106 protein-coding genes, 1 tRNA gene, 1 pseudogene and 1 other annotated feature (1 of these 109 running past the window's edge) are annotated in these 113,530 nt (G+C 56.8%); of the genes and pseudogenes, 43 read left to right on the forward strand and 65 right to left on the reverse strand.

Translation table 11 applies throughout. The features are described from left to right. Window positions 1–137 precede the first annotated feature (137 nt). Window positions 138–827 carry an enterobactin synthase subunit EntD gene (entD, locus tag ACOTX2_RS09575; protein ID WP_063147985.1) on the forward strand — a complete coding sequence of 230 codons (690 nt, stop codon included), beginning with the start codon at window positions 138–140 and terminating at the stop codon, window positions 825–827. On the opposite strand, the gene ACOTX2_RS09580 is transcribed toward entD, so the two are convergent. From ACOTX2_RS09580 to betT, 7 genes are all read right to left on the reverse strand, one after another. Continuing rightward, window positions 763–1,602 carry a metal ABC transporter permease gene (locus ACOTX2_RS09580; protein WP_022647370.1) on the reverse strand — a complete coding sequence of 280 codons (840 nt, stop codon included), beginning with the start codon at window positions 1,600–1,602 and terminating at the stop codon, window positions 763–765. The two genes, entD and ACOTX2_RS09580, sit on opposite strands and share 65 nt — an antisense overlap. Further along, on the reverse strand, window positions 1,599–2,447 hold the full coding sequence (gene sitC / locus ACOTX2_RS09585; RefSeq protein ID WP_022647369.1) for an iron/manganese ABC transporter permease subunit SitC: 849 nt from the start codon (window positions 2,445–2,447) through the stop codon (window positions 1,599–1,601). Before sitC ends, ACOTX2_RS09580 begins: the two co-directional genes overlap by 4 nt. Further along, entirely contained in the window at window positions 2,444–3,250 is an 807-nt protein-coding gene (sitB, locus tag ACOTX2_RS09590; protein ID WP_063843853.1) for an iron/manganese ABC transporter ATP-binding protein SitB, read from the reverse strand. Before sitB ends, sitC begins: the two co-directional genes overlap by 4 nt. Before the next feature lie 2 nt (window positions 3,251–3,252). Next, window positions 3,253–4,164, reverse strand: a complete 912-nt coding sequence (gene sitA, locus ACOTX2_RS09595) for an iron/manganese ABC transporter substrate-binding protein SitA (protein ID WP_063147983.1) — start codon at window positions 4,162–4,164, stop codon at window positions 3,253–3,255. A 211-nt stretch (window positions 4,165–4,375) separates the two neighbouring features. Continuing rightward, window positions 4,376–4,660, reverse strand: coding sequence for a NadS family protein (nadS, locus tag ACOTX2_RS09600; protein ID WP_003858821.1), 285 nt, complete (start codon window positions 4,658–4,660; stop codon window positions 4,376–4,378). Between the two features lie 2 nt (window positions 4,661–4,662). Continuing rightward, window positions 4,663–5,049, reverse strand: a complete 387-nt coding sequence (locus ACOTX2_RS09605) for a type II toxin-antitoxin system RelE/ParE family toxin (protein ID WP_063147990.1) — start codon at window positions 5,047–5,049, stop codon at window positions 4,663–4,665. Between the two features lie 138 nt (window positions 5,050–5,187). Further along, window positions 5,188–7,221: a choline BCCT transporter BetT gene (gene betT / locus ACOTX2_RS09610; RefSeq protein WP_022647365.1), complete on the reverse strand. Its 2,034-nt coding sequence runs from the start codon at window positions 7,219–7,221 to the stop codon at window positions 5,188–5,190. A 128-nt stretch (window positions 7,222–7,349) separates the two neighbouring features. Between betT and betI the strand changes: the two genes are divergently transcribed. From betI to betA, 3 genes are read left to right on the forward strand one after another with little or no spacing between them, the layout of a single operon-like run. Then, window positions 7,350–7,937 (forward strand): transcriptional regulator BetI, encoded by a 588-nt coding sequence (gene betI, locus ACOTX2_RS09615; RefSeq protein WP_023299544.1) that lies wholly within the window; start codon window positions 7,350–7,352, stop codon window positions 7,935–7,937. 13 nt (window positions 7,938–7,950) lie between these two features. After that, the gene (gene betB / locus ACOTX2_RS09620; protein ID WP_063147982.1) at window positions 7,951–9,423 is read left to right on the forward strand and encodes a betaine-aldehyde dehydrogenase; all 1,473 of its coding nucleotides are present in this window, start codon (window positions 7,951–7,953) and stop codon (window positions 9,421–9,423) included. A gap of 13 nt (window positions 9,424–9,436) precedes the next feature. Then, window positions 9,437–11,101: a choline dehydrogenase gene (gene betA, locus ACOTX2_RS09625; RefSeq protein WP_063147981.1), complete on the forward strand. Its 1,665-nt coding sequence runs from the start codon at window positions 9,437–9,439 to the stop codon at window positions 11,099–11,101. Window positions 11,102–11,194: 93 nt separating this feature from the next. Here betA and ACOTX2_RS09630 read toward each other — a convergent pair whose 3' ends face one another. The 5 genes from ACOTX2_RS09630 to budA form a co-directional block, all read right to left on the reverse strand. Continuing rightward, window positions 11,195–11,893, reverse strand: coding sequence for a GNAT family N-acetyltransferase (locus ACOTX2_RS09630; RefSeq protein WP_063147989.1), 699 nt, complete (start codon window positions 11,891–11,893; stop codon window positions 11,195–11,197). 107 nt (window positions 11,894–12,000) lie between these two features. After that, window positions 12,001–12,474, reverse strand: coding sequence for a cold-shock protein (locus ACOTX2_RS09635; protein ID WP_022647360.1), 474 nt, complete (start codon window positions 12,472–12,474; stop codon window positions 12,001–12,003). A gap of 130 nt (window positions 12,475–12,604) precedes the next feature. Further along, window positions 12,605–13,375, reverse strand: a complete 771-nt coding sequence (locus ACOTX2_RS09640; RefSeq protein ID WP_022647359.1) for a (S)-acetoin forming diacetyl reductase — start codon at window positions 13,373–13,375, stop codon at window positions 12,605–12,607. 20 nt (window positions 13,376–13,395) lie between these two features. Next, entirely contained in the window at window positions 13,396–15,075 is a 1,680-nt protein-coding gene (gene alsS / locus ACOTX2_RS09645; protein ID WP_063147980.1) for an acetolactate synthase AlsS, read from the reverse strand. A gap of 13 nt (window positions 15,076–15,088) precedes the next feature. After that, window positions 15,089–15,868 (reverse strand): acetolactate decarboxylase, encoded by a 780-nt coding sequence (gene budA, locus ACOTX2_RS09650; protein ID WP_088581799.1) that lies wholly within the window; start codon window positions 15,866–15,868, stop codon window positions 15,089–15,091. 105 nt (window positions 15,869–15,973) lie between these two features. Here budA and ACOTX2_RS09655 point away from each other — a divergent pair, with 105 nt between their 5' ends. After that, on the forward strand, window positions 15,974–16,870 hold the full coding sequence (locus ACOTX2_RS09655; protein WP_063147979.1) for a LysR family transcriptional regulator: 897 nt from the start codon (window positions 15,974–15,976) through the stop codon (window positions 16,868–16,870). A gap of 227 nt (window positions 16,871–17,097) precedes the next feature. Here the strand turns inward: ACOTX2_RS09655 and cspE are convergent, their stop codons facing one another. Next, window positions 17,098–17,310, reverse strand: coding sequence for a transcription antiterminator/RNA stability regulator CspE (gene cspE, locus ACOTX2_RS09660; protein WP_022647355.1), 213 nt, complete (start codon window positions 17,308–17,310; stop codon window positions 17,098–17,100). Window positions 17,311–18,026: 716 nt separating this feature from the next. On the opposite strand from cspE, the gene ACOTX2_RS09665 reads away from it, so the two are divergent. The 5 genes from ACOTX2_RS09665 (at window position 18,027) to ACOTX2_RS09685 (ending at window position 20,175) form a co-directional block, all read left to right on the forward strand. After that, entirely contained in the window at window positions 18,027–18,134 is a 108-nt protein-coding gene (locus ACOTX2_RS09665; protein WP_157843337.1) for an ash family protein, read from the forward strand. A 26-nt stretch (window positions 18,135–18,160) separates the two neighbouring features. Next, window positions 18,161–18,616: a hypothetical protein gene (locus ACOTX2_RS09670; protein ID WP_063147978.1), complete on the forward strand. Its 456-nt coding sequence runs from the start codon at window positions 18,161–18,163 to the stop codon at window positions 18,614–18,616. A gap of 200 nt (window positions 18,617–18,816) precedes the next feature. Further along, complete coding sequence (locus ACOTX2_RS09675) at window positions 18,817–19,227, forward strand: ASCH domain-containing protein (protein WP_023299534.1); 411 nt, start codon at window positions 18,817–18,819, stop codon at window positions 19,225–19,227. A 220-nt stretch (window positions 19,228–19,447) separates the two neighbouring features. Further along, window positions 19,448–19,759: a type II toxin-antitoxin system HigB family toxin gene (locus tag ACOTX2_RS09680; RefSeq protein ID WP_063147977.1), complete on the forward strand. Its 312-nt coding sequence runs from the start codon at window positions 19,448–19,450 to the stop codon at window positions 19,757–19,759. After that, complete coding sequence (locus ACOTX2_RS09685) at window positions 19,756–20,175, forward strand: helix-turn-helix domain-containing protein (protein ID WP_063147976.1); 420 nt, start codon at window positions 19,756–19,758, stop codon at window positions 20,173–20,175. The genes ACOTX2_RS09680 and ACOTX2_RS09685 overlap by 4 nt, the downstream gene beginning before the upstream one ends. A 267-nt stretch (window positions 20,176–20,442) precedes the next feature. Here the strand turns inward: ACOTX2_RS09685 and ACOTX2_RS09690 are convergent, their stop codons facing one another. The 10 genes and pseudogenes from ACOTX2_RS09690 to ACOTX2_RS09735 form a co-directional block, all read right to left on the reverse strand. Next, on the reverse strand, window positions 20,443–20,889 hold the full coding sequence (locus tag ACOTX2_RS09690; RefSeq protein WP_063147975.1) for a hypothetical protein: 447 nt from the start codon (window positions 20,887–20,889) through the stop codon (window positions 20,443–20,445). Further along, window positions 20,889–21,500, reverse strand: a pseudogene (locus tag ACOTX2_RS09695) (RHS repeat-associated core domain-containing protein); the annotation flags it as partial. The pseudogene ACOTX2_RS09695 and the gene ACOTX2_RS09690, both read right to left, overlap by 1 nt. Window positions 21,501–21,591: 91 nt before the next feature. Then, window positions 21,592–21,972: a hypothetical protein gene (locus ACOTX2_RS09700; protein ID WP_045309197.1), complete on the reverse strand. Its 381-nt coding sequence runs from the start codon at window positions 21,970–21,972 to the stop codon at window positions 21,592–21,594. A gap of 356 nt (window positions 21,973–22,328) precedes the next feature. Then, window positions 22,329–22,733: an SMI1/KNR4 family protein gene (locus ACOTX2_RS09705; RefSeq protein ID WP_063147973.1), complete on the reverse strand. Its 405-nt coding sequence runs from the start codon at window positions 22,731–22,733 to the stop codon at window positions 22,329–22,331. A gap of 333 nt (window positions 22,734–23,066) precedes the next feature. Next, a complete protein-coding gene (locus tag ACOTX2_RS09710) occupies window positions 23,067–23,489 on the reverse strand; it encodes a nuclease (RefSeq protein ID WP_250116668.1) in 423 nt (140 codons plus the stop codon). Then, the gene (locus ACOTX2_RS09715; protein ID WP_250116669.1) at window positions 23,486–23,653 is read right to left on the reverse strand and encodes a hypothetical protein; all 168 of its coding nucleotides are present in this window, start codon (window positions 23,651–23,653) and stop codon (window positions 23,486–23,488) included. Before ACOTX2_RS09715 ends, ACOTX2_RS09710 begins: the two co-directional genes overlap by 4 nt. A gap of 363 nt (window positions 23,654–24,016) precedes the next feature. Next, complete coding sequence (locus ACOTX2_RS09720) at window positions 24,017–24,319, reverse strand: hypothetical protein (RefSeq protein WP_421625910.1); 303 nt, start codon at window positions 24,317–24,319, stop codon at window positions 24,017–24,019. Window positions 24,320–24,326: 7 nt separating this feature from the next. Further along, window positions 24,327–28,538 (reverse strand): RHS repeat-associated core domain-containing protein, encoded by a 4,212-nt coding sequence (locus ACOTX2_RS09725; protein ID WP_226856326.1) that lies wholly within the window; start codon window positions 28,536–28,538, stop codon window positions 24,327–24,329. A 17-nt stretch (window positions 28,539–28,555) separates the two neighbouring features. Continuing rightward, the gene (locus ACOTX2_RS09730; RefSeq protein WP_038415594.1) at window positions 28,556–28,993 is read right to left on the reverse strand and encodes a DcrB-related protein; all 438 of its coding nucleotides are present in this window, start codon (window positions 28,991–28,993) and stop codon (window positions 28,556–28,558) included. Between the two features lie 117 nt (window positions 28,994–29,110). Beyond that, the gene (locus ACOTX2_RS09735; protein ID WP_063147971.1) at window positions 29,111–30,001 is read right to left on the reverse strand and encodes an oxidoreductase; all 891 of its coding nucleotides are present in this window, start codon (window positions 29,999–30,001) and stop codon (window positions 29,111–29,113) included. Window positions 30,002–30,106: 105 nt separating this feature from the next. Between ACOTX2_RS09735 and ACOTX2_RS09740 the strand changes: the two genes are divergently transcribed. Continuing rightward, window positions 30,107–31,228 carry a YbdK family carboxylate-amine ligase gene (locus ACOTX2_RS09740; protein ID WP_048965636.1) on the forward strand — a complete coding sequence of 374 codons (1,122 nt, stop codon included), beginning with the start codon at window positions 30,107–30,109 and terminating at the stop codon, window positions 31,226–31,228. On the opposite strand, the gene ACOTX2_RS09745 is transcribed toward ACOTX2_RS09740, so the two are convergent. From ACOTX2_RS09745 to ACOTX2_RS09755, 3 genes are all read right to left on the reverse strand, one after another. Continuing rightward, entirely contained in the window at window positions 31,158–34,313 is a 3,156-nt protein-coding gene (locus tag ACOTX2_RS09745) for an efflux RND transporter permease subunit (protein ID WP_023305632.1), read from the reverse strand. The two genes, ACOTX2_RS09740 and ACOTX2_RS09745, sit on opposite strands and share 71 nt — an antisense overlap. Window positions 34,314–34,322: 9 nt before the next feature. Continuing rightward, window positions 34,323–35,387, reverse strand: coding sequence for an efflux RND transporter periplasmic adaptor subunit (locus ACOTX2_RS09750; protein ID WP_063147970.1), 1,065 nt, complete (start codon window positions 35,385–35,387; stop codon window positions 34,323–34,325). A 111-nt stretch (window positions 35,388–35,498) separates the two neighbouring features. Continuing rightward, window positions 35,499–38,207: a cation-transporting P-type ATPase gene (locus ACOTX2_RS09755; RefSeq protein WP_048965784.1), complete on the reverse strand. Its 2,709-nt coding sequence runs from the start codon at window positions 38,205–38,207 to the stop codon at window positions 35,499–35,501. A 488-nt stretch (window positions 38,208–38,695) separates the two neighbouring features. Between ACOTX2_RS09755 and ACOTX2_RS09760 the strand changes: the two genes are divergently transcribed. Continuing rightward, complete coding sequence (locus ACOTX2_RS09760; RefSeq protein WP_003858875.1) at window positions 38,696–38,944, forward strand: DUF1158 domain-containing protein; 249 nt, start codon at window positions 38,696–38,698, stop codon at window positions 38,942–38,944. Here ACOTX2_RS09760 and ACOTX2_RS09765 read toward each other — a convergent pair. Beyond that, window positions 38,930–40,498, reverse strand: a complete 1,569-nt coding sequence (locus tag ACOTX2_RS09765; RefSeq protein ID WP_063147969.1) for an alpha/beta hydrolase-fold protein — start codon at window positions 40,496–40,498, stop codon at window positions 38,930–38,932. The two genes, ACOTX2_RS09760 and ACOTX2_RS09765, sit on opposite strands and share 15 nt — an antisense overlap. A gap of 122 nt (window positions 40,499–40,620) precedes the next feature. Between ACOTX2_RS09765 and ACOTX2_RS09770 the strand changes: the two genes are divergently transcribed. Then, a complete protein-coding gene (locus tag ACOTX2_RS09770; protein ID WP_063147968.1) occupies window positions 40,621–42,765 on the forward strand; it encodes a TonB-dependent siderophore receptor in 2,145 nt (714 codons plus the stop codon). Window positions 42,766–42,871: 106 nt separating this feature from the next. On the opposite strand, the gene ACOTX2_RS09775 is transcribed toward ACOTX2_RS09770, so the two are convergent. Then, a complete protein-coding gene (locus ACOTX2_RS09775) occupies window positions 42,872–43,213 on the reverse strand; it encodes a RamA family antibiotic efflux transcriptional regulator (RefSeq protein ID WP_017694370.1) in 342 nt (113 codons plus the stop codon). 32 nt (window positions 43,214–43,245) lie between these two features. Continuing rightward, a complete protein-coding gene (locus ACOTX2_RS09780) occupies window positions 43,246–44,349 on the reverse strand; it encodes a RomA family MBL fold metallo-hydrolase (protein WP_063147967.1) in 1,104 nt (367 codons plus the stop codon). A gap of 192 nt (window positions 44,350–44,541) precedes the next feature. On the opposite strand from ACOTX2_RS09780, the gene ACOTX2_RS09785 reads away from it, so the two are divergent. The 3 genes from ACOTX2_RS09785 (at window position 44,542) to nfsB (ending at window position 46,264) form a co-directional block, all read left to right on the forward strand. Next, window positions 44,542–45,132: a TetR/AcrR family transcriptional regulator gene (locus tag ACOTX2_RS09785; protein WP_023299509.1), complete on the forward strand. Its 591-nt coding sequence runs from the start codon at window positions 44,542–44,544 to the stop codon at window positions 45,130–45,132. After that, entirely contained in the window at window positions 45,122–45,490 is a 369-nt protein-coding gene (locus ACOTX2_RS09790; RefSeq protein ID WP_022647330.1) for an MmcQ/YjbR family DNA-binding protein, read from the forward strand. Before ACOTX2_RS09785 ends, ACOTX2_RS09790 begins: the two co-directional genes overlap by 11 nt. Before the next feature lie 120 nt (window positions 45,491–45,610). Beyond that, window positions 45,611–46,264: an oxygen-insensitive NAD(P)H nitroreductase gene (gene nfsB, locus ACOTX2_RS09795; RefSeq protein WP_003858884.1), complete on the forward strand. Its 654-nt coding sequence runs from the start codon at window positions 45,611–45,613 to the stop codon at window positions 46,262–46,264. A 27-nt stretch (window positions 46,265–46,291) separates the two neighbouring features. Here nfsB and ACOTX2_RS09800 read toward each other — a convergent pair whose 3' ends face one another. Together ACOTX2_RS09800 and ACOTX2_RS09805 are read right to left on the reverse strand one after the other, a co-directional pair. Next, entirely contained in the window at window positions 46,292–46,894 is a 603-nt protein-coding gene (locus tag ACOTX2_RS09800; RefSeq protein WP_063147966.1) for a hypothetical protein, read from the reverse strand. A 153-nt stretch (window positions 46,895–47,047) separates the two neighbouring features. Then, on the reverse strand, window positions 47,048–47,917 hold the full coding sequence (locus ACOTX2_RS09805) for a helix-turn-helix transcriptional regulator (RefSeq protein ID WP_022647328.1): 870 nt from the start codon (window positions 47,915–47,917) through the stop codon (window positions 47,048–47,050). A gap of 107 nt (window positions 47,918–48,024) precedes the next feature. Here ACOTX2_RS09805 and ACOTX2_RS09810 point away from each other — a divergent pair, with 107 nt between their 5' ends. Both ACOTX2_RS09810 and ACOTX2_RS09815 read left to right on the forward strand, forming a co-directional pair. Next, complete coding sequence (locus ACOTX2_RS09810; protein ID WP_058646010.1) at window positions 48,025–49,461, forward strand: MFS transporter; 1,437 nt, start codon at window positions 48,025–48,027, stop codon at window positions 49,459–49,461. A 67-nt stretch (window positions 49,462–49,528) separates the two neighbouring features. Next, window positions 49,529–50,773 (forward strand): mechanosensitive ion channel family protein, encoded by a 1,245-nt coding sequence (locus ACOTX2_RS09815; RefSeq protein WP_023299505.1) that lies wholly within the window; start codon window positions 49,529–49,531, stop codon window positions 50,771–50,773. Here the strand turns inward: ACOTX2_RS09815 and ACOTX2_RS09820 are convergent, their stop codons facing one another. The 10 genes from ACOTX2_RS09820 to ACOTX2_RS09865 form a co-directional block, all read right to left on the reverse strand. Then, window positions 50,774–51,745 (reverse strand): LacI family DNA-binding transcriptional regulator, encoded by a 972-nt coding sequence (locus ACOTX2_RS09820; RefSeq protein WP_063147965.1) that lies wholly within the window; start codon window positions 51,743–51,745, stop codon window positions 50,774–50,776. 75 nt (window positions 51,746–51,820) lie between these two features. Next, entirely contained in the window at window positions 51,821–52,963 is a 1,143-nt protein-coding gene (locus ACOTX2_RS09825; protein WP_063147964.1) for a Gfo/Idh/MocA family protein, read from the reverse strand. Further along, window positions 52,956–53,981 carry a sugar phosphate isomerase/epimerase family protein gene (locus tag ACOTX2_RS09830; protein WP_063147963.1) on the reverse strand — a complete coding sequence of 342 codons (1,026 nt, stop codon included), beginning with the start codon at window positions 53,979–53,981 and terminating at the stop codon, window positions 52,956–52,958. Before ACOTX2_RS09830 ends, ACOTX2_RS09825 begins: the two co-directional genes overlap by 8 nt. Before the next feature lie 15 nt (window positions 53,982–53,996). Continuing rightward, window positions 53,997–55,232 (reverse strand): MFS transporter, encoded by a 1,236-nt coding sequence (locus ACOTX2_RS09835; RefSeq protein ID WP_023299501.1) that lies wholly within the window; start codon window positions 55,230–55,232, stop codon window positions 53,997–53,999. 316 nt (window positions 55,233–55,548) lie between these two features. Next, complete coding sequence (gene pheP / locus ACOTX2_RS09840; protein WP_022647321.1) at window positions 55,549–56,934, reverse strand: phenylalanine transporter; 1,386 nt, start codon at window positions 56,932–56,934, stop codon at window positions 55,549–55,551. A 102-nt stretch (window positions 56,935–57,036) separates the two neighbouring features. Continuing rightward, window positions 57,037–59,010 carry a PhoX family protein gene (locus ACOTX2_RS09845; RefSeq protein ID WP_063147962.1) on the reverse strand — a complete coding sequence of 658 codons (1,974 nt, stop codon included), beginning with the start codon at window positions 59,008–59,010 and terminating at the stop codon, window positions 57,037–57,039. 127 nt (window positions 59,011–59,137) lie between these two features. Then, window positions 59,138–61,321, reverse strand: a complete 2,184-nt coding sequence (locus ACOTX2_RS09850) for a TonB-dependent receptor (RefSeq protein ID WP_023299498.1) — start codon at window positions 61,319–61,321, stop codon at window positions 59,138–59,140. Between the two features lie 200 nt (window positions 61,322–61,521). After that, a complete protein-coding gene (gene yahO, locus ACOTX2_RS09855) occupies window positions 61,522–61,797 on the reverse strand; it encodes a DUF1471 family periplasmic protein YahO (RefSeq protein ID WP_022647318.1) in 276 nt (91 codons plus the stop codon). A 149-nt stretch (window positions 61,798–61,946) separates the two neighbouring features. Next, complete coding sequence (locus ACOTX2_RS09860) at window positions 61,947–62,666, reverse strand: lipopolysaccharide core heptose(II) kinase RfaY (RefSeq protein WP_023305620.1); 720 nt, start codon at window positions 62,664–62,666, stop codon at window positions 61,947–61,949. Window positions 62,667–62,676: 10 nt separating this feature from the next. Continuing rightward, complete coding sequence (locus ACOTX2_RS09865; RefSeq protein ID WP_045621279.1) at window positions 62,677–63,105, reverse strand: glycine zipper 2TM domain-containing protein; 429 nt, start codon at window positions 63,103–63,105, stop codon at window positions 62,677–62,679. 308 nt (window positions 63,106–63,413) lie between these two features. On the opposite strand from ACOTX2_RS09865, the gene ACOTX2_RS09870 reads away from it, so the two are divergent. Beyond that, window positions 63,414–63,704 carry a hypothetical protein gene (locus tag ACOTX2_RS09870; RefSeq protein ID WP_022647314.1) on the forward strand — a complete coding sequence of 97 codons (291 nt, stop codon included), beginning with the start codon at window positions 63,414–63,416 and terminating at the stop codon, window positions 63,702–63,704. 129 nt (window positions 63,705–63,833) lie between these two features. On the opposite strand, the gene ACOTX2_RS09875 is transcribed toward ACOTX2_RS09870, so the two are convergent. After that, window positions 63,834–63,910, reverse strand: a tRNA-Arg gene (locus ACOTX2_RS09875). Window positions 63,911–64,213: 303 nt separating this feature from the next. Between ACOTX2_RS09875 and ACOTX2_RS09880 the strand changes: the two genes are divergently transcribed. The 3 genes from ACOTX2_RS09880 (at window position 64,214) to fimZ (ending at window position 67,056) form a co-directional block, all read left to right on the forward strand. Beyond that, the gene (locus ACOTX2_RS09880; RefSeq protein WP_032670951.1) at window positions 64,214–64,876 is read left to right on the forward strand and encodes an EAL domain-containing protein; all 663 of its coding nucleotides are present in this window, start codon (window positions 64,214–64,216) and stop codon (window positions 64,874–64,876) included. Between the two features lie 24 nt (window positions 64,877–64,900). After that, the gene (locus ACOTX2_RS09885; RefSeq protein WP_023299489.1) at window positions 64,901–65,617 is read left to right on the forward strand and encodes a response regulator transcription factor; all 717 of its coding nucleotides are present in this window, start codon (window positions 64,901–64,903) and stop codon (window positions 65,615–65,617) included. Between the two features lie 806 nt (window positions 65,618–66,423). Continuing rightward, window positions 66,424–67,056, forward strand: coding sequence for a fimbria biosynthesis transcriptional regulator FimZ (gene fimZ, locus ACOTX2_RS09890; protein ID WP_022647311.1), 633 nt, complete (start codon window positions 66,424–66,426; stop codon window positions 67,054–67,056). A 50-nt stretch (window positions 67,057–67,106) separates the two neighbouring features. On the opposite strand, the gene sfmF is transcribed toward fimZ, so the two are convergent. The 6 genes from sfmF to fimA form a co-directional block, all read right to left on the reverse strand. Next, window positions 67,107–67,628 (reverse strand): fimbria assembly protein, encoded by a 522-nt coding sequence (gene sfmF / locus ACOTX2_RS09895; RefSeq protein WP_022647310.1) that lies wholly within the window; start codon window positions 67,626–67,628, stop codon window positions 67,107–67,109. 9 nt (window positions 67,629–67,637) lie between these two features. Beyond that, window positions 67,638–68,645 carry a type 1 fimbria D-mannose specific adhesin FimH gene (fimH, locus tag ACOTX2_RS09900; protein ID WP_022647309.1) on the reverse strand — a complete coding sequence of 336 codons (1,008 nt, stop codon included), beginning with the start codon at window positions 68,643–68,645 and terminating at the stop codon, window positions 67,638–67,640. Then, window positions 68,638–71,196, reverse strand: coding sequence for a fimbrial biogenesis usher protein (locus ACOTX2_RS09905; protein ID WP_063147960.1), 2,559 nt, complete (start codon window positions 71,194–71,196; stop codon window positions 68,638–68,640). The genes fimH and ACOTX2_RS09905 overlap by 8 nt, the downstream gene beginning before the upstream one ends. Before the next feature lie 14 nt (window positions 71,197–71,210). Continuing rightward, window positions 71,211–71,903 carry a type 1 fimbria chaperone FimC gene (gene fimC, locus ACOTX2_RS09910; protein WP_022647307.1) on the reverse strand — a complete coding sequence of 231 codons (693 nt, stop codon included), beginning with the start codon at window positions 71,901–71,903 and terminating at the stop codon, window positions 71,211–71,213. Window positions 71,904–71,937: 34 nt separating this feature from the next. Next, entirely contained in the window at window positions 71,938–72,480 is a 543-nt protein-coding gene (gene fimI, locus ACOTX2_RS09915; protein ID WP_023305613.1) for a type 1 fimbrial protein subunit FimI, read from the reverse strand. Between the two features lie 69 nt (window positions 72,481–72,549). Beyond that, a complete protein-coding gene (gene fimA / locus ACOTX2_RS09920; protein ID WP_022647305.1) occupies window positions 72,550–73,113 on the reverse strand; it encodes a type 1 fimbrial major subunit FimA in 564 nt (187 codons plus the stop codon). A gap of 310 nt (window positions 73,114–73,423) precedes the next feature. Here fimA and folD point away from each other — a divergent pair, with 310 nt between their 5' ends. The 5 genes from folD to ACOTX2_RS09945 all read left to right on the forward strand — a co-directional run bounded on the left by folD (window position 73,424) and on the right by ACOTX2_RS09945 (window position 77,984). Beyond that, window positions 73,424–74,290 carry a bifunctional methylenetetrahydrofolate dehydrogenase/methenyltetrahydrofolate cyclohydrolase FolD gene (gene folD / locus ACOTX2_RS09925; protein ID WP_008499332.1) on the forward strand — a complete coding sequence of 289 codons (867 nt, stop codon included), beginning with the start codon at window positions 73,424–73,426 and terminating at the stop codon, window positions 74,288–74,290. 2 nt (window positions 74,291–74,292) lie between these two features. Continuing rightward, window positions 74,293–74,505, forward strand: a complete 213-nt coding sequence (ybcJ, locus tag ACOTX2_RS09930) for a ribosome-associated protein YbcJ (RefSeq protein ID WP_022647303.1) — start codon at window positions 74,293–74,295, stop codon at window positions 74,503–74,505. A gap of 281 nt (window positions 74,506–74,786) precedes the next feature. Beyond that, the gene (locus tag ACOTX2_RS09935; protein ID WP_003858916.1) at window positions 74,787–76,286 is read left to right on the forward strand and encodes a PTS transporter subunit EIIC; all 1,500 of its coding nucleotides are present in this window, start codon (window positions 74,787–74,789) and stop codon (window positions 76,284–76,286) included. Between the two features lie 83 nt (window positions 76,287–76,369). After that, complete coding sequence (gene malI / locus ACOTX2_RS09940; RefSeq protein WP_023299483.1) at window positions 76,370–77,386, forward strand: Mal regulon transcriptional regulator MalI; 1,017 nt, start codon at window positions 76,370–76,372, stop codon at window positions 77,384–77,386. 73 nt (window positions 77,387–77,459) lie between these two features. Continuing rightward, complete coding sequence (locus ACOTX2_RS09945) at window positions 77,460–77,984, forward strand: metal-dependent hydrolase (protein ID WP_045307898.1); 525 nt, start codon at window positions 77,460–77,462, stop codon at window positions 77,982–77,984. Window positions 77,985–78,070: 86 nt separating this feature from the next. Here ACOTX2_RS09945 and cysS read toward each other — a convergent pair whose 3' ends face one another. Further along, window positions 78,071–79,456, reverse strand: coding sequence for a cysteine--tRNA ligase (cysS, locus tag ACOTX2_RS09950; protein ID WP_023305609.1), 1,386 nt, complete (start codon window positions 79,454–79,456; stop codon window positions 78,071–78,073). Between the two features lie 175 nt (window positions 79,457–79,631). Here cysS and ppiB point away from each other — a divergent pair, with 175 nt between their 5' ends. The 5 genes from ppiB to mnmH all read left to right on the forward strand — a co-directional run bounded on the left by ppiB (window position 79,632) and on the right by mnmH (window position 83,698). Next, the gene (gene ppiB, locus ACOTX2_RS09955; RefSeq protein ID WP_000256009.1) at window positions 79,632–80,126 is read left to right on the forward strand and encodes a peptidylprolyl isomerase B; all 495 of its coding nucleotides are present in this window, start codon (window positions 79,632–79,634) and stop codon (window positions 80,124–80,126) included. Between the two features lie 3 nt (window positions 80,127–80,129). Continuing rightward, window positions 80,130–80,852, forward strand: coding sequence for a UDP-2,3-diacylglucosamine diphosphatase (lpxH, locus tag ACOTX2_RS09960; protein WP_038415557.1), 723 nt, complete (start codon window positions 80,130–80,132; stop codon window positions 80,850–80,852). A 118-nt stretch (window positions 80,853–80,970) separates the two neighbouring features. After that, complete coding sequence (gene purE / locus ACOTX2_RS09965; protein ID WP_023299481.1) at window positions 80,971–81,480, forward strand: 5-(carboxyamino)imidazole ribonucleotide mutase; 510 nt, start codon at window positions 80,971–80,973, stop codon at window positions 81,478–81,480. After that, on the forward strand, window positions 81,477–82,544 hold the full coding sequence (gene purK, locus ACOTX2_RS09970) for a 5-(carboxyamino)imidazole ribonucleotide synthase (RefSeq protein ID WP_063147959.1): 1,068 nt from the start codon (window positions 81,477–81,479) through the stop codon (window positions 82,542–82,544). The genes purE and purK overlap by 4 nt, the downstream gene beginning before the upstream one ends. An 83-nt stretch (window positions 82,545–82,627) precedes the next feature. Further along, window positions 82,628–83,698: a tRNA 2-selenouridine(34) synthase MnmH gene (gene mnmH, locus ACOTX2_RS09975; RefSeq protein ID WP_063147958.1), complete on the forward strand. Its 1,071-nt coding sequence runs from the start codon at window positions 82,628–82,630 to the stop codon at window positions 83,696–83,698. An 87-nt stretch (window positions 83,699–83,785) separates the two neighbouring features. On the opposite strand, the gene ACOTX2_RS09980 is transcribed toward mnmH, so the two are convergent. The 3 genes from ACOTX2_RS09980 to ybbA form a co-directional block, all read right to left on the reverse strand. Then, complete coding sequence (locus tag ACOTX2_RS09980) at window positions 83,786–84,931, reverse strand: porin (protein WP_022647296.1); 1,146 nt, start codon at window positions 84,929–84,931, stop codon at window positions 83,786–83,788. Between the two features lie 182 nt (window positions 84,932–85,113). Beyond that, window positions 85,114–87,528: a putative ABC transporter permease subunit YbbP gene (gene ybbP / locus ACOTX2_RS09985; RefSeq protein ID WP_063147957.1), complete on the reverse strand. Its 2,415-nt coding sequence runs from the start codon at window positions 87,526–87,528 to the stop codon at window positions 85,114–85,116. Further along, window positions 87,525–88,211 (reverse strand): putative ABC transporter ATP-binding protein YbbA, encoded by a 687-nt coding sequence (gene ybbA / locus ACOTX2_RS09990; RefSeq protein ID WP_023299477.1) that lies wholly within the window; start codon window positions 88,209–88,211, stop codon window positions 87,525–87,527. The genes ybbP and ybbA overlap by 4 nt, the downstream gene beginning before the upstream one ends. On the opposite strand from ybbA, the gene tesA reads away from it, so the two are divergent. Genes tesA through ACOTX2_RS10005 form a run of 3 tightly spaced genes read left to right on the forward strand, consistent with a single transcriptional unit; the run spans window position 88,182 to window position 90,517 of the window. After that, window positions 88,182–88,814 carry a multifunctional acyl-CoA thioesterase I/protease I/lysophospholipase L1 gene (gene tesA, locus ACOTX2_RS09995; RefSeq protein WP_003858933.1) on the forward strand — a complete coding sequence of 211 codons (633 nt, stop codon included), beginning with the start codon at window positions 88,182–88,184 and terminating at the stop codon, window positions 88,812–88,814. The two genes, ybbA and tesA, sit on opposite strands and share 30 nt — an antisense overlap. Beyond that, window positions 88,795–89,604 (forward strand): SDR family oxidoreductase, encoded by an 810-nt coding sequence (locus ACOTX2_RS10000; RefSeq protein ID WP_096216772.1) that lies wholly within the window; start codon window positions 88,795–88,797, stop codon window positions 89,602–89,604. Before tesA ends, ACOTX2_RS10000 begins: the two co-directional genes overlap by 20 nt. 58 nt (window positions 89,605–89,662) lie before the next feature. Further along, window positions 89,663–90,517 (forward strand): co-chaperone YbbN, encoded by an 855-nt coding sequence (locus ACOTX2_RS10005; protein ID WP_022647291.1) that lies wholly within the window; start codon window positions 89,663–89,665, stop codon window positions 90,515–90,517. A 49-nt stretch (window positions 90,518–90,566) separates the two neighbouring features. Here the strand turns inward: ACOTX2_RS10005 and fetB are convergent, their stop codons facing one another. Further along, window positions 90,567–91,349, reverse strand: a complete 783-nt coding sequence (gene fetB, locus ACOTX2_RS10010) for an iron efflux ABC transporter permease subunit FetB (RefSeq protein WP_022647290.1) — start codon at window positions 91,347–91,349, stop codon at window positions 90,567–90,569. Continuing rightward, complete coding sequence (gene fetA / locus ACOTX2_RS10015; RefSeq protein ID WP_063147956.1) at window positions 91,342–92,013, reverse strand: iron efflux ABC transporter ATP-binding subunit FetA; 672 nt, start codon at window positions 92,011–92,013, stop codon at window positions 91,342–91,344. Before fetA ends, fetB begins: the two co-directional genes overlap by 8 nt. A 142-nt stretch (window positions 92,014–92,155) precedes the next feature. Between fetA and ACOTX2_RS10020 the strand changes: the two genes are divergently transcribed. The 3 genes from ACOTX2_RS10020 to ACOTX2_RS10030 all read left to right on the forward strand — a co-directional run bounded on the left by ACOTX2_RS10020 (window position 92,156) and on the right by ACOTX2_RS10030 (window position 94,528). Then, window positions 92,156–93,010: a hypothetical protein gene (locus ACOTX2_RS10020; protein ID WP_022647288.1), complete on the forward strand. Its 855-nt coding sequence runs from the start codon at window positions 92,156–92,158 to the stop codon at window positions 93,008–93,010. 154 nt (window positions 93,011–93,164) lie between these two features. Then, entirely contained in the window at window positions 93,165–94,079 is a 915-nt protein-coding gene (locus ACOTX2_RS10025) for an SPFH domain-containing protein (RefSeq protein ID WP_003858941.1), read from the forward strand. Then, a complete protein-coding gene (locus ACOTX2_RS10030) occupies window positions 94,076–94,528 on the forward strand; it encodes an NfeD family protein (protein ID WP_023305604.1) in 453 nt (150 codons plus the stop codon). The genes ACOTX2_RS10025 and ACOTX2_RS10030 overlap by 4 nt, the downstream gene beginning before the upstream one ends. On the opposite strand, the gene cueR is transcribed toward ACOTX2_RS10030, so the two are convergent. Continuing rightward, window positions 94,525–94,935, reverse strand: coding sequence for a Cu(I)-responsive transcriptional regulator (gene cueR / locus ACOTX2_RS10035; protein WP_017383222.1), 411 nt, complete (start codon window positions 94,933–94,935; stop codon window positions 94,525–94,527). The two genes, ACOTX2_RS10030 and cueR, sit on opposite strands and share 4 nt — an antisense overlap. Before the next feature lie 108 nt (window positions 94,936–95,043). Between cueR and copA the strand changes: the two genes are divergently transcribed. The 3 genes from copA (at window position 95,044) to ybaK (ending at window position 99,118) form a co-directional block, all read left to right on the forward strand. Then, window positions 95,044–97,542 carry a copper-exporting P-type ATPase CopA gene (copA, locus tag ACOTX2_RS10040; protein WP_063843850.1) on the forward strand — a complete coding sequence of 833 codons (2,499 nt, stop codon included), beginning with the start codon at window positions 95,044–95,046 and terminating at the stop codon, window positions 97,540–97,542. A 103-nt stretch (window positions 97,543–97,645) separates the two neighbouring features. Then, window positions 97,646–98,440, forward strand: a complete 795-nt coding sequence (locus tag ACOTX2_RS10045; protein WP_023299471.1) for a TraB/GumN family protein — start codon at window positions 97,646–97,648, stop codon at window positions 98,438–98,440. A 198-nt stretch (window positions 98,441–98,638) separates the two neighbouring features. After that, complete coding sequence (ybaK, locus tag ACOTX2_RS10050) at window positions 98,639–99,118, forward strand: Cys-tRNA(Pro)/Cys-tRNA(Cys) deacylase YbaK (protein WP_010428207.1); 480 nt, start codon at window positions 98,639–98,641, stop codon at window positions 99,116–99,118. A 121-nt stretch (window positions 99,119–99,239) separates the two neighbouring features. On the opposite strand, the gene ushA is transcribed toward ybaK, so the two are convergent. Beyond that, entirely contained in the window at window positions 99,240–100,892 is a 1,653-nt protein-coding gene (gene ushA, locus ACOTX2_RS10055) for a bifunctional UDP-sugar hydrolase/5'-nucleotidase UshA (RefSeq protein WP_063147922.1), read from the reverse strand. A gap of 164 nt (window positions 100,893–101,056) precedes the next feature. Here ushA and ACOTX2_RS10060 point away from each other — a divergent pair, with 164 nt between their 5' ends. Together ACOTX2_RS10060 and ybaL are read left to right on the forward strand one after the other, a co-directional pair. Beyond that, window positions 101,057–102,277 (forward strand): MFS transporter, encoded by a 1,221-nt coding sequence (locus ACOTX2_RS10060; RefSeq protein ID WP_421625911.1) that lies wholly within the window; start codon window positions 101,057–101,059, stop codon window positions 102,275–102,277. Between the two features lie 232 nt (window positions 102,278–102,509). After that, window positions 102,510–104,186, forward strand: a complete 1,677-nt coding sequence (gene ybaL, locus ACOTX2_RS10065) for a YbaL family putative K(+) efflux transporter (protein ID WP_022647281.1) — start codon at window positions 102,510–102,512, stop codon at window positions 104,184–104,186. Window positions 104,187–104,292: 106 nt separating this feature from the next. Here ybaL and ACOTX2_RS10070 read toward each other — a convergent pair whose 3' ends face one another. The 9 genes from ACOTX2_RS10070 to ACOTX2_RS10110 form a co-directional block, all read right to left on the reverse strand. Further along, the gene (locus tag ACOTX2_RS10070; protein ID WP_022647280.1) at window positions 104,293–105,597 is read right to left on the reverse strand and encodes an inosine/guanosine kinase; all 1,305 of its coding nucleotides are present in this window, start codon (window positions 105,595–105,597) and stop codon (window positions 104,293–104,295) included. 62 nt (window positions 105,598–105,659) lie between these two features. Further along, window positions 105,660–106,622 (reverse strand): ferrochelatase, encoded by a 963-nt coding sequence (hemH, locus tag ACOTX2_RS10075; protein ID WP_017383216.1) that lies wholly within the window; start codon window positions 106,620–106,622, stop codon window positions 105,660–105,662. Between the two features lie 124 nt (window positions 106,623–106,746). Next, the gene (gene adk, locus ACOTX2_RS10080) at window positions 106,747–107,391 is read right to left on the reverse strand and encodes an adenylate kinase (RefSeq protein ID WP_006809841.1); all 645 of its coding nucleotides are present in this window, start codon (window positions 107,389–107,391) and stop codon (window positions 106,747–106,749) included. A gap of 229 nt (window positions 107,392–107,620) precedes the next feature. Further along, the gene (htpG, locus tag ACOTX2_RS10085) at window positions 107,621–109,495 is read right to left on the reverse strand and encodes a molecular chaperone HtpG (protein WP_015571245.1); all 1,875 of its coding nucleotides are present in this window, start codon (window positions 109,493–109,495) and stop codon (window positions 107,621–107,623) included. Between the two features lie 110 nt (window positions 109,496–109,605). After that, window positions 109,606–110,211: a recombination mediator RecR gene (gene recR / locus ACOTX2_RS10090; protein WP_006809843.1), complete on the reverse strand. Its 606-nt coding sequence runs from the start codon at window positions 110,209–110,211 to the stop codon at window positions 109,606–109,608. Next, window positions 110,211–110,543, reverse strand: coding sequence for a YbaB/EbfC family nucleoid-associated protein (locus ACOTX2_RS10095; protein ID WP_003858972.1), 333 nt, complete (start codon window positions 110,541–110,543; stop codon window positions 110,211–110,213). The genes recR and ACOTX2_RS10095 overlap by 1 nt, the downstream gene beginning before the upstream one ends. A 53-nt stretch (window positions 110,544–110,596) precedes the next feature. Further along, window positions 110,597–112,525, reverse strand: coding sequence for a DNA polymerase III subunit gamma/tau (gene dnaX / locus ACOTX2_RS10100; protein WP_023299467.1), 1,929 nt, complete (start codon window positions 112,523–112,525; stop codon window positions 110,597–110,599). After that, window positions 111,203–111,267: a sequence feature (DnaX frameshifting element), on the reverse strand. (Overlaps the previous gene by 65 nt.) A gap of 88 nt (window positions 112,526–112,613) precedes the next feature. Next, window positions 112,614–113,165, reverse strand: a complete 552-nt coding sequence (gene apt, locus ACOTX2_RS10105) for an adenine phosphoribosyltransferase (protein WP_000127359.1) — start codon at window positions 113,163–113,165, stop codon at window positions 112,614–112,616. Between the two features lie 151 nt (window positions 113,166–113,316). Then, window positions 113,317–113,530: the 3' portion of a DUF454 family protein gene (locus ACOTX2_RS10110; RefSeq protein ID WP_001189855.1), read on the reverse strand. Its footprint extends 164 nt past the window's final position; only the last 214 of its 378 coding nucleotides appear in the window; its start codon lies off the right edge, out of view — the gene reads right to left on this strand; the stop codon is at window positions 113,317–113,319.

Below are 113,530 nucleotides of genomic sequence, written 5' to 3' on the forward strand. Positions count from 1 at the left end.
ATTCCCCTCACCCTAACCCTCTCCCCGGAGGGGCGAGGGGATTGCTCAGTGCTCGCATTAATTTGTGGGGAACCCTCAGCCCTTTGGGAGAGGGCCGGGGTGAGGGCATCAGGCCGCACAATACTGAAGGGAAAACCATGCACACAAACCACAGCACATTTTCTCTCGCCGGCCACACCCTTCACCGCATCACTTTCGACCCCACCACCTTCACCGACGCCGATCTCCTCTGGCTCCCCCATCACGCACAGCTGGCTGACGCCGGACGCAAGCGCAAATCCGACCACCTGGCAGGCCGCATCGCCGCGGCGCATGCGCTAAACGAGCGCGTAATCCCCGGCATCGGACCCAGCGGCGAACCGCTCTGGCCGCAAGGTATTTCCGGCAGCATCACCCACAGCGGCACGCAGGCGATGGCCGTCGTCACGCATCACCCGGCGCTTATCGGCATAGATTGTGAAACGATCCTTTCCGAAAACGAAGCCTGGGAAATCAAAGACGGCATCATTGATATGCAGGAAGAACCTGTGCTTTCCCGCTCGGGATACCCGTTCGCCCTCGCCCTGACGCTGGCGTTCAGCGCCAAAGAGAGCCTGTTCAAGGCCCTCTTTCCGCAGGTGCAGGCCTGGATGGGTTTTGACAGCGCCCGCATTACCCTGCTCGACGACAGGACGCTTACGCTGGCATTGACCCGTCAACTTGCAGGCTTTGAGGAAGGCACTGCCTTCACCCTTCACTGGCAGCAGCACGGCGAACAGGTCATCACCCTGCTGTCACACGCTCCTGCCGACGTGCCTTCACGCTGGTCACCACAAACGTCACGATAAACACCATCGCGAACAGGACCACAATGGTCGGCGCGGGCGCGCTGTCGAGATAAAACGAGGCATACACGCCGCTTACCGACACCAGCGCTGAAACGGCGACCGCCACCAGCAGCGCCATGTGAAAGCGTCGGGTGATCAGCACCGCCACCGCGCCGGGGGCAATCAGCAGCGAAATCGACAGAATTATACCCACCGCTTTCAGCGTCGCCACGATGGTCAGCGAAACCATGCACAGTAAGCCGTAGTGCAGCCAGCGGGTGCGCAGGCCGCTCGCCTGCGCCTGCTGATAGTCAAAGCAGAACAGCAGAAAATCGCGCCACTTCAGGCCAATCACCAGCGCAATCAACCCCGCGACGAGACCGCTTTGCAGAATGTCCATCCCGTTAATGCCCAGCATATCGCCGAACAGAATGTGGTCGAGATGCACCTCAGGTTTGACGGCGATATAGAGGATCAGCCCGGCGCCGAACATGCCGGAAAAGACGATCCCCATAACCGTATCTTGCTTGATTCGGCTGTTATCCTTCAGGTATCCGGTGGCGACCGCGCAGAACAGACCGGCCACGAATGCGCCCAGCGCCAGCGGCAGGCCCATCATCCAGGCCAGCACGACGCCGGGAAACACCGCGTGGCTCATGGCGTCGCCCATCAGCGCCCAGCCTTTCAGCACCAGAAAAACCGACAGCAGCGCGCAGGGCACGGCCACCAGGAGTGAAATCAGCAGCGCGTTGTTCATAAACGCAAACTGGAACGGTTCTAGGATCAGCGTCATCATGGATGTGCCTCCCGCGCCCGACGGCGGCTGGCAAGCAGCCCGTGCTTCGGCGCAAAGACGAACGCCAGCAGGAACAGCAGCGTCTGGGCGACCACGATAATGCCGCCGGTGGCGCCGTCCAGGTAATAGCTGGCCCACGCACCGAGGAAGCTGGTGATGCTGCCAATGGCGACGGCAATCATCAACAGGCGCGGGAAGCGATCGGTCAGCAGCCAGGCGGTCGCACCGGGCGTAACCACCAGACAGATCACCAGAAATGCGCCGACGGTTTGCAGCGCCGCCACGGTAGAGACCGCCAGTAGCGTAAAGAAGAGAATTTTCAGACGTTCCGGGCGCAGACCGATGGCGCGGGCGTGGTTCTCATCAAAAAAGGTCACCATCAGATCTTTCCATTTGAACAGCAGGATAACTATCGACACCACGCCGATAATCGCCAGCTGGACGATATCTTCCGGGGCGATGGCGAGAATATTGCCGAGGACGATGGTCTGAATGTTCACCGAGGTCGGGTTGAGTGAGACCATAAACAGCCCCAGCCCGAAAAAGGAGGAGAAGATCAGCCCGATGATGGCGTCCTCCTTCAGGCGGCTGCGCTGGTTGAGAAACAGCATGCTGCCCGCCGCCAGCCCGCCCGATAAAAACGCCCCCAGCGAGAACGGCAGTCCGAGCATGTAAGCGCCCGCTACGCCCGGCACGATGGAGTGCGACAGCGCATCGCCGATCAGCGACCAGCCTTTGAGCATCAGATAGCAGGAGAGAAACGCGCACAGCCCGCCCACCATCGCCGAGACCCACATCGCGTTGAGCATGTACTCGTAGCCGAAGGGTTCGAGAAGCGCGTTCATTTGGCCTCCTGTCGGTGCGTGACGAAGGGGCGTTCGTCGTCGGTAATAATGCGATCTTCCGAGCCGCTGAGCACCACGTGGCGCAGCACGCCGCTGAAGGCGCGCTCAAGATTCTCGGCGGTAAAGGTGATATCCGTCGGGCCGCTCGCCAGCACGGTGCCTTTGACCATCACCGTGTAATCGCAGAATTCCGTGACCGAGCCCAGATTGTGGGTCGAAACCAGCATCGTTTTACCCTCGTCGCGCAGCTCCCGCAGCAGGCTGATGATCCTGGCTTCGGTTTTGACGTCCACGCCGGTAAACGGCTCGTCGAGCAGGATCACCTCGCCCTGCTGGGCAATCGCCCGCGCCAGAAACACACGCTTCTTTTGGCCGCCGGAGAGCTCGCCAATCTGCCGATGGCGCAGCTCAAGCATATCCACGCGCTTCAGGGCGTCGGTTACAATCTGCCTGTCGCGCTCTTTAGGCCGACGCAGAAACCCCATATGCCCGTAGCGGCCCATCATCACCACGTCCTCGACCAGCACCGGAAATGACCAGTCGACCTCTTCCGACTGCGGCACGTAGGCGACCAGGTTCAGGCGCAGCGCCCGGTGAGGCGGAAGCCCGAGAATGGAGATAGTGCCGCTCGCCGCCCGCACAAAGCCCATCACCGCCTTAAACAGCGTGGACTTGCCGGAACCGTTCACCCCCACCAGGGCGGCAATCGATCCGCCCGGCACGCTGAACGACGCGTCGCGCAGCGCCGTGTGGCCGTTGCGGTAGGTCACGGTCACGCCGGTTACAACAATCCCCTTCTGCATGGTTACTCCTTCATCCCGTCGCGGATGCCCTGCACCAGCGTGCGGGTGGTGACGTTCAGCAGATCGATATAGGTCGGCACCGGGCCGTTTTCTGCGCTCAGAGAGTCGACGTACAGCACGCCGCCGTAATGGGCGCCGGTCTCACGCGCCACCTGACGGGCGGGCTTATCCGAGACGGTGCTTTCGCTGAACACCGCCGGAATGTGATGTTTTTTCACCAGATCGATAACCTTGCGTACCTGCTGCGGCGTGCCCTGCTGATCGGCGTTGATCGGCCACAGGTACAGCTCTTTCAGGCCCAAATCCCGCGCCAGATAGGAGAACGCCCCTTCGCTGGTCACCATCCATCGCTTGTCTTCCGGGATCGCCGTGACCTGCTTGCGCAGCGGTTCGAGAGTGGCGGTGATCTTCTGCTTGTAGGCGTCGGCGTTACGCTGATAGGTCTGCGCGTTGGCCGGATCGTACTTCACCAGCGCGTCGCGGATGTTATCGACGTAAATCAGGGCGTTGTCCGGCGACATCCAGGCGTGCGGGTTGGGCTTGCCGTTATAGGGCCCTTCGCTGATGCCCAACGGGGTGATGCCTTTGGTAACAATCACCTCCGGCACGCCGTTCAGATGCTGATAAAAGCGCTGGAACCACAGCTCCAGATTCATGCCGTTCGCCAGGATCAGCTGCGCCTTCTGCGCGCGTTTGATATCGCCCGGGGTGGGCTGGTATTCGTGAATTTCTGCGCCCGGTTTGGTGATGGAGGTGACCTCTGCGGCATCCCCCGCTACGTTTTTCGCCATATCAGCGATAACGGTAAAAGTGGTGATGACCTGGAACTTTTCAGCCGCCAGCGCGCCGGTTGTGGTCGCGGTCATAAGCAGCGCGCCGAGCAACAGACGCTTCAATCCTTGCCGTGGATGCATCGCAGAAGTCTCCTGAGGTGATTAAATTAAAAGCAAAATTAGCCCGTGCTATAAGGTATAGCACAGGCTATATTTAAATGAAAATAATTATCATTAAAGTTGTGTCAACGGAGGGAGAGCCTGATGGCGCTTCGCTTATCAGGCCTACGGTAAAGCAGTTTTGGAGTTTTGTAGGCCGGGTAAGCGCAGCGCCACCCGGCATAAGGGCGACTCACTGCCCGGCAAGTGCCTTATAAAATGCAGGATTCTCCCGAATCACATTAAGTACCTTCGCCGCCAGCCCGGTTGGGTTGCGACGTTTAGACTCCCAGCTCTTTATCGTATCGACGCTCGTGCCAAGCGCCTTCGCCATTTCGCTTTGCGTGATATTGAGCTGCTCTCTGATGGCGCGCACATCAGCAACTTCATAGCGGGTTACCCGGGAAGCGGCTTTTCTTCCGTTATGGATCTCAACGGCCTCTTCAAGCGAAGATTTTAATTCATTAAAAATACTCATTATCAGCCTCCACCTGCCTGATTAGGGTACATAGTACACCTCAAATTTACGTCACTGGAAGCAGTATCTTTCAGAATGGAAGTCAGCTTTTTAAGTTCTGCTTTCTCTGTCTCTGTCAGGCTGTCCTTTATGCATTTTGGATAGGCCATAATGAAATAGATCACCTCCTCTGTGGCAAGAAAGTAAATCACTCTGATCCCCCCTCTCTTTCCCTTTGAGCCTGCCGCCATCCTTATTTTACGTAAACCCCCCGTCTGCTGGATCAGGTCACCTTTATCAGGCCAGGCAATAAGTTCCTTTTGCAGATCCTTTAATTCATCATCCGTAGCAATGCTTTTAATCTGTCGGGTAAAGAGTGATGTTTCGATAAACTCTATCGCATGACTCATCCATAGTTCCTTCCCTAAACGCAGCAAAAGCCCGAATGCTTCAGCATCAGGCTCTTGCTGCATGGTTACTCTTCCTTGAGTAATGCTGCGCCAAATAACTGTATTTATATACAGTCTGAAGGTATTTTAAGAATCCGTTTAGACATCCGGGAACATCACGCTATTCCCCGGCGCTTCCCTGTGGAGATGGATAAAGTTCAGGTGCCGTTCATACTGGTCCAGAATATCCGTAATTACCTGCTCCTTGCTGTAATCCATCAAATCATTCCCTTGGCTCCCTTCCAGCAGGAAGGTCTCCAGCCGGTAGTAGGTCGATTTCCCGCTGCGCGCCCGGTAGGTAAAGCCGGGAACCGAATACTGCTGCGGCCAGATCTGATAAACAAAGTTCTGCTCGTCGCCCATGTGCACCAGCAGATCCAGGTGCCCCAGGGTTTCGCCCTCTTCCGGCGGCAGGTTTTTCAGTTCCACGTAGGCGCCACGCAGCTTCAGCTCCTGCGCCACCTCTTCCATCGCCGGGAAGCAGACCGTCTCCATCATCTGGCTGGTGTAGCGCGTGCCCGGGTAGTTCATCAGGCGCGACAGGCGTTTCTTCCAGCTCAACCTGTCCTGCGCGCCCATCGGCCGCGGCGCGGTGTCGCGGCTGGCGCTGACGCGGCGGTAGTCTTCCACCTTAAGCGATTTATACAGCCCGGCCATCACGAAGAAGATCACGAAGCTGAACGGCAGGCCCATGATCACCGTGGTGTTCTGCAACGCCGAAATGCCGTTGGTCATCAGCATGCCGAGCGTCAGCAGGCCGATGGCGACGGACCAGAAGATGCGCAGCCAGTTCGGCGCATCGCTGTTGATGTCTTTGAGCTTCGAAGTGAAGTTGCCCAGCACCAGCGCGCCGGAGTCCGCCGAGGTGACGTAGAACAGCAGGCCGGTAATGGTTGCTACGGACGCGCTAAAGGTAAACGCCGGATACTGCGCCAGCAGGCTGTAGAAGCCGCGCTCCGGGTGCACCATCGCTTCCTGCGCGAAGGTCGCATTGCCGTGGATAATTTCGTGCAGCGCGCTGTTGCCGAAAATCGACAGCCACAGCAGGGTGAAGGTGAACGGGATGATCAGCGTGCCCATCACGAACTGACGGATGGTGCGGCCACGCGAAATGCGCGCCAGGAACAGGCCGACAAACGGCGACCAGGCCACCCACCACGCCCAGAAGAAGAGCGTCCAGTTGTTCATCCACTCCACCGGGCGGTCAAAGGCGAAGCTGTTCAGCGTCATGCCCATAAAGCGGTTCACGTAATCACCTACGTTGAGCACCAGGGCGTTGAGCAGGAACGAGGTGTCGCCCATAAACAGCACGAACAGGATCAGCCCCAGCGCCAGCGCGACGTTCAGCTCGGAGAGCACGCGAATACCTTTATCCACGCCGGAGGTCACCGAGATGGTAGCGATGATCACCGACAGCGCAATTAGCGCCGCCTTCGCCGCCATCGAATCCGGGATGTCAAACAGCACGCTCAGCCCGTAGTTAAGCTGCACTACGCCAATCCCGAGCGTGGTGGCGATGCCGAAGATGGTGCCGATCACCGCCGCGATATCGACGCTGTGGCCAATCGGGCCGTTGATCTTTTTCCCGAAAATCGGGTACAGCGCGGAGCGGATGGTAAGGGGCAAATTATAACGATAGCTAAAGTATCCGAGCGCCATGCCCATCAGGGCATACATTGACCAGCCCGTCAGGCCGTAGTGGAACAGCGTCCAGACCATCGCCTGACGCGCGGCCTCCATCGTCTGCCCTGCCCCTTCCGGCGGCTGCATATATTGCGTGACCGGTTCCGCCACGGAGAAGAACATCAGGTCGATGCCAATGCCCGCGGCAAACAGCATCGCGGCCCAACTCAGCAGGCTGAACTCGGGCTTGGACTGCTCTGGCCCAAGCTTCACCGAACCGAAGCGCGAGCAGGCAATGCAGACCACGAAGACGATATAGAGCGTCGCCGCCAGAAGGTAGTACCAGCCGAAGGTCTTCGACACCCAGTTCAGGGTGCGCCCAATCCACTCGGCAGAAAAATCACGAAAGAAGATAGTCGTCAGGGAAAACAACAAAATCAGCCCGGCGGACGTAAAAAAAACGACCGGGTTGATTTTGTCTTTTTCTCTGTCTTGTGAAAGGTCTGTCATCCAGTATCCCCACTGTTTTTGTAACTATTAAAATCCAAAATCGCAACAATTAAGACACATTTTATATTGAACGTCCAATCAAAAACCGCTTTAATAGATTACCAATGCTGATGAATGGAGTGGCAAAAATGCCCAAAGTGGGGATGCAGCCGATCCGGCGCAGGCAGCTCATCGATGCCACGCTGGAAGCAATTAATGAAGTGGGAATGCATGACGCAACCATCGCGCAAATCGCCCGTCGGGCGGGCGTGTCCACGGGGATCATCAGCCACTATTTCAAAGATAAAAACGGTCTGCTGGAAGCAACCATGCGCGACATCACCGGTCAGTTACGCGATGCGGTATTAAGCCGTTTACGCGCCCTGCCGGACGGCAGTGCAGAGCAGCGTTTGCAGGCGATTGTCGGCGGCAATTTTGATGAAACCCAGGTCAGCGGCGCGGCGATGAAGGCCTGGCTGGCCTTCTGGGCCAGCAGCATGCATCAGCCGATGCTCTATCGTTTGCAGCAGGTCAGCAGCCGCCGGTTGCTCTCAAATCTGGTGTACGAATTCCGCCGCGAACTGCCGCGTGAACAGGCTGAAGAGGCGGGCTACGGGCTCGCCGCACTGATTGACGGGCTGTGGCTGCGCGCCGCGCTCAGCGGCAAACCGCTGGATAAAACCCTGGCCCAGTCGCTTACCAGCCACTTTATCAGCCAGCATTTACCGACCGAATAACCGAGGAGGAAGCATGTCCCGAATGGCAGAACAGCAGCTTTATATCAATGGTGGTTATACATCCGCCACCAGCGGTCGCACCTTCGAGACCATCAACCCGGCCAACGGTGAAGTTCTGGCGAGCGTGCAGGCCGCCGGGCGTGAAGACGTGGACCGCGCCGTAGAGAGCGCAAAGCGCGGGCAAAAAATCTGGGCGGCGATGACCGCCATGGAGCGCTCGCGCATCCTGCGTCGCGCCGTCGATATCCTGCGCGAGCGCAACGACGAGCTGGCAAAGCTGGAAACCCTCGACACCGGTAAAGCGTTTTCTGAAACCTCGACCGTCGACATCGTCACCGGCGCGGACGTGCTGGAGTACTACGCGGGGCTGATCCCGGCACTGGAAGGCAGCCAGATCCCGCTGCGCGAGACCTCCTTCGTCTACACCCGCCGCGAGCCGCTGGGCGTGGTGGCGGGCATCGGCGCGTGGAACTATCCGATCCAGATCGCCCTGTGGAAATCCGCCCCGGCGCTGGCGGCGGGCAACGCGATGATCTTCAAGCCGAGCGAAGTAACGCCGCTTACCGCCCTGAAACTGGCGGAAATCTACACCGAAGCGGGCGTGCCGGACGGCGTGTTTAACGTTCTGCCGGGTGTGGGCGCGGAAACCGGCCAGTACTTGACCGAGCATCCGGGCATCGCCAAAGTCTCCTTTACCGGCGGCGTCGCCAGCGGCAAAAAGGTGATGGCGAACTCGGCGGCCTCGTCCCTGAAAGAGGTGACGATGGAGCTGGGCGGTAAATCCCCGCTGATAGTGTTTGACGATGCGGATCTGGATCTCGCGGCAGATATCGCCATGATGGCCAACTTCTTCAGCTCCGGTCAGGTGTGCACCAACGGCACCCGGGTGTTCGTGCCCGCGAAGTTCAAAGCCGCGTTTGAGCAAAAAATCGTTGAGCGCGTGGGCCGCATCCGCGCGGGCGACCTGTTCGATGAAAACACTAACTTCGGCCCGATGGTCAGCTTCCCGCACCGCGACAGCGTGATGCGCTACATCGCCAAAGGCAAAGAGGAAGGTGCGCGCGTGCTGTGCGGCGGTGACGTGATGAAGGGTGACGGCTTTGATAACGGCGCGTGGGTTGCCCCGACCGTGTTCACCGACTGCACCGACGAAATGACCATCGTGCGCGAAGAGATCTTCGGCCCGGTGATGTCCATTCTTTCCTATGACACTGACGAAGAGGCCATTCGTCGCGCCAATGACACCGACTACGGTCTGGCGGCGGGCATTGTCACCGCCGATCTGAACCGCGCCCACGGCGCTATTCATCAGCTCGAAGCGGGCATCTGCTGGATCAACACCTGGGGCGAATCCGCCGCGGAGATGCCGGTGGGCGGCTACAAACACTCCGGCATTGGCCGCGAGAACGGCGTCATGACGCTTCAGAGTTACACCCAGGTGAAGTCCATCCAGGTTGAGATGGGTAAATTCCAGTCCATATTTTAACCGGGAGGTTTATTTGCAATTTGACTACATCATTATCGGGGCCGGCTCTGCCGGCAACGTTCTGGCAACACGACTGACTGAAGATCCGAACACCACCGTCCTGCTGCTTGAGGCGGGCGGGCCGGACTACCGCTTTGACTTCCGCACCCAGATGCCTGCCGCGCTGGCCTTCCCGTTGCAGGGCAAGCGCTACAACTGGGCGTATGAAACCGAGCCAGAGCCTTTCATGAACAACCGCCGCATGGAGTGCGGACGCGGAAAAGGGCTGGGCGGCTCGTCGCTGATCAACGGCATGTGCTACGTGCGCGGCAACGCAATGGATCTGGACAACTGGGCGAAAGAACCGGGTCTGGAGCACTGGAGCTATCTCAACTGCCTGCCCTACTACCGCAAGGCAGAGACCCGCGACGTGGGGCCGAACGACTACCACGGCGGTGACGGTCCGGTGAGCGTCACCACCTCTAAGCCGGGCGTGAACCCGCTGTTTGAAGCGATGGTGGAGGCAGGCGTGCAGGCGGGCTACCCGCGCACCGACGATCTCAACGGCTATCAGCAGGAAGGCTTTGGCCCGATGGATCGCACGGTCACGCCGCAGGGCCGACGCGCCAGCACCGCGCGCGGCTATCTGGATCAGGCCAAACCGCGCCCGAATCTGACCATCCGCACCCACGCCATGACCGATCACATTATCTTTGACGGCAAGCGCGCGGTGGGCGTCGAGTGGCTGGAAGGCGAAAGCACCATTCCTTCAAAAGCGACAGCGAAGAAAGAGGTACTGCTGTGCGCGGGCGCTATTGCGTCTCCGCAGATCCTCCAGCGCTCCGGCGTGGGCAACGCTGAACTGCTGAAGCAGTTTGATATCCCGCTGGTACATGATTTACCCGGCGTGGGGGAAAACTTGCAGGATCACCTGGAGATGTACCTTCAGTATGAATGCAAAGAGCCCGTTTCCCTCTACCCTGCCCTGCAGTGGTGGAACCAGCCGAAGATTGGCGCGGAGTGGCTGTTTGGCGGCACAGGCGTGGGCGCGAGCAACCACTTCGAAGCGGGCGGGTTTATCCGCAGCCGCGAGGAGTTCGAGTGGCCGAATATTCAGTATCACTTCCTGCCGGTAGCGATTAACTACAACGGCTCGAACGCGGTGAAAGAACACGGTTTCCAGTGCCACGTCGGCTCCATGCGCTCGCCGAGCCGCGGGCACGTACGGATTAAGTCCCGCGACCCGCATCAGCATCCGGCGATCCTGTTCAACTATATGTCCCACGAGCAGGACTGGCAGGAGTTCCGCGACGCGATCCGCATCACCCGTGAGATCATGCACCAGCCCGCGCTGGACAAGTATCGCGGTCGCGAAATCAGCCCGGGCGTCGAATGCCAGACCGACGAACAGCTGGACGAGTTCGTGCGTAACCACGCCGAAACCGCCTTCCATCCGTGCGGCACCTGCAAGATGGGCTACGACGAAATGGCGGTGGTCGATGGCGTAGGCCGCGTTCACGGGCTGGAAGGGTTACGCGTGGTGGATGCGTCGATCATGCCGCAGATTATTACCGGCAACCTGAACGCCACCACGATTATGATCGGCGAGAAAATTGCTGATGCGATTCGCGGGCGCGAGCCGCTGGCGAAGAGCACGGCGGCGTATTACGTGGCGGATGGGGCGCCGGTTCGCCGCTGAGTGCGAACTTCTCCTCTCACCCCGGCCCTCTCCCAGAGGGAGAGGGTGTCATCGTCCCCTCTCCCTCTGGGAGAGGGTTAGGGTGAGGGGAAATTATTGCCGAAATGCTTCAAGCCGCTTAACCTGCCGTCCTTCCGCGTCAAAATTCTCCGCCGCCAGCCAGGCGCGCAACTCCGCGTCCCTTTCCTGCCACTCGCCGTCAATAATAGAGAGCATATCGCTGTCGCGGTTGCGTCCTTTGCGCACCAGCTTCTGGCGCAGGCGCCCTTCCCAGACAAACCCCAGCCGCTCCGCCGCGTTGCGTGAGGCGGTGTTCATCGAATCGCATTTCCACTCCAGCCGACGATATTTATGCTCAAAGGCATTTTTCAGCAGTAGCCACACCGCTTCGGTACCCACGCGGGTGCCTTTCATCTTGCGCGACCAGGTGACGTGGCCAATTTCCACCGATCCCAGAAAGCGTTCAATCGCCATATAGCTCACCAGCCCTACCGCCTTTTCGGTGCGCAGATCGATAACGGCAAAGGGCACCAGGTCGTCATCCAGCACCTTTCCAAGCACCCAGTGCGCAGTAGCCTCAACACTCACAGGCTGGGTGCTGGCAAGCCACGTCCAGTCGCTGTCATCGCCCAGTGCGTAAGCTTCAAACAGATCCGCCGCGTGGCGTTCTGCGTCCAACGGTTCCAGACGACAATACTGGCCGGTTAACGGCGTGCGAGTTAGCGCTCGGGCACATTTCCAGTCGGGGACGATATCGTTAACGGTTTGACCATGTTGATTGATTTCGGGCACGGCGGTGACTCCCTGCAAGGTAAGGAGTTTGTTATAGCAGGTTAAAAAGCGGTCGAAAAGGAAGAACGTGCAGGCCGGGTAACGCGTAGCCGCCACCCGGCATAAAATTACTTCAGCAGCTTAACCGTGGCGTCTATGTCGATTTCATCTTCGGTGAAGATCATCGTCGTGTTCTGGAAGGTGGTGATCGCCAGCTTCTTCACCGTGCGCATCTCGCCCGGTTTTTTCTCACTTTTCGGCTTGATGCTGTTCATCAGTAGCCCCACCGACAGCACCGCGTTCTCTTTGTCGATTTTGGTCTCAACGGGCTCTTCTTCGCTGAACACCACGAAGGATTTGATCGAGGTGAGCTTCACGCGCTCGCCCGCGATATAAAGATGCTTGCTCTCCGGGATCACCTTCACCGCATACGCGGAAAGGCCTTTGGTGTTGGTGGTGGGTTCGAAGGTCACCGCCGCATCTTTCTTAATCAGATCAGGGTTGGCGACCTTAATCACGTGAAAATAGCGGTTGTCGCCGTTTTCATCTTTGATAAATCCGAAGCCTTTATCTTTAAACCACGTTGTGATTGTACCGTTCATCGCTGTTACCGCCTGTCAGATCTTAAGACTAAAGTTTTGCAGCGCGCAGTGTAATGCACAATGGCTGAGGAGACAAAAAAAAGCCCCTGCACGGGAGCAGGGGAAAGTTCATGTCAGAGCTTATTAGAATTTAGTTGAACACCATCCCACCATCAATCAGCAGCGACTGACCGGTCATGTAGTCGGAGTCTGGTCCGGCGAGGTAAGAGACGCAGGCGGCCACATCTTCCGGTTCGGACAAACGGCCAAGCGTGATGCGTTTGGCAAAGGTTTCCGTTCCGTAGCCGAGCGGTTTACCCGCCGCCTCGGAGACCTGACGGTCGATTTCCGCCCACATCGGCGTTTTGACGATGCCCGGGCAATAGGCGTTAACGGTGATCCCCAGCGGCGCGAGATCCCGCGCGGCGGTCTGGGTTAAACCGCGCACCGCGAACTTGCTGGAGCTGTACACCGCCAGTTCCGGGTTGCCGGTATGGCCCGCCTGGGAGCAGGCGTTGATGATTTTACCGCCGTGCCCCTCTTTGCGGAACGCGTCAATCGCGGCCTGAATGCCCCAGATCACCCCTTTCACGTTGATGTTGTAGACCTTGTCGACAATTTCCGGCGTGATGGATTCGATAGGGGTAGACGGCGCCACCCCGGCGTTGTTGACGATGACGTTGAAGCCGCCCAGCGCGGTGCGGGCTTTTTCCACCGCCGCAAACACCTGGTCGCGGTCAGAGACGTCCACTTTCACGGCGACGGCTTTCCCGCCGTTGCGGGTGATCTCATCCGCGACCGCTTTCGCCGTCTCTTCGTTGTAATCCGCAATAGCGACGGCAAAGCCGTCCTTCACCAGGCGAAGCGCGATCGCTTTGCCAATCCCCTGGCCGGAGCCGGTTACGAGAGCCACTTTTTGCATTTCTCTGTCCTTATATTGATTCACAAAATCTGGCTGAGATGGAGCTGGCCCATCAGCAGCGGGTTATCGCTGTAGTCGACGGGAATGGCCACCACGGCCGGGCCATCGACATCCATTGCGGCACGCAGCGTCGGTTCGAGCGCGTCGGCGCTCTCGACGGCAAAGCCTTTCGCACCGAATGCGTCGGCATAGGCTTTGAAATCGACCGGGCCAAACTCCACGCCGGAGAGACGCTGGTATTTTTTCTCTTCCTGGATCGCCACCATGTTGTAGGCGTTATCCACCCAGATGATGTGCAGCACGTTGGCATTGAGGCGCACGGCGGTTTCCAGCTCCATGCTCGACTGCAAAAATCCGCCGTCCCCGGAGACCGACACCACCTTGCGCCGCGGGTTGACCAGCCACGCGCCAATCGCCCACGGCAGCGCCACGCCCATGGTCTGCTGACCGTTGGAGATCATCACCTGACGCGCGCGGAAGCTGTAGAGGTAGCGGGCGATCCAGATGTGGAAGCTGCCCATATCCACGGTAAGCGTCACGTCGTTATTCACGATGTCCTGCATGGCGCGGACGATGCGCAGCGGATGCAGGGCAAACTGGTTTAGCGATGCGCCGCGACGGTCGAGGAGGTCACGCTGATGCTGGCGATCGACAAGAATTTCCGAGGCGCGCTGGCTGAGTTCAAGTTTGTGCTCGATTCGGCTGGCAAGCAGATTCAGCGTGGCGGCAATATCCCCGACCAGTTCCAGATCGGGAACATATTTGCGCTCCTCATAGGCGGGCAGCACGTCAATGTGCACCAGGGTGGCGTCGCCGCTGTTCCACATGGACGGCTCGTATTCCACCGGGCTGTAGCCGATGCAGATAATCAGATCCGCCAGATGCAGCAGCCGATCTCCGGCCTGGTTGTTGAACAGGCCGACGCGCCCGGCGAAGCGGGTGAAGTGTTCCTGATTCACCGCCCCGGCGGCCTGATAAGTGCTGGTGACCGGAATGCGGCTTTTCTCCAGCAGCGTGCGCAGCGCGGCGCTGTTGGCCGGCTGGCTGGCCATCAGGCCGAGTAAAATGACCGGGTTTTTGGCGTTCTCGATAAGCTTCGCCACGTCGTTAATGGCGGACTCCGGTGCCGGGCCCATCAGCGCCGGGCCGCTGGCGGGTAAAATCGCTCCCGTGGTGGGCTGGTCGACAATATCCTGCGGCAGGCTGACAAACGCCCCGCCCGGCCTGCCCTGCTCGGCAGCGCGAAACGCGTTGGACACCACCTCGGCAATCGCGTCCGGGGAGTTCACTTCTACGGCGTATTTGGTCACCGGGCTGAACATGGCGACAGTGTCCATGCTCTGGTGCACCAGCTTGGCTTTATCCGCCCGCTTCACCGCCCCGCCCAGCGCGACGACCGGGTCGCCTTCGCTGTTGGCGGTGGCGATGCCGGTGATCAGATTGGAGCAGCCCGGCCCGGAGGTGACCAGCGCGACTCCGGCCTTGCCGGTTAACCGCCCTACCGCTGCCGCCATAAACGCCGCGTTCGCCTCGTGACGCACCGGGATAATCTCGATGGAGGAGTCCAGCAGAGAGTCAAAGACCTTGTCGATCTTCGCGCCCGGGATCCCGAACACCTGCTTCACGCCCTGCGCTTCCAGCTGGCCGACAACCATATCGGCGCCGTGCGCCCACTGACGTGACTGTTTCTCACTGTTCACGATAGTTCTCCTGTTAGTTTTCGACGGCGCGGATAGCCGCATCAAGGTTGCTGGGGTGTAGGTTGGCCTGTAAAAACGCGCTGTCGGCGGGCAGGTCAATCATCAGCTTGTGGATTTCGCCGAAGGTGAGCACGCCGCTCTCCAGCTGATAGTCGAGCAGATGTCCCCCGCCCTGACGGTCGTCGGTGATAAAGTGCTCGTGATAGCCCGCCACGTTGATGCCCTGCATATGCTGCGGGGTGCGGAACCCGACCAGCACGCCCTCGCGTTGGTTAAAGCGGAACACCGGCTGGTCGTCCAGCACGTCGGTCATCGCCCGGTACGGCGGCGTCTGGCGCGGAACGGTGCGGGTATGCGCATGGCGGAAGTTGCCATCGATGCGCAGCGCGCAGAACAGGTTATCGGAGGGGATCTGCTGGTCGATCACGTCGTGGATCTGCTGACGGCTGACCGGACCGTTAAAGGTTTTGCGGTACTGCGGCTGGAACCAGGTCATCACCGCGAACGGCGTTTTTTGCTCCGGCTTAGCGGCGCGGGCGCTGCCGTCGGCGCGCAGCTGGTACACCTGGCTGCTGAAGGCAATCATTTCACCGTCCAGCTCGTTAAAGGTGCCGAGACCAAAATCACCGTGTGCCAGCAGGTCGGCGATCGTCGTCTCCCCTTCGTAGACGCCGCTTAGCAGGGCGCTCATTAGCGATGTCTGATAGATCACGCTGTCAGGATGCTGCGCCGAGAACCCACGCAGGGTCTCGCATAAACTCGCCTCACAGTCGCATGCAGATGAATGCATCATCATGCCCGTCCTCTTCAACTTTATTTATAAAGGTTAAATAAATGTTGACCCGATTCAGCAGAGAGTTCCAATATAGAATCCATGCTGGTTTGAGACGTTTTTGATATGGAACTTCGTTATCTGCGCTATTTTGTCGCGGTTGCACGCGAGCGACACTTCACCAGGGCGGCCAAAGCGCTGGGTATTTCACAGCCTCCACTGAGCCAGCAGATTAAACGGCTTGAGGAGGAAGTGGGCACACCGTTGTTCAGGCGCCTGACGCGGGGCGTGGAGCTGACCGAGGCGGGAGAAGCCTTCTATGAGGACGCCTGTAAGATCCTGGCGCTGAGCGACTCCGCGCTGGAAAAAGCCCGGGGCATCGCGCGCGGGCTGAACGGCAGCCTTTCGATTGGCATCACCAGCTCCGACGCCTTTCATCCCAAAATTTTCGCGCTGATTCGTCAGTTTCAGGTGCAGAACATGGCGGTGCAGGTTCACCAGGTGGAAGCCAATATGTCTTCGCTGACGACAATGCTGGCGGAGGGTGAACTGGATATCGCCTTCGTGCGCCTGCCGTGCGAGAGCAGCAAGGTGTTCGAGTTGAAAATCCTCGACCGGGAGCCGATGGTGGTGGCGTTGCATCGCGATCATCCTCTGGCTGCGTGCGATTCGCTGGCGTTAGAGCAGCTTCGGGATACACCGGTGGTGCTGTTCCCCCAGGAGGTCGCGCCGGGACTGTATGACCGCGTTTACGGCAGCTGCGAGCGGGCCGGAGTCGATATGCAACACACGCTGCAATCTTCACAACTTTCCTCTTCTCTGAGCATGGTCTCCGCTGGCGGCGGGTTCGCGCTGGTGCCGAAATCGATGGCCGCTATTTCTCCGCCGAATGTCACCTACCACGCGCTGAGCTCACCGGAGCTTTATACCGATATCGCGCTCTGCTGGCGGCGCTTTGAACGCTCACGGACGGTGAAACGGTTTCTGGCGATGATGAGCGAGGGGGAACGGGAGCAGGGATGAACCTTTTCAGAAACTGCGGACTGTATTGATGCCCAATTTATTGCGAAGCAGTTTTTGAGGCTGAATTTGAAGGGAGTATGGGCAGGCTGCCATATAAAACTCAGTACCATTACCCTTTAAAAATAAAAAACCCGCACAGGTGCGGGTTAATTTTTTATCAGTACAGCTTAACTGCTCGGACTATTGTCTTCATCGCTATCGTACGCCGCACTGATATTTAGCGCGGGTTACAGTGGAGAAACGTTTCCAGCTGCTGGACCTTTTGCGCCATTCTCAATGGTAAAGGAAACTTTCTGACCTTCATCAAGCGTTTTGAAGTTGTCGCTCTGAATTGCAGAGAAATGTACGAATACATCTTTGCTGCCGTCGTCAGGGGTGATAAAGCCAAAACCTTTATCTGCGTTGAACCATTTTACTAAACCAGTCATTTTATTAGACATAGATAAATCCTTAATTTATGAGCCACTTAAGCGCGGCGATGATGGCCTGTATTTCGAGAGTTACTTATTTGGCACTTAGGAGGAGGCTCACGAAGAAGGAGTATCTACTGATAACACCTGAACTGAGGACTGCTTTACTAAAACTGCTTTCATAAGGTCTGTATTCCAAACCGATGACGCTATTAAGACACAGCGAAATTTATTGCGCAATGATTATTATTATTTATTTTAACCATTTAAACGCCCGGATGGCTGGTCGCGGTGCCAGACATCGTTCTGGCTTGAGGTCTACCATGTACTACAAAATGTCTACGCTTTCACTGTGCCGGGAGTTTGGGGTGTTTTGTTCACAGGCGGGAAAATCCTCCCGCGCGACGCAGACATCATTAGAAGGGATGCTCAAAATGAAAAGGTCTGCGTAAGACGTAACCGCAGTGCAAACTGTGCCCGGGGGCGCTGCGCTTGCGCGGGCCTACGGGTCGTATCGCGGTGGTTTTGGAGGCCGGGTCGGGCGTAGCCGCCACGCGGCAATCCCCTTCTGGAAGCCGCCTCGCAAACCTGCAAGCAACCTTATGTAATTCAGGGTTATCCCTTTTCATCCCTTCTTCACGGTCGTAAAGTGCCTGCGTTGCGGCACATCCGTAACCGGGCGTAGGAACCCGTTAGCATAAAGCGATATTTTTTGTCGCGACAGCGCATATCCCGTTAGAATCACGGTGGCGCTGACGGAGCAGTCGAAAGGCTGGCCGTTTTTCTTTATGCACGGTATTCCTACCTCCGTCAGCGCTACCCCCTCTGAGCGTAGGAACTCATCGGGCGGTTAACATTTTTTGCATAAAGAGGATGCCTTATGGCTACTATCCCTGGATTTTCTTACGCGCTTACTGAAGAAAGCGCTGTTTATCACCTTCTCCACCTGCAACTTCCCGATTCTGCGGATCTCTTTGAACTGGCTGACGCCTGCACTGCGTATGTTAGCGTGCTGGTGGAAACTGACGACGCAGTGATGTTTGCCACGCTCTGCAAGCGATTGCTGGCCGCGCTGAAGCGGCTGCGTGAGTGCTGTGACTCAGAGCTTCCGTCGTATCTGGTTGAGCAATTGATTGCAGGTGAAAAGATTACTTCCTGCGTGCCGGACTGCTGGCAGGAAACGGTGTTGCAGGTGGATTATGCCGTGGCATTAACGCTGGCGGTGATGGGCGGGACACTGCCTGCGAGCGTGGCGAAAGAACTCACCGGGCGACTGCATGATATGGTCTGGCTGCTGGCAGAGTTTGTGAAGGAGCCGTATATAACGACGCACTGAGGCGGGTGATGGGAGGCCGGAGTTCTGCTGGGTAAGAAGCGGATCCCCGGCCATACGCAAAATTTAATGTTGTTTTTGAATGTCTGGTAAGAGCGAAGAGCGGACAAAGTAGCAGAGGGAAAGCATCAATGTTAATGTCCGGAAAGTTCATGTTAAAACTCTGTATGACATTTTTCATCGACGATTAAAAAGGGCTCTTAATGGCTACTGTTGAGGTATTAAAAGTAAAGTATCCAGGCGCAGATGCCTGGCAAATGGGAGACAGCCCGGAACTGGCCAGCGAGCTTGCGGACCTGATTAAAAAAGGGATTAAAACGGCCTCCTGCGGATCCTTTGCCTCTTACCAGCAAGAAAAGTCTGCCCCGAGGATTGGAAGCTATAACATTATCCTTGATGGCCTGAATGCCCCGGTCTGCGTGACCCGGCTGGTTTCAATGCGACTGGTGCGTTTTTGTGATGTGACTGAGGAGTTTGCCCGCAAAGAAGGTGAAGGCGATTTAAGCCTTCAATACTGGCGAAATGAGCATCAGCGATTTTTTACCCGCGAAGGTCATTTTTCTAAAGATATGGAGTTGATCGCAGAAGAATTTGAAGTGGTTGAAGTGCTGTAAGACGAGAGAGTCCGGCTGGCGTCTGCTGCTATTAATAACAATGTCCGCTCCTGGCACAAAGTGGACATTTCTTTCACAGTCACCTCTTACAGTGTCCGCACTCATTAAATGATCGCCTTTATCACGAGCAAATGAAAACTGCAATCCATGACAGTTCCCACATTCTCAACCCGCCGACCACTACCTTAAATGTTTCCAGTCTGGAAACAAGGGGGCAAAAATGCCCGCAGTCTCAAGAGCGCCTTTCGACGCGGCCACAAGACATTTTCCTATTCAAGAACTCGCTCTGGAAGATCTTTACTGGGTACTAAAAGGAGAGCACTACCCATCACCAGACGACATGCGAAAGCGCTTCCCCAGCCGGGAGAGGATGAAATACCGGGAAAAATGGTGGGTCATTGATGTGGGTGGCGGGCATTTAAGAGTGATGTTTTTTGCTGATTTTGAGCGTAGAAAGATCTTCATCAAGCACATCAGCACTCACGCAGATTATGACAAGCTCACGGACCTCTACCGGAGAAAGAAAGAATGAACTATTCAGCAGCCATCAAAGCGGCAAACGATCTAACAAGGGAGCTCCCTTTCCTGGGCTCAAGCCCGTCGCGACAAGATTATGAGGATGCTATGGGGTTGGTGGAGTATCTAATCGAGCATGACCCCGATAGTCCGCTGGTAGAGATGCTCACCGCTAAAATCGATAAATACGAAAACGAGTCTCCGGAGTTTGCAGAATTTAACGCGCGTGTTGCCAGCATTCCGTCAGGCGTTGCGTTGTTGCGAACGCTGATGGATCAGTACCATCTCACTCAGAGCGATTTCGAGAACGAGATAGGCAAGAAGTCCCTGGTGAGTCGAATCCTCAACGGACAGCGCACGTTAACGCTGGATCATATGCGCGCGCTGGCGAAGCGTTTTGGCGTGCCGGTAAGTGCATTTGTGGGAAATTGATTAGGATAGAATTCTATTAGGTATTAAGTAAAAAGCGACACAGCTATTCTGTTCGCCGTTGAACGTTGGCTCAACAATTGTGCCATCTGCTCGAAATGGATCAGCATCACCATACAGTACGGCAAACAGGCTAGCCATGTCGCGTCTAAAACCTTACGGTAATTGTAGAGGCACATCATCATCGCAAGAATCTCGCCCCCTAGGTTTCTTTGTATCAAAACAAAAGCATTACCTAAACGTCCTGGGAGGATGAACCTCCCATTTCAATCATTTTTTATCTAAACATGAGAAACCGAAGTCAATATATCCCTCTGCACTGATCACTAGACACCATTTATTTTCCCTATCAAAAAAATAATGATGCTGAGGAATATTTTCTATAGCCACATCAAAAAATAAAAAGAACTGCGCGGGATTCAATCTGACAGAAAAATCAAGAGACAAATCATTTATATAGTAAATCTCATCACTATTTGAAATCACGTCATGAACATCAGTTTCATGAATGAATTTCTTTATATCTACCAACCAATCCTTATAGTCTCCATGTAGTTCTAAAGACCTATGAGCACTGGTCTTTGACCAGTCAATTTTTGAACCAGCCCAACTATAACTATCGGATAACTCATCCGCAATGTGTTCCCAGTCATCCACAATTTCTGGTTGTTCAGGAAGCAAAGATATTTCCTTCCTGATTTCATCATCGAGCGTCATTAAGAGCCTCTCCATGGTTTTGATGGTAAATTAAATAAATATTGAATTTTTGTTACAACGGATTCAGGTGCATCAAACATGAAGTGCTCCCCTTTATCTTTACCGCTAAACACATTGATATGAGCTCCGCTTCGCTCATCATACTCAACTCTAGAACCTGTTTTTCCGTCAATTGTTGTCATCCCGACAGGTTGACCTTTAGTCGAACCAAATTTGCCTGTGTTAACTTTTTCGGCTTTAAAACCTCGCTCTTCTAACCATTTAAGAGCCTTATTTCTGGCCTGTTTATATGAGTCTTTGGATGAACAGGTAGACAATCCCAGCGGATAAATCCACCCCAACGGATTCGGCGCATATTGATAAAGGTTCCACCCGCCATTCAGCCCAATCAGATCCTGCACAATAAATCGCCCGACCTGCGGGTCGTAGTAGCGGAAAAGGTTATAGTGCAGTCCCGTTTCACCGTCAGCGTACTGCCCGGCATAGCGAAGCGGCTGATGCGCCATTGCCGTGCGGTTCACAAGCCTTGAGAACCCTTCGCTCTGATGGCGTACCTCGCCAAAGCTGCCGTACTGGCCGCTCCAGCGCACCTTGCCGCATTCGCCGGTTATCATGAAATCGATTGACAGCACGAGGTTGAAAAGAGCTGTAGATACAGCGTGATTTTAAGATAAATATTGACCTTATCTGGGATCGGTATATTCATCCTTTGGTTAAGCGTGTATTCACTATGTCATTCACATAATGTTCAATCGACATATTGTGCTCCCGATTAATCTGAGAAATCAATGCGCTAAGATGCTCTTGCGATTCATGAAGGGTAGTGGCAATAAGATTATCAAAATCGTTCTGAGTAAATCTTTTATGTCCTTTCAACGTCGAGTGCTGAAGCAGAGTGTGCGCGGTCACTTCCAGCACGGCCCGCCGGTAATGATCGGACAGCAGGACGTCAAGATCGGTCTGACTAATATCAAACTCAAAATAAAAGCTGACAAATCCCGATTCAACAGGTAATGAATATATAAGCCTGTCATTTAACTTATTAACATAAGGTTCGTAACCGTCTCCCATCAATCGTTGCATTTATCTTTTCCTTCTTTCGTCATCAATCTGAAGCTATATAATAATATTCATCAAGCATGTAAATGCAATACCATTCCAAATTGGGCTATTGCACGCATTGCCATTTGACATGCTATTCTTCAGCATTAACATTAAATTATACGTACGCTGAAGCTTACGGTTTTAATCTTGGTTTTCATATCAGAACAATATCAATGATTACCAATAAATATAAACAAATCAAACACAAACCCAGTTATTAAATTTACAAGCATTAAATTAATGACTAACATTAAATAGTTTAATTAGTTACTTTTCTTTAGATTTCGATAACAACAAAATCACTTTTGTGAATTTTATACACTACCTCATTGCTTTCAAAGAAACAATTCCTCTAAAAATTCTGAGAACGAACCAGAAACCAATTCAACTTCCTTATCATCCATCAAAAAAATAAACACTTTCTCTAATGAATCATCAGATTTGAGAGATAGCAGAAAAGAATTCCCCCCGTCATCATATGCAAAAGAAACCATATTCCTCAATTTGCCAAACGACTCAACAAGGTCACGGTAGAGTTGTTCTATAGGCAGGTCACCATATTTTATAGGGTTAAACCCGCCAAGCATAAACGGATTACCATCTTCATTTTTATGAGGATATCCGCCATTATTTTTCAGATAAAAATCAAGAAATGAAGCGGGAAGATGATTATCAAAACTCGTATTGAAAGCATTTATCTCGTATACAGTTAGTTTATTTTCTGAACCAGTAAGACACATAGTAATTTCACCCTAACGCATCTACAGGCGCGTATTTTTGTAAAGGTTCCGCACTCATAAAATTATACAAAGGACTGAGTTCGAAAGTTGGTTTAATGCCCACCTCAAACCACAACAATTGAAGAAATTATTTCTTTCACCATTTCTGATATTGTTCGAAAAAGACACCCAGCGCAGAAATATATAAATTATCACCAGACACCAACATCAGATATCCTTCCAAAATGCAGTATCGCTCGCCCCTGTTAACTTAATAATTTCCGATATAGAACATGTTTTTAAAACATGCGAACCAACACCTCTGATAAATAGCTCAAAACTATCAGCTATCGATTACCATCCATCCATAGTATGCTCACTTGTAATAGCATAAACTTTGCCATCATGATTATTTAGTAAAATACTATAAGGGTCTGATATTGCAACACATATCACACCATCTGGTCTATGCTTGCCAATCCACCAATGGTTAAATTCATCATTGTTAATACTGACTATTTTCTCCAAATAATCACCACCATGGCCGAAAGATATATTCCCCAAAGAGAAGTTATCAATATCATAATTATTGACAAACTCAATAAAATCCTTTGAGAAATTTACACGAACTCTTTCCTCAGAAAGTTTGATATTGTTTACAGGCGAAATTCTTTTTTTCAAAATCAAATCATCCATACCTCCATTAAAAGGAGAGAACTTCTCATGTAATTTAACTTCAATTTCATTTATTGTTAATAACACAATTATTACTCTCATTTCGTATGCCAAACATCGCCATTGCCAACATGAGTACGTCCAGGTGCGAGTATAGCATATATTCCAAAATCGACATGTGAATGTATTATTGCAGCTCCTTTATAATTCACATGCTCAGGAAATACTTTAATCTGGGTTTCATCTATTTTCGGTAACTGTTCCACTTCTTTTATTCTATATAACTTACTTTAACTTAATGAACCCAATGCATATTGGGTTATTGACTCCAAAATTCTTGTTATTTTCTTATGTCGCAATTTGAAATAATTATTCCTGATACTAATGTTCTGGTATCTATTGATAATGCATGATGAGCTCTTCCGGGATAATGAGGATCAACCCGCGTCTGGTATGGATTGTTACCTCTGACTTCATATCCCCTACATAACCCAATCGGATCCTGTTCAGTAAACCGCACAATCTGCGGGTCGTAGTAGAGGATGGATTATTAATTATATGTTTGTGGTTCAAGAAAGGATTATATCATATCAAAGCCGGGCGAATTTCTCACCCGGTCTTCATTCTTTTTAGCTTAAACAGTTTATTACTAGCGAGTCTAACTCTATCCATGCATCTTCTAATTTAAAAGCCAAATCTGGTTTGTTTTCCACTTTATCAAAACTAGCATATGCATTTCTTAGCATTTGAGGTATTGTATATAAATACAAAGCTAATTCTTTATCTATGGAGTTATTATTTTTCAATAGGTTAGCAAGCTCATCTAAACTAGAAACCAAGTCATTATACTGTTCATCATTGAAAACCATATTAATTCTAACATTATTAACAAAATCATTATCAATTATTTTTTTCTTTACATCATTTAACATAAATCACCTATTTAAATATGATGGCTTCGTGAGGAATCTCACCAAAAATCAATACTTCCTGATGCGCCGCAGCAGCATTTCGAGTAAACGGTGTTTGTAAATTCTCTGCAGCTTTTTGAGCTGTTGAAACATCGACTATTCTATCTTTAGGTATTTTAGACAAATCTATTTCAATAATAGGATTTGCCGCACGAGTACCGCCATGGGTAGCAAAATACTCTGCTGATGCCTGGCTTCTGGTGGTGGAAATCCAAGGGTCACGCGAATGCGGAGCGCCAGCAACATGTTGGGTCGGAGTTGTTTTATGATAAGGTGTTGGTCTTGTTATTCCATTACCCGCTCGAATGCTCTCCATTTGTTCAGGCGTCACCGCTCTTTTGACAGTATTACAATTATTTAAACCCAGCGGATCAATCCACCCCAACGGATTCGGCGCATACTGATAAAGGTTCCACCCACCATTCAGCCCAATCGGATCCTGCACAATAAACCGCCCGACCTGCGGGTCGTAGTAGCGGAACAGGTTATAGTGCAGCCCCGTTTCACCGTCAGCGTACTGCCCGGCATAGCGAAGCGGCTGGTGTGCCATCGCCGTGCGATTCACCAACCGTGAGAACCCTTCGCTCTGATGGCGCACCTCGCCAAAGCTGCCGTACTGGCCGCTCCAGCGCACCGCGCCGCGCTCGTCTGTGACCTCCAGCGGAGCACCGTTCAGATCGGTATTGAACCAGTAAATCTCACCGCTGCTCTGGTCACGAAGGTGATCCACACGCGCCAGCGGGCTCCAGGCTTCATTCGGGTCGTATACATACGTGCTGCACAGCCCGCTCTCCTGCTGCTCCTGCAGCAGACGGTAGCCCTGCCACAGGAAGCGGGTGTCGGTGGTGCCGTGCGTCGTGGTGACGATTTTGCGCGTACGGCGGCCCAGCGCGTCGTAGTGATAGCGCGCCTCAAACCGCCCTTCCGGCCCGGTTCCCCGGGCGGACACCAGCCGGTTCTCGGCGTCATACGCATAATGCTGCTCGTACAGCCCGATGCGGCGGCTGACCAGGTTGCCCCAGGAGTCGTATTTCATAAACAGCGCCTGCCAGTGCTGGAGGCGGTTATCCGTGACCGGTGCCGCAGCGTCACTGGCGGCGAGGTTATCCGCGGCGTCGTAGCTGAACTGCGCGCGGCTGTGCCCCTGTCGGGCCTCGTAGTGCTTCAGCAGACGCCCTTCGGCGTCGTACCCGTAGTCCACCTCACCGCGCAGGGTGTCGCTGACGCCGGAAAGCTCACCGCGCGCGGTGTAGCGATACAGGCGTTCCAGTAGCGCCTGCTCCGGCAGGGTCACGTCCGTGCTTAATTCGCTGCACTGCAGGGTGCGTCTGCCGAGGCTGTCATACTGGCGGAACTGCTCGCGCGCGCCCTGGGTGCGGCGCACTTCCCGGTGCAGGCGGTCGCGGGTGAACTCGGTCACCAGCTGCTGCCCGAAGCGGATGGCGCTGACGTGGCCGGAGCCGTAGTGCAGCCAGGCCAGCTTTTGCCCGCCGGGCAGCGTCAGGCCGGTCAGGTTGCTCAGGGCATCCCATTCGTAGCCCACCGCGCCGTTAATGCCGGACTCGCTCAGCACGCGCCCGGCGGCATCGTGGCGGTAAGCGATCTCATCGCTTTCGATACCCAGGGAAACGCCTTCGGCCGTCGGCGTGCGGCGGATGCGGGTAATCTGGCCGCTCAGGTCGCGGAAGTAGCGGTACTCCGCGTGGCGCTGAGTACGCCCGATCAGCAGCCCGCTGTCGTCATAGCTGAACTGCTGGACGCGACGGGCGATGCCGCCGTCGGCGGCAGGCCGTCCGTTTTCTTCGAGCGCGCAGAGAAACCCTCGCGCGTCCCATTCCATATGGCGCACGGTCTCGTCCGGGCGCGTTTCGCTGAGCGGGCGGCCCACGGCGTCGTAGGTGAAGCGGTATTCCGCCCCGTTGCCGTTATCGAGCCGCAGCAGGTTACCGCGCGGGTCGTAGCGCCACTGGCGCACGCGGCCAATACGGTCGGTGAGGCTGACCGGGAGGCCGAGCGCGTTGTAGGCCCAGCTCACCTCGCTTTCCAGCGGGTCGCGCCAGCCCGTGAGCTGGCCGCGTTCGTTCCACACCAGCGACTCGCGGCTGCCGTCCGGATGGATCACGACGCTCAGCAGCCCGGCACGGCTCCACTCCCGGCGCGTGATATTCCCTTCTGCATCTTCGCTGGCAATCAGCTGCCCGAAGCGGTCGTAGGTGAAGCGGGTGACGCTGCCGGAGCAGTCGGTGCGCTGCGTCAGCAGGCCCTGGTGGTTCCAGGCCAGGCGCACCACGCCGCCGATGGCGTCGGTGATGCTCTCCGGGAGGAATTCTTCATCATCGGGATAGCGATACGCGGTGGTGCTACCGGCCGGATCCGTCTCCGACAGCAGGCGACCGCGAAGGTCGTACATGGCCTGCGATGAGGTACCGTCCGGGTAAACCGTGCGGGTGATGCGGTCGGTCAGGCGATGCCAGTGATACTCCGTGCGGCGGCCCGCCGGGTCCGTCTCGCTGGTCATGCGGCCGTATTTGTCCCACGTGCTGCGGCGCATCGCCCCGCCCGGCAGAATGACGTGGCAGAGCTCGCCGTCCCGGTAGACAAACGTCGTCTGGCGACCGTCGTAATCCGTGAAGCGCGCGACGTTGTCGTCGTCATCCACCAGCCAGTGCGCCTGCGCGCCGTCTTCGCGGGTCGCGCGGCGGGTGCCGTTCTCAAAATCGTATTCGAACGTCAGCCGTTCGCCGCCGCTATGGCGGAAGCCGACCACGCGCGGCAGGCCGTCAATCTCCCGCCAGCGGTATTCGCTCAGCAGGCCGTTGGCGTCCTCATGAGCGCTCATCAGCCCGTCCTGCCAGCTGAAGCGTCGGCGCACGCTACCGCCCCGGCCGGTCACGGAGACCAGCTGGCGCTGTTCATCATAAGCGTAACTGACCAGGCAGATCTCGTCATCCAGCCAGGCGCCAACGAGCCTGTCGCGGTCGTAGCGGCAGACCACGCGCTGGCCCGCGCCGTCGGTCAGGGCATGCAGGGTATTATCCGCATTCCACTCGAAGAGGATCTCGTTGCCGCACGGTTCAGAGATGCGCTGGAGCAGCGAGGGGGCATCATCCTTAAGCGGCGCATAGTGCCAGCGCTCGCCGCTGACGTCATACACCGACCAGCTGTCGTCCTGGTGATGTTCAAGCCAGTTTTTTTCGCTTTCGCAGTAGGAGCGCATCCCTTTCGGAACCTTCGGGAAGGCGACGTAATCGCCGGACGGTGCGCGCCACACCAGGCCGTCCTGATACGGCTCCAGGCGGCTCTCCCAGAACAGGCTCCATCCGCGGCCCAACACGCTGTCGCCGGGATTGCCGCTGCGCCAGTAGCGCTGCCAGCGCACCGGAAGACGGGAAGGCAGGACGAAGTCCAGCTCATCATCCCCGCTGAGAAACTTCTGTCCGCTGACGATATCCACCGGGCGGGCGATGATCCCCGCGGCCGCCACGCCGGTCATCAGCGTGCCGGCGCGACAGGCGATACGGGCCAGCTTGTTGATGCCGGGGATTTTGCCCAGCAGCTTAGAGAGCGCCCCGACTTTGCCAGCGGCGCCGCCCCAGCCGCCGAGAAGCCCGGCGAACAGCAGGGTAAGATCGGAGACCTTGTAGAGCCACTCGGGCACTTCAGACTGAATGGGCAGGGTTTGCTGCGGATCGCCGCCAATAATGACGTTGTCCGAACCGGTCATCACCTTCGCGTCGCAGGTGGTGCGATCCCCGATGCGTGACGCAGGCTGGCTGTTAATGGAGACTCGCTTAGAGCCTTCGGCCATCTGCTGCGAGCCGTCGTCAGAACAGTCGACGGTGCTATCGGTGGCAAGCGCGGCGGGTTTACCGTTGATAAACACGTTGGGCGAGCCGGAGGTGATGACGCCTTTCTTCGTCATGCTGGATGCCCCGGCGTCGGCGATGCTGTCCCTGGCGGCAGTCGCCAGCTCCCCGGTGTAATATCCCACGGCCAGGCTGGCGCCGACGAGCAGGACGCCCACGCCAAGACAGGATGCGCCGAGACCGGCAATAAACATGGCCCCCGCCAGAATGCCCCCGGCGGCGGCAATCAGGCCACCGACAATCGTTCCGGCAATCATCCCGGCCAGCGCACCGGAGTGGCCGATATCATCACCAACGCGTGCTGCTTCAAACATAACAACGGTCCCTGAAGTTAATGGTGGAAGCGGAAGCTCCTGAGAAGATCGCCAAACAGCGCGCCGTCGGCATCGCCCGGCGCGCGGGTGCAGGTCATAGTGAACACCAGGATTTTATCGCCGTCGACGTTAAACACGGCCTGCTGCTGCCAGATGCGTTTCCCGTCGCGCAGGTAGCTGGCATGGACGGTTTCACCCTGTAAAAGGCTGTCGCCCAGCGTAGCGGCGCTGCGCTCACCCTGCTTCCAGCCCTTGATGTGCTTTGCCATCAGGGCGAGCTGGCGATCGATATACGCGGCAAGCGCTTCGCCGGGGTTGAGGGCATCGCGGGAAATGTTGAACGCGGGCGCATCCGCTGCAGGCGGCGCGAAGACATTGACGGTACGGTCCTGATAGCCCTCAGGAAAAGCAATCATTCCTTCATTAAACAGGCACTGCGAAGATGGTTCTGACATTGAGCGGGTCCCACCACATTTTTTCAGAAGCGGTAAGTTTCGCATATGTGTTTAAGGCTGACTATCCCCAGATTATTGCTCCACCGTCACGCTCGCCGAACGGAAAAACAGCGGCCGTTAGCCCGGCCCCTCGCTCCCCGCCGCCAGCAGCGGTACCACCACGTCGCTGATGGGCACCGCAATACCATGCTTGCGGCCATAGCGCTGGATCACGCCGTTACGAATATCCCACTCCATCGGGCGTTCGGCCTGACGGTCGGCAAGGATTGACGTGCCTAAATCCTCGGGCGCGCGCTGGAAGTTCGCCAGAATCTCCTGGGCCACCGCATCGTCCAGCTTCGCCCCTTCGGCGCGGGCGACGGCAAGCCCCTCGCGCAGGTAGGCCAGGGCCAGTTCGCTGATATCCTCGCGCCTGAACATCCCGGCGCGGCGATAGGCCAGCACCATCAGCCCGGCGACCGCGTTTTGCAGCAGCTTGCGCCAGGCGACGGTGGTGAAATCTGTCGAGAGCTCAACATCACAGCGCGTCCCGCGAAGCGCCTCGACCACCCGCTGCGCCTGCGGCACATCCGGTAGTGTCAGACGCGGTTTTGCCCGCAGCCAGACGGAGGCGTCCGGCTCGCGCTGCGCCGGGAACCAGACCACCGACGGCAGCACCGTTGCGCCGTTGACCAAAGGCGCAAGCTGGGCTTTCTGCTCCACGCCGTTTTGCAGCGCGCAGACCACGGTGTTTTCATCGCACAGGGCGCGCAGCCACCCGGCGCTGTCGGCATTTTGCGTCGTTTTTACCGCCACAAAAACGAGGTCTACGGGGCGGGTAATGATGGTGGGATCGGTGAGTACCGGACCGGGCACCACAGTTTCATCCTCATCGTGACGCAGGCGTAATACCGGATGCGCGGTGCGACCGCACAGCAGCGGCGTACGGCCCGCGTCATGCAGCACCGCGGCAACGGTGGTGCCAATCGCACCGGGACCAATCAGCGCAATGGTTGGATAGTCAGACATGGGTCACTCCCCTTTTGCTAAGCCTGCTATCAGTTATACCACCCTGAAAAGAGCGCGCCACGCCCATTGTCTATACTCAACACATAACAGACAACGGAGTGCGCCATGCCCTTACCCGATTTCAAGTCCTCTGAACCTTATACCCTCGGCATTGAGCTCGAACTCCAGGTGGTTAACCCGCCGGGTTACGATCTGAGCCAGGACTCCTCTGCCCTCATCGCCGCCGTCAAAGACGACATCAAAGGGGGCGAAGTCAAACACGACATCACCGAAAGCATGCTCGAAATCGCCACCGGTGTCTGCCAGACCATCGACCAGGCGGCGGCGCAGCTCTCCGTGATGCAGCAGAGCATCCTGCGGGCGGCGTCGGAGCAGCACATCCAGATCTGCGGCGGCGGCACGCACCCGTTCCAGAAATGGCAGCGGCAGGAGGTGTGTGACGACGAGCGCTATAACGTCACGCTGGAGCGCTTTGGCTATCTGATTTTGCAGGCGACGGTGTTCGGCCAGCACGTGCACGTGGGATGCCGAAACGGGGACGACGCGATTTACCTGCTGCACGGCCTGTCGCGCTTCGTGCCGCACTTTATCGCCCTCGCCGCGTCGTCGCCTTATATGCAGGGCACGGACACCAAATTTTCCTCGTCGCGGCTCAACATATTTTCCGGGTTCCCGGATAACGGCCAGATGCCGTGGGTCAACAGCTGGCAGGAGTTCGAGGGGCTGTTCCGCCGCCTGAGTTCCACCAGCATGATCGACAGCATTAAGGATCTGCACTGGGACATCCGCCCCAGCCCGCACTTTGGCACCGTGGAGGTGCGGGTGATGGATACGCCGCTGACGCTCGGTCACGCCATTAACATCGCCGGGCTTATTCAGGCGACGTCGCACTGGCTGCTGACTGCGCGGCCCTATAAGCATCAGGAACGGGATTTTCTGTTGTACCGTTTTAACCGCTTTCAGGCCTGTCGCTACGGGCTGGAAGGCATTCTGACGGACGTGCATACCGGCGAGCACAAAACCGTGGCGGAGGATATCGCCTGGCTGCTGGAGCAGGTTGCACCGTCGGCCGAGAAACTCGGCGCGACGAGCGCCATCAAGGAAATTGCCCTGCTGTTAAAGCAGGGCAAGAGCGAGGCGCAGCGAATGCGGGACTTTATCGCCGATGGCGGCTCGCTGATTTCTCTGGTGCAGAAGCACTGTGAGCTGTGGGCGACGAGTCCGTAAGGCCGTGCCCCCATTCGCGAAGGCGCTGGAACAGCACGAACAGCGCCGGGATGAACACTATCCCCACCACGGTGGCTACCAGCATGCCGCTGAACACCGTGGTCCCGATAATGCGGCGGCTCTGGGCACCGGCTCCGGTCGCCAGCATCATCGGCAATACGCCGATGATGAACGACACGGCGGTCATCATTACCGCGCGGAAGCGGCGCGATGCCCCTTCCCGCGCGGCATCGACAATCGCCATTCCGTCCATACGCCGGGCGCGGGCAAACTCCACGATCAGGATCGCGTTCTTGGCGGCGAGGGCTATCAATAGCACCAGACCAATCTGCACGTACACGTCGTTGGCATAGCCTGCCAGCCACAGCCAGACCAGCGCTCCGCCGATGGCGAACAGCACCGAGAGCATCACGCTCGCCGGCAGCGTCCAGCTCTCATACTGGGCGACGAGGAACAGCCACGCCATCACCACCGCCGCCAGCACAATCCATATCGCCTGATTCCCGGTCTGCTGCTCCTGATACGACATGCCGCTCCAGGCGTAGTCGTACCCGGCTGGCAGGTTTTCCGCCAGAATCTCGCCCATCGCCGCCATTGCGGTGCTGCTGCTCACCCCTTCCGCTGCCGAGCCGCTCACCGATACCGACGGGAACTGGTTGTACTGCTGAATAAATGGCGCGCCGACGGTCGGCGTGATGGTGACGAGGTTGCTCAGACGCACCCGCTCACCGCTGTTGCTGCGCACGAACAGCTCGCTGATTTGCTCTGCGCGCTCGCGCCACTGCATCTCGTTCTGCATCACCACGTGGTAGACGCGGTTGTTGACGCTGAAATCCCCGGCGCGCGTGCCGCCAAAGGCGGTTTGCAGGCTGCTGAAAATGCGCGACACCGGCACGTCGAGGCGGGCCGCGCGCTCACGGTCAACGGTGAGTGTCATCTGCGGCACGTTGCTGCTCCAGGTGGTGAACACGCGGCTCAGCTGCGGGTGCTGGTTGGCTTTCGCCAGCACCTCACGCGTCACACGCTCCAGCTCCGCCGGGCTCTGCCCCGCCTGCGCCTGAATGCGCAGGTCGAAGCCGGAGGCGTTGCCCAGCCCCGGCAGCGTCGGCGGTGCAAAGGTCATGATGGTGGCTTCCGGCAGGGCCAGCAGCTGGCGCTGAAGGGTGCCCATCACCTCATCCAGCGGCGGACGCTCGCTCCAGTCTTTGAGCATGATGGAGATAAACCCGCCGTTCGATGCGCTGGTGCCGTTGAGGATGTTAAACCCGGAGACCTGAATCACGTCTTCCACCGCCGGGTTTTTAGCGATCAGCTCGCGCGCGGTGGTCATCACCGCTTCGGTGCGCTCCAGCGAGGCTGCCTCCGGCAGCTGGACGCTGGCAAAGAAGTAGCCCTGATCCTCCTGGGGCAGGAAGCCCTTTGGCATCGACATAAAGCTGAATACCACCACCGCCGCCGCGCCTGCGGTGGCCAGCAGCGCCAGCCACGGACGGAGGTTGAACACGCTCACGATCCGGGTGTAAAGCGTGCGCGTGGCGTCCAGCCCGCGGTTGAACCCACGGAAAACGGCGGCGGGCTGTGCCGGACGCGGGCGCAGCAGCATCGCGCAGAGCGCGGGCGTCAGGGTCAGCGCCACGAGGCTTGAGAGCGTGACGGCGGTCGAGAGCGTCACCGCGAACTGGCGGTACAGCTCGCCCACGATCCCCGGCAGGAGCGCCACCGGTACAAACACCGCCAGCAGCACCAGCGTGGTGGCAATCACCGGCCCGGCAATCTGACGCAGCGCCAGCGCGGTCGCCGCCGTGCGGCTCTGCCCTTCCGCCATCAGCGTTTCGACACTCTCCACTACCACGATGGCGTCATCCACCACCATGGTCAGCGCCAGAATGATGGCGAACAGACTGAGCGTGTTCGCGGAGTAGCCGAGCGCGTAGAGCACCGCAAAGGTGCCCACCAGCGACACCGGAATGGCAAGGGCGACAATCAGCGTCGCGCGCCAGCTTTGCAGGAACAGGGACACCACGACCACCACCGCCAGCATCGTCAGCGCCAGCGAGACGCCAATCTCTTTGATGGTAGCGGCCACAAACGAGGTGGTGTCGAATTTGACTTCATAGACCAGATCGTCCGGGAAGCGCGTGGATAACCGTTCCAGCTCCGCGCGCACCGCATCGGCCACGCGCAGGGCGTTAGCGGACGGCGTCGGGTAGATGCCAAGGTAGGCGGAGTCATGCCCGTTCAGCTGCGCGCCCGAGCTGTAGCTGCGCGAGCCAAGCTCAATGGTGGCGACGTCCTTCAGGCGCACCAGCTGCCCCATCTCCCCGGTGCGGATAATGATGTTGGCAAAGTCGTCGGCCTGGTTTAAGCGCCCTAGCCCGTTGATGGTTAGCGTCTGCTGCTGGCCGTTAAACACCGGCGGCGTGCCGACCTGGCCTGCCGCCCCCTGCACGTTCTGCTCGCGCAACGCCTGCGCCACGTCATCGCTGGTCACGTTCAGGGCATTCATGCGGTCCGGACGCAGCCAGATGCGCATGCTGTAGTCGCGCGCGCCAAACATCTGTACCTGCCCGACGCCCGGCAGACGCGACAGCGCCTCGCGCACCTGGGTGCTGGCGTAGTTGCTGACGAACAGCGGCGTGTGGGTGTTATTTGGTGAGTAAAGGCTTACCCCCATCATCAGGTTGGTGGCGCGCTTGCGCACCTGCACGCCGTTTTGCTGCGCCTCGGTCGGCAGCTGCGCCACGGCCTGCGCCACGCGGTTCTGCACGTCTATGGCGGCGAGATCCGGATCGGTGCCCGCCGCAAAGGTGATGTTCAGGCTGTACGTGCCTTCGTCCGAACTGGTGGACTCCATATAGAGCATATGATCCACCCCGTTCAGCTGCGTCTCCAGCGGCGTGGCGATGGCCTCCGCCACGTCAGCCGAGCTGGCGCCCGGCCATGACGCTGACACATTCACGACCGGCGGTGTGATCTGCGGGTACTGCTCCACCGGAATAATCCTCAGCGCGATGGCCCCCAGCAGGGTGATGACCAGCGCAATCACCATCGCAAAGCGCGGGCGTTTGATGAAAAACGTCAGCATGATGGCTCCTTAATTCAGTATCTGGACGGCAACGCCTGGCTGCACGCGCTGCGCACCGTCAGTAATCGCTCGCTCACCGGGCTTCACGCCGGAGGCAATCCGGAACTGCTGGCCCATCTGCCCGGCGACCTTAAGCGGACGCATTTCGGCTTTATCCTCGGCGTTAACCACCCAGGCGAAGAACCCGTCGCCATTCTGCTGTACGGCAGCGGCGGGCAGAGTCAGCACCGGTTGCTCGCTTACCGGACGCAGGTAGACGTTCACGTTGCCGCCGGGCAGCAGCTGATGGCGCGGGTTTGCGAACTCGGCGCGCAGCATCACGCTGGCGGTGCGCGGGTCAATGCGGTTGTCCACGGAGGTGAGTTCCCCGCTGATGCGCTGGCCGTTGCTGTCAATCAGCGCCTGCCAGGCCTGCTTCATGGCGCTGATATCCGCATGCTGTCCGGCTTTAGTGGCAAACGCGCCCTCTTCCAGCGCAAAGGCAATGCGGATCGGATCGAGCTGCACCACCTCCACCAGCACGCCGCTGGCAGGATTCACCAGGCTGCCGACGTGAAAGTTGCTGTGCCCCACGCGCCCGTCAATCGGTGAGGTAATGCGCGTGTAGTTGAGGGTGACGCTGCGGGTGTCGAGCCGGGCTTTCGCCTGCTCCAGCGCGGCGCTCGCTACGTCGCGCTGCATGCGGGCGTTATCCACGTCGTGGCGGCTGATGGCGTTGCTGCTGCCCAGGCTTTCGAAGCGGGACAGCTGCTGTTGCGCCTGACGCAGCGTGGCTTCGGCGCTTTTCACCTCGGCCTGCGCCAGGCGCAGGGCGGCGCGCGGCTCGGCGTCGTCCAGCTCGAACAACACGTCACCTTTTTTCACGTACTGGCCGTCTCGAAAGTGGATTCTGGTGATGACGCCTTCCGTACGCGCGCGCAGTTCAACGGTGTGAATCGCTTCGATGCGACCCGGGATCTGACGTTCGGCGGCGTGGGCGGTCTGCTCCACGGTGGCGACACGCACGGGAATGACTGCGGCGAATGCGGGCGGCAGGGTAGCGGCGAGGAGCGCGAACAGAAGTGGGAATTTCATGGGAATACCTCAGTATTTTCCCCTCACCCTAACCCTCTCCCCAAAGGGGAGAGGGAACTTGAACACCCTCTCCCCTTTGGGGAGAGGGCAGGGTGAGGGGTAAGGTTTTAGTTATGCAGCCTTACGGAACCTGCGGGTCAGTCGCTTCTCGATTTCGACGACGAAGAACATCACCCCCGCCACCGCCAGCGTCACGAACCAGTAGCGCAGCGGCAGCGCTTCGGTGCCGAACAGCATCTGCATAAACGGCAGGTAGATGATCGCCGCCTGGAGCAGGAACAGTACGCCCGTTACCAGCCAGATCCCTTTGTTCGCCAGCAGGCCGCGGTTCAGGGAGAACCCTTCGGTGTTGCGGCAGTTAATCATGTACACCCACTGGGCGCAGACCAGCATCTGGAGCAGCACGGTGCGGATGAACTCCGCGCTGTGCCCGCGCGGGGCCAGCCAGGCTTCCAGCGCAAAGGCGGCGATGGCAATCATGGTGCCGACGAAAGCCACGCGCCATACGGCGTAGGCGTCCATCACGTGCTGCCCGGTCTGGCGCGGCGGGCGGCGCATTATGTTGCGCTCGGCGGCCTCGAAGGCCAGGCCGAAGGAGAGCGTGGCGGAGGTCGCCATGTTCATCCACAGGATCAGCACCGGCGTCAGCGGAATGATGTTCCCCGCCAGCAGCGCAATCACAATCAGTAGCCCCTGCGCCAGGTTGGTCGGCATGATGAACAGAATGGTCTTCTTCAGGTTGTCGTAAACGCGACGCCCCTCTTTCACCGCGCTGGCGATGGTGGCGAAGTTATCGTCCGTCAGGACCATGTCCGCCGCCTCTTTGGTGACTTCCGTGCCTTTGATGCCCATCGCAATACCCACATCCGCCTGACGCAGCGCTGGCGCATCGTTCACGCCGTCACCGGTCATACCGACGATTTCGCCTTTGTCCTGTAACGCTTTCACCAGGCGCAGCTTATGCTCCGGGCTGGTACGGGCGAAGATGTCATACTTCACCGCCGCTTCGGCCAGCTCGGCGTCGTCCATCTTCTCCAGCTCATAGCCGGTGACCGCCTGCTCGCTGTTAGTGATCCCCAGCATCTGGCCTATGCTCATCGCCGTCTGCGGGTGATCCCCGGTGATCATCTTCACGCGGATCCCCGCCTGCTGGCAGGCGTTAATCGCCTCAATCGCTTCCGGACGCGGCGGATCCATCATCCCGGCAATGCCGAGGAAGATCAGGCCGTGGCTCAGGTCGTCGTGAGTCAGTGCCTGCTCACCGTTCGCTGGCCTGAACGCCGCGGCGACCATGCGCAGCCCCTGACGCGCATAGCGCTCCATCTCCGTTTCCCAGTACGCGCGGTCAAAGGCTTGCGCACCGTTGCGGGTCTGCTGCTGCTCACACAGGGCGAAAATCACGTCCGGCGCGCCGGTGATCAAAATCTGCTCCTCACCGCCAATCTGGTAGTGGGTGCTCATGTACTTGTACTGCGAGTCGAACGGGATCTTGTTGACCAGGGTGGTCTCGACCGGTGCGAGTTGGGCTTTTGCCGCCAGCACCTTCAGCGCGCCCTCGGTCGGGCCGCCGGTGATGCCCCACAGGCCGCGCTCGTCCTGAATCAGCTGGCTGTCGTTACACAGGTCGATGGTGCGCAGGTACTGCTCCAGCACGGTGCCCGGCTGGATCTGCACCGGCTCGTCGCTGCCTTCGAGGTAGAGGTTGCCCACCGGCTCGTAGCTGTTGCCGTCCACGCGATAGCACGTATCGGCGGTAATGATGGCTTTCACCGTCATCTCGTTCATGGTCAGGGTGCCGGTTTTATCCGAGCAGACCACGGTCATCGCGCCCAGGGTTTCAACCGTCGGCAGCTTGCGGATAATCGCCCGCTTACGCGCCATCGCCTGTACGCCCAGAGAGAGGATGATGGAGATAATCGCCGGCAGACCTTCCGGTACGGAGGCTACCGCCAGGCTAATCAGGGAGAGCAGCAGCTCGCCCATCGGGATCTCGCGGAACACCAGGCTGAAGACAAACAGCGCGGCCATCATCGCCAGAATGATGGCGAAAATCGCTTTGCCCAGCTTGTCCATCTGCACCAGCAGCGGGGTGCGGTGCTTTTCAATGCCCGCCATCATCTGGTTGATGTGGCCGAGCTCCGTATCCTTACCGGTCGCGGTGACCAGGCCAACGCCACCGCCCGCGCTTACGGTCGTCCCGGAGAAGACCATATTGGTGCGGTCGCCCAGCGGCAATTCACCGCTCAGCGGATTAATGTGTTTATCCACCACGGTGGATTCGCCGGTCAGAATTGCCTCTTCCACGCGTAAATTATGCGCTTCAATTAAGCGCATATCCGCCGGAATACGATCTCCTGCGCGCAACACAATAATATCGCCCGGGACGATTTCCGTCGTCGGGATGGTTTCATGGTTACCATTACGAATTACGCGCGCCTCGCTGGAGAGCATATTGCGAATACTCTTCAGGGATTTTTCTGCGTTACTTTCCTGAATGTGGCCAATTAAGGCATTGATTACCGCCACACCCAGGATAACCAGCGTATCAACCCAGTGTCCCATTACAGCCGTTAATACGGCGGCCGCCAGCAGGACGTAAATCAGGACATCGTTAAAATGCGCGAGAAAACGCAGCCAGCCCGGCTTGCCTTTTTTCTCCGGCAGCGCGTTCGGGCCATGCTTCTGCAAACGTGCCTGCGCCTCGGTGCGGTCCAGGCCATTCGCCTGGCTCTGCGCCTGAGCAAGCACCTGCTCTACGGTCTGCTGGTACGCCTGCCCGCCTGCGGGTGGCATATTCTGCGAGAAATTTTTTTTGGTCATGGTATTTTTCCTTCAATATCCGGTGGACGGAAGCCGGAATTCCTTTCTGGCTTTAAATAATTCATTTTTAAGTCTTGCGGGTTAAATTGATCTACCGCAATATATTGACTACCCGGTTATTCAAAACTGATTAAAATTATTTCGACGCGTTGATTTTTACAAAATATTTCTAAACCAACACTAAACGAGGAGGAAGCATGTTTGGTATTTATCGCGGGCGGCGCCTGGCGTTATACATTGTCGCAGCCATTGTTATTGCGACGTTAATTGGATATAGCACCTATAGCTTTGTAAAATTATTTTCGTGAAAAAGACGTTTATTTACATTACGCGATATTAATTTAATCGCCCCGGAAATATTATCTATTTTCCGTTATTAACTCGCAGAATAACGGTGGCCTTTCACTCAATTTTGCCAGTGGGGATGATATTGCTTTACGTTTCAGGATGCCGGACAATGACATTTTTAACTCACGATTAACATTACGATGAAACACCCGTTAGAATCGCTGCTCACCGCAGGGGGCATTTTGCTGATGGCCCTGCTCTCCTGTCTGCTGTTACCTGCGCCGTCGCTGGGTCTGGTGCTGGCGCAGAAACTGGTTCAGACCTTTCATATGGTCGATCTGAATCAGCTGTACACCATTCTGTTCTGTCTGTGGTTTTTGGTGCTCGGCGCCATAGAATTCTTTATCCTGCGTTTCATCTGGCGCCGCTGGTTTTCACTGGCGTCGTAAGCCAGTGAGATCGCGCATCCCGTGGATCAGCGCTTCACACCAGGCCGCGTAGTCGTGGCCGCTGGATGAGGGGTGGAAGCTGACGCGATAGCCTTTTTCCTTCAGCACCTGTTCAAAATCCTGCGTGGTGCGATAAATGCCGCCGCCCGGCCCCGTGGTTTCAAACTTTCCGGCCTGTAACCAGAAGCGCACCGGATACGGCGGCGACTGCTGGTACTGACGCGTCAGCCAGCCGGGGGCGTCACCTTTCGGCGCCCACCAGTAGGAGCCGGAAAGGCTCAGCACGTTGCCAAACAGGCGCGGATAGCGCAGCGCCACCCATGACGAGGCAATTCCCCCGTAGCTCGACCCCGCCAGCACCGTTTTCTGCCGCTGCATCGCGATGCCCTGCCCGCGCAGCCACGGCAGCAGCTCGTGCGCCATAAAGTCAGCAAATTCCGGGTTCGGCGGCAGCTCGTTGCCGCGACGGGCGTGATCGAGGCTGTCGATAAACACCACGTTAATCGGTGGCAGGTGATGCCGGGCAATCAGACCGTCCAGCACGTTGGCTAAATGGTATTCGTCCTGATAAATCTGCCCGTCGAACAGAATTAACGTCCAGCGTGCGGGCTGTGCGCCGCGCGGTTTGTAGATCATCACGTCGCGGGCGTTGCCGAGGATGTGGCTGGAAAAACTCTGACGGCTCAACGTCCCGTGCACCAGCGGCTTTGCCGTGGCCTGAACGGAGCAGTAGCGCGCCGGGCTGAGATCGAGCAGCGAGTAACGGTTCCATCGATCCGCCTTCTGCTCCCCAAAGGTGTTCGGGTTAAGCGGATCGGCCTGTGCGCTCACCAGGATGGCACGGCGTTGATCGCGGGCAGAGCCTTCAACGATCGGCACATCGGGGGCGAGCTTATATTGCATCACCGTATCAGCGGGGACCACGTAGCTGCGGAACCAGACGTCGCTGTTGCCCAGGCGGAACAGCGGATCGTGATCCCCCGCCGGAGAGCCGAGAATGAAGACGTTATCCCGCGCGCCGCGCCACAGAAAGGTCACGCGCTTATGGTTCGCATCTACCGGTTCCACCATTGGCGTTCCCTGTCGACGCTGCGCCTGCCAGAACGCCTCGGTACTTCCACCGGCAGAAATGACGTTTGCCAGCGCCTTTAGCGTCGGGCTTACTGGCGCCAGCATCTGCACGCGTGGTAATGGAGAGGTCTCTTTCATCCGCCACTGAAAACGCCACGGCTTACCGGCTTCGCCGTGTAGCACCAGCGAGGTGTTCTGTTTCACCGGCAGGGCAAACAGCAGCGTGTGTTCCCCGTCCGCAGGACCATTTTCGATCAGCGTGCGGATGCGGCGGTTTTGCCCATCCAGCAGGCGCGCATCCGTCACGCCATTCAGCGTGGCGGAAACGTAATTTTCACCCAGTTCAGGCAGGGAGAAGCAGACTTCGCCGCTGGCATCAAACTTTCCCTGAACATCGCCCTGCCGGGACGACTGCTCGCACGTTGCCGCCACGGCGGGCAGCGCGCCGATCCCCAACAGCAACCCACTCCATACCCTCTTCATTACCGCTTGTTCCCCAACGAAATTTGTTAACAACGCTAATGCAAATGGTAATAATTTGCAATATCATCAACGGCGATTTACCGGTGTTTTATGGCGATAGCAACCAAGGACGTTCAATAAAAATGTTTAAAAATAATAAGATAATGTATCTCTGGCTGATGAGTCTGGCGACGACCAGCGTCGCGGCTCAGGCAGAAATGAAGGAAGAAACGATTACGGTGACGCAGGGCGTGAGTGAAGAGCCCACTGCGCCCGTAAAAGGCATTGTGGCGACGAAAACGCTCTCCGCCACCAAGACCAGCGCGGAGATTGTGAAGACGCCGCAGTCGGTATCGGTGGTCACCCGCGATCAGATGAACATGCAGGACGTCACATCCGTTTCGCAGGCGCTGCGCTACTCGGCGGGCGTGTTTACCGAATACCGGGGCTCGTCTAACCGTAACGACGAGGTGTTTGTGCGCGGCTTTAGCTACGTGCCAAAATTCCTCGACGGCTTAAGCTTTGGCGCAACGGCCTCATCACAGACGGGCACAGTTGACCCGTGGCTGCTGGAGCGCGTGGAGCTGGTGCGCGGCCCGGCGTCGGTCCTGTTTGGTCAGGTGAATCCTGGCGGGTTAATCAGCATGACCAGCAAGCGCCCGACGGCGGAGGCCATTCACAACGTGCAGTTCCGCACCGGCAATAACGATCTCGCCGAAGGTGCGTTTGATTTCGGCGGCAGGCTGAGCGACGACGGCCGCGTACTGTATCGCGTGAACGGTATCGCCCGTACGCAGCATAATCAGGTGGACGATTATAAAGAGACGCGGATGGCGATCGCCCCGGCGATCACCTGGTATCCGAACGATCAGACCCGCTTTACGCTGCTGACCAGCTACCAGAAAGATCCGGATGCCGGATACCGCAACTTCCTGCCCGCGTATGGCACGGTGAAAAGCGTCGACGGGAAGTACATCCCACGCGACTTTAACGTCAGCGATCCGAATTACAATCAGTCCTTGCGCGAGCAGACGATGATTGGCTACGAGCTGGAACACCAGTTCGCCGACAACCTCACCTTCCGCCAGAACGCCCGTTACGCCACCATCAAGCAGAAATACCGTTATCTGGTTTACGCCAACAGCGCGGCCAACAGCACGGTGTTGACCCGTCGCGCCCAGCGTGAAGAGCGCACGACCAATGAATTTGGCCTCGATAACCAGCTGGAATATCTGCTGGAGACCGGGAGCGTCAGCCATACCCTGCTCGGCGGGTTTGATTACAAGACAAGCAAGGATAAACAGCTGCTGGCGCGCGGGAGCGGCTCACACTATGACCTCGACTGGACAACCCCGGTTTACGGCGTGAACGTGGATGAAAGCACCTTCAAAACGGCCTCCGACGAGCAGCAAAATCTCGACCAGATGGGGCTGTATCTTCAGGATCAGATGAGCTGGAACAACTGGGAGTGGCTGGTTTCCGGGCGCTACGACTGGAGCGAAGTGCGTACCAACGACTTCACCGATAATAGCTTTACGCCGCAGAACGACAGCAAATTTACCTGGCGCACTGGCCTGCTGTACGCGTTCGATTTTGGTCTCTCGCCGTACATCAGCTACAGCACGTCGTTTGAGCCGAACCTGCAAACCAACCGTGCGCCGGGCGTCGCGCCATTCAGGCCTACTACCGGGGAGCAGACCGAGATTGGCCTGAAATATCAGCCGTTCGACACCACGCTGATGACTCTCGCGCTGTACGATTTAACTCAGGACAACGTAGCGACCTATAACAGCGCTGAAGGCTGGTTCGAAAATGCGGGCAAGGTGCGTTCGAAAGGCGCTGAAGCGGAAATCCACGCCACGCTGATGGATAACATCAACCTGATTGGCTCCTACACTTACACCGATGCAAAAACCGAAAGCACCACGGTGGCGGGCACCGAGGGCAAGACCCCGGCGCGTATCCCGACGCATATGGCGTCTGCGTTTGCCAGCTATACCGTTCCGGGCGGGGCGCTCAAGAGCCTGACCGCTGGCGTGGGGATGCGCTACATCGGCACCAGCTACGGCGATGCGAAGAACACCTTTAAGGTGCCATCGGTGGATCTGTATGACGCGATGCTGCGCTATGATCTGGGCGAGATGAACCGCAGCCTGAAAGGGGCAAGCGTGCAGTTCAACGTCAATAACGTGGCGGACACGAAGTATGTGGCGTCATGCGCAAGCGATACGGCGTGCTTCTACGGGATTGGCCGGACGGTGACGGCGACGGTGAATTATCGGTGGTAAGTGATTTGTAGGCCCGGTAAGCGCAGCGCCACCGGGCAATTACGGGCACCGAGCCCACAAAAAAGCCGGGTGGCGGCTACGCCTTACCCGGCCTACACGCGACATGTTAATGTGTCTGGCTATGGTTCTCTTTGCGGTACGCCCCGGGCGGCTGGTTGAAGGTGCGGGTAAAGATGCGGGTAAACGTCTGCTGCGAGTCAAACCCGTAGCGCAGGCAGATATCGTACACGCGCTCGTCTGACTCACGAAGATCGCGCGCCGCCATCAGCAGCTTGCGTTCGCGGATGTAGCGCCCCAGACTTTCGCCTTTGTACTGCATAAACAGCCGCTGTAAATGCCATTTTGAGTAACCCGCGTGGCGGGCAATCTCTTCGATGCGTAACGGCTGGTGTAGGTTGTCATCGATCCATTCGACAATCGTATCAATGACCTGAGCGGAAATCGTCATACTGCTCTCCCCCTCTGCTTCTCGCTTAAACATTATTCCCACCACTCGCGAAATTGTTGCGTGGTATCACTCACCCGCACGGGCTCGCCCAACTCCGGCGTCAGCAGCCGGTAATTTTTATCCTTACTGGCTTTCGCCAGCTGGATCAGTGGATCGTTCCAGGTATGTTTCGCCAGCACAAAACGCCCGTTATGTCCCGGTACGACCGCTCTGGCATTGAGATCTGCCGAGGCCTGCGCCGTTTCCGCCGGATGCATATGGATGTACTTCCAGTCGTGGTCGTACTGGCCGTTTTCCATAATGGCTAAGTCCACTCCGCCAAACTGCTTGCCAATCGCTTTGAAGTGCGGGCCATAACCGGAGTCTCCGCTGTAGTAGACCTTCTGCTCCGGAGAGACAAACATAAAGCTGCCCCACAGGGTCTGGTTACGCTTAATGCCGCGCCCGGAAAAATGGCGCGCCGGCAACACGTGAACCGTCAGCGCATCGCTGATACGTACCGACTGGTTCCAGTCCCGCTCGTCGATAATCTCAGGGTTCATCCCCCAGTAGCGCAGATGCGAACCCACGCCCAGCGGGGTGACCACGCGCTTAACCTTCGGCAGCAGCGCCTTGATGGTGGCGTAATCCAGATGGTCATAGTGATCGTGGGAGATAATCAGCAGGTCGATCTCCGGCATGCTCTCCGCACGCCACGGGTACTCCCCCGCAAAGGCTTTATTGAGGAAGGAGAACGGTGCGGCGTAGTTACTCAGAACCGGATCGATCAGGATTCGTTGCCCCGCCAGCTGCATATACCAGGAGGAGTGGCCGAGCCACACCAGCGTGTCCTGCTCAGGCGGCAGGCTCGCCAGATCGGTTTTCACCAGCGGCAGCGGCTGCGCAGGACGGGCGTTTTCGGTTTTACGGGTAAGGAACTGCCACCACGCCACCAGCATATTTTGTTGCCCGGTAAAGCCCGGCGTAGGGAGCGTGTTATGGAATTGCCCGTCGCGATAGTGCGGAGAGGCCTCCACTTCAGAGAGCTGCGCACCCTGCGGTGGCTGGCCAAATCCGGCATTCAGTACAAACGGTAAACTGGCAGCTGAAGCAATAATCATAACTAACACCACGCAGATGAATAGAGGCTTTTTCATTATCCTGACCCGCCAACGCGCCCTGTCCGATAGTTTGCGCGGGTTGAACTTGATTATGAGTGAGTAAGCACTCATTATAGATAGGATGATTACGCCGTCAAGAAGGTTTTCGATCTTTGACATTCCGCGTTGCAGCGTGGCAAAGCACGTGTTTCAATCAGGGTTTTTACAATTGACAGGAGGAAAAATTTAGTGGCACGTCCGAAGAGTGAAGATAAAAAACAGGCCTTACTGGAAGCAGCAACGGCTGCGTTTGCGCAGTCAGGTATTGCCGCCTCAACGGCGTTAATTGCCCGTAATGCGGGCGTCGCTGAAGGGACACTGTTTCGCTACTTTGCTACCAAAGACGATCTGCTGAATGCCCTCTATCTGCATCTGAAGCAGGATCTTTGCCAGACCATGCTGGCAAACCTCGATCGCACCATCACCCAGCCAAAAGAGCATACCCGTAATATCTGGAATAGCTATGTGGACTGGGGCATTCGTAACCCCCTGGCGCATGCGGCTATCCGCCAGATTGGCGTCAGTGAAAAGCTGAACATTGAAACCGAGCAGGCGGTGAAAGACATGTTCCCGGAAATACACGAACTGTGTCACCGCTCGGTGCGCCCGGTGTTTATGTCTGACGAGTTTAAGACCTTCGGTGATGCAATATTCTTATCGCTGGCTGAAACCACCATGGAGTTTGCCGCGCGCGATCCGTCCCGTGCCGTCGATTTTAAAGCGCTGGGCTTTGAAGCCATGTGGCGCGGGCTTGCTGAGGAAGAGAGCCATGGACAGTAAAGCCTTGCAGGAACATGCCAGACGCGTCGCGCTGGAGATGCCTTTTACCGAACATTGCTGGCCGTTTGGCCCGGAGTATGACGTGTTTAAGGTGGGCGGGAAAATTTTTATGCTGATGGCGACCGCTCACGGTCGGGCCCACGTCAGCCTGAAATCCGATCCGGAAAAATCGCTGCTCAATCAGCAGATCTACCGTGGCGTGGAGCCTGGCTACCATCTGAATAAAAAACACTGGATCTCCCTTTATGGCACGGACGACATCACGCCTGAACTGGTCACCGACCTGATTACGGATTCGTGGAATCTGGTCGTTGATAAACTGCCGAAAAAAGATCAGAAGTGGATTCGGCCAGCCTGATTGTTCGTCTGAGACGAACAGAATAAGCGCTCGAATCGCACTTATCTTTTCCCGCTTCGCGCGGTAATCTGCTTTCCTTTCACGCCCGCCCGCGGGCGAATTTCATCACCAGGAGTTGTTATGGATATTATTTCTGTCGCCCTGAAACGCCACTCTACCAAGGCGTTCGACCCAGCCAAAAAACTGACCGCAGAAGAAGCGGAAAAAATCAAAACGCTGCTGCAATACAGCCCGTCCAGCACCAACTCCCAGCCGTGGCATTTTATTGTTGCCAGCACTGAAGAGGGTAAAGCGCGCGTGGCAAAATCCGCGGCGGGCACCTATGTGTTTAACGAACGCAAAATGCTGGATGCCTCTCACGTGGTGGTGTTCTGTGCGAAAACCGCGATGGACGATGCCTGGCTTGAGCGCGTCGTCGATCAGGAAGAGGCTGACGGCCGTTTCGCCACGCCAGAAGCAAAAGCCGCGAACCACAAAGGCCGCTGCTATTTTGCCGACATGCACCGCGTGGATCTGAAAGATGACGACCAGTGGATGGCGAAGCAGGTTTACCTGAACGTCGGCAACTTCCTGCTGGGCGTGGCCGCGATGGGCCTGGACGCAGTGCCGATTGAAGGCTTCGATGCCGCAATCCTCGACGAAGAGTTCGGCCTGAAAGAGAAAGGCTTCACCAGCCTGGTGGTGGTGCCGGTTGGGCATCACAGCGTTGAGGATTTCAATGCCACGCTGCCGAAGTCTCGCCTGCCGCTGAGCACGATTGTGACTGAATGCTAATGAAAATGGGCCGCTGCATGCGGCCCGTTACGCTTTACTGATGACAAGCCTGCGATGCGGATGGACCTCACGATCGTTTCCCCAGGCAAAAGCAATCCAGCGCTCTTCCAGCTCAGCGTAGGAATTTACGGGCGTTAACGTCCACTCTTCTCCCACCGTACCGTCCGCCACACTAATGCGATAGTTCATGGTAAACGCCCAGTCGATCATGCGCAGCCAGAACCGTTGCCCGTCTCCCGTTTGTTCGCTGTCAGAGACAACGATGTCGTATTCGCTTAGCACCCACTGAAAAAAGAGTTGTGGCAACCCGCTTATCACGCGTTGATGAACGGCACGCGGAGTACGCCACACCATCACCTGCGTGGCGGCACCGTGGGGAAAGGTAATTTCTTTATGAAATTTAAGCTTTACGGCATACGCCGTATAAGGTTTGCCGTCATCGGTGGTCACGAGACGATATTCATCACCATAACGCGATTTCAGGAGCCGGTATCCCACAGGCAACAGAAACCCCGGCAGATGAAAATCCGCCGTACCTCGTGCCAGGAACGCTTCGGTGTGTTCGAAGTTTCGGGAGATAAGGCCGAGTTTTTGGCTGAAGTCTGCGGAATCAATCATCAGTGGCGACATTTGTTGTTTCTCATGGCGTGAGTATAGTCGACTTAATCCCTCATCGAAATGATGTCGATTCAGTCGGTTGATTTAAGTTAAACGCCACCTTATACCTGTCTCATCCGCTTAGCAGAGCCAGCTCTTATTCCCTGAAAGCCCCTCGCAAAAAACTTATTTCCCCTGCGCCTCCAGCCACGCCATCGCCCTCTCACCCGCCTCGTCCACCGGTAAATAGACCAGCAGCCGCGATCCGTTTCGCGGCGCAGAGTACCAGTACATCTGCTGGAGATGAAAATCCCCCAGCTCGGGATGGGTGAACAGCTTGAGCTGGTTCTCCACGCCGCGCACGTCGTTACGCTGGTGCCACAGGGTTTTGAACTCCTCAGAAACCGCAAAAAAACGCGCCAGCTTCGCTTCCCAGAGCGGGTCGCCACGGTGCTCAGCCATTGCCGCGCGGAAGTAGGAGACGAAAATCGGCAGCACGTCGTCACGTTTGCCGAGCCGCGCGCGCCACGCCGGATGGGTGAGGAACAGGTAAATACAGTTGCGATCTTCCGGCGGGATAGCGTTGAAATCGACGCCCATCAGGTGTCCGAAGCTGTCGTTCCACGCCACGATATCGAAATTCGGTTTCTGAATACTGGCAGGCTTCGGCATCAGGGTATCCAGCAGGCGACGCGTGCCTTCGCTGATCCCCTCACAGCACACCGCCTGCGGGGCTTCGCCCGGCGGCAAACCGGCAAGCACAAAAAGATGCCGGGCTTCGGTCGGGGTGCATTGCAGCGCTTTTGCAATGGCGGCCATCACCGCGCTGGACGGATTAACGTCCCGGCCCTGTTCCAGCCAGGTGTACCAGGTCACACCGACATCCGCGAGCATCGCTACCTCCTCCCGGCGCAGGCCCGGCGTGCGGCGACGGCCGCTGCGCGGTAAGCCGAGCCGCTGCGGATCGAGGCTTTCGCGCCGGGCACGCAAAAACGCGCCCAGCTGCTTGCGGGTGTCATCCTGGAGAGAGGTGACAGGTTCAGACATCAGCGCCATAACATCTCCTGCATGGTAGTGCCAGTACCAGTATAAGTAAGAACTGGTACCCGTTTATCAGATGGTTGATGCTACGACTCTACGCTGTTTGACGCAATGGAGTCACCATGAATACGTCAGTTGTTTCACCGGGTCGTGCGGGCCTGATATTGCTATTAACCGGCCAGATGCTGCCGCTGATTGATACCTCGATCACCAACGTGGCGCTGGATTCCATCACCCATTCGTTACACGCCACCGCCACCGAACTGGAGCTGATCGTCGCCCTCTACGGCGTGGCCTTTGCCGTCTGCCTGGCCCCCGGCAGCAAGCTGGGCGATAACCTTGGCCGCCGTCGCTTGTTTATGTGGGGCGTGGCGAGTTTTGGCCTGGCCTCGCTGCTGTGCGGCATGGCGGGCAATATCGAACAGTTGCTTGCCGCGCGCATTATTCAGGGCGCGGGCGCCGCGCTGATCATGCCGCAAATTCTCGCGACGTTGCACGTGACGTTAAAAGGAACGGCACACGCCAAAGCGATCAGTCTGTTCGGCGGTATCGGCGGAATTGCGTTTATCGTCGGCCAGATGGGTGGCGGCTGGCTGGTGTCGGCGGACATCGCCGGGCTTGGCTGGCGTAACGCCTTCTTTATCAACGTGCCGATTTGTCTGGTGGTGCTGGCGTTGAGCCGTCGCTACGTGCCGGAAACTCGCCGCGACACGCCGTCGCGCATTGACTGGACCGGGACTGTCCTGCTGACGGCGATACTGTGCTGTCTGCTGTTCCCGATGGCGCTCGGCCCGCAGTGGCACTGGTCGTGGCCGCTGAAGGCCGCGCTGCTGGCGATTGTGCCGCTGGGCTTTATGATGGTGTTAAACGCGCGTAAGAAAGAGCGTGAGAATGCCCACCCGCTTATCGCGCCGCGCCTGTTGCAGTTGCGCAGCATCCGCTTTGGCGTGCTGATTGGGATACTCTTTTTCAGCGTCTGGTCCGGGTTCATGTTCTGTATGGCGCTGACCATGCAAAGCGGTCTGGGGATGGCGCCGTGGCAGTCCGGGAACAGCTTTATCGCGCTCGGCGTCACCTATTTTATTTCCGCCTGGTTCGCCCCACGCCTGATTGCACGCTACAGCACCAGCGCCATCCTGCTGACCGGGCTTGCGATTCAGCTTGTCGGCCTGGTGGCGCTGATCGCCACGTTCCGTCACTGGGGGATGCAGAATACCGCGCTGACGTTGGCCCCGGCCACCGGGCTGGTGGGTTACGGGCAGGCGCTGATTGTAAACAGCTTCTACCGTATCGGGATGCGCGATATTCAGCCTGACGACGCGGGGTCCGCGAGCGCGATTTTAAGCACGCTGCAACAGGCTGCGCTGGGGCTTGGCCCGGCCATTTTCGGCGCGATTTTGCTGCACGGGCTGCAAAATCATCACGGAGATTACACCCAGGCAGTCAACGTCTTCCTGATGGTGGAAACGGCCATGATGGGGGTGCTGGCAGTGGCCACGCTGCGTATGCGCCATCGTCTGTGTTTACCGGTCGTCAAGGCCTGTCCGGCGACAAAATAAAACTGCCTGAATTTGCATAATAGATCCGCAGCCGCCATTATGGGGCTGCATCAATACAGGAGACGTTATGCAGGAATTAATTGCTCAGGTTGAAGAGTTAGGGATTGAAATTAATCACACCACCTCTTTAGTGATTATCTTTGGTATTATTTTTCTTACAGCCATTATCGTTCATTTTATTCTGCACAAAGTGGTGCTGCGCGCCTTCGAAAAACGCGCGCAGGCCAGTAGCCATTTATGGTTGCAGATCATTACGCAGAACAAGTTATTTCACCGTCTGGCGTTTACCCTCCAGGGGATAATCGTCAACGTTCAGGCGGTTCTGTGGCTGCAAAAAGGCAGCGAAGCGGCGGAAATGCTCACCACCTGCGCAAAATTGTGGGTGATGGTCTATGCCCTGCTCTCCTTCTTCTCGCTGCTGGATGTGATTTTTAATCTGTCGCAGAAAATGGCCACCGCATCACAGCTGCCGCTGAAGGGGATATTTCAGGGCATCAAGCTGGTGAGCGCCATTCTGGTGGGAATATTAATTATCTCCCTTCTGATCGGTCAGTCACCCGCCATTCTGATAAGCGGCCTGGGTGCGATGGCTGCCGTTCTGATGCTGGTCTTTAAAGACCCAATACTGGGCTTAGTGGCCGGTATTCAGCTCTCCGCCAACGACATGCTGAAGCTCGGGGACTGGCTGGAGATGCCGAAATACGGGGCCAACGGCACGGTGACCGACATCGGCCTGACCACCGTTAAAGTGCGCAACTTCGATAACACCATCACCACCATCCCGACCTGGGCGCTGGTGTCCGACGCGTTCATCAACTGGAGCGGCATGTCAGCCTCCGGTGGTCGCCGCATCAAGCGTAGCCTGAATATCGATACCACCAGCATTCATTTCCTCGATGAGCAGGAGCAGCAGAAACTGATTCAGGCGAAACTACTGAAGCCGTATCTGGCCGCGCGTCACGAGGAAATTAACCTGTGGAATCAGCAGAACGGCGAAGGGGAATCGGTATTAAACTTGCGCAAGATGACCAATATCGGCACCTTCCGTGCCTATCTGAATGAATATCTGCGTAACCACCCGCGTATTCGTAAAGATATGACGCTAATGGTGCGCCAGCTCGCGCCCGATGCCAACGGGCTGCCGATTGAAATATATGCCTTTACCAACACGGTGATTTGGGCAGAATACGAAGATATTCAGGCCGACATCTTCGATCATATTTTCGCGGTGGTGGATGAATTTGGCCTGCGTATTCACCAGTCGCCAACCGGAAACGATATTCGCTCGCTGGCTGGCTTCATCGCCAGATAATCAGGTGCTGGCGCGGGAAATAAAGCGCCAGTCCATCATGACCCTTTCCGTGGGCGCATCCGGGTTGTCGATCTTATTTAACAGCAGATTGACCGCCTTGCGCCCGATATCCCGCGACGGTTGTTCAATGGTGGTGAGAGAAATCATCTCCGCCAGCTCGGTGCCGTCAAAACCCACCACCGCGATATCTTCTGGCACCCGCAGCCCTGCCTGCTGAATGGCGCGCAGCGCCCCCGCCGCCAGCGTATCGGAAACGGCAAACACCGCATCCGGCGGGTTTGCCGTTAACAGATTTTGCATCGCCGCCATGCCCGCACTGGAGCTGAGCTCACTGGCGTACTCCACCGCCTGATAGTCCAGATCCCGCAGGTGTATGACGCTCTTATAGCCGCGTTCGCGCAAACGGGCATATTTGTAGCTGAGGTCGTGGTTGATGAGCGCAATGCGTTTGCGGCCCCCGTCGGCAAGCTGGCTGACAACGTGCTGGGAGGCATCAACATCGTTAATCCCCACGCAGGAGACCGCGCCCGCATCGGCGTATTCGGCGCACTGCACCCACGGCGCGTTGCCAATCAGCGCGGCCAGCTCCGGCAGTTTCGAGAACGCATCCATGGTGATAATGCCATCGACGATTTTGCCCGACAGCAGGCTTAAGCCCGAGCGGGAGCGCTCAATATCCGAGCCGGAGTTGCACAGCAGGATGCGGTAGCCGTTCTTTTCCGCCTCGGCTTCGATGCCCTTCACCACTTCGGCACAGAACGGGTTGGCGATGTTCGAGACCATCACCAGGATCATATAGCTGCGGGCGGTGCGCAGCTGACGCGCCAGCAGATTGGGCTGGTAGTTACTCTCCTGGATCGCCTGCAAAACGCGCTCGCGGTTTTTCGCCTTCACGGTATCGCTGTTATTCAGTACGCGAGAGACCGTTGCCACGGATACCCCGGCCAGTTGAGCGATTTTCTGAATTGACATAGCGACGATACATCCTGCGGTTAGCGTTTTGTGCAGGCTACCATAAATTGGTTGCCCGGCGAACCGGGCAATGCGTCAGTATTCCACACGCACCCAGCGCTGCTGCTGATGGCTTTTCACAATCGCATCAAGGATATACATCACACTGGCGCCATCGTGGAAGGTGGCAAACTGCGGATTATCCGGCATCGCTCCCGCCTGCACGGCACGGTAAAATTGCGCCATCATATTTTTAAAAGCATCCGGCCAGCCTTCAATGTGTCCGCCGGGGAAATGGGCGCTGTCGGCCACATCACGGTTCATCAAACCCGGATCGTCGCTGAGCGTCTGGTTTGCCCGGGTGCGATGGCCGATCCACAGCTGCTGCGGGGTTTCCTGATCCCACGCCACCGATTGCTCGCTGCCGTTAATTTCAAAGGTCAGGCGGTTTTTTCGCCCCGCGCTCACCTGCGAGACGCTAAAGCTGCCCTTGCTGCCGTCGTCAAAACGCAACAGCACCGAGCCGAAGTCTTCGGTGGTGACCAGTTTATCTTCATAGTGAGCATGTTCGTCGTGCGTAAACGTCTGATTGCCTGCCACATTAGCCTTGCGCGTCGGCCAGACGATGGATAAATCAGCCATCACCCCAGTAATGCGCCTGCCGGTGACATACTGCACCGTATCGCACCAGTGGGAGCCGATATCCGCCACCGCCCGCGATGCGCCGCCGAGCGCGGCATCCACCCGCCAGTTGTAGTCGGTTTCCAGCAGCATCCAGTCCTGTAAATAGCTGCCGTGCGAGGCAAACAGCCGCCCGAGGGTGCCCGCGCGCATCATGCTCGCCGCCTGGCGCACCATCGCAAACTGACGATAGACAAAGCTCACGCCATGCACCACGCCCGCCTGCTCTGCCAGCGCCACCAGCTCGCGCGCCTCGTCCGGCGTCATGCACAGCGGCTTTTCGGAAAACACGTGCTTGCCCGCGCGCAGGATCTGGCGGTTAATCTCCGCGTGCAGGTGGTTCGGCGTGCAGTTGTGCACCGCATGCAGATTGGAGTGCGCGAGCAGTTCTTCCACGCTGGCGTAAGCATGCGGCACATTTAGCTGGCGCGCCTTTTCCTGTGCCTTAACGAGCGAACCGTCGCAGAGCGCGACCACCTGCACAAACCCGAGACGCCTGAGCGCCTCGATGTGTGCCGGGCCAATAAACCCGCTGCCGATAATCCCGACGTTAATCATGGCTGCCCCCTGCGGCGAAATCATCAAACGCCCGTCCGGAAACGGGAATAATGTGGCGGCGGATAAATTCGCTGCCTTCACTCGCGCCAGTATCGCCATCCTTCAGGCAGCACTCCCACTCCAGCACCGCCCAGCCGTCGTAGTCGTACTGGGTCAGCTTGCTGAAGATGCCCTTAAAGTCGATCTGCCCGTCGCCCAGCGAGCGAAAGCGTCCGACGCGGTTGATCCACGGCTGGTAGCCGCCGTAGACGCCGCTGCGCCCGCTGGGGCGGAACTCCGCGTCCTTGACATGGAACGCTTTAATGCGCGCATGGTAGAGATCAATAAAGGTCAGGTAATCCATTTGCTGAAGCAGCATGTGGCTCGGGTCGTAGAGAATGTTGCAGCGCGGATGGTTATCCACCAGCGCCAGAAAACGCTCGAAGGTTACGCCGTCGTGCAGATCTTCCCCCGGATGCAGCTCAAAGCAGACGTCCACGCCCTGCTCGTCGAAGGTATCCAGTATTGGCCGCCAGCGGGTTGCCAGCGCCTCGAACGCCTCCTGAAAACGCTGCTCGTTGTGCGGCGGCCACGGATAGAAAAACGGCCAGGCCAGCGAGCCGGAGAAGGTGGCGTGCGCTTTCAGGCCTAATCGGGCCGAGGCGATCGCCGCCTGCTTCAGTTTTTCCGTTGCCCACGTCTGACGCGCCGCATCGTTATCGCGCACGGATGCGGGTGCGAAGTGGTCAAACGCCTCGCTGTAAACCGGGTTCACCGCCACAAGCTGCCCTTCCAGATGGGTCGACAGCTCGCTGATGACCAGCCCGTGCGCGGCCAGCTTAGCGGTGATGTCGTCGCAGTAGGCCTGACTCTCTGCGGCTTTCTCCACATCAAAGATATGCGGATGGTTGCAGGGGATCTGCACCGCTTTGTAACCCTTCGACGCCGCCCATTCTGCCAGCCCGTCGAGCGTGTTGAAGGGCGCTTCCCCGCCAATAAACTGCGACAGAAAAATACCCGGTCCTTTCATTGTCCTCATACCACCTCCAGAACATTACGCCTTGTCATCGTCATACTTAAACGTGAGAAGGAAAATCAGCGCGATCGCCGCGGCAGCCACCGCCGGGATCCACCAGAATGTAACCCACGCCTGCGGCACGGTCTGCCCTGCCACCAGGCGGTTGTAAAGCGCCCCTGAAATCTGCGAGCCGAGCAGCATGCCGATGCCGTAGGTAAACATCACGATCATGCTCTGCGCCTGGCCTTTAACCTTTTCTCCCGCCACGCGGTCGGTGTAGATAAAGCCGACGACAAAGAAGAAATCGTAGCAGACGCCGTGCAGCAGAATGCCCAGATACAGCAGAATGCGCCCCTCCTCGCTGACGCCCAGCGCGAACATGGCATAACGCACGAACCACGCCAGCATGCCGATCAGCAGCATATATTTCACGCCCAGGCGGCGGAACAGCAGCGGAATAACCAGCATGAAGACGATCTCAGACATCTGCCCGAAGGACATGGCGGTGCTGACGTCGGCAATGCCGGCATCCGCCAGATACGAGGCGGTGTAGGCGTAATAGGTGCCGAGCGGGACGGAGATCAGCATTGCGCAGACGGAGAAGACGAAGAAGTGGCGGGTTTTGAGCAGCGCGAAGGCGTCCGCGCAGAAGAGATCGCGCACCTTCACAGGCAGGCCTTTCGCCGGTGCAGGCGTGTGCGGCAGCGTCAGGCTATAGAGCGCCAGCAGCACGGAGCTGACCGCCGCTACCTGGAAGATGGTCACGCTGGACGCCACGCCGGTGACGCCAATAAAAATGCCCGCCACGATCCAGCCGATGGTGCCAAACACGCGCACCACCGGGAAGGTTTTATCCACGTTTGCCAGGCTGTGGAACGCGATGTTGTTGGTGAGCGCCAGCGTTGGCATGTAGCAGAGCGTGTAGCCAAACAGAAGGCCAATCAGCAGCGCGCCGTTCTCAGCAATCAGCGCCCCCGGCACGAACCAGAGGATCGCCGCGCCCGCGAGGTGCATCACCGCCATCACCTTCTGTGAAGCGAAGAAGCGGTCCACCAGCATCCCGAGCACGAACGGCGAAAGAATGGAGGCGATGGGCCCGGCTGAGAACGCGTCGCCAATCAGCAGTGACATGTTGTGCCGGGTCATCACCAGGCCAAGCGTGACCGACCAGCTACCCCAGATAAAAAATTGCAGAAACATCATCAGCGACAGACGCGGCACCAGCAGCCGGTGCTGCGTTATCGCCTTTTCACTACTCTCAGTTGACACCATGATAAGCCTCACCCGGAAAAAGTAATCGATTACAAATTAGTTCAAATGAAAAGTAATCGATTACAAAACAAAGATCCTGTGGATCGAAACAGAATTGGGAGAGGGGTCACGATAATGGTGAAGCGGAGGTGCCGGGTGGCGGCTTCGCCTTACCCGGCCTACTAAATAACGTCCCCGAACATGTAGGCCCGGTAAGCGCAGCGCCACCGGGCGTGAAGGCGGGCAGTGTGGTGCGGTCTGGTGCCCTCACCCCGGCCCTCTCCCACAGGGAGAGGGTGCAAACACTAAAAACGGCAACCTGGTTGCCGTTTTGCTTTTACCTTCGAGAGAGTTTAAAGGCAACAAACAGGAACACCACCCACACCGGCAGCAGCATCGCTGACAGGCGCATCTCATCCATGGTGCACATCAGCACTAGAATCAGGCCGAGGAAGGCGATACAGATGTAGTTCCCCGCCGGATAGAGCAGCGCCTTGAACTGCGTCTCGCGCCCCTTGCGGCGCATCGCGGCGCGAAAGCGCAGGTGCGCCAGGCAGATCATGATCCAGTTCAGCAGCAGCGTGGCGACAACCAGCGCCATCAGCAGGCCAAACGCCTCTTTCGGCAGCAGATAGTTGATCAGCACCACCAGCGAGGTGATAGCGCCGGAAAGGAACAGCGAATTGATCGGCACGCCGCGACGGCTGACGCGGGTAAGGAACTTCGGCGCGTTGCCCTGTACGGAGAGGCCAAACAGCATGCGGCTGTTGGAGTAAACCCCGCTGTTGTACACCGACAAAGACGCCACCAGAATGACGAAGTTCAGCGCGGAAGCCACCACGTTGCTGTTCAGGTCATGGAAGATCATCACGAACGGGCTGCTGTCAGATTTTACTTCCACCCACGGATAGAGCGCCAGCAGCACCACCAGCGAGCCGATATAGAACAGCAGGATACGGTACACCACCTGGTTGACCGCTTTCGGAATGCTTTTGTGCGGATCGCGCGCTTCAGCAGCGGTAATACCTATCAGCTCCAGACCGCCAAAGGAGAACATAATGACCGCCAGCGAGAGGATCAGCCCTTTCCAGCCAGTCGCCAGGAAGCCGCCGTGCTGCCACAGGTTGTCGATCGATGCACGCTCGCCGCCGTGGCCGGAGAACAGCAGCCACAGGCCAAAGCCGATCATGCCGATAATCGCCAGCACCTTGATCAGCGCAAACCAGAACTCGGTCTCGCCATACAGGCGCACGTTCACAAGGTTAACGGCGTTAATGATGAAGAAGAAGGCCGCCGCCCAGATCCACGTCGGGACATCCGGCAGCCAGTACTGCATATAGATGCCTGCGGCGGTCAGCTCCGCCATGCCCACCAGCACGAACATCACCCAGTAGTTCCAGCCGGAGAGGAAGCCTGCGAACGGACCCCAGTATTTATAGGCAAAATGCGCGAAGGAGCCGGACACCGGCTCTTCAACAACCATCTCGCCGAGCTGGCGCATGATCAGGAAGGCGATAATCCCTGCGAGAGCGTAACCCAGCAGAACCGCCGGACCAGCCATTTGAATGGCGGGGCCGATGCCGAGAAACAGCCCGGTACCGATCGCGCCGCCAAGGGCAATTAACTGAATATGTCGATTTTGCAAACCACGTTGCAGCGTCGGACTCTGATCCGACGAAGCTTCAGCGCTACCATGGCCTGAAGCGGATGACGCGTCTTTCACGCCCTACCCCTGTCTCTTTTTTAGAAGGGGCACGTTTTAACACTTCATGCTGGTGGTAGCAAGCTTAACGCCGGGCCAGCGCATGCGCCCGGCGGATAAACGTCACGACCCGATGATCCCGCCGTCTGCTTTGACGATCACCACCGTTGACGATCGCGGACGCCCGTTCGGACTCGCGTCTGGCCAGCTGGAAACAGCGCGAGGGTTGGCCGGGTCGGTAATATCATCCCCGCCCTCCCCTGGATGCTGAATGTTGATAAACAGCGTCCGGTTGTCTGGCGTAAACGCAATGCCGGTGATTTCGCACCCGCGCGGCCCGGTCAGGAATCGGCGATACTCGTTGGTGCCTGGAATGGTAGCCACCATCTGGTTATTGCCCATCCCCTCGTACGCTTTCTTATTGATGGTGCTGGAGGAGACATCGGTCTGGATCCACAGGACGCCCTGGTGGTCAAACGACAGGCCGTCCGGGCTGCCAAATTCCGCGCCCTGCATCGAGCCTTTGGCCTTCGGATCGTCGCCGTCGGTGCGCCCGGCCATGACCAGAATATCCCACTTAAAGCGTGAGGCGGCAGGATCGGCCCCCTCTTCGAGCCAGTGCATAATATGCCCATACACGTTGTTGGCGCGCGGGTTAGCAGCATCGACCGGTGCCTTGCCCTCTTTCCCGCGATCGCTGTTGTTGGTGAGCGTACAGTAGACGCTGCCGCTGGCGTGCGGATCGACGGCTATCCACTCGGGGCGATCCATCTTCGTTGCCCCCACCACGTCGGCCGCCAGACGGGTTTTAATCAGCAGATCGCCCTGGCTTGCAAAACCGTTGCTTTTATCCAGGCCATTTTGCCCGAAGACAAGCGGCAGCCAGTCGCCGCTGCCGTTTTCGTTGAACCTGGCGACGTACAGCGTGCCGGACGTCAGCAGCTGCATATTGGCTTCGCGGTTCGCGGGATCGTATTTTTTATCCGAAACAAATTTATAGATGTACTCAAACTTTTGGTCGTCACCCATATAAACCACCACGCGATTATCGGCGGCGAGCGTGACGGCTGCCCCCTCATGCTTGAAGCGGCCCAGCGCGGTGTGCTTGCGCGGGGTGGAGGTCGGGTTGTAGGGATCGATTTCCACGACCCAGCCGAAACGGTTGGGTTCGTTAGGGGTTTTATCGACGCTGAACCGCTCATCCACCTCGTTCCAGCGGTATGATTCATCGCTGTCGCTAATGCCGTAGCGTTTTTCCAGCGGGTTGAGATCGGCTTTTTTCACAAATATGTCCGACCAGTTCTCCTCGCAGGTGAGATAGGTCCCCCACGGCGTGTGGCCGTTGGCGCAGTTCTGCATGGTGCCCAGAACGCGTTCCCCCTGCGGATCGGCGGCGGTTTTCATTAAGTCCTGATGCCGCGCCGGGCCGGTAAGCTGCATCGGCGTATTGACGGTAATACGGCGGGCGAACGAAGACGGACGCACCACCTCCCAGCCGTTGCCCGTTTTTTTCACTTCCACCACCGACACGCCCATCGCGTTCTGCCCCTTGCGGGCTTTGTCGAGGCTCCAGTTCGCCGTACCGTCCGTAAACAGCATTCCGTTGTCGATGTATTCATGGTTCAGCGCCAGCAGGCCATGCTCCGGGCTTTGCCCCCCCTGCGGCAGGCTAAACCACGCCATGCCGTCGTGGTGCATGCCCGCCTGCACGGCCTGCTCGTCTGTGGTATTGCTGGCGTCCGGTTTAAACGCCGGCATGTTGTTTTTGATGCCTGTCGGATCGCCCCAGCGATAGAACGGGCGGGCAATATAACCTTCCGGCACCCTGACCGTATCTTCCGTGGAGACGTCGATACTGGTAAAGCCCAGGGAAACCGCTTTTGCCAGCGCGGACGGTTTTGAGACCGCGGCAATGGCATTCTCGGGTGTGATCAGATACGGGAATGATACGGCGGCCCCCGCTACGGCCCCCATCTGGAGAAAACGGCGGCGGGAGAGGAACACCTCTGCCACCTCGGAGAATACCGGGTTAGCGCTGCGGTTACTGATATCGTCGCGATGTTCTTTTTTAAATACGGATTTGAGGGGTCTGCCCATAGCGGCTTCCTGTCATTGGCCAAGAGGTAAGGATGTGGCGACCAGTGTAAGAAGCTTTTATTACAATTTTATAACACAACAACGAAGGGATTGGGGCGTCCCTGCCCCGGATAACGAGGTGGAACGCTTAGAACTCGTAGCCAACCGAGACCTTAAAGGTACGCGGCTCGCCCTGAGTGATGTAAGTACCGGAATCATCCACGCTTGACCAGTAGTTCTCGTTGGTCACGTTGTCGATGCCTGCGCGCACGGTCATCTGGTTTTCATTGTGGTTCACCGCGAAGCGATAGCGCATGCCCAGATCCAGCGTGGTGTAGCTGTCCAGCTTTTTGGTATTCGCCAGGTCAGCATACTGCGTGCCGGAGTGGTTAACGCGCGCGGTCGCCGTCAGGCCCTCAATCGGCTTGATATCGTATTCTGCCCCCAGCACGGCGTAGAAGCTCGGAATACCGATCGCGTCGTTCCCCTGGTTCACGCCGTTTTTAGTTTTGGTCAGCTCGGCCTGAAGCCAGGTGGCGCTGGCGTTCAGACGCATCCCAAGCATTGGCTCGCCGAAAACGTTCAGCTCCACGCCACGGTTACGCTGTTCAGCGTCCAGGCCGTAGTGGCCGCTGTCGTCGAGGATAGCCGACGGCATTTTGATCTCAAACAGTGCCAGGGAGCCGCCCACGCGGCCAAAGTCCGCCTTTACACCCACTTCGTTCTGCTTAGAGTGCACGATACCGGTGCTCTGGCCGTAGTTGTTTGCTGAGCGAGGCGCGGTTTCACCGGGCTGTAACGCCTCGGTGTGGTTGGCGTAGAGGGAAATTTCCTCCCACGGTTTATAGACCACGCCGTAGGTTGGCATCCAGCGGCTACCGTCAAAACCGTCCGCGTCGTTTTCCGCACCGGTAATTTTGTTGTACCCGCGAATCACCACTTTCTGATGGCGTGCGCCTGCGGTAAACAGCAGTTTGTCGTCCAGCACGCCCAGGGTATCGCTCAACAGCCAGCCCTGCGTGCGGGTGCGCCCACTGGTCAGCGGATCGCTGTATTTGCCGCCTGAGCCGCTGAAGTTGCTGCTGTCCGGCATAGCAACGCCAGTGTTGTGGTAGATGTTGGTGGTCGGGTTATCCGCCGCGGCAGACATTTTCCACGCGATTTTTTCGTTTTTGGTCATCGCCGAATACCCGACATTCACCTTGTGCGAGACGAAGCCGGTCATGAAGTTACCGCGAATGCCCGCCATGCCGCTGACGGAATCGCTGATGCGGTTGGTATCAAGGCGGCTGACCGTCGCATTACCGCTTTTATCCATCAGCTTCGGGGCGCTGTAGATCCCCTCTTCGTGCGCGTGCTGTGCGCCGAGGCCGGTATAGGCCGTCCAGCTATCGGTGATGTCGTACTCGCTGCGCCACATGCCGAATTCGTTTTCGATATCGCTGTAGGCCCACTTCTGCGAGAAGTTGCGATCGTTCTTCGGTGGTTCAGGCACGAAGTCCACCGCCGAGATGTTGACGCTGGTCGGGCTGCCGTGGAAGGTTTTTTTCTGATAGCCCAGGTCCAGCGAGGTGCGGAAACGGTCACCTTTGTAATCCAGACCGGTGGAGAGCAGCGTGGTGCGGCGGCGGTCGTTCGGCACGCCGGTTTCGCCTTCACGATGCACAAGGTTCACCCGCGCGCCGAACTGGTCGTTATCGCCAAAGCGACGCCCCGCATCCAGCGTGGTGCCAATCTGGGAATCCGAGGTGTAGTCGACGCCCACTTTCGCCTGTGGGATGTCGCCCGCGTGTTTTGGCTCAAGGTTGATCATCCCGCCCACGCCCGAGCTGGCCGCGCCGTTCATCAGGGAATTGGCCCCTTTGAAGATCTCGATGCGGTCAACCATCTGGGCATCCACCACCTGACGCGGCAGTACGCCAGACAATCCGCCAAAGGTCATATCGTCGCCGTCAAACTTCAGGCCGCGGATACGGAAGGTTTCCGCGCTGTTGCCGTACCCCTGAACGAACTGCACGCCCGCGTCGTTAGCGACCACGTCAGCAATGGTTTTCGCCTGCTGATCTTCCACCAGCTTCGAGGTGTAGCTAATGATGTTGAACGGCACGTCCATGGCGTTCTGCTGCCCGAGCATCCCCATACGTCCGCCGTTAGCCACCTGGCCGTCGAGGAAGGCCGGAAGCAGCTGGTCACCGCCGGGTTTGAAATCACTCCCCGCCGTGGACTGGACCACGATGGTGTCCTCTTTTTTCTCTTCCGCCGCAAAGGCGGAGTGTGTAACCGCGCCGATGGCAATCGCCAGCAGCGTTTTGTGCATTGTGGTGTTGTTCATAATGAGCTCTTAACGTGCGCGCAAAAATGGCCCGTTGTCGGGCCTTAGTATTTATCAAATGAAATGCAAATGAGAACTATACGCATTATATATACGTAATCAAGCGTCAACGAGGAGCACTGCGCGAGAAGAGGTTAAAAACGATGTGGGGGAGAAGTACGGCGCACAACCACCCCCAGACAGGGGTGGTTGCTAAAGCGTTATTTTTTCTTGTAAATATCGGCGGTGCCGTGAATTTTGTTGTTTGTATTACCGGAAGTCAGCACCAGCACATCAGCACCTTCTTTATCGGCCTTTTCGACCAGCTCTTTTTTCGCATCGTCGACAGAGACTTCGTTAGCCGTGCTCACGGTACCGATTTTTTCGTACTGAGACTCAACTTTTTCGAATTCGTTTTTTGTCATCATTTCAGCCGCAAAGGCGTTGGTGGTAAACAGAAACGCGGTGCCCAACAAAATAGCAGTCGTTTTTTTCATAAACTTTTTCCTTAAGATTAATGAGCAACTACGAAAAGCCCCCACGCGAAACGGTGAGGTGTAATGAGCATGGTAGAGGATTGGCGAAAATGCCATATACCAGGGAAAATTCTTTTATAACAGGCTGTTGTCCTGCATGAATAAAGGGTTTAAGCGGTATTTGAACGCGCCAGATACTTCCTCTGGACGATTTTATGGTGTCGTCTGATTTTTTTTGCGATCAGGCGTTTTTCCCAACGCCGGTGGGATTCAATGGGAATACCAATGCGCAGGCTGGCCGTCACGTTGTCTTCAACAATCCTTTTCGCGTTACAACGCTTCCCGGACAGATCGATGATCCTTATTCCTTTTTCACTCAGGATGAAGTTCCCGCCGTGCGCATCCCCGGAAATGATTTTCAGATTGTGCATTTTCTGCATACTGTGTCGGATTTCACGCTTTATGTCCGGCGTGATCGCGGGAAGAACGCGTAACTCCGGACCGGGGACATACTCAAACAACATGAGCGAGATTTTTGCGAATCTGAAAATCCGGCGTTCAGCCAGGAGATAAAAATCATTCGGGAAGGTATGACCTTGCCTGCCAGCATAGTCGATCCGCTCAATCAAATTTTCGTTGGGGTTGGGCGTAAAAAACGATTTGAAAAATTTTTCTATCCTTTTTTTCCTGGGGGAGTAAATCTTTAATACAAACTGTCCGTAGGGGGTATTCAGTAAAGAGACGTGGGTATGCGGAAGGCTTTTAAATACCATCTGAACGCTGAGTCGTTTTACATTACAGGACAATATATCGTCCAGTATTTCCAGGTATCGTGTATCGTTATTTTTATAACAGACGTGAAAACCACGGTATTTCATTTTTGTAATCATAATAATGTGCTTAGTATGATTTTTCCACGGTGGTATTAGAACCCGTTGTGATGATACGAACTTTGTCGCCAGGGTTAAATGTCAAACCATTATTGTGCTGCACCACCTGAATAGTCTGCCCGGATTGAGTCTTGATAAGTAACTTCACTTCCTGTGCTGCCAATTCGTAAGACTGCCGGTTATGAGAAGCCGCCGCCCCGGCTGTTGCACCGGCTACCGTCATGGCGGTTTTCCCTTTGCCGTTACCGAACTGGTGACCCACTACGCCACCAATCGTGCCCGCGGTTAAGGTACGCAGCGGGTGATACCCTTCTCGGGTATGCGTAATAATTTGGCTCTGCAGAACCGTGCCATCCTCCACCAGCGATCGGATGCCAGCGTAACTCGCCGGACTGGTGATAGCCAGAAAGCTCAACGCGATGAGTAAATATTTTTTCATTTTAAGCCTTTCTTATACATTGAAGGTGACACTATTCTGCCCGGCGAAAAATCATCTCCTTTAGCTAAATATGCTTTACCAGGCAAATAATTTATTTTTACACAAAACGACCATAAATTTAAAAATAAACAATTTAAAACTGGAAAGGTATATTGGCTTCAATTATCAATAACGTGTTTTCCAGATACATTGTCAGAGTATTTGATTCAGACGAAGCAATATCCATTGCACAATTCTCAATAATTACCAATCATCGTTATTAAAATAATGGTCCCTGTCCATACAGGGAAAACATCAGGAGTTATAGTATGAAAAAAGTCATTCTCGCTCTGGCTTTCACTGCGGCATCATTTTCTGCATTTGCAAATCATCCGGTAGCCCGTGCCACTGCCGTCGCCTCCGCCGATCATCCTGTTGCCGTTGCGGCGGCCACCGGTGAAGGTAACCATCCTGTCGCCCGCACCACGGCGGTGGTATCTGCCGATCACCCTGTCGCCGTCGCAGCCGCAACAGACGGTAGTTATCATCCCGTCGCCCGTGCAACCGTGGTCGCTAACGCTGACCATCCGGTCGCCGCCGCGGCCGTTACAGGGCACTGATGGCGCTCTCCCCCGGCAAGTAAGCTGGGGGAAAAGTCAATGTGTCGTATGACCCTGGAAGGCCAGTTATTAAAGGTAATGAAAACACGATTCAGGCTGGTCAGGAACGGCTGAGTGCCGGAGGGTTAATGGCACGCCCTGTAGGATTCGAACCTACGACCTACGGCTTAGAAGGCCGTTGCTCTATCCAACTGAGCTAAGGGCGCACGGAGAAGAGTGTACTTCGCGGTGGTGAAACGCCTGGAATTATACGGTCAATGCGTAGTGAGTCAATGCCTTTTCCACCTTCTCTGCCGTTAATGACTAGCTGATTGTAAATACGGCTGTTTTTTCAACATTTATCCCTCTTTTACGGGCTGCGAAAAGGCTTAGCCGCTTTTAAGTAACGCCTGCTGTTTTCCTGTTTACTTCCCCTTCACACTGTCCTGCGGTATCCCGGCCGCCTGGAGGCTGGAAATGAACAGGACGACGGAGTGACAGCGCCAGACCAGACAGGTTTCCCCTCGTGCGTGCAGCACATCTCACACGACATTACAGGCATCAAGCTTGAACCCATTGTCGCCCTCTCCTCTTCGCGCACGGTAGGGGCTGAAGTGCTCAGCGTGCTGTCACCGCATCAGCAAAGCGAAGGCTTTTTTCACGACTGGTCCGCTGCTCGGGCGCTTATGCTGCTGGAAGCTCAGATCGCTGCGTTAAAAAAACCCTTTCCCTGCGACAACCTTTTCATAAATTTGCCGATAACCGTTCTGACCATACCGGAAATGTTCCAGCGTTTACTGCAACTTAACAGCCCACCGCTGAACATTGAACTCGTGGAACCTGCTTCCTTCTTTTCTCTCTCAGACCCGGCACGTCTGAGGGTGAGTTGTGCGCTTCAGCAGTTGACGGCGCAAGGACATCGGATCTGGTTGGATGACATTGATGAAGCGTCAGGGCGCGCGTTTTTATCCTGCCGCATGCCGTTAAGCGGAATAAAAATCGATAAGATCGCTTTCTGGCGTTTACGTGCAACGCCAGCGCTGGCAAACCTGGTCACGCTTTGTTCAAAAATTGCTGAAAATGTACTCATAGAAGGCATTGAAACAGAAACGGACCGTAAGTTTGCGCTTCAGGCTGGCGCGCGCTTCGGTCAGGGATATTATTGGCCATCCTGGAGATGGCAGGAGGACTGAACGGTCATCGCCAAGAGGGAAGCTATGCGAATGACAGTACGCCGTTACCGGCGTCGTCGGACAGGAAGTGATTCACCGGGTTCAACGCACTCGCCTTTTGCTCTCCCATTTTTTGATCGTCTCGAATATTTGAGCCAGTCAATCAACCAGACCCGCAAAACCGATGCTCCCTTTATCGTCCTGGTCACACAGGATAACTTTTTCCGTTCCGGTTTTCTGAGCGGGCACTCTCCCCTGAGCAATTGCTGTGACTATTCCACCCTGGAAGCCGCCCTCAGCGATCTGAATCAGTGGCCTTCATCACGTCTGGTGGTAGATGTAGAAAGCCGCGCCTCGCCGCTTATTGACCTGCTGGACCGATTACGACGCCACAGCCTGTTCGCCCCCTACCTGACACCCTACCTGCTCATCCGCGCCGATGATTACGATACACGCCTGTTTTGCAAAGCGGCTGGCCCTTTTCATGTGATTGAACGGCAACTTACGCCGCGGGCTTTGCAACAAACCTTGCTGGAAGCGCCGTCACCCGCCGGCCACCGGAAAGAGTGGTTTTCACGTGATGAATGGCCGATCCTGCAGGCGCTGTCGCAGGGTAGCACCCTGCGACAGATTGCTCAGTTACAGAACCGCCCCTATAGCCGCATTATTTACCGTCTCAGCTGCATCCTGGCGAAACTTGGGCTGAATCATCGTCATGAGTTGCTACATCTTCTCAACAACCTTTCAGATTTCACGTATTAACGTATTCAGTAACCCATTAATTCCTAAAGACCTTTAAGAAAATACTTAGGACATATGTTAATTTTTTGTGTTTTTTAACAAAACTTTCGATTTTATAACTATTCCTAATTCTTCAACTTAAACCATGCGAAATGCTGCCTGTACGCTAAACGAGAGTCATTTTATCCATGCGTTAAGTTTCTGACGTTTCCGTTAACAGGATGATAATGGTGTAAAAACAAGCGATTTATCTGTAAATAAAAGCGATGAGAGGTGAAGAAAACAGCAGATAGTGCTGTTTTGACGAAGGGATCATCCTCCTGGCCTGAGGTGTTAGAAATGAGGCAATGACGCGCTAAAGAGCGGACATCAGAGGTAGCGGACAGGCGAAAAGCACTTTGTCACGACCTGCGTATTGTTAACATTTGATCAACATACAGTAAGATCGTTTATTTTTTGTTATTACATAAAGATGAAACTGTGTGGTAAATGCAATATCAGGACATTTTTGCTAATTTTAAAAAGTTAGCGATTCAGATACAGAAGATAATAATCATCAATATATGGACATTAATTTACAGGCTTTTCGGACAATACTTAAACGGTATAATAAGACGTGTTTGACACGCGAATAAGAAAAATCATTTTGCCATAACAGCCTTATGAGATAACTGCGCTCAGGCATTGATATCACCACTACGTAAACAAGGATGCTTTCGCTCTTCCCAGGGATCTACCGTACAAGGATCTGCGTAATTATCCTTCCGGCTTTTCGAGAGTTTTAACAAAACTCAGCATAACGCTTTTAACAATCTGAGGCATAAAAAATGAAACCGGCATCCGTTATCATTATGGACGAACACCCTATCGTCAGAATGTCGATAGAAGTCCTGCTACAGAAAAATAAAAACATCCAGGTCAAACTGAAGTCAGGCGACAGCCACGAAGTGCTTGACTGTATACGCAACCACCCCATCGACCTGGTCATTCTCGATATCGAAATGACAGGCACGGACGGCTTCGTATTATTGAAAAGAATCAGAAACTTAAATAAAGATATTAAGATTCTCTTCCTCTCTTCGAAATCTGAAGCCTTCTACGCAGGGCGCGCCATCCGCGCCGGGGCAAATGGTTTTGTCAGTAAGCGGAAAGATCTGGGGGAAATTTATAACGCGGTGGAAATGATACTGACGGGCTATTCTTTTTTCCCGTCAGAAACATTGAGTTTTATAAACCATATAGGCTCCCGGACTGGCGCCGCTGTGGATATGCCATTATCGAATCGTGAAGTGACGGTTCTGCGATATCTGGCGAACGGATTATCTAATAAGGAGATTGCGGATCAATTATTACTTAGCAACAAAACAATTAGCGCCCATAAGTCTAATATTTTTTCCAAGCTGGGCGTACAAAGTATCGTTGAATTAATTGATTACGCGAAAGCGCACGAATTACTGTAATCCTTCCCTCTCCCTGCAACATATAACCGTTACAGGGAGAGGGGATACGATTAATTATAATTAATCATGAAAGTTGCATCGGCATCAGCCCGGCCCGGCTGCGGGTTATCCGCCGTGGCGATATAATTGGCATAAAACGACAGTTCGGCATTTCCCTGCGCATCCACCGACACCGTCTGGCTGGCCTGCTGCAACGCGAGGCGCGTTTTATCCCGGTCGAGGATCTCCACGGCCACGTTACTGGCCGCGCTGGCATCATTCAGCGCCAGCAGGCTGTTATCATGCCCGTCCATCTTCCCCGTAAATGTGATCGAAGCCGCCCCCGGCGGGCATCCGGTCAGCTTCAGGGTGAACGGTACAGGCTGCGTCCGGCTTCCCGTTGTGCGGAGCTGTTTCGTGGGCCAGGTGCCGAGCGTGACGGTTTTATTGCTGTCGTCCCCCTCCGCCACGCAGGTAAAATCCACGATATTGCCATAGAGCTGAATGTTAATTTCCCCAAGCGCTGTCTCTGCGTGCGCAGGGGAGCAAAGCGCAAAGAGCGCGACGGCTATATACCGCATTCCGTTTCGCATACCTGCTCCTTAGTCATAGTCGACGCGTAAATAGCCGCGAGAGGTAAAACGCCCCTCGGCAGGTTTTTTACCGGTCACGCTGACGGGCCACGCGCGGATCCCCACCTGTGCCTGTGCGCTATCGTCCAGACGGAACGGGATTTTGCTGGTCAGGTTGTTCGGCGTCAGCGGCACGCCATTACTGTTGGCAATCACAAAACCCACATCCGCATTATCAGAGACCAGCGTACTGCCTGAAACCTTCTCCGCTTCAACACGCATTGTGAGCATGGCGTTCGCCTCGACGTTGGTGCATTTTATGCCGATGGTTTTGCTTTGCGCTGAGATCCCCTCCGGCTTATTTCCGATGCCCGCTTTACTGAACAGAGAGGCGCCGATGTCTCCGAAATCGAACTCCACCACATTTCCGGCATTAATCTCACAGCTCTGAGGCACCTGAATGGTCCCGCTGTAGCTGATGGTATAAACCGGCGTGGTGAGCGGATCCGTGGAGGTCGTGGTGACGTAAACCCGGAACATGATTGCCCGGGGGATCACCACCATATTGATAAAGCGTCGGGTCACCTTAAGCCGAAAGACGAGGCTGGAATCCTGTACACCAAACGGTTTGTTTTTAGACACGTTCGGATGGCTCCCCATCTGAATGTACTTTCTGGGTGGATAGAACGTGCCAGCGTAGCTGTCGGTGATTTTCATCGCCCCGTCCAGATAGTCGTTTAGCTTCAGATACTGGTAGCCATCGCTGGTGCCTGTGACCGGGAATTCGGTCACATAGCTACGCTTGGTGGTGTTCCCGGACGTTCCCTTAGGGCAGACGGCGTTGACGCCCACCCACTGGGACTTCTCGCTGAGTGTAACAATCTGCCCCACCTGGTTATTGGAGCTGTTGAATTTATCCGTCAGGTCGTAATACACCTCCGTCGGCACGCCATTTTCATTGACGCAGACGGTGGCGAACGCCTCAGATAGCGGCAAAAATGCCAGAAGGGATAGCCCCAGATAATGGATTTTATTCACAGCGGATCCCCTTAAGTGTGATCGCCTGTTGCAGGCTCTGTTCTGGCAGGCTGTAGGGCGCACGACACTGGGACTGCTTCCCGTCTCCCCACTGAATCAGCAGTTCCCCTTCCAGCGGCAGCCCGCTCAGGTAAATCTGCCCGTCATCGCCCACCATGCTGGTTACGCCGCTCTGCGTCTCACGCACCACCGCCCCAAACGGCACAGGCTGGTTATCACGCTTCACGGTGAGCAACGCACGCACGCCGATGCGGGTGTCAAAACTGGCGCGCACCAGCGCACCGTTCGTCGGCACGACGCTGGAAACGTTATTTTCAATGTCGGTGTTGTTGCTCATGGTGTTAGTGTCGAGCGCCACGCGGTTGTAACGGTACACCGTGGCGTACGGCATCACCGCATAGCCACGCCAGTCTGTTTTGACGCCGGTCTGGTTTTCGACGCTCACGCCTGACGCGCCCGGCGCTTTGATCAAGACGTTGGTATCGCCCAGCGGCTGACTGAAAGTGATGCCGTCTGAATGCCCTACCACGCCGCCGGAGAGCTGCCAGTTGAGGTCGTGCTGATCCCGCGTGTAGTTGTAGCCCACGCCCAGCGTACCGTACGTTGCCTGCCAGTTAGCGCTGGCGCTGCCGCTGGCACCGTTATTGCTGGTGTGACCCTGCGTGACGCTGTAGTTCAGGTTACGATCCTGGAGCAGCGTTCCGCTGATCCCGGTCTGCCAGCTGGTATCACCGTCGCTGTTGCGGCTGGCTGAGGCCGTGGCATAGGCCCGGTCGATCGCGTTATCGCGACGGTAGCCGTGACGGGTGAACAGGCTGAACGGGACGGAGACGTTAAACGAGGCGATCCGGTCAGTTCCTTCAATGCCGACGGCCTTGTTCCATGACCAGGATAAGGCGTAGCTGATCCCGTTCACCCCGCCGGCGTAGCCGAGCTGATACCAGACGTTGGACTCGCTGGTACCCCAGTAACTTTGCTGGCTGCCCGACACGTACACCGAGCCGTAATCGCCAAGAGACTGGGAGATATTGAGCTGGAAACGTCCTTTTTTATTCAGCGTCAGGTTGTGATAGCTCTGCACGTCCGGCACGCCGTCATCGTCCTGATCGTCGCCATACTGGTAGCCTTCCATTGTGCGCCAGGCCACATCGTCGAGGGTGTAGAAGCCTTTGGTCGAGTAGCGATAGCCCAGCAGCTGGAAGTTGGTGCCGAATCCGTTAAGGGATTTTGCGTACAGGAACCGCAGGGACTGCCCTTCATGGCGGCTGTCATCGGCAAGCTGGCTGCGGGCATGGGTGAGGTCAAGTGACACCGCCCCCCAGTCACCGAGGTTTTTTCCCGCGCCAATGGCGATGGCGGTATAGCGCGAGGCCAGCTGCGTTCCGCCGTACAGCGTGTAGCCGTCGGCAAGACCCGCAATCATCGTACCCTGAGTAAAGAACGGCGTGTCCTGCTCGCTGTTGCCGCTGCGATAGTCCCCTGCCACCAGATCGTATTTCCAGCGTCCTTCACGCTGAAGCAACGGAACGGTGGAATACGGGACGGTGTAGCGCTGCTGGCTGCCGTCCTTCTCTTCCACCGTCACCTCCAGGTCACCGCTTGAGGAGGTCGGGTTAAGGTCAGTTATCGCAAAAGCCCCCGGCTGCACATAGCTCTGGTAAATCACGTATCCGTTCTGGCGGATCACCACTTTGGCAGGGGTGCGGGCGATTCCGCGTACGGTAGGCGCGTAGCCTTGCAGGCTGTCCGGATACATGCTGTCGGACGAATAGAGCCGACCACCGCGAAAACCGACGCTGTCGAAGACATCGTTACCGGTGTTGCTGTCGCCGAGCACCAGCTCGCTTTTTAGCGGAATGACCGTACGCTGCGCCCAGGTGCCAATATTTTGCCAGCTGCTGTGCCGCTGGCCGTTGCTTTCGGTATAACGCCACGCGCCGTTATTGCGTAATCGCCAGGCGCCATAGTTCAACCCGCTTTGCAGGTTCAGATAGTAGCTGTCGTCGTCGCTGCCCCGGTTGCCGGTGAAGCTGTAGTTCAGCAGCGCGGCGGGGATGCCTTCATCCCACTGTTCAGGCGGAATATACCCGCGGGCGCTGTTTTGCATCGCCACCTGAGGCAGACTGACGTTAAGGCGCAACGAGGCGAAGTTGAACGCCGTTTCGCTGCCCGGAATAGCCGTGGTGAGCGGAACGCAGGCCTCGCCCTGCACGTTGCTCAGTTCCGGGAAGGCGGCGATATTGACGCCAAAGCGATCGAGCATCGCGCGCGTAATGCACGGCGACAAACCGCCCGCGACCGGCGGCGTGTTGTCGGCTTGCTCAAACCGCACGTCCTGGGTGCCGATAAACTCATCGTTACGCCAGATATCGACGCGATAGACGCCCGGTGCCTGCTGGTGGCCTTTCTCAAAACGCGACAAATCCGCCACGTTCGCCGCGTCATCGGAGAGAAACGCCGGGTTAAAGTAGCTTTCGCCCCAGCCAGCGTGTGGCCAGAGCGTTGCCATCAGTGCCAGCGCAACCGGGCAGTAACGCCATTGAGTGTTCATCGCCCTGTCTCTGCTCACAGGCTGACGCTACGCGCCGGCGTAATGGCACCGTAGTCATTCACACTCTGCCAGGAGAGCGTGCCGCTCGCTGCGGCAGGCAGCACCTGCTGCGCCGAGCTTTTAGGGGCAACCATCAGGTTCTCCAGCGTCTGACCGCCGAGCTTCAGATTGACCAGCGTGACGTAATACGGCGAGGCATTGCTCACCTTAAGATGGTTGCCGACGCGCTCAAAACGCAGCTGTGAGAGCGCCTCTTCCGGCGGCATCGCCAGGTTAGCCGGGCGAACAAACAGCTTGATGCGTGACAGAATAGCCAGTTGCAGGACGTTGTTGCCGTCCTGATGTTTTTTGCTGACGGAGGGAATCGCTTTGACGTTCATGTAAAAGAGCGATTCGCGATCGGCAGGCAGCGCCGGGCCTGCGTAGATAATGCGCAGGGTGTTTTCGCTGGCCGGCTCGCTGACAAACAGCGGCGGCGTGACGGCAAAGGTTTTTTCCTTTTGCCCGTTGGCATTTTCTATCCACGCGTTAATTAAATAGCGCTCTTGTTTATTGCTGTTGGTGATCGCCAGCGACGTTTGTTTTGCATCGGCCGGATAAATAACGCGCGTCGCGCCCAGCGCAATTCCGCCGGATGCATTCGCGCTGGCAGAAACCATCATCAAAATAAAAGTTAAAAACAGTCCAGGTTTAATCAGGGTGTTCATCACAACCGTACCTTTAATAATTAGTTCGCAGGCGTCAGGGATAAATCAACGTAAACCAGACATTCGACTGAATAGTGCCTGGTACAAGGTGTTCGGAAATAGCCCGGTAGCGGGCGCTGAAATGAAATACCAGCTCGCGGGTGTTAATGGGTAACCAGCTCACTGCCGTCGCGTTCGGGATGATCTGACGTTGCTGTTCGTCAAAAAGCGCCAGTCCGACACCACTGCTGACCGCATTTTCCCCCGGCCGCGATGTCGCCAGGAAAACCTGCGGGTCTTCTGCCGGTGTCACTCCCTGGAACTGGATCCCCACGGTGCGGGAGACGTCCACGCTGCAATCCAGCAGACGTACGGTGAAAGGCACATTAACCGTGGAAAAGCTGCCGACGCCGGAAAAGGCGTTTGTGCGGTATTGCCCCATATCCACGCGCATATTCTGGCTGTCCGGGGCCACGGCGCAGCCGCCGTTAACCAGCTCTCCCCTGAGGTGTACTTTGCCGCCGTCTATGACAACGGTATGTGCGTTTACCGCTGAGGCAATCGCAAGGGCACACAGCAGTATCCCAGTCCTTGTCATCCTTCGCTCCCGGTATAGGCGATCAAAAGACCTCTTCCCTGAGGCCAGCCACATCCCTGTACTCAGGCATTACTCGTATTTCATTACGAATGTTGCGTCCGCGTTTGCCTGGCCTGGCGCGGTGGTCGCCGCCGTGGCTTTATAGCGCGCGGTGAAGTTCAGGGTGTTAGTCCCTTCAATCAGGTTCTGCGCCGCAGAGAAGGTTGCACCGTCCGGGGTCAGCGTGGAGGATTTGCTGTCGAGGATCTCAATGCCTACGCCCTTCGCGGAGTTGTCGTTGTTACCGGAGCTTACCGCCAGCAGCGTTTTGTCGGTGGCGTCGATCTGGCCGGTAAACGCGACAGCAGCGGTTTTCGCTACCGCAGGATCGCAGTCGTTCAGTTCGATGGTGAAGGGAATATTGGAGGTGGTGTCACCCACTTTAGTGAATTTCGCGGTACGGTACTGGCCGAGATTAACCGTCTGCTCTGAAGAGTCAGTATTCACTGAACACGCGGCATTCACTAATTCACCTTTAAAATGCACCGTACCACCGTTTACAGATACAGGTGCTACCGGATCTTCTGCGTGAGCGGCACCCGCGACCAGGGCCAGAGTTGCAATAACAGTAGAAGCAATGTTGCTGAGTTTCATGTCTATTCCTTTAAAATGTAAATAACCCTTCCCGCGCATATTCGGGAATAAGAAATACGTTCAATTAAAAAATTGAAGGCTTATTTCGGAGAGGACAAAGTAGCTCAGGAATCTATTTTGTAATATGTCAAAACGCTGCCATTTTGCCAGGTCACATCCTAATCGCCTCTAAGAAATTGACCATGCCCTGAGAAGGGGTTTTGCGGGCCATCGATGAAATCTCGTAAAGGGTGACTGACAGCGGCGCTCGCTTCTGACAAAATACAGGTAATCCCCCCTTTCTAACGTTACAGACGGAATCTTCTCTCTGATGGCAGCAAAGATTATTGACGGTAAAACGATTGCGCAGCAGGTGCGCTCTGAGGTTGCGGAAAAAGTGAAGGCGCGTAAAGCTGCCGGAAAACGCGCTCCAGGGCTGGCCGTAGTGCTGGTTGGCAGCAACCCGGCCTCGCAAATTTATGTCGGCAGCAAACGCAAAGCGTGTGAAGAGGTGGGGTTCGTCTCCCGCTCTTACGATCTGCCGGAAACCACCAGCGAAGCGGAACTGCTGGAACTGATTGACACCCTGAATGCCGATAAAGAGATCGACGGCATTCTGGTTCAGCTGCCGCTGCCTGCGGGCATCGACAACGTGAAGGTGCTGGAGCGTATCGCGCCGGACAAAGACGTTGACGGTTTCCATCCGTATAACGTGGGCCGCCTGTGCCAGCGCGCGCCGCGCCTGCGTCCGTGCACCCCGCGCGGCATCGTGACGCTGCTGGAGCGTTATAACATCGACACCTATGGCCTGAACGCCGTGGTGATTGGCGCCTCCAACATCGTGGGCCGCCCGATGAGCATGGAGCTGCTGCTGGCGGGCTGCACCACCACCGTTACCCACCGCTTCACCAAAAACCTGCGTCATCACGTCGAAAACGCCGATCTGCTGATCGTTGCGGTCGGCAAGCCGGGCTTTATTCCGGGCGAGTGGATCAAAGAGGGCGCAATCGTCGTGGACGTGGGTATTAACCGTCTGGAAAACGGCAAAGTGGTTGGCGACGTGGTGTATGAAGATGCCGCAGCGCGCGCCTCCTATATTACTCCGGTCCCGGGCGGCGTAGGCCCGATGACGGTAGCAACACTGATTCAGAATACCTTGCAGGCGTGCGAGGAGTATCACGACGTAGAGGACGCGTAATCATGGCAACTTTTTCTTTAGGTAAACATCCGCACGTTGAGCTGTGCGATCTGCTGAAGCTGGAAGGCTGGAGCGAAAGCGGTGCGCAGGCGAAAATCGTCATCGCCGACGGGCAGGTAAAAGTAGACGGCACGGTGGAAACCCGCAAGCGCTGCAAAATTGTCGCGGGCCAGACCGTGAGCTTTGCAGGTCAGAGCGTGACCGTGACGGCCTGAGCTGTCTGATGCCCGGTGGCGCTGCGCTTACCGGGCCTACGTACTGTCTCCGTTTGTAGGCCGGGTAAGGCGAAGCCGCCACCCGGCAATTTCTCTCACAATCCCCTCACACCCATCACGGTTAATTATCGATCAACTTCAAATAATCACTATTCCCTCTGGCGAAACGTGAAAATTATGTTGCGCGATTTTCAGACTTTCCCCACGATAAGTAGAACGTTCTACTAAAACGTTCTACTTACAATAACAGCGCGAAAAAGCGCTACTCGGGGGAAATCAGCATGAGTCTGATATCAGGGTTTGTTAAATCGCTGTCTAAGTTATCGATGATTGGTCGCGCCTTAATGCTGCCAATTTCACTGCTTCCCGCTGCGGGCCTGCTGCTGGCCTTCGGCGATAAGTTCCACCTGCCGCTGATGATGAACGCCGGCGGGGTTATCTTTGATAACCTGCCGATGCTGTTCGCCATCGGCTCTGCCGTCGGTCTGGCTTCGGAATCCGGCATTGCGGCACTCTCTGCGGCGGTCTCGGTGTTTGTCACCAACATCACCATCAGCACCGTGCTGAGCATTACGCCGGAAATGGCCTCCCAGGGCGGGAAATACGCCATGGTCGTCGGCATTCCGACGTTGCAGATGGGCGTCTTTGGCGGCCTGATCTGCGGTATTCTCGCGGCCTGGTGCTACAACCGCTTCCACACCATGCAGCTGCCGGAATTCCTCGGCTTCTTCTCCGGGAAGCGTTTTGTGGCGATTGCGACGGCATTTCTGTCGTTCCTGCTCGGCCTGCTGCTGCCGTACGTGTGGCAGCATATTCAGTCCGGGATCGACGCCCTGTCCGTGGTGGTGAACGGCGATAACCAGGCGGCCTCGACCTTTATCTTCGGGCTGGTGGAGCGCGCGTTGATCCCGCTCGGCCTGCACCACATCTGGTATCCCTCCTTCTGGTATTCGTTCGGGGATTACACCACCCAGGCGGGTCAGGTGATCCACGGCGACCAGACCATCTGGTTCAAGATGCTCGAAGAGGGGGTGAAATCCTTCAGCAGCGATACCTACCAGAACGCCGGGAAATTCATGCAGGGCGAGTTCCCGCTGATGCTGTTCGCGCTGCCTGCGGCGTGCCTTGCGATGTACCATGAAGCGCATACGAAGAATAAGAAAATCGCGGCCGGTATTCTCTTCTCCGCCGCCCTCACCTGCTTCCTGACGGGCATCACCGAGCCGGTAGAGTTCACCTTTATCTTCGTGGCGCCGATCCTTTACGTCTTCAACGCCATCATGGCGGGCCTGGCGTACATGACCATGTACCTGCTGCATGCGCACATCGCCAAGTCGTTCTCGGCGGGCTTTATCGACTACCTGTCGTTCGGGATCCTGCCGTCGTTTAACGGCTATCAGACCAACTTCCTGAGCGCCATTATCATCGGTATCCCAATGGCCCTGATTTACTATTTCACCTTCCGCTTCGTGATCCGCCGTTTCGACGTGAAAACGCCGGGCCGCACCGAAGTGACCGCCAGCGCGAATGACAAGTCCGATTCCGAACTTGCCACCGAAATCATCGGCCTGCTGGGCGGTGCGCAGAACATTGATTCTGTCGGCTCCTGCATCACGCGTTTGCGTCTGGAAGTGGCGAAGAGCGAAGCGGTGGACCGGGACGGGCTGAACGGGCTGGGCGCACGCGGCGTGGTGTTTGTTGGCGACAACGGGATACAGGTGATTTTCGGGGCCAGAGCACAGTTTATCGCCCAGACCATGTCCACGATGATTGGCAAATAATAAGATGCCTGAAGGAGGCGTCTCCTGTACGCTGGGGTACGCCTCTTATCTGGCTGATAATCGGTAAATTTCAGGGAGCGGTTTTGAAGAAAGTCAGCATTATTGATGTTGCAAAGCATGCGGGCGTGTCGGTTTCTACCGTGTCGCTGGTGCTGCGCCAGAAAGGGAAGATCTCAGAGGCGACGATCGGGAAGGTCAATGCCGCCATCACAACGCTGGGCTATGTTCATAACGTCGCCGCTGCCAACCTTCGCGCCAACACCTCCAATTTAATCGGCCTGATCCTGCGGGACTTCAGCGACAGCTTTTCCATCAAAGTGATGGCGAGCATCGTTCAGGAGCTGGAGAAACAGGGTTATATGGTTTTTCTCGGTCAGCCGCTGAACGACGACGAACATCTTGAGCGTACCCTGCTCTCATTTAAGCAGCAGGGCGTGGCGGGCGTCATCTATCTGGCGTCGGACACCCGCGCCGCCTCTCTCCCGGAACACATTCGCCAATGCCCGCTGCCGCTTGTGGCGGTTTCGCAGTCGTTGCTGGAAGAGAAATGCAACCTGGTGATGCGCGATAACCGCCAGGCGGCGAACCTGGCCGCGCGTTATCTTATCGAGCGCGGGCACCGCACCATCGCCTACATTGGCGGGCGCGACGGGTGCCGTATTCGCGAGCAGCGCCTGCTCGGTTTTCGCAGCGCGATGACGCAGAACGGCCTGGTCTGGCGTGAGGAATATTCTCCCGCCTGCACCGATGATACGCAGGCGGCGGCCATGGCGACTCGCCAGCTGCTGGAGAAGAACAACACGATTACCGCCCTGCTCTGCCATTCGCCGGACGCGATGATCGGTTCGATCTCCGGCATTCACCAGGTGGGGCGCACGGTGGGCAAAGATGTTTTCCTGACTCAGCAGGTGGCGCTGATCGGCTTTGAAGATATGCTTCACGTAAACCTCACGTCGCCGTCACTGACTTACGTTTCGTCTGCCAGCGAAGAGACAGGCCGCCAGGCGGCAGGGCTGATGATCCGCAGGCTGAAGGAGCCGGATCTGCAAACGCAGCGTATTACCCTCTCCGGCCAGCTTATCGCGCGGGAATCGGCGTAAATTCAGAATTTAGCATGGGTCTTATAGCGCGAGATGACTGCTATATTTCCATGATTTGCCATGGATAAATGCAATGCCTACCGTTATCACCCACGCTGCCGTACCTCTGTGTCTGGGCTTAGGGCTCGGAACCAAAGTCATCCCACCCCGCCTGCTGTTTGCCGGGATCGTCCTCGCCATGCTGCCTGACGCTGACGTACTGGCGTTTAAATTCGGTGTCGCCTACGGGAATATTTTCGGCCACCGCGGTTTCACTCATTCGCTGCTGTTTGCCTTGGTAGTGCCCATACTTTGCGTGCTGGCTGGGCGTCGATGGTTCCGGGCCAGCCTGTCGCGCTGCTGGCTGTTTTTAACCGTGTCGCTGCTGTCGCACAGCCTGCTGGATTCGATTACCACCGGCGGGAAAGGCGTCGGCTGGCTGTGGCCCTGGTCAGATGAGCGCTTCTTTGCACCGTGGCAGGTGATTAAGGTCGCGCCGTTTGCACTGTCGCGCTATACCACGCCGTACGGGCATCAGGTGATTATCTCGGAACTGCTGTGGGTGTGGCTGCCGGGAATCGTGCTGATGGGAGTATTATGGTGGAAGAAGAGAAGGTAAAAAAAAACCGGGTGGCGGCTGCGCCTTACCCGGCCTGCTTTCACCTGTAGGCCCGGTAAGCGTAAGCGCCACCGGGCATTACGGACTTACTTACGACGCCAGGTGGTGCCCTGCGGGCCGTCTTCCAGAATAATACCCATCTCGGTCAGACGGTTACGCGCCGCATCCGCCGCCGCCCAGTCTTTCGCCTGACGCGCTTCCAGACGCGCTTTAATCAGTGCTTCAATTTCCGCTACTTCACCGTCGTCCGCCTGCGCGCCGCTTTGCAGGAACACGTCCGGGTCCTGCTCCAGCAGGCCGAGCACGGAAGAGAGCTTACGCAGATGAGACGCCAGCGCATTCGCCGCCGCCATATCTTCTGACTTCAGGCGATTCACCTCACGCGCCATGTCGAACAGCACGGAGTAGGCTTCCGGGGTGTTGAAGTCGTCGTTCATGACCTCAACGAAGCGGGCTTCGAACGCCTCGCCGCCAGCGGCCGGAACAGACCTGTCGGTGCCGCGCAGTGCGGTATACAGACGCTCCAGCGCAGCGCGCGCCTGCTTCAGGTTCTCTTCGCTGTAGTTCAGCTGGCTGCGATAGTGGCCGGACATCAGGAAGTAGCGCACGGTTTCCGCGTCGTAATACTTCAGCACGTCGCGCACGGTGAAGAAGTTACCCAGCGATTTCGACATCTTCTCGCGGTCAACCATAACCATCCCGGAGTGCATCCAGTAGTTCACGTACTCGCCGCCGTGAGCACAGGTGGACTGCGCGATTTCGTTTTCGTGGTGCGGGAACATCAGATCCGAACCGCCGCCGTGAATGTCGAAATGGTTGCCCAGCTGTTTGCAGTTCATCGCGGAACATTCAATGTGCCAGCCCGGACGCCCTTCGCCCCACGGGGATGGCCAGCTCGGTTCGCCCGCTTTGGACATCTTCCACAGCACGAAGTCCATCGGATTACGCTTCACGTCAACCACGTCCACGCGTGCACCGGCCTGGAGCTGGTCCAGATCCTGGCGGGAAAGCGCACCGTAGGTTGGGTCCGTCGGCACCGAGAACATCACGTCGCCGTTGTCCGCCACATAGGCGTGACCGCGCTCGATCAGCTTTTGGGTGATCTCAATGATTTCATGAATATGGTGGGTCGCACGCGGCTCGCTATCCGGGCGCAGAATATTCAAGGCATCAAAATCCTTGTGCATTTCGGCGATCATGCGATCCACCAGCGCGACAAAGCTTTCGCCATTTTCATTAGCACGTTTAATGATTTTGTCGTCGATGTCGGTGATGTTGCGCACATACTTCAGGTTATAGCCCAGGAAGCGCAGGTAGCGGGACACCACGTCGAACGCGACAAAGGTACGGCCATGGCCGATATGACAGAGATCGTAAACCGTAATACCACACACGTACATGCCGACTTCCCCGGCATGGATAGGTTTAAATTCCTCTTTTTGGCGCGTCATTGTATTAAAGATTTTTAACATCGAAGATTCCATGTAAACACGTGTGTGGATTGTTTGTTCCTTATAATACCCATAATTCGGAGCACGGTCAGCACACAATGCAAGGTGATCGTGTCCTGTGGTTATGCTATAACAAGCCCCTATATGTGACCCGAGCACGGGTCGACGCACCACAATAACGGAACAGGATGCAAAAATGGTTACTTTCCACACTAATCATGGCGATATCGTAATCAAAACCTTTGATGACAAAGCGCCTGAAACAGTTAAAAACTTCCTGGACTACTGCCGCGAAGGTTTCTACAACAACACTATTTTCCACCGTGTGATCAACGGCTTTATGATCCAGGGCGGCGGTTTCGAGCCTGGCATGCGCCAGAAAGAGACGAAAGAAGCGATCAAAAACGAAGCGAACAACGGCCTGAAAAACACCCGCGGTACGCTGGCAATGGCCCGTACTCAGGCCCCGCACTCTGCTACCGCACAGTTCTTCATTAACGTGGCGGACAACGACTTCCTGAACTTCTCTGGCGAAAGCCTGCAGGGCTGGGGCTACTGCGTATTCGCAGAAGTGGTTGAAGGCATGGACGTGGTCGACAAGATCAAAGCCGTTTCTACTGGCCGCAGCGGTATGCACCAGGACGTTCCTAAAGAAGACGTTGTGATCACAAGCGTGACCGTCAGCGAGTAATTCGTGGCGACACTCTTTATTGCGGATCTGCATCTGCAAACAGAAGAACCGGCGATAACCGCCGGTTTTCTGCGTTTTTTACGCGGTGAAGCGAAAAGCGCCGATGCGCTGTACATTCTGGGTGACCTGTTTGAGGCCTGGATAGGCGACGACGATCCGAACCCGCTGCACCGTGAGATGGCAGCGGCCATTAAAGCGCTGGTGGATTCCGGCGTCCCCTGCTATTTCATTCACGGCAACCGTGATTTCCTGATCGGCCAGCGCTACGCCCGCGAGAGCGGCATGACGCTGCTGCCGGAAGAGCAGGTGCTTGACCTCTATGGCCGCAATATTCTGATCATGCACGGCGACACGCTCTGCACTGACGATACCGGCTACCTGGCGTTTCGCGCCAAAGTTCACACCCCGTGGATCCAGAAAGTGTTCCTCGCCCTGCCGCTGTTTATCCGCAACCGCATCGCCGCCAGAATGCGCGCGGGCAGCAAGGCCGCCAACAGCAGCAAATCGATGACCATCATGGACGTCAACCCGCAGGCGGTGGTGAAGGTAATGGAGAAGCATCGCGTTCAGTGGCTGATCCACGGCCATACCCATCGTCCCGATGTGCATTCCCTTATCGCCAACGGCGAGCCCGCCCATCGCGTGGTTTTAGGCGCCTGGCACAGCGAAGGATCGATGGTCAAAGTCACGCCGGAAGGTGTGGAACTGATCGCCTTCCCGTTCTAACCCTCCTCGTTTTTTCGCGCATTTCACGACCACGCAACCGTTTTCCTTGCCGGTATTACATGCTATTCTCTGTGCCCTCGAAAGCAGTGTGTTCCGCACCACAGGAGTTTTAAGACGCATGTCTTCCCGCAATAATCCGGCGCGTGTCGCCATCGTGATGGGGTCCAAAAGCGACTGGGCTACCATGCAGTTCGCCGCCGAAATCTTTGAAATCCTGAATGTTCCGCACCACGTTGAAGTGGTTTCCGCGCACCGTACGCCGGATAAACTGTTCAGCTTCGCCGAAAGCGCCGAAGAGAACGGTTACGAGGTGATCATTGCCGGTGCGGGCGGCGCAGCACATCTGCCGGGCATGATTGCCGCCAAAACCCTGGTGCCGGTACTGGGCGTGCCGGTACAGAGCGCCGCGTTAAGCGGGGTTGATAGCCTGTACTCTATCGTCCAGATGCCGCGCGGTATCCCTGTCGGTACGCTGGCGATTGGTAAGGCGGGTGCCGCAAATGCCGCCCTGCTGGCCGCGCAGATCCTCGCGACGCATGATAATGACTTACATCAACGCCTGGCGGAGTGGCGTAAAGCCCAGACCGACGAGGTGCTGGATAACCCGGATCCGCGGGGTGCAGCATGAAGCAGGTTTGCGTTCTTGGTAATGGTCAGCTTGGCCGGATGCTGCGTCAGGCCGGTGAGCCGCTGGGTATTGCCGTCTGGCCCGTCGGGCTGGACGCCGAGCCGGAAGCCGTGCCGTTCCATCAGAGCGTGATCACCGCCGAAATTGAACGCTGGCCGGAAACCGCCCTGACCCGCGAGCTGGCGCGCCATAACGCCTTTGTGAACCGCGACGTCTTCCCGATCATCGCCGACCGTCTGACGCAAAAGCAGCTGTTCGACAAGCTCGGCCTTGCGACCGCGCCGTGGCAGCTGTTGTCCGACAAAAGCGAGTGGAATGACGTCTTCGCCATGCTGGGCGATCTGGCGATCGTGAAGCGTCGTGTCGGCGGCTACGACGGTCGCGGGCAGTGGCGCCTGCGCGCGAACGACACCGCCGAGCTGCCGGACGACTGCTACGGCGAGTGCATCGTTGAGCAGGGCATAAACTTCAGCGGTGAAGTGTCGCTGGTGGGCGCGCGCGGGCATGACGGGCACACCGTTTTTTACCCGCTAACGCATAACCTGCATCAGGACGGGATTCTGCGCACCAGCGTCGCCTTCCCGCAGGCCAATGCTGACCAGCAGGCGCAGGCGGAAGAGATGCTCTCTGCCATCATGCATGAGCTGGGCTATGTGGGCGTAATGGCGATGGAGTGTTTCGTCACGCCATCGGGTCTGCTGATCAACGAACTTGCGCCGCGCGTGCACAACAGCGGCCACTGGACGCAAAACGGTGCCTCCATCAGCCAGTTCGAGCTGCACCTGCGCGCCATCACTGACCTGCCGCTGCCGCAGCCGGTAGTGACCAGCCCGTCGGTGATGATCAACCTGATCGGCACCGATCTGAACTACGACTGGCTGAAGCTGCCGCTGGTGCACCTGCACTGGTACGACAAAGCGGTGCGCCCGGGTCGTAAGGTCGGCCACCTGAACCTGAACGATACCGACACGTACCGCCTGAGCGCCACGCTGGAAGCGATTGTTCCCCTGCTGCCGCCAGAATACGCGAGCGGGATTGTCTGGGCGCAGTCAAAACTGAAGTAAGTAACCCCGCCGGGGAGTTGACCTTCCCCTTCCCCGGCGTACAATTCCCGCCCATTGCTGCTTAGCTTTCTTCTGGAACCACCATGAACGATGGAACGGACTATCGCGCGATCCTCGCGTCCGATACCCCTTTAATCGACGTTCGCGCGCCGATCGAATTTGTCCAGGGTGCGATGCCCGCCGCACTCAACCTGCCCTTAATGAACGACGACGAGCGTGCCGCCGTCGGCACCTGCTATAAACGCCAGGGTCCGGACGCCGCACTGACGCTCGGCCATAGCCTGGTCAACGGCGAGACGCGAGAGGCGCGCATCAACGCCTGGCGCGAAGCCAGCCTGGCCCATCCTGAGGGCTACCTTTGCTGCGCGCGCGGTGGCCAGCGCTCACATATCTCCCAGGCCTGGCTTAAAGAGGCGGGAATCGATTATCCGCTGATCCGCGGCGGCTATAAGGCCCTGCGCCAGACGGCAATTCAGGTGACGATTGAACAGTCACAAAAACCGATGGTGCTTATCGGTGGCTGTACCGGAAACGGCAAAACGCTGCTGGTGAAGCAGCATGCGCAGGGCATCGATCTGGAAGGGCTGGCGCACCATCGCGGCTCGTCATTTGGCCGCACGCTCACCCCGCAACTTTCTCAGGCGAGCTTCGAGAATCACCTTGCCGTCGAGCTGCTAAAAAAAGATGCCGCGCGCTGGGTGCTGGAGGATGAGGGCCGGATGATTGGCTCTAACCACCTGCCGGAGTGCCTGCGCGACCGCATGGCGGAAGCGCCTGTCGTGGTGGTCGAAGATCCGTTTGAGATCCGTCTTGAGCGCCTGCGCGAAGAGTATTTCGACCACATGTGGGCCGATTTTTTTGCCGCCTACGGTGAAGAAGCGGGCTGGAAAGCCTACAGCGAATACCTGCATCACGGCCTGTTCGCCATCCGCCGTCGTCTGGGGCTGCAACGATTCGCGGAATTTACCGCGCTATTAGATTCCGCGCTGCTGGAACAACAGCGCTCTGGAAGCACTGACGAGCACTTCAGCTGGCTTGTGCCGCTGCTGAAGGACTATTACGACCCGATGTACGGCTATCAGCTGGAGAAGAAAGCGGAGAAGATTGTTTTTCGCGGGACGTACGAAGAAATTGCCAAGTGGCTTGATCGCTGAAAAAAGCCGGGTGGCGGCTACGCCTTACCCGGCCTACGCGTGCTTTTGTAGCCCCGGTAAGCGCAGCGCCACCGGGGAACAAACCACTTAGAAGTCGTAACGCAGACGCACCAGGTTCATGTCGCCCAGGTTGTCGGTGCTGGAGGTGAACACGTGTTCGTAATCCACGCGGAAACCGTAGTCCAGCTGGACGCTGATACCTACGCCGTTGTCGATGCGCTGGTAGTTACGGCCATTCACGTACTCAATACGGTCGCCCATGAAGTACGGCTGAATGGATTTCACCGCATACTGACCGACCGGGAATTTGTAACCCGCAAAGTATTCAATACCCCATGCATCACCGGCGAAGTAGTCGTTAACGGACACTTTTTTGGTGGTCATGAAGTTCTGATACCAGCCGCCGCCTGCGGAGAAGGTCCAGTTATCCGGCGTCCAGCTCAGTGCGGTGCCGAGAATGTTCTGGTCGTAGGATTTGCTGTCGCCGTTGTCCGGATTACGCATGTCCGCGCGGGTGTAGTTCCACGCTGCGCCCCAGGTCAGATCGGTGGTCAGGTGGTAATCGATACCCAGTGAACCGCCGCCTTTACGCTTGTAGCGCAGGCCGTTGCCCGGCAGGTATTCGCTGTCTTCAAACAGATAGGATGCGTAGATGTCAGCATCGCCCACGGTTTTCTTGTACTTCAGCATCTGGCGTGAACGGTAAGAGCCGTCGTAGTCGCCGTTGATCCCGTTACCCGACGCCTGACCAATCATGTCGTAGTCCCAGATATCGGTTTTTGCGCCCACCACGTCATAGTACACGCTGTTCTGCTGGCCGAAGGTCAGCGTACCCCAGGTGTCGCTCTTCAGACCGGTGTAGAGCATACGGCGTGAAGTATCGTGCGCGCCGTCGGCGTAGTGGTTATCCCAGTTAAACTGCGCCGGAATGTTCACACCCAGCTCGTAGTAGGTGATCCAGCTGATGTCATCGAACAGGTAGTAGTCTGCCGCGAAACGGAAACGGGTACCGCCGTCAAAACCGTTACGCTTGTAGCCGTTTTTGCCGTCATCACCGGTCATGTTCTGGAACTGAGGACGGATGCTGCCGCCAACGGTGAAGTTCAGACGGCTCAGCGGGTTTCCCGCCTGCGGATCCTGTTTCAGAAGGGTGATTTCCGCCTGAGATGCGAAAGAAGCCAATGCCACTGCTGCGCCGATCGTTGTCGCCAGCGCTGTTTTTCTTATAGTCATTATTTTTCCTTGATAGACACGCTGCTAAATATTTAGCTGGTGAATATTAACCGGAAAAATTCGGGCTGTGTGGGCGGGTTTTTAATGTTTTGTGCTACTAAATGCATGGGTATTAACGATTTGTGCTATTAAGCGATGACACACCAGCAGAAATGCCGGTGCGTCATCATCACGCAAGTAAACTAGCTGACAAACTGGCGGAACAGCGCTTTACCTTTCAACAGCCGCGTCCCGAGCCAGCCACCGCACAGGGACAGCAGCACCGCACCGCAGACGGGCAACGTTAACCACAGCCGCCAGTCAGGCTCCCATGGAAAATCAAAGACTTTCGTCTGAAGCACCGCCAGTGCGGTTTCCGCCCCGATGGCCGCCACCAGGCCCGCCACCAGCCCGAGCAGGGCAAATTCGCTCCACAGCGTGGCGCGCAGCAGCCGTTTACTGGCCCCCAGCGTGCGGTAGACCACCAGCTCCTGATGACGCTGACGCATGCCGACCTGCACCTGCGCCAGCAGCAGCAATAGGCCGCAGACGGTCACCAGCACCACCATCACCTCCAGGGCGCGGCTCACCTGTTCCAGCACCTGCCCGACCTGTTTGAGGATCGCGCCGATATCCAGCAGGCTCACCGTCGGAAATTCTCGGTTCAGTTGCGTCAGCATGCCGTTGCCGTTTTCCCAGCGGAAGCTGGTCAGCCAGCCCTGGGGCTGTCCGTCCAGCGCGCCCGGCGGGAAGATGAAGAAGAAATTTGGCCGCAGGCTTTCCCAGTCCACTTTGCGCAGGCTGGTGACTTTGGCGGTGAAATCCTGGGTATCACCGGTAAAGGTCACGCTATCGCCGAGCTTCACGTTCAGGCGTGTCGCCAGCCCCTCCTCCATCGACACTTCCCCCGCTTTCGGCGGCCAGGTGCCGGCAACGATCGGGTTATGGTCCGGACGTTTCGCCTGCCAGGTCAGGTTGAGCTCGCGGTTGAGCGATTCATCCTTATTTCCCTCCGTGGACTGGCCGTTGATCTGCGTCAGGCGGGCGCGCACGATCGGATAGAACGATTCCGGAATAATGTGATGCTCAGACAGGAACCCCTTCAGCGGCGTCACCTGTTCGGGAGCAATGTTGATCAGGAAATAGTTCGGGCTTTCCGGCGGAAGCTGCTGCTGCCAGCGATCCAGCAGATCCCCGCGCAGCACCAGCAGAAGCGCCAGCAGCATAAACGACAGCGAAAATGCCGAGAGCTGGCTGAGGGTAGACCACGGCTGGTGCAGCAGTCGGTTAACCGCCAGCCGCACCGGCAGCGATCTCACCGTCAGCTTTTTGAGAAGATTGAGCAATAGCCAGCCCACCACGCCGCACAGCAGCGCCAGCACCACCGCGCCCGCCAGCACCGCCCACAGCAGCGTACTGCCGCCCATCAGCCAGGCCAACAGCCCGACTGCCACCGCAATAATCACCGGCAGATAGAACTTCAGCGGCCAGACGCTGGCCACCACATCCCGGCGCAGCACGCGCAGCGGCTGGGTGGCGAGCAGCAGCCGGTAGGGGCGTAACCCCACCAGCAGGGAGATCGTCGTCATCGCGCCGATGGCCCACAGCCACGGCCAGAGGCTGGCAGGCGGCAGCGCAGCGGGCAGGACCGGTTTGAGCAGCACCATCAGCAGCTTTTCAAACAGCAGCCCTATCGCCCCGCCGGTCAGAGCCGACAGCGCCAGCACCATCAGCCACTGGCCGACAATCAGCTTGCGCAGCTGTGCCCGGCCCGCGCCGAGGGTTTTGAGTATCGCCACCAGATCGTAACGGCTGCGGCAGTAGTGCCCCATTGCCACGGCAACGGCCGCAATGGCCAGCAGCAGGGTTAACAGCGCCGACAGCAGCAGAAACTGCTGAGAACGCTCAAGGGATTTGCCGAGCGCCCCGTCATCCTGCTCCAGCCCGTACCAGCGATGTTCCGGCTTGAGCTGAGGCAGGAGCCATTTTTCATACGCCTCCAGTTGAGCAGGCGTCCCGCCAAACTTATAGCGCCATGTGACGCGGCTACCCGGCTGGACGGCGTTGGTTTTCGCCACATCAGCAGTGTTCATCAGCAGGCGCGGCGCGAGCTGGAACGGATTAAATCCGGAGTCGGGTTCCTGCACCACTTCCCCGGCAATTTTGAGGGTCGCGTCGCCGACGTCGATACTGTCGCCGGGTTTCAGGTTCAGCAGCGCCATCAGACGCGAAGCCAGCAATACCGTACCGGAGGCCGGTTTTAGCCCCGGCGGACTGGTTTGTAAGTCACCATACATCGGGTAGATGTCATCCACGGCTTTTACGCTGGCAAGCTGTGGCGTGTCGCCCGCAAAGGTCATGGTCTGGAAGGTGATTTGCTCTCCCACCTTTAGCCCCTCTTTGCGCGCTTCCTCAATCCAGCCCGGCGGCACGGGGCGAGAACTTTGCAGAGCCCGGTCCCCCGCCATAAATTCCCGACTCTGCTGGCTAAGCCCTTTCTCCATACGATCGCTGACGCTGCCGAGCGCCAGCACGCAGGCCACCGCCAGGCTCAACGCCAGCCAGACAATCAGCAGCGAGGGCGAGCGCCATTCGCGCCAGAACCAGCGGGCAATCATGCTTCCTCCTGAAGAACACCGTTCACCAGCCGCAGGCGGCGGTCGCAGCGGGCGGCCAACTGCGGGTCGTGGGTAACCAGAATCAGCGTGGTGCCATGCTCGCGGTTGAGGGAAAACAGCAGATCGGCAATTTTGTCCCCGGTTTTACGGTCGAGATTGCCCGTGGGCTCATCGGCAAACAGCACTTCCGGGCGCCCGTTAAACGCCCGGGCCAGCGCCACGCGCTGCTGCTCACCGCCGGAAAGCTGCGCCGGAAGGTGGTCGAGACGTTTTCCCAGCCCCAGCTGTTCCAGCAACGCTTTGGCGTGATCGCGGCTTTCGCGGGTATTTTCACCGCGCAGCAGGCCGGGCAGCTCAACGTTTTCCAGCGCGTTGAGGGTTGGGATCAGCATGAATGACTGAAAGACAAACCCGATATGCCGGGCACGCAGCGCGGCGCGCGCCTCTTCATCAAGCGCATGGAGGGGCTGGCCGACCAGGTTCACTTCCCCGCTGCTGCCATCGTCCAGCCCGGCGAGAATGGCCAGCAGCGTGGACTTACCGGAACCGGATTCGCCAATCAGGGCGATGGTTTCGGCACGTTTGACAACGAGTTCAACTCCGGTGAGGATGGAAAGCTCGTGTTCTCCCTGACCGACGGACTTCTTAAGACAATGAACTTCAACAATGTTTTCCGCTGGCATTTGCCCTTCCTGTTTTTGATGCTGATGACCTTCCGCGCGGCGGCTGCGGACACGTTATTGATTCTGGGCGACAGCCTGAGCGCGGGCTATCGTATGGCCGCCAGTGCGGCCTGGCCCGCCCTGCTCAATGATAAATGGCAGTCCCGGGCGTCTGTCGTTAACGGCAGCATCAGCGGCGATACGTCGCAGCAAGGCTTATCGCGCCTGCCTGCCCTGCTTAAGCAGCATCAACCGCGTTGGGTATTGGTCGAACTGGGCGGTAATGATGGTTTGCGCGGCTTCCAGCCACAGCAAACGGAGCAAACGCTGCGGACTATTTTGCAGACCATTAAGGCCGCTAACGCCCAGCCGCTGCTGATGCAAATTCGCCTGCCCGCTAACTACGGCCGTCGGTATAATGAGGCGTTTAGCGCGATCTATCCTAAGCTTGCCAAAGAGTTTGATATTCCGCTGCTGCCATTTTTCATGGAAGAGGTCTATCTGAAACCCCAGTGGATGCAGGATGATGGCATTCACCCCAATCGCGATGCCCAGCCGTTCATTGCCGACTGGATGGCAACCCGGCTGGCTCCTTTAGTAAAACATGACTCGTCAAACAGCTGAGAACCTGACAGGTAAAGTTATGCAAAAATCGGTCTTAATAACAGGATGTTCCAGCGGAATTGGCCTTGAAAGCGCCCTTGAACTGAAACGTCAGGGGTTTTGGGTGCTGGCAGCCTGCCGCAAACCCGAGGATGTCGAACGCATGCGAGGGCTGGGATTTACCGGCATTCTGCTGGATCTCGATTCGCCAGAGAGCGTGGAGCAGGCCGCCGACGAGGTTATCGCCCTGACCAGCAACCGGCTTTACGGCCTGTTCAACAATGCAGGCTATGGCGTATACGGCCCGCTACAGACCCTCTCACGGGAACAGCTGGAGCAGCAGTTCTCCGCAAACTTTTTTGGGGCGCATCAGCTCACCATGCGCCTTCTCCCCGCCATGCTGCCGCACGGCGAAGGGCGGATTGTCATGACCTCCTCGGTGATGGGCCTGATCTCCACGCCGGGACGCGGGGCTTACGCTGCCAGTAAATATGCGCTTGAAGCCTGGTCCGATGCGTTGCGCATGGAGCTGCGCCACAGCGGCATTAAGGTCAGCCTGATTGAACCGGGCCCCATCCGCACCCGCTTTACGGAAAACGTTAACCAGACGCAGGCGGACCAACCGGTCGAAAATCCCGGTATCGCGGCGCGTTTTACGCTTGGGCCAGAAGCCGTGGTTGCCAAAGTGCGCCACGCATTTGAGAGCGATACCCCTAAAATGCGCTATCCGGTGACGCTGGTGACCCATGCCGTCGGCTGGTTGAAACGCCTGCTGCCGGGGCGGATGATGGACAAAATTTTGCAGGGTTGAGTTGAAGCGACGACGCTTACCCCCATGTAAAGAGTAAACCGATAAAAGAGAATGCCGCATGTCCGTACAGAATATCGTCAACATAACTGAAGCTAACCTGCAACAGACACTCGAACAGTCAATGACTACACCGGTGCTGTTCTACTTCTGGTCTGAACGCAGCCAACACTGCCTGCAGCTGACGCCGGTCCTGGAAAGCCTTGCCGCGCAGTACAACGGTCAATTCATTCTGGCGAAGCTGGATTGTGACGCCGAACCGATGGTGGCTTCCCAGTTTGGCCTGCGTGCGATCCCAACCGTCTACCTGTTCCAGAACGGTCAGCCGGTGGATGGCTTCCAGGGGCCGCAGCCGGAAGAGGCGATCCGCGCCCTGCTGGATAAAGTCCTGCCGCGCGAAGAAGAGCTGAAAGCGCAGGAAGCCATGGCGCTGATGCAGGAAGGCAAGTACGACGAGGCGCTGCCGCTGTTAAAAGACGCGTGGCAGCTGTCGAACCAGAACAGCCAGATTGGTCTGCTGCTGGCAGAGACCCAGATTGCGCTGCACCGCCCCGAAGACGCGGAAGCCGTGCTGAAAACGGTGCCGATGCAGGATCAGGACACCCGCTATCAGGGCCTGGTGGCGCAGATTGACCTGCTGAAACAGGCGGCGGATACCCCTGAAATTCAGCAACTTCAGCAGCAGGTTGCGGACAACCCGGCGGATGCCGCGCTGGCAAGCCAGCTGGCGCTTCAGCTTCATCAGGTGGGGCGTAATGAAGAGGCGCTGGAGCTGCTGTTTAGCCACCTTCAGAAGGACCTGGGCGCCGCAGACGGTCAGGCGCGAAAGATGTTCCAGGAGATCCTGGCCGCGCTCGGCACCGGTGACGCGCTGGCGTCTAAGTATCGTCGTCAGCTGTACGCATTGCTTTACTAACAAAAATGCCCGGTGGCGCTAACGCTTGCCGGGCCTACAAAAGCCGATATTACCCCGTCTTTTTCAACTGCGTCACCACCAGCTGGTGGCGCGCGTTGTAAAACTTCCGATAGGTCAGATAGCAGGCAATAATCGTCGACAGGCTCGCCGTAGAGAGCAGCATAAACGTCACCATAATCTGGTATTTAATCGCTTTTACCGGATCGATACCGGCAAAAATCAGCCCCGACATCATGCCCGGCAGGCTCACCAGACCCACGGTTTTGGCGGAATCCACCGTTGGGATCAGCGAAGAACGAATGCTGTCGCGGATCAACCGCGCCGAGGCCACCTTCGGTGTCGCGCCCAGGCTTAGCTTCTCCTGAAGCTGTTGCTGTTCACTGCTGAAGCGTTGCCCCAGATTGTTGTAGCATAACCCGACCGCCACCATCGCATTGCCCGCAATCATCCCGGAAATGGGGATCACCTGCATAGGCGTAAATTCTATCGAGCCGGAGAGCACCAGTACTGCCAGCGTTAACGCGGTCCCGGTGGTGATGGCAATAAACGACGAGAGGAACGCTTTATCGATGTATTTACTGCGTTTCTGCGCGTTCCATGCCGCGTTAAAGCAGATAAACAGCACCATCAACAGGGTCAGCACGGCATGATTGACGTTGAAGATGTATTTCAGCACATAGCCGACGATGATGAGCTGAATAACCGCGCGAACAATACTCCACAGAATATCTTTTTCCAGCCCCAGCTTCTCCCGGTAGCTGACCACAATCGCCACCAGCACCAGGACCATCGACAGCGCCAGCGATTCGTTGGTTATGTTATGTTCACCCACGGTGAGCCTCCTGCATTTTCCCGCCCTGCGGCCTGAGCGTGATGACATCATCCGCATGGCTAATTTCGTTTGAATCGTGCGTCACCCACAGCACGGCAATATCCTGTTCACGGACGTAGCGATGAATAATCTCATTGACGTTGCGCTTGTTAGCGTCATCCAGCGCGCTGGTGATTTCATCCAGCAAAAGCACCTTCGGCAGGAATTGCAGGTTACGGATCAGCGAGACGCGCTGCTTTTCCCCGCCTGACAGTTCGGCAGTCGATTTGGTCAGCGTCTCCGGCGGAAGCCCAAAACGGGTCAGATCGTCCGCAAACTTTTTCGGATCGGGCGTTTGGTTGCGGATGTGCCAGGGGAAAACCAGATTGTCGTACACCGTGTCGCCAAACAGGGATGGCGTTTGCACGCAGTATGACACCTGCTGGCGATAGCTTTCCGGTGTAAGCGTGGCGATATCTTTCCCTTCAAACAGGATGGTTCCCTCCGTTGGACTCAGTAGCGAAGCCACGATTTTCAGGAGGGTGCTTTTGCCGCAGCCGGAGGGGCCGGTTATGAGTTTAAATTCGCCCGGAGAGAGACAAAAATCGACGTGCTGAAGGATGGTGTTATCAACCACACGAAAGCCAACATCCCTGATATCCAGAAGATTTTTTTTATTATTCATTCCGATTCCGTTAACCGCTGTGATAAGAACAGCCTTTAGCATAATCCTTTCCGCTACGCTGCGCGAATAGCCTTAACCTATCGCAAGTGTTAAACTTTTTGTTCGGTAATTGTCACCTCTATAACTACAGGAAGTCAGCAACATGACACATATCTTTTATGAGTTCTCTTCCCTGAAGCCTGGTGTTCCAGATGTGGAAACATTAATGGAAGTCATCAATTCTTCTGAACTCACGCGTTTTGTCATGGGTGCAGAGGTGGTCGATTTTGTTAAGAAGGCGCTCATCGTTAACACCACGATCGGAAGCTTTAAAAACTGCTATTTTGCTTTCGATGATGGGGCTTACTTTCTCGAGTTTGACGGCAAGGGTAAATCCAGACGCTTTACTGAGGTGCCGGACTGGTTCGTTTCCCCCGCGGAATTTGCCCGCTCGCAATGGCTGATTAACCATGACCTGGCCGATGTGAAGGCGACAGCGTTTATTGACGTGCTAATGTCCTACCCGCTTAAAGAGCGCCGGGCGCACTGCAATCTGCTGTTTGGTCTGGATCTGCATAAGGTCAATGTGGTTCCGGCGCCTACAGCCCCTGCCGGAAAAATGGGCAATAAAAACGGAAAAACCACCAAGCCTCGCGTCACGGATCTCGGCTCTTTTGAGCTTTTTACCGCGTTCTTTGCACGCATGAAAACCGCCGTCAATGCAAATGAGTTCCCCACCTTACAGGTGCTGACAGGCCAGAAGGATCTTGCAAAAGCGCCGCACAGCTTAAAGCAAGGGATCAGAACCTGGTTTAAGGGGATTACCGGCGATCTGCCGCCGAACAACAAACGTGTCGGAGCGGGCAATGCAGTACTGTTCTGCGCTCCCGTTCGCGAGCAGATCCAGCAGATAGAGGCCATCGGCCTGGAAAAATACTATCAGGGCTTATCGAAAGCCATCGCTGACGCCGGGGATGGGTTTATCACCGACTTCAGCTATACCTGGTCTGAAGAGTAACGCTATGCGCCCCGCTCTCCTGGCGGGGCGTTTTAATTTTACCAGTCCGGTTCCCACCTCTTTACAGGGGCGAAATCCCGCCCGTTAACCGATATACTTACGTTCAACAAATACGCAATTTTTCTCGTTACGGCATGCAAAACAGGAGGTTTTTATGCTCATCGTTGTTCCTGTCCTTATTTTCGTTGCGCTGGTTATCGTGGGCGCAGGCGTCAAAATTGTCCCGCAGGGTTACCAGTGGACCGTCGAACGTTTCGGTCGCTACACCAATACCCTTCAGCCGGGTTTAAGCCTGATCGTCCCCTTCATGGACAGAATTGGGCGTAAAATCAACATGATGGAGCAGGTGCTGGATATTCCTTCCCAGGAAGTCATCTCTAAGGATAACGCCAACGTCACCATCGATGCGGTGTGCTTTATTCAGGTGATTGATGCGCCGAAAGCGGCCTATGAGGTGAGCAACCTGGAGCTGGCGATCGTCAACCTGACGATGACCAACATCCGTACCGTGCTTGGCTCGATGGAGCTGGACGAAATGCTCTCCCAGCGCGACAGCATTAATACCCGCCTGCTGCACATTGTTGATGAAGCCACCAATCCGTGGGGGATCAAAGTGACCCGCATTGAGATCCGCGACGTGCGCCCACCGGCAGAGCTGATTGCTTCCATGAACGCGCAGATGAAGGCCGAGCGTACCAAACGCGCCTATATTCTTGAAGCCGAAGGGGTGCGTCAGGCCGAGATCCTGAAAGCGGAAGGGGAAAAACAGTCGCAGATCCTGAAAGCCGAGGGCGACCGTCAGTCTGCCTTCCTCCAGGCAGAAGCGCGTGAACGTTCGGCAGAAGCGGAAGCCCGCGCGACGCAAATGGTTTCCGAGGCGATTGCCGCCGGGGATATCCAGGCTGTGAACTACTTCGTCGCGCAAAAATATACCGATGCGCTGAAGGAGATCGGCTCTGCGAACAACAGCAAAGTGGTGATGATGCCGCTGGATGCCAGCAGTCTGATGGGATCTATCGCCGGAATTGCCGAGTTGATCAAAGACGGCGGAAACGAGCGTAAAAAATGATTGAGCTCATCGTTGCACATCCTCATGCGTTCTGGCTAAGCCTTGGCGGCTTGCTGCTGGCCGCCGAGATGCTTGGCGGCAACGGTTATCTGCTGTGGAGCGGTGTTGCCGCTGTGATTACCGGGCTGGTCGTCTGGCTGCTGCCTGTCGGCTGGGAGTGGCAGGGCGCGCTGTTTGCCGTGCTGACGCTGCTGGCCGCCTGGCTGTGGTGGCGCTGGCTGAACAAACGGGTGAAGGCGCAGAAGCCGGTCGACGCGCATCTCAATCAGCGTGGGCAGCAGATCGTGGGTAAACGTTTTACGCTTGATAACGCGCTGATCAACGGACGCGGTCATATGCGCGTGGGGGACAGTTCATGGCCGGTGGTGGCCGATGATGACCTCAGCGCCGGCACGCGGGTTGAGGTCATTGCGGTAGAAGGCATTACCCTGCGGGTTAAAGCCTGTTAGGCGTGGGTTTTACGGTGGCAGCAGCCGGAAAGATTGTCGATAATCGGGCACTCGGCGCTGTCATCTCCCGGGCAGGATTCTGCCAGCTGTAGCAGTTGCTCACGCATCGCCTGTAATTCGATGATATGGCGTTCGATCTCCGCCACTTTTTCCAGCGTACGTTTTTTCACGTCGGCACTGTGGCGTTTCGGATCGTTAAACAGGTTAACCAGCTCGCCGCACTCTTCAAGGTTAAATCCTACCTGTCTTGCCTGACGCAGTAACGTCAGTTCATCAAGATGCAGCTGCGTATAGCTGCGGTAGCCGTTCTCACTGCGCAACGGTGGCGTCACCAGCCCTTTTTCCTCATAAAAGCGAATCGCTTTGCTGGTTAAGCCGGTTTTTTTCGCAACATCGCTGATATTCACATTTCCCCCTTGACCTTCCCCTTGATGGAAGGTTTAACCTTCATAACAGTTAGCGAAAAGCAGAGTGAAGGTCAACAATTGACCAGAACATTATACGGGAGTTTTGTTATGTCTCACACTATTGACCTGACACTGGACGGCCTCTCCTGCGGCCACTGTGTTAAACGTGTTAAAGAAAGCCTGGAGCAGCGTCCTGATGTGGAAAGCGCTGAGGTGACTATCGATCATGCCGCCGTGACCGGCAGCGCCAGCGCCGACGCGCTGATTGATACCATTAAACAGGCCGGTTACGGGGCGGAGTTAAGCCACCCAAAGGCTAAACCGCTGGCAGAGTCATCATCCCCGTCGGAAGCACTGACAGCGGCCACTCCTGAGCTTCCGGTAGCTGATGATATTGATGACAGCCAACAGCTGCTGATCAACGGCATGAGCTGCGCCAGCTGTGTCTCCCGGGTACAAAACGCCTTACAGGCGGTACCGGGCGTCGCACAGGCACGGGTAAACCTGGCGGAGCGTACTGCGCTGGTGATGGGCAGTGCCTCCGCCGCAGATTTAGTGCAGGCCGTGGAGAAAGCGGGCTACGGGGCGGAGGCCATCGAAGATGATGCCGAGCGCCGCGAGCGCCAGCAGGAAACGGCTGTCGCCACCATGAAGCGCTTCCGCTGGCAGGCGATCGTCGCCCTGCTGATCGGTATTCCGGTGATGGTGTGGGGCATGATGGGTGACAACATGATGGTCACCGCAGACAACCGCACCCTGTGGCTGGTGATTGGTCTGATTACCCTTGCGGTGATGGTGTTTGCAGGCGGACATTTCTATACCAGCGCCTGGAAGAGCCTGAAAAACCGCACCGCGACGATGGACACGCTGGTCGCGCTCGGGACGGGTGCGGCGTGGCTGTATTCGATGAGCGTTAACGTCTGGCCGCAGTGGTTCCCGATGGAGGCGCGCCATCTCTATTATGAAGCGAGCGCGATGATTATAGGTCTGATTAACTTAGGCCATATGCTCGAAGCCCGCGCGCGTCAGCGCTCGTCGAAAGCGCTGGAAAGATTACTCGATTTAACCCCGCCGACGGCCCGCGTGGTCACCGACGATGGGGAAAAAAGCGTTCCTCTCTCAGAGGTGCTACCCGGTATGACGCTTCGTCTCACCACCGGTGACCGCGTGCCCGTCGACGGTGAAATCACCCAGGGCGATGCCTGGCTTGATGAAGCCATGCTGACCGGTGAGCCGATCCCCCAGCAGAAATCTCAGGGCGATGAGGTGCATGCGGGTACGGTGGTACAGGACGGCAGCGTGCTGTTCCGCGCCAGCGCCGTTGGCAGTCATACCACACTGTCACGCATCATTCGGATGGTCCGCCAGGCGCAGAGCAGTAAGCCGGAAATTGGTCAGCTTGCCGATAAAATCTCCGCCATTTTTGTGCCAGTGGTGGTCGGTATTGCCCTGCTGAGCGCGGCAATCTGGTATTTCTTCGGCCCGGCGCCGCAGATTGTCTACACCCTGGTGATCGCCACCACGGTACTGATCATCGCCTGCCCTTGTGCCCTTGGTCTGGCCACGCCGATGTCGATTATCTCTGGCGTCGGACGCGCCGCCGAATTTGGCGTACTGGTCCGTGATGCTGACGCCCTGCAACGGGCAAGCACGCTGGACACCCTCGTCTTTGACAAAACCGGCACGCTCACCGAGGGCAAACCGCAGGTAGTGGCCGTTAATACCATTGGCTGTACGGAGACGGATGCCCTGCGCCTGGCCGCCGCGCTGGAACAAGGCTCCAGTCACCCGCTGGCGCGCGCCATCCTTGAGAAAGCCGGTGATGCCCGTCTGCCGCAGGTAAGCAACTTCCGCACCCTGCGCGGTTTAGGGGTCAGCGGTGAAGCAGAAGGCCATACGCTGCTGCTGGGTAACCAGGCACTGCTAACTGAACACGGTGTTGATACGTCCGTGCTGGACGCTGAGCTGAACGCGCAGGCCTCTCAGGGCGCGACGCCGGTTCTGCTGGCGAGGAATGGTCAGGTGGCGGCGCTGCTGGCCGTGCGCGATCCGTTACGCCAGGACAGCGTGGATGCCTTGCAACGCCTGCACCATGCGGGATATCGCCTGGTGATGTTAACCGGTGATAACCCGACTACCGCTAACGCCATCGCCAGAGAAGCCGGGATTGATGAGGTGATAGCCGGCGTACTGCCAGATGGCAAAGCGGACGCCATCAGGAAATTGCAACGTGATGGTCGTCAGGTGGCGATGGTCGGCGACGGCATCAACGACGCCCCGGCGCTGGCGCAGGCTGACGTAGGTATTGCGATGGGCGGCGGGAGCGATGTCGCCATTGAAACCGCGGCGATCACCCTGATGCGCCACAGCCTGATGGGTGTGGCGGATGCGCTGGCGATTTCGAAAGCCACGTTGCGCAACATGAAGCAGAACCTGCTGGGGGCCTTCGTCTATAACTCGCTCGGCATTCCGATTGCCGCCGGGATTTTGTGGCCGCTGACCGGCACCCTGCTGAACCCGGTTGTTGCGGGTGCGGCGATGGCGCTCTCGTCAATTACCGTGGTGAGCAACGCTAACCGTCTGCTGCGGTTTAAACCGAAAGCGTAGAATCCCGGAAGCTGGCCGGGTAAGCGCAGCGCCGCCCGGCTTTCGCCTATTGCGCCCCCCTTCCCCACGCGCTAGCATGAACCTTTCCGTTTATGGAGCGCGTATGGGTCTGTTTAATCGTATAAAAACATCGTTTCGCGCCCTTTTTCCCCGCCGTTATGCCTGGCCCGGTATGGATATTTCGCTTCCGGGTGGGCAGCAACTGCACCTGGTGGGAAGCATTCATATGGGCACGCAGGATATGTCCCCCCTGCCCTCCGGCCTGATTAAACTACTGAAGCGCGCCGACGCGCTGATCGTCGAAGCCGACATCTCCGGCCATGAATCGCCGTTTGCCGGGCTGGAAAGCGACCGCCCCCTGGCTGAACGTCTTAACGAGACGCAGTTGGCTGAGCTTACCCGTCTTGCGGATGAGTCCGGCGTCTCGCTCTCAATGCTCGACACCCTGCCCCTGTGGCAAATTGCCATGGTGCTACAGGCAACCCAGGCGCAGCGCCTGGGGCTGCGCGGCGATTACGGTATCGATTATCAACTGCTGAATGCGGCACGGGCGTGCAACCTGTCCGTCATTGAACTGGAAGGCACGGACAGCCAGATTGCGCTTCTTCGCCAGCTTCCTGATGACGGTAAGATGCTACTGGATGATACCCTGACCCACTGGCACACCAACGCGCGTCTGCTGCAAACGATGATTGGCTGGTGGCTGGATGCGCCGCCCGCAGACGGTAAGCTGGCGTTACCGTCGACGTTCAGTGAATCGTTGTATGATGTGCTGATGAACGCGCGCAACCAGGCGTGGCGGGAGACGCTGTATGCCCTGCCTGCCGGTCGTTATGTTGTCGCGGTTGGCGCGTTGCATTTGTACGGAGAAGGGAATTTGCCGTCGCTGCTGAAATAAAAAAATGGCCAATATTTCTATTGGCCCGTCAAAGAGGAATTTCATCGTTTTTATTATACCGAAGTGACCTTCGGCTACGCCGATTGTCGCTCAAAGTAACCATCACTGCCAATACTATTGCGCAAGATGGTGCTATTTTTTAGACAAACGTCAGGCGTATGCTGCTGGCATGAACCGTCTGTCGTAAGAAGGATAGCCATGACTCCCGCCGTTAAATTACTCGAAAAAAACAAAATTTCTTTCCGGATCCACACCTACGATCACGATCCGAACGAAACCAACTTTGGTGATGAAGTGGTGCGCAAGCTGGGGCTGAACGCGGACCAGGTTTACAAAACGCTGCTGGTCGCGGTGAATGGCGATATGAAGCACCTCGCCGTGGCAGTGACGCCCGTCGCCGGACAGCTTGATCTGAAGAAAGTGGCCAAAGCGCTGGGAGCGAAAAAGGTCGATATGGCAGACCCGATGGTTGCGCAACGCACTACGGGTTATCTGGTCGGCGGGATCAGCCCGCTCGGCCAGAAAAAGCGTCTGCCGACCCTGATCGATGCGCCTTCGCAGGAATTTGAGACGATCTATATTTCTGGCGGCAAACGCGGGCTGGATATCGAACTGGCCGCAGGCGATCTGGCGAAAATGCTGGACGCGAAATTTGCGGATATTGCGCGCAGGGATTGAGAAAATTGCCCGGTGGCGCTGCGAGGTAAAAGCAAAACGGTAACAGGCGTTACCGTTTTTTTGTGTTCGCGCCCTCTCCCGGTGGGAGAGGGTTGGGGTGAGGGCATCAGGCCGCACAACACTACTGCCAGCTCACCTCGCCCTTCGGCTCATACGCGTTCACGTCAATCGGTGAATTTTGCTGGATAAACTGCTTTAACACTTCCGCATCAATAAACCCGGTATTTACATAGCCCGGTTTGTTATCGATATGCGGATAGCCGTCGCCGCCGGTGGCGTTAAAGCTTAACGTTGCCAGGCGGTAGGTTTTCGCCGGATCAACAGGTTCGCCTTTGATTTTGAGATCGTTGAGCTTACCGTCCTTCGCGACGAAGCTGACGTTAGCAAACTGCGGATACGCTCCGGAGTCCGGCTTCATCTGCGCCACGGCGGTCAGGTAGTCAATTACCTCTTTCCCGCTCATGTCCGCATACACCACCACGTTGCCAAACGGCTGCACTTTGAGCACGTCTTTATAGGTGATGTTTCCGCCATCGATGGAATCACGAATACCGCCGCCGCTCATCACGCCGAAATCCGCATTCGTGCGCGCCATCTGCGCGGCCAGCACCAGACGCCCCATGTTGGTTTGTACGAAGCGGACTTTGCTGCGGTCCCCTTCCAGTCGTCCGTTAAGCGTGCCAATCTTCACGTCCAGCTGCGCTTTCCCTTTGCTCTGGAACGGCGTCAGCAGGGAGAGCATCTGCTGGTTTTCAGCGATCTCTGGCGTGTAGAGTACCCGCTCGCTTTTGCCGTCCGGGTAGGTTACTTTCTTCTTCAGGTTGACCGGGATGAGCTGATAGTGCACCAGCTTCATCTCGCCGTTACGGAATTCGAAATCCGCACGGCCTACGTATTTACCCCACTCGTGGGCCTGTACAATCCAGATACCGTTCTGACGATCCGGCGCGCACGGCGTGCCGGGCACATAATCTACCTGCTTTTTATTCTCAGAAGCCATGCAGACCGGATCCTGCGAATGACCGCCCACAATCATCGCCAGCGAGCCCGCAGGAAGGCTGCGCGCCATCTCCACGTCGCCCGGCGCGTTAGAGCCGTGCTGACCGTTGTCGTAATGCCCCATGTGGGTGGTAGCGATAATCACATCCGGTTTTTCATTCTGCTGCAACTCCTGGATCACCAGCTTCGCTTCGTCCGCCGGTTTACGGAATTCGATGTCGGTGAAAAATTCAGGGTTGCCAATTTTGGCCGTATCGTCGGTGGTTAAGCCGATGACCGCGATCTTCAGATCCTGACGCTTAAACAGCGCCCACGGTTTAAACAGGCGCTCGCCGGTGCTTTTCTTATAAATATTGGCGGAAAGGAACGGAAATTTGGACCACTTTTCCTGCTGGCGCAATACGCTCAGCGGGTTATCAAACTCGTGGTTTCCGACCGCCATCGCGTCGTAACCAATTAAATTCATGCCGCGGAAATCAGGCTCGGCATCCTGCAAATCAGATTCCGGTACGCCGGTATTAATATCCCCGCCCGACAGCAACAGCACGCTGCCGCCCTGAGCCGAGACCTCTTTACGAATGCCGTCCACCAGCGTTTTTTGCGCCGCCAGGCCATATTCACCGTATTCGCTGCGCCAGAAATGGCCGTGATGATCGTTAGTATGCAGAATGGTAATTTTATAGGTTTTATCTTTTTCATACGCCTGCGCGGGCAGGCTTGTCAGCCCCCATGCGGCGATGAGCGCCAGCGCGACGCCACGCTTTATTAACTTCATCTTCTCTCTCCCTGACCCATAGACAAACGCAAAAATTACAGTGACTCACAAGAATAGACAAATAAGTTTTCAGAATTGCGACTTTCTTCAAATGTCACGGACGAGTATGTTAGTCGGATAATAATTACTCCCTGCATCTCTAATTACAAATTGACGTGGTATTTATGGCAATCAGTGAATCAACCCAGCCTGTTCAGGGCGTTCCGGCGTCGCCGCCGAAATCGCGCACTTCCTTCAAAGTATTAGGCGCAATCAGTCTCTCTCATCTGCTCAACGACATGATCCAGTCGCTGATTCTGGCGATCTACCCGCTGTTGCAGTCTGAGTTCTCATTAACCTTCGTGCAGATCGGGATGATTACCCTGACCTTCCAGCTGGCCTCTTCGCTGCTACAGCCGGTGGTGGGCTACTGGACGGACAAATACCCGATGCCATGGTCGCTGCCCATTGGGATGTGCTTCACCCTGAGCGGGCTGGTGCTGCTGGCCATGACGGGCAGCTTTGAGGCGGTACTGGTTGCCGCGGCGCTGGTAGGAACCGGTTCATCGGTGTTCCATCCGGAATCGTCCCGCGTGGCGCGTATGGCCTCCGGCGGACGCCACGGGCTGGCGCAGTCTCTGTTCCAGGTGGGGGGGAACTTTGGTAGCTCCCTCGGTCCTCTGCTGGCGGCGGTAATTATCGCGCCTTACGGCAAAGGCAACGTGGCGTGGTTTGTGCTGGCCGCGCTGCTGGCGATTGTCGTCCTGGCGCAAATCAGCCGCTGGTATGCCGCGCAGCATCGCGTAAATAAGGGAAAACCTGTCGCAAAGATAACTAATCCCCTTCCGCGTAATAAGGTGATCCTTGCCGTCAGCGTGCTGCTGGTGCTGATTTTCTCGAAATATTTCTATATGGCGAGCATTAGCAGCTATTACACCTTCTATCTGATGCAAAAATTCGGATTATCGGTACAAAACGCCCAGTTCCATCTCTTTGCCTTCCTGTTTGCGGTGGCGGCAGGCACGGTGATTGGCGGCCCTGTGGGAGATAAAATCGGACGTAAATATGTGATTTGGGGCTCTATCCTCGGCGTTGCGCCGTTTACGCTTGTTTTACCGTACGCAACGCTGGAATGGACCGGAATATTGACAGTGATAATTGGTTTTATTCTCGCGTCGGCGTTTTCAGCCATTCTGGTCTATGCGCAAGAGCTGCTGCCGGGACGTATCGGTATGGTTTCCGGTCTCTTTTTCGGTTTTGCCTTTGGCATGGGCGGCCTTGGCGCCGCCGTGTTAGGGATGGTTGCAGACCACACTAGCATCTTCCTGGTCTATAAAATCTGCGCTTTCCTGCCACTTCTGGGGATGTTGACCATATTCCTGCCTGACAACCGTCATAAAGCGTAACTACATGGCTGCCAAAGTTAAACTTTGGCAGCCGGATAACCTGATGCCATAAGGCTTTCCTCTCCCTCCCCTCAGCAAATTTATCAAAATCTGCCTTTTTTCGTGCTTATTGCCTTTTTATTGTGATTTCAACAATTATTCATAAACATAAGCGTAAAAATTGTCATAAACTATTAATCGGCTTTTTGGTATTTGCACCAAAAATGGATCACCCATCGCGAAAGGAGACGGAATGCACCACGCCACACCGCTTATCACCACCATTGTTGGTGGACTTGTGCTCGCTTTTATCCTCGGCATGATTGCCAACAAACTGCGTATTTCGCCCCTGGTAGGCTATTTGTTAGCGGGCGTGCTGGCAGGACCCTTTACGCCGGGTTTTGTCGCAGATACCAAACTTGCACCGGAGCTGGCGGAACTGGGCGTTATCCTGCTGATGTTTGGCGTCGGACTGCATTTTTCCCTGAAGGATCTGATGGCGGTAAAGTCGATCGCCATACCGGGAGCGATCGCCCAGATAGGGGTGGCGACGCTGCTGGGCATGGCGCTTTCGGCGGTGCTGGGCTGGTCAATCATGACCGGTATCGTATTTGGGCTGTGTCTTTCAACCGCCAGTACCGTGGTGCTGCTGCGCGCGCTTGAAGAGAGGCAGCTGATAGACAGCCAGCGCGGGCAAATCGCGATTGGCTGGCTGATAGTTGAAGATCTGGTGATGGTGTTGACGCTGGTACTGCTGCCCGCCGTCGCCGGGATGATGGAAAAAGAGAATATCGGCTTCGCTTCGCTGGCGCTGGATATGAGCATTACCATCGGTAAGGTTGTGGCGTTTATTGCCATCATGATGCTGGTGGGCCGCCGTCTGGTGCCGTGGATCATGTCCCGCAGCGCCGCCACCGGCTCGCGTGAACTGTTCACGCTTTCGGTCCTTGCGCTGGCGCTGGGCATTGCCTTTGGCGCTGTCGAGCTGTTTGACGTCTCCTTTGCGCTGGGCGCGTTCTTCGCCGGGATGGTGCTGAACGAGTCCGAGCTGAGCCACCGTGCCGCGCACGATACTCTGCCACTACGTGATGCGTTCGCGGTGCTGTTCTTTGTCTCCGTCGGGATGCTGTTCGACCCGATGATCCTCATCCAGCAGCCGCTGGCCGTGCTGGGTACGCTGGCAATCATCATCTTTGGTAAGTCCGTTGCCGCCTTCTTCCTGGTGCGGATGTTCGGTCACTCGCCGCGCACGGCGCTGACCATCGCCGCCAGCCTGGCGCAGATTGGCGAGTTCGCCTTTATTCTGGCTGGTCTGGGAATGGCCCTGAATCTGCTGCCACAGGCTGGGCAAAATCTGGTGCTGGCGGGGGCGATCCTCTCCATCATGTTGAACCCGGTATTGTTTGCCCTGCTGGAGAAATATCTCGAGAAGACCGAAACCCTCGAAGAGCTGACGCTGGAAGAGGCGACAGAAGAAGAGAAACAGATCCCGGTGGATATCTGCAACCACGCGCTGCTGGTCGGTTTTGGCCGCGTCGGCAGCCTGCTGGGTGAAAAACTGATGGCTCAGGGCATTCCACTTGTAGTGATTGAAACGTCACGCACCCGCGTCGACGAACTTCGCGAACGCGGCATCCGCGCGGTGCTGGGCAACGCGGCTAACGAAGAGATTATGAATCTGGCGCATCTGGACTGCGCTCGCTGGCTGCTGCTCACTATCCCGAACGGTTACGAGGCTGGCGAGATTGTCGCCACAGCCCGTGAAAAATGCCCGCATATCGAAATCATAGCCCGCGCCCATTATGATGACGAAGTGGAGTACATTACCGAGCGCGGCGCGAATCAGGTGGTGATGGGTGAGCGTGAGATTGCGAATACGATGCTGACAATGCTGACGAAGCCGCCGGTTGAAGAGGCGGTGACGGGGTAAATTTTGTGCGGCCTGGTCCCCTCACCCCAGCCCTCTCCCCAAAGGGGAGAGGGTGTTCAAGTTCCCTCTCCCCTTTGGGGAGAGGGCCAGGGTGAGGGGTCTTCTTTTACCTGTCCCAATACGCCTCTTCGAGGCTGTCTTCCCGTTCCGGCAGCCCACGCGTTAAGCGCGGTGAATGCTGGTTCAGCACCTGATAACTCACGCGGTTCGCGTACTTGCACACCTGCGCCAGCGAGGAATAGGTCAGCCAGTTGAAGGTGTGTTTGCTGGAATTCGGCACATTGGTTTTGTGGTAGGCGTTAGCGGTGATGTCGTGCAGCAGCGCGGCCAGCGCGCCGTCGCCCGCGCCGTTGGTGTTCATGATCTTCTCGGGGCCACCCATATACGGTGCAATGTGGGAGAAGATACGCAGCGGGTTGATGCAGTCTTTATGACGCATGGCGCGGCTGAACTCGTACTGGTTAAATTCGGCGATAGCGCCCGGCAGCAGCGGGTGCTGGGTTTTCCGCTTGCTCTCTTCTTCCGTGAAGCCCGCCATGTACAGCCCGACCGGCCCTGCGGTGCAGAGCACCAGATCCACCCAGTCCAGCGCCTTATCAGACGCCAGCAGCGGATCGCTTTCGCCGGTCAGCGCTTCGGCTTCTTCTTCATTCATCGCCAGAATCGAGACGTGTTCTTTCAGGAAGGCCTGCCACCACTCCGGGTTGTCGGCAATCACGAATTTGGTGCCCAGCGTCAGAACCACAGGCACGTTGTATTTCTTCGCATACTCAATTGCCTTCATGGTTGCGTCCGGCATTGGTTCGCCCGGCTTGCAGCGCACCAGATAAGACGTCAACACCAGCGCAGACGCGCCCGCGATCACCTCTTCCGGAATACTTTCAGCGCGTAGCTTGTTCATATGGCCGGGGCTGATGGCAAAGGTACGCTCGCCGGAATCGCTTATCAGCGTAAAGCAACGACCAATTGGCCCGTCAACGCCCTGCAAATAGTTCAGATCGGTGCGGCTGGAGGTATTGCACAGGTAGCGGTAGGCGTAGCCACCGATTTCGATATTGCTGCACATCACGCCAAGCAGTACCGAGCGGTCGTCTGCCAGAACGGAGTAGTTGTGCATGGTGTTACCGATGGTGCCGCCAGCAAACTGGTGGGTGATAAGATTTTCGCGCATCAGTTCCTGATACAGCGCTTCGGCAACGTCATCCTCAATCACCAGCGAGTGCCCGGCGCTCAGACCATAACGTGCGACAAACGCATCATCCACTTTGGCTTCAATGTCCACCAGCGTCTGATCGATACCGACCACCCAGGCAGCGCTGGTTTCGCTTTCCTGCTGAATTTGCTGTAACAGCGGATCGCGGGCATCGACGGGGAAATAGTGTTTGGACTTACGTTTACCGGGAAATTTCATGGTCTGAACTGTGCAAAGAATACGGGCCGGGAATGGTAGCACAAACCCGGCCCGTAACGCGATCAGCGGCGGGTGGTGACCAGTGACACCATCATATCGATGTGTTCAGGGGAGTCGTTAAGCGCAGGAATGTATTCGTATTTCGTTCCGCCGGCCTCCATGAAGAACTCTTTGTTCTGGACGGCAATCTCTTCCAGCGTTTCCAGACAATCCGCCGAGAAGCCCGGCGACATAACCTGAATGTGCTTCACGCCCTTCTCGCCCAGCATTTTTAGAGTTTCATCAGTATACGGGGTCAACCACGGTTCACGGCCGAAGCGCGACTGGAAGGTCATCATCACCTTCTCAGGCGGCAGGCCGAGGGCGGAGACCAGTTCACGGGTGGTATCGCGGCAACGCTGGGGGTAATCGTCCCCTTCGTTCGCGAAACGCTGCGGAATACCGTGATAGGAGAGCAGCAGCAGATCCGGCTCGCCGTGTTTTTCAAACGACGCGCGCGCGCTGCTGGCAAGCGCCTGAATGTACAGCTCGTTATCGGCGTAGTCGCGGATAAAGGTGATGCCCGGTATACGGCGGCGGGTCGCCAGAATGCGTGCCAGTTCGTCCCAGACGGCAGCCACCGTGGAGCACGAATACTGCGGATAAAGGGCCAGCACCACAATGTGTTCAACGCCCTGCGCCAGCAGAGAGTCGACGGCGCTTTCCAGGGATGGCTTACCGTAGCTCATACCGAGCGCAACGGGCATGTCCGGCAGACGGGCGGCCAGCGCCTTCTCCTGACGACGGCTGTAGACCATCAGCGGCGAGCCTTCTTCCATCCACACGGACTGATAGAGCTTTGCCACACGCGGGGAACGAATCGGCAGAATGACGCCACGCAGCAGTGGCCACCACAGCAGTCTTGGGGTATCCACGACGCGCGTGTCGCTTAAAAATTGTCGCAGGTAGCGTTTTACCGCCGCTGGAGTAGGTGCTTCTGGGGTGCCCAGATTGGCAAGCAGGATGCCGGTTTTCGCCTGACTCATTCACGCCTCTTAACCATTTGATAGGCTGTCAATTGTAGCGGAAATGCGTTTAAACGAAACCCATTGCTGCAATAGGTAAGATGAGAATTTTTCTCACCCGGGGCTCCGGGTGAGAGAGGTGCGCTTAGCCGAGAATTTTTTCCAGCTCTGCACGTACGTCAGCCACGGCTTTGGTGCCGTCCACTTTCGCGTATTTGGTATTACCCGCCTGCGCTTCTTTGGTGTAGTAGCCGATCAGCGGTGCGGTCATCTGATGGTATTCCACCAGGCGTTTACGCACGGTTTCTTCCTGATCGTCTTTACGGGTGGTCAGCTCTTCGCCGGTCACGTCGTCTTTGCCTTCAACCTTAGGCGGGTTGAATTTGATGTGGTAAACGCGGCCAGAGGCAGCGTGCACGCGACGGCCAACGATACGGTCAACGATCAGTTCGTCCGGTACATCGAACTCCAGCACGTAATCCACGTTTATGCCCGCTTCTTTCATGGCGTCAGCCTGAGGAATGGTGCGCGGGAAGCCGTCCAGCAGGAAACCATTGCGGCAGTCTTCCTGAGCAATGCGCTCTTTTACCAGCGCGATAACCAGTTCGTCGGTCACCAGCTTGCCTGCGTCCATGATGTCTTTAGCTTGTTTGCCCAGCTCGGAGCCAGATTTAACAGCGGCACGCAGCATGTCACCAGTAGAGATTTGCGGAATACCGTATTTCTCCATGATGAACTGAGCCTGAGTTCCCTTACCCGCGCCCGGAGCGCCAAGCAGAATAATACGCATTGCGAAAATCCCCTCAAATGTCGATTCAATTTTTCAAAAGCGCTAAACAATACCACCAGAACGGGTATCGCTCAAGGAAGGCGGGGAGGCTGAAACGGTTAACGGGGGGAGATTATTTGGGTTAGTGCGAGAATGCCCCCTCACCCTAACCCTCTCCCCAAAGGGGAGAGGGGACGATTATACCCTCTCCCCTTTGGGGAGAGGGCCAGGGTGAGGGGTAGGTTTTGTATTACGCCAGCAGCAGCGCATTCACACGTTTAATGAACAGGTTAGGATCTTCCAGGGTGCCGCGCTCGGCCAGCAGGGACTGATCCAGCAGCAGTTCAACCCACTCCGCAAAGCGGGCGTCGTCCTGGGTATCCGCCGCGCGTTTCACCAGCGGATGATCCGGATTAAGCTCAAAGATATATTTCACTTCCGGCACGGCCTGGCCCGCCGCAGCGAACAGTTTCGCCATCTGGGTGCTCATTTCGTCCGCATCGGTGGTGACAATGGCTGGCGTATCGGTCAGACGGTGCGTGAAGCGCACCTCTTTCACGCGGTCGCCCAGCAGGGTTTTCACGCGCTCAACGAACGGCTCCAGCGCCTTCTCGGCTTCCTTCGCGCTGTCGTCCACTTCATCCGCCAGCTTATCGATAGACTCGTCGGCTTTAGCAACGGACTGGAAGGATTTACCGTCGAACTCGGTCAGGTAGTTCATCATCCACTCGTCGATGCGGTCAGACAGCAGCAGCACTTCGATGCCTTTCTTACGCAGCAGCTCCAGATGCGGACTGCTCTTCGCTGCCGCATAGCTGTCGGCGGTGATGTAGTAGATCTTCTCCTGCCCTTCTTTCATGCGGGAGACGTACTCTTCCAGCGACACGGTCTGGGCGGAGGAGTCGTTGTGCGTAGAGGCGAAGCGCAGCAGTTTAGCGATAGCTTCCACGTTCGCGGTGTCTTCCGCCGGGCCTTCTTTCAGCACCAGGCCGAACTGTTTCCAGAAGGTCTGGTATTTTTCCGCATCGTCTTTCGCCAGTTTTTCCAGCATCTGCAACGCTCGCTTGGTCAGGGCGTTACGCAGGTTACGGGTGACGGTGCTGTCCTGGAGAATTTCACGGGAGACGTTCAGCGGCAGATCGTTGGAATCTATCAGGCCACGCACAAAGCGCAGGTAGTTCGGCATGAACTGCTCGGCGTCGTCCATGATGAAGACGCGCTGCACGTACAGCTTCAGGCCGTGCTTGTGATCGCGGTTCCACATGTCCCACGGCGCCTGCGCCGGAATGTACAGCAGGCTGGTGTACTCCTGCTTCCCTTCCACACGGTTGTGGCTCCAGGTCAGCGGGTCGGTAAAGTCGTGGGCGATGTGCTTGTAAAACTCGTTGTACTCGTCGTCTTTAATTTCAGCTTTATTGCGCGTCCACAGCGCCTGCGCCTTGTTGATTTTCTCCCAGGAAACCACGGTTTCGCCGTCTTTCTCTTCCTGTTTTTCAATCTCAACCGGCAGCGCGATGTGGTCAGAATATTTGCTGATGATGGAGCGTACGCGCCAGTCGTTCAGGAAATCGTCTTCGCCTTCGCGCAGGTGCAGAGTGATTTCGGTGCCGCGATCCGCTTTGGTGATATCATCAACGGTGTATTCGCCTTCCCCTTTGGATTCCCACAGCACCCCGTTTTCGGCGCTGTCGCCCGCAGCGCGGGTGCGTACGGTGACTTTATCCGCCACGATGAATGCCGAGTAGAAGCCTACGCCGAACTGACCGATCAGCTGGCTGTCTTTCGCCTGGTCAGAGCCCATGGACTCGAGGAACGCTTTGGTGCCGGATTTAGCGATGGTGCCGAGATGGTCGATCACCTCGTCGCGGTTCATCCCGATGCCATTATCGGCAATCGTCAGGGTGCGGTTCTCTTTATTAAAAGAGACGCGCACGCGCAGTTCGCCATCGCCTTCGTACAGATCCGGGTTGGACAGCGCGCGGAAGCGCAGCTTGTCCGCCGCATCGGAGGCGTTGGAAATCAGCTCACGCAGGAAGATTTCTTTGTTGGAATACAGGGAATGGATCATCAGGTGCAGAAGCTGTTTTACTTCTGACTGGAAACCACGGGTTTCTTGTCCTTTCATCTAAGTCGACCTCAACAATGCCATTTAATGGGGTTGTAAAACGTTGAGTGAGAGATGGGGATAAGGGGGGGAATTTTCAAGCGGAGGCCGCGCACGCAGCCTCCGTTTGGTCAGAAAATAATCTTGTGTCGTCCGGCCAGCGAGTGCGACAGCGTGGTGCCGTCGACCATCTCCAGCTCACCGCCGACCGGCACGCCGTGGGCGATGCGGCTGGCGTCAACGCCGTACTGCGCGCACAGCTCGGCGATGTAGTTGGCGGTTGCCTCCCCTTCCACCGTCGGGTTGGTGGCGAGGATCACCTCTTTGATCGTCTCGGACTCAAGACGCTGTTCAAGACGATCGAGACCGATATCATCCGGGCCGATGCCGTCCAGCGGGGAGAGATGCCCCATCAGCACGAAATAGCGGCCGGAAAACTGCCCGGTTTGTTCGATGGCGTAGATGTCCGCCGGACTCTCCACCACGCAAATCTGACCGTTTTCCTGACGACGCGGGTTCGTGCAGATGTTACAGACGTCCTGCTCGGTAAAGGTCCGGCAATCCGCACAGTGACCAATTTCTGACATGGCGCGGGTCAGAGCCTGCGCCAAGCGCATCCCGCCGCTGCGGTCGCGCTGCAATAGCGTAAACGCCATACGCTGCGCCGACTTCGGGCCAACGCCCGGCAGGCAGCGCAGTGCTTCCATTAACTGCGTGAGCAGCGGACTGGTTTGCATCAGAATGGCATCTTAAAGCCCGGCGGCAGTTGCATACCGCTGGAAACAGAGGCCATTTTCTCTTTCTGGGTTTCGTCGATACGGCGAGCGGCATCGTTAAACGCGGCTGCAACCAGATCTTCCAGCATCTCTTTGTCGTCTTCGAGCAGGCTCGGGTCGATTTCAACGCGACGGCAGTTGTGCGCACCGTTGATGGTCACCTTGACCAGACCGGCACCCGATTCACCCGTGACTTCCAGCTGAGCGATCTCTTCCTGCATCTTCTGCATTTTTTCCTGCATCTGCTGAGCCTGCTTCATCAGACCACCCAGACCGCCTTTTCCACCAAACATAGGCTTCTCTCTTCTTTCACGTTAAGGATTACAACCGTAAGTCAGACTCACGATCAAAGGGGGCGAATACTCTCTTCATCCAGATCGGCGTCGAAGAACCGGCGCAGGGTCTGGATGTTGTTATCCGCGATAATCGACTCGCGCGCCTGCGCGAGCTTCTCTTCATAAATCGCCTGACGCCACTCGAGCGGCGTTTTCACCGCCGGATTATCATCTTCAATGATAGTCAATTCAACCGGCACACCCTGTAATGCGGTAAGCGCCTCGGCCAGCGCCTTTTGCGCGCCTGGGGAGTTGAGGTGCCGCTGGCCAGGGCGCAGGTGCAGACGCACCTGATTGCCTTCCTGCTCTTTCCAGGCATTCAGCGCGACCTGCTCCACCAGCTTCGGCAGCTGAAGTTTGCTGACCTCAGCGGCCCAGGCGTCGCGCTCGATGGACTCTTCCGCGAGCTTCGCGGACAGCTCCGGCGTTTTTTCATGCTCAAGCGCCTTTTTCAGCGCTTTTGGCGTGGCGACCACTTCCTTGACCGTTTCAACAACGGTAGTCGCCTTCCAGCGGTATGCCTCTTCTTTCGCCGGGGCTTTTTGCTCGAGCGCGGACGGTGCCGGACGCGACTGCACGCGCTCCGTTACCGAGGCCAGTCGTTCAAGCGCGGCGTTGTTCACCGGCCGCGCTCTTGCAGGCGCTGCCGGTTCACTCTTTTTTGGTTTGGTTGCTCCCTGCGCACGTTGCAACTGGCTTCGTGCGGCAAGCACCGAACTGGTGGCATCCGACAGCGGCACGTTCTGCGGCGGCGGCGATGCCGGTTGCGGTGGCACCTGCTGCGGTGACATTACCGCGGTCGGCGCAACCGGCGCAAAGGACTGCCGGGGCGTTTCCGGCTCCGGCAATGGCTTGCGCGGATGGAAGGCCAGCGCGCGCAGCAGCGTCATTTCAACGCCCATCCGGCGATCCGGTGCAAACGGCAGCTCTTTGCGGCCAATCAGCAGGGTTTGATAATAAAGCTGCACGTCAGCCGGCGGCACGGTGCGCGCAAGTTCACGCATCCGCTGTTCAATGGTCGCCATGTCCGCGCCAATGGCCGACGGAGACAATTGCAGCATCGCCACGCGATGCAGCAGGCTGAGCATCTCGACCAGCAGCGCTTCCCATTCAATGCCACGGGCGGCGGCATCGTTGACGAGGGTCATTACCCGCTCACCGTTGGCGGCAATCATCGCTTCGATAAGCGACAGCGCCTGATCGTCATCTAGCGTGCCGAGCATGGTGCTGACCGCGTCAGTGGAAAGCTTACCGTCACCGCTGGCAATTGCCTGGTCAGTCAGGCTCAGCGCATCACGCAGGCTTCCGTCCGCCGCGCGGGCCAGCAGCTGCAGGGCGCGCGGCTCGTGAACGATCTTCTCTTCATCAAGAATGTGTTCAAGCTGAGCGCGGATCTGCTCAACGTCCAGCGCCTTCAGATGAAATTGCAGGCAGCGCGACAGGATCGTGACCGGCAGCTTTTGCGGATCGGTGGTCGCCAGCAGGAATTTGACATGCGCAGGCGGCTCTTCCAGCGTTTTCAGCAGGGCGTTGAAGCTGTGGCGCGACAGCATGTGTACTTCATCGATCAGATAGACCTTGAAGCGGCCGCGCGCCGGGGCGTACTGCACGTTGTCGAGCAGATCGCGGGTGTCTTCCACCTTGGTGCGCGAGGCGGCGTCGATCTCGATCAGATCGACAAAACGCCCCTGCTCGATCTCGCGGCAGTTGTCACATACGCCGCACGGGGTGGCGGTGATCCCGGTTTCGCAGTTCAGACCTTTTGCCAGCAGGCGGGCAATAGAGGTTTTACCGACGCCGCGGGTGCCGGAGAAAAGATAGGCGTGATGGATGCGACCTAGCGACAAGCCGTTCGCCAGGGCCGTCAGCACATGTTCCTGACCGACAACGTCAGCAAAGGTTTGTGGTCGCCATTTACGGGCTAACACCTGATAACTCATGGGCAGGCTCTGCAACGCTGGAAGGTGAATTAATGGAGGGGAATGCTATCACAACCTCACCCATTGAGCGAGGTTGTGAGATACGGGATTAATGACCCGGGAAAGGCACCAGGCTGTAGCTGGTAATACCCTGTTTTTCCAGGCGCTGCTCGCCGCCAAGATCGAACAGGTTGATGATGAATGCCGCGTCGGTCACTTCCCCGCCCAGACGACGGATCAGCTTCACGGTCGCTTCGATGGTGCCGCCGGTTGCCAGCAGATCGTCCACCACCAGCACTTTGTCGCCTGGCTTGATGGCATCAACGTGAATTTCCAGCTGATCGGTGCCGTATTCCAGCTCATAGCTCTCAGCAATGGTTTCACGCGGCAGTTTGCGCGGCTTACGCACCGGCACAAAACCCACGCCCATCGCCAGCGCAACCGGTGCGCCGAACAGGAAGCCACGGGCTTCGGTACCTACTACTTTGGTGATCCCGGCGTTTTTATAACGCTCAACCAGCAGTTCAATGCTGAGTGCGTACGCTTTCGGGTCTTCCAGCAAGCTGGTGACATCACGGAAAAGAATGCCAGGCTTTGGATAATCCTGGATACTTTTGATGCTATTTTTCAGATATTCAAGCTGCTGTGCAGTTGCGGTCATCGGTTTGTGCCTAAATGAAACAGTGTTACTCACGGCGCGCGACGAGTCGGTCAAAGTAACAGTTGTTTAACCTTTGACCAGGCGCACCTGTGCTCGAAAACGGTCGAATTTACTGGCTGTGCGCCATAATTGCAACCGCCATGATGAGGCTTCAGTGCTTTTGTTGCTTTTCATCAACCACGGGGATCCGCCACATGAAGATCAGCAGGCAGGCCAGGATCGCCAGCAGCAGAATGCGCACCCACATCATTTTCACCAGCCATAACGAGACGGCGAAGGTGATCAGGATGAAGGCAATGGCGCGCGGCTTGGCCCCGGGCGGCATGGCCCGGTGTTTTTGCCAGTGCCGCAGGTAGCCGCCAAAC

The organism is Enterobacter cloacae complex sp. IR5412, assembly GCF_049237385.1.
GTDB lineage: Bacteria > Pseudomonadota > Gammaproteobacteria > Enterobacterales > Enterobacteriaceae > Enterobacter > Enterobacter intestinihominis.

What these genes read in the sequence shown, in the direction of transcription:
- entD (WP_063147985.1), top strand. Translation starts at nt 138, where the DNA reads ATGCACACAAACCACAGCACATTTTCTCTCGCCGGCCACACCCTTCAC.
- ACOTX2_RS09580 (WP_022647370.1), bottom strand. Translation starts at nt 1,602, where the DNA reads ATGATGACGCTGATCCTAGAACCGTTCCAGTTTGCGTTTATGAACAAC.
- sitC (WP_022647369.1), bottom strand. Translation starts at nt 2,447, where the DNA reads ATGAACGCGCTTCTCGAACCCTTCGGCTACGAGTACATGCTCAACGCG.
- sitB (WP_063843853.1), bottom strand. Translation starts at nt 3,250, where the DNA reads ATGCAGAAGGGGATTGTTGTAACCGGCGTGACCGTGACCTACCGCAAC.
- sitA (WP_063147983.1), bottom strand. Translation starts at nt 4,164, where the DNA reads ATGCATCCACGGCAAGGATTGAAGCGTCTGTTGCTCGGCGCGCTGCTT.
- nadS (WP_003858821.1), bottom strand. Translation starts at nt 4,660, where the DNA reads ATGAGTATTTTTAATGAATTAAAATCTTCGCTTGAAGAGGCCGTTGAG.
- ACOTX2_RS09605 (WP_063147990.1), bottom strand. Translation starts at nt 5,049, where the DNA reads ATGAGTCATGCGATAGAGTTTATCGAAACATCACTCTTTACCCGACAG.
- betT (WP_022647365.1), bottom strand. Translation starts at nt 7,221, where the DNA reads ATGACAGACCTTTCACAAGACAGAGAAAAAGACAAAATCAACCCGGTC.
- betI (WP_023299544.1), top strand. Translation starts at nt 7,350, where the DNA reads ATGCCCAAAGTGGGGATGCAGCCGATCCGGCGCAGGCAGCTCATCGAT.
- betB (WP_063147982.1), top strand. Translation starts at nt 7,951, where the DNA reads ATGTCCCGAATGGCAGAACAGCAGCTTTATATCAATGGTGGTTATACA.
- ACOTX2_RS09635 (WP_022647360.1), bottom strand. Translation starts at nt 12,474, where the DNA reads ATGAACGGTACAATCACAACGTGGTTTAAAGATAAAGGCTTCGGATTT.
- ACOTX2_RS09640 (WP_022647359.1), bottom strand. Translation starts at nt 13,375, where the DNA reads ATGCAAAAAGTGGCTCTCGTAACCGGCTCCGGCCAGGGGATTGGCAAA.
- budA (WP_088581799.1), bottom strand. Translation starts at nt 15,868, where the DNA reads ATGATGCATTCATCTGCATGCGACTGTGAGGCGAGTTTATGCGAGACC.
- ACOTX2_RS09655 (WP_063147979.1), top strand. Translation starts at nt 15,974, where the DNA reads ATGGAACTTCGTTATCTGCGCTATTTTGTCGCGGTTGCACGCGAGCGA.
- cspE (WP_022647355.1), bottom strand. Translation starts at nt 17,310, where the DNA reads ATGTCTAATAAAATGACTGGTTTAGTAAAATGGTTCAACGCAGATAAA.
- ACOTX2_RS09670 (WP_063147978.1), top strand. Translation starts at nt 18,161, where the DNA reads ATGGCTACTATCCCTGGATTTTCTTACGCGCTTACTGAAGAAAGCGCT.
- ACOTX2_RS09675 (WP_023299534.1), top strand. Translation starts at nt 18,817, where the DNA reads ATGGCTACTGTTGAGGTATTAAAAGTAAAGTATCCAGGCGCAGATGCC.
- ACOTX2_RS09680 (WP_063147977.1), top strand. Translation starts at nt 19,448, where the DNA reads ATGCCCGCAGTCTCAAGAGCGCCTTTCGACGCGGCCACAAGACATTTT.
- ACOTX2_RS09685 (WP_063147976.1), top strand. Translation starts at nt 19,756, where the DNA reads ATGAACTATTCAGCAGCCATCAAAGCGGCAAACGATCTAACAAGGGAG.
- ACOTX2_RS09690 (WP_063147975.1), bottom strand. Translation starts at nt 20,889, where the DNA reads ATGACGCTCGATGATGAAATCAGGAAGGAAATATCTTTGCTTCCTGAA.
- ACOTX2_RS09700 (WP_045309197.1), bottom strand. Translation starts at nt 21,972, where the DNA reads ATGCAACGATTGATGGGAGACGGTTACGAACCTTATGTTAATAAGTTA.
- ACOTX2_RS09705 (WP_063147973.1), bottom strand. Translation starts at nt 22,733, where the DNA reads ATGTGTCTTACTGGTTCAGAAAATAAACTAACTGTATACGAGATAAAT.
- ACOTX2_RS09710 (WP_250116668.1), bottom strand. Translation starts at nt 23,489, where the DNA reads ATGAGAGTAATAATTGTGTTATTAACAATAAATGAAATTGAAGTTAAA.
- ACOTX2_RS09720 (WP_421625910.1), bottom strand. Translation starts at nt 24,319, where the DNA reads ATGTTAAATGATGTAAAGAAAAAAATAATTGATAATGATTTTGTTAAT.
- ACOTX2_RS09725 (WP_226856326.1), bottom strand. Translation starts at nt 28,538, where the DNA reads ATGTTTGAAGCAGCACGCGTTGGTGATGATATCGGCCACTCCGGTGCG.
- ACOTX2_RS09730 (WP_038415594.1), bottom strand. Translation starts at nt 28,993, where the DNA reads ATGTCAGAACCATCTTCGCAGTGCCTGTTTAATGAAGGAATGATTGCT.
- ACOTX2_RS09735 (WP_063147971.1), bottom strand. Translation starts at nt 30,001, where the DNA reads ATGTCTGACTATCCAACCATTGCGCTGATTGGTCCCGGTGCGATTGGC.
- ACOTX2_RS09740 (WP_048965636.1), top strand. Translation starts at nt 30,107, where the DNA reads ATGCCCTTACCCGATTTCAAGTCCTCTGAACCTTATACCCTCGGCATT.
- ACOTX2_RS09745 (WP_023305632.1), bottom strand. Translation starts at nt 34,313, where the DNA reads ATGCTGACGTTTTTCATCAAACGCCCGCGCTTTGCGATGGTGATTGCG.
- ACOTX2_RS09750 (WP_063147970.1), bottom strand. Translation starts at nt 35,387, where the DNA reads ATGAAATTCCCACTTCTGTTCGCGCTCCTCGCCGCTACCCTGCCGCCC.
- ACOTX2_RS09755 (WP_048965784.1), bottom strand. Translation starts at nt 38,207, where the DNA reads ATGACCAAAAAAAATTTCTCGCAGAATATGCCACCCGCAGGCGGGCAG.
- ACOTX2_RS09760 (WP_003858875.1), top strand. Translation starts at nt 38,696, where the DNA reads ATGAAACACCCGTTAGAATCGCTGCTCACCGCAGGGGGCATTTTGCTG.
- ACOTX2_RS09765 (WP_063147969.1), bottom strand. Translation starts at nt 40,498, where the DNA reads ATGAAGAGGGTATGGAGTGGGTTGCTGTTGGGGATCGGCGCGCTGCCC.
- ACOTX2_RS09770 (WP_063147968.1), top strand. Translation starts at nt 40,621, where the DNA reads ATGTTTAAAAATAATAAGATAATGTATCTCTGGCTGATGAGTCTGGCG.
- ACOTX2_RS09775 (WP_017694370.1), bottom strand. Translation starts at nt 43,213, where the DNA reads ATGACGATTTCCGCTCAGGTCATTGATACGATTGTCGAATGGATCGAT.
- ACOTX2_RS09780 (WP_063147967.1), bottom strand. Translation starts at nt 44,349, where the DNA reads ATGAAAAAGCCTCTATTCATCTGCGTGGTGTTAGTTATGATTATTGCT.
- ACOTX2_RS09790 (WP_022647330.1), top strand. Translation starts at nt 45,122, where the DNA reads ATGGACAGTAAAGCCTTGCAGGAACATGCCAGACGCGTCGCGCTGGAG.
- nfsB (WP_003858884.1), top strand. Translation starts at nt 45,611, where the DNA reads ATGGATATTATTTCTGTCGCCCTGAAACGCCACTCTACCAAGGCGTTC.
- ACOTX2_RS09800 (WP_063147966.1), bottom strand. Translation starts at nt 46,894, where the DNA reads ATGTCGCCACTGATGATTGATTCCGCAGACTTCAGCCAAAAACTCGGC.
- ACOTX2_RS09805 (WP_022647328.1), bottom strand. Translation starts at nt 47,917, where the DNA reads ATGGCGCTGATGTCTGAACCTGTCACCTCTCTCCAGGATGACACCCGC.
- ACOTX2_RS09810 (WP_058646010.1), top strand. Translation starts at nt 48,025, where the DNA reads ATGAATACGTCAGTTGTTTCACCGGGTCGTGCGGGCCTGATATTGCTA.
- ACOTX2_RS09815 (WP_023299505.1), top strand. Translation starts at nt 49,529, where the DNA reads ATGCAGGAATTAATTGCTCAGGTTGAAGAGTTAGGGATTGAAATTAAT.
- ACOTX2_RS09820 (WP_063147965.1), bottom strand. Translation starts at nt 51,745, where the DNA reads ATGTCAATTCAGAAAATCGCTCAACTGGCCGGGGTATCCGTGGCAACG.
- ACOTX2_RS09825 (WP_063147964.1), bottom strand. Translation starts at nt 52,963, where the DNA reads ATGATTAACGTCGGGATTATCGGCAGCGGGTTTATTGGCCCGGCACAC.
- ACOTX2_RS09830 (WP_063147963.1), bottom strand. Translation starts at nt 53,981, where the DNA reads ATGAGGACAATGAAAGGACCGGGTATTTTTCTGTCGCAGTTTATTGGC.
- ACOTX2_RS09835 (WP_023299501.1), bottom strand. Translation starts at nt 55,232, where the DNA reads ATGGTGTCAACTGAGAGTAGTGAAAAGGCGATAACGCAGCACCGGCTG.
- ACOTX2_RS09845 (WP_063147962.1), bottom strand. Translation starts at nt 59,010, where the DNA reads ATGGGCAGACCCCTCAAATCCGTATTTAAAAAAGAACATCGCGACGAT.
- ACOTX2_RS09850 (WP_023299498.1), bottom strand. Translation starts at nt 61,321, where the DNA reads ATGAACAACACCACAATGCACAAAACGCTGCTGGCGATTGCCATCGGC.
- yahO (WP_022647318.1), bottom strand. Translation starts at nt 61,797, where the DNA reads ATGAAAAAAACGACTGCTATTTTGTTGGGCACCGCGTTTCTGTTTACC.
- ACOTX2_RS09860 (WP_023305620.1), bottom strand. Translation starts at nt 62,666, where the DNA reads ATGATTACAAAAATGAAATACCGTGGTTTTCACGTCTGTTATAAAAAT.
- ACOTX2_RS09865 (WP_045621279.1), bottom strand. Translation starts at nt 63,105, where the DNA reads ATGAAAAAATATTTACTCATCGCGTTGAGCTTTCTGGCTATCACCAGT.
- ACOTX2_RS09870 (WP_022647314.1), top strand. Translation starts at nt 63,414, where the DNA reads ATGAAAAAAGTCATTCTCGCTCTGGCTTTCACTGCGGCATCATTTTCT.
- ACOTX2_RS09885 (WP_023299489.1), top strand. Translation starts at nt 64,901, where the DNA reads ATGCGAATGACAGTACGCCGTTACCGGCGTCGTCGGACAGGAAGTGAT.
- fimZ (WP_022647311.1), top strand. Translation starts at nt 66,424, where the DNA reads ATGAAACCGGCATCCGTTATCATTATGGACGAACACCCTATCGTCAGA.
- sfmF (WP_022647310.1), bottom strand. Translation starts at nt 67,628, where the DNA reads ATGCGAAACGGAATGCGGTATATAGCCGTCGCGCTCTTTGCGCTTTGC.
- ACOTX2_RS09905 (WP_063147960.1), bottom strand. Translation starts at nt 71,196, where the DNA reads ATGAACACTCAATGGCGTTACTGCCCGGTTGCGCTGGCACTGATGGCA.
- fimC (WP_022647307.1), bottom strand. Translation starts at nt 71,903, where the DNA reads ATGAACACCCTGATTAAACCTGGACTGTTTTTAACTTTTATTTTGATG.
- fimI (WP_023305613.1), bottom strand. Translation starts at nt 72,480, where the DNA reads ATGACAAGGACTGGGATACTGCTGTGTGCCCTTGCGATTGCCTCAGCG.
- fimA (WP_022647305.1), bottom strand. Translation starts at nt 73,113, where the DNA reads ATGAAACTCAGCAACATTGCTTCTACTGTTATTGCAACTCTGGCCCTG.
- folD (WP_008499332.1), top strand. Translation starts at nt 73,424, where the DNA reads ATGGCAGCAAAGATTATTGACGGTAAAACGATTGCGCAGCAGGTGCGC.
- ybcJ (WP_022647303.1), top strand. Translation starts at nt 74,293, where the DNA reads ATGGCAACTTTTTCTTTAGGTAAACATCCGCACGTTGAGCTGTGCGAT.
- ACOTX2_RS09935 (WP_003858916.1), top strand. Translation starts at nt 74,787, where the DNA reads ATGAGTCTGATATCAGGGTTTGTTAAATCGCTGTCTAAGTTATCGATG.
- ACOTX2_RS09945 (WP_045307898.1), top strand. Translation starts at nt 77,460, where the DNA reads ATGCCTACCGTTATCACCCACGCTGCCGTACCTCTGTGTCTGGGCTTA.
- cysS (WP_023305609.1), bottom strand. Translation starts at nt 79,456, where the DNA reads ATGTTAAAAATCTTTAATACAATGACGCGCCAAAAAGAGGAATTTAAA.
- ppiB (WP_000256009.1), top strand. Translation starts at nt 79,632, where the DNA reads ATGGTTACTTTCCACACTAATCATGGCGATATCGTAATCAAAACCTTT.
- purE (WP_023299481.1), top strand. Translation starts at nt 80,971, where the DNA reads ATGTCTTCCCGCAATAATCCGGCGCGTGTCGCCATCGTGATGGGGTCC.
- purK (WP_063147959.1), top strand. Translation starts at nt 81,477, where the DNA reads ATGAAGCAGGTTTGCGTTCTTGGTAATGGTCAGCTTGGCCGGATGCTG.
- mnmH (WP_063147958.1), top strand. Translation starts at nt 82,628, where the DNA reads ATGAACGATGGAACGGACTATCGCGCGATCCTCGCGTCCGATACCCCT.
- ACOTX2_RS09980 (WP_022647296.1), bottom strand. Translation starts at nt 84,931, where the DNA reads ATGACTATAAGAAAAACAGCGCTGGCGACAACGATCGGCGCAGCAGTG.
- ybbP (WP_063147957.1), bottom strand. Translation starts at nt 87,528, where the DNA reads ATGATTGCCCGCTGGTTCTGGCGCGAATGGCGCTCGCCCTCGCTGCTG.
- tesA (WP_003858933.1), top strand. Translation starts at nt 88,182, where the DNA reads ATGAACTTCAACAATGTTTTCCGCTGGCATTTGCCCTTCCTGTTTTTG.
- ybbA (WP_023299477.1), bottom strand. Translation starts at nt 88,211, where the DNA reads ATGCCAGCGGAAAACATTGTTGAAGTTCATTGTCTTAAGAAGTCCGTC.
- ACOTX2_RS10000 (WP_096216772.1), top strand. Translation starts at nt 88,795, where the DNA reads ATGACTCGTCAAACAGCTGAGAACCTGACAGGTAAAGTTATGCAAAAA.
- ACOTX2_RS10005 (WP_022647291.1), top strand. Translation starts at nt 89,663, where the DNA reads ATGTCCGTACAGAATATCGTCAACATAACTGAAGCTAACCTGCAACAG.
- fetA (WP_063147956.1), bottom strand. Translation starts at nt 92,013, where the DNA reads ATGAATAATAAAAAAAATCTTCTGGATATCAGGGATGTTGGCTTTCGT.
- ACOTX2_RS10020 (WP_022647288.1), top strand. Translation starts at nt 92,156, where the DNA reads ATGACACATATCTTTTATGAGTTCTCTTCCCTGAAGCCTGGTGTTCCA.
- ACOTX2_RS10025 (WP_003858941.1), top strand. Translation starts at nt 93,165, where the DNA reads ATGCTCATCGTTGTTCCTGTCCTTATTTTCGTTGCGCTGGTTATCGTG.
- ACOTX2_RS10030 (WP_023305604.1), top strand. Translation starts at nt 94,076, where the DNA reads ATGATTGAGCTCATCGTTGCACATCCTCATGCGTTCTGGCTAAGCCTT.
- copA (WP_063843850.1), top strand. Translation starts at nt 95,044, where the DNA reads ATGTCTCACACTATTGACCTGACACTGGACGGCCTCTCCTGCGGCCAC.
- ACOTX2_RS10045 (WP_023299471.1), top strand. Translation starts at nt 97,646, where the DNA reads ATGGGTCTGTTTAATCGTATAAAAACATCGTTTCGCGCCCTTTTTCCC.
- ybaK (WP_010428207.1), top strand. Translation starts at nt 98,639, where the DNA reads ATGACTCCCGCCGTTAAATTACTCGAAAAAAACAAAATTTCTTTCCGG.
- ushA (WP_063147922.1), bottom strand. Translation starts at nt 100,892, where the DNA reads ATGAAGTTAATAAAGCGTGGCGTCGCGCTGGCGCTCATCGCCGCATGG.
- ACOTX2_RS10060 (WP_421625911.1), top strand. Translation starts at nt 101,057, where the DNA reads ATGGCAATCAGTGAATCAACCCAGCCTGTTCAGGGCGTTCCGGCGTCG.
- ybaL (WP_022647281.1), top strand. Translation starts at nt 102,510, where the DNA reads ATGCACCACGCCACACCGCTTATCACCACCATTGTTGGTGGACTTGTG.
- ACOTX2_RS10070 (WP_022647280.1), bottom strand. Translation starts at nt 105,597, where the DNA reads ATGAAATTTCCCGGTAAACGTAAGTCCAAACACTATTTCCCCGTCGAT.
- hemH (WP_017383216.1), bottom strand. Translation starts at nt 106,622, where the DNA reads ATGAGTCAGGCGAAAACCGGCATCCTGCTTGCCAATCTGGGCACCCCA.
- adk (WP_006809841.1), bottom strand. Translation starts at nt 107,391, where the DNA reads ATGCGTATTATTCTGCTTGGCGCTCCGGGCGCGGGTAAGGGAACTCAG.
- htpG (WP_015571245.1), bottom strand. Translation starts at nt 109,495, where the DNA reads ATGAAAGGACAAGAAACCCGTGGTTTCCAGTCAGAAGTAAAACAGCTT.
- recR (WP_006809843.1), bottom strand. Translation starts at nt 110,211, where the DNA reads ATGCAAACCAGTCCGCTGCTCACGCAGTTAATGGAAGCACTGCGCTGC.
- ACOTX2_RS10095 (WP_003858972.1), bottom strand. Translation starts at nt 110,543, where the DNA reads ATGTTTGGTGGAAAAGGCGGTCTGGGTGGTCTGATGAAGCAGGCTCAG.
- dnaX (WP_023299467.1), bottom strand. Translation starts at nt 112,525, where the DNA reads ATGAGTTATCAGGTGTTAGCCCGTAAATGGCGACCACAAACCTTTGCT.
- apt (WP_000127359.1), bottom strand. Translation starts at nt 113,165, where the DNA reads ATGACCGCAACTGCACAGCAGCTTGAATATCTGAAAAATAGCATCAAA.